The sequence below is a fragment of the Streptomyces sp. NPDC007088 genome (assembly GCF_042869355.1).
GTDB lineage: Bacteria > Actinomycetota > Actinomycetes > Streptomycetales > Streptomycetaceae > Streptomyces.
This window is the reverse complement of the sequence record NZ_JBIAFO010000010.1, coordinates 115344-227161: the sequence shown is the minus strand read 5'-3', so window position 1 is coordinate 227161 and position 111818 is coordinate 115344. Positions and strand designations below refer to the sequence as shown.

Sequence of the window (111818 nt, the reverse complement as noted above, 5' to 3'; positions counted from 1 at the left end):
CCATGCCGCGGATGTTGAGATGGAAGCACGAGGTGTGGGTGTTTTGCAGTTCCTCGTACGTCTCGTCGACCTTCTGCTGGGCGGCCCAGTATCCGGGATGCGAAACCGCCAGGCGACGCTTGGCCGTCTGGTACTTGGCCAGGGCGTGCGGGAGTTCGTCACGTTCGCGCACTGCCGAGTCGAACGCCGCGCGGGCCTTTTGGTACGTGGCTTCCTCCTCATCCGTCATGGGGCCGTTGATGTACATGTCGTAATCCATACAGGTCTCCTTGAGGAGCGTGATGTTGGCCGTGCGCGAGGCCGCAGGATGCGGAGTAGTCGCGCGCGGTGCCGGCCCTAAGGCCCAGGCCAGCGGCTGTGAAGTGCCGAGGCTGTTGGGCGGGGCTGGTGAGAGCGACCGTGCCGGGGCAGTGAGTTAGTGGCGCAAGAGCCGTAGTCAGGGCACAACCCTCGGCCAGTCGGCGGCCGTGCCGTGGCCCGGTGGGCGGCGGGCATGCATGGACTGGTTCCGGCCCGGACGGGTGGCGGAGGGCGGCCACGCGTTAGAGCAGCCCGGGTGCGGACAACTGCCGCCGCGAACGAGCGGGAGGCTGGATCCCTGGGATTAGACGGCGCTTGGTTGCTGCGTAGGGTCCCGTGGTGCTGAACGGCAGTGTCAGCCCTGATTTTTGCCGTCTGCGCGCTGCCCTTCCTCGGCACCCAGGTGCGTTGCTGATCCAGGTGAGGAGCGCGTACGGCAGTTGGTCGCCGATGCGGCAGTCGACCGGGTCGGCGGGGACGGACAGTGCGACCGGGATGGTGAATTGGTCCGGCTGGGTGGCGTTCCAGGTGGCGACGCAGTCACCGCAGGTGACACGGCGCGGGTCGGCAACGGTGATGCCGGGCGTGCGGCAGAGAGTGTTGTCGTCTTCCGCGGGGGCGTCGGTGCCTGTGCTGAGGTCGATCCAGGTCATGGGGTCGAGGTCGTCGGGGAAGTGGCGCAGCGGATCGGCGAGAAGCACTGCGGCAGTGCGGGCCATGGTGGCGGCTTGTTCGAGGCGGTCGGCGAGGTCCTGCGGCGGGCCGGACAGGGCAATGCCGTTGCTGCCGGTCCAGAAGGCGATGGCGATCTCGCCGGCGTCGACGGTGGCGCCGTCGATGTCCTCGCCGGGGAATAGAACCTGGGCGCTGCTGGTGGTGGCGGCCCATTCGAGTCGGTCGGACATGCAGGGTGCTCCTTGGGTGTCGGGTGCCCGGGTGGGCGGGAGCACCGTCGGAGTTGGGCCGGTAAGCGCGGCAACGAGCTGGGGGTCGTCGGCGCGAAGTGCCGTGTTGCCGCACGAGAGGCGAAAGGGGCGCGGGGCGGGAGGGTGCCAGGTGGGAACGCGGAACGGCCCGCCCCTCGTGGTGGTGCCGAGGACGGGCCGTCAGGCGTGCGTGGTGCTCCGCGAGTCAGGCCGCCTGTGCTCCGGAGCGGGCCAGCTCCGGGGCCATAGCCCGTCGGATGACCGCTTCCGCCAGGAGCGGCGGCATCGCGTTGCCGATCTGTTCGTACTGCTTGGTTCGGGTGCCTTGGAACGGGTGGTCCAGGGGGAAGGTCTGGAGAGCGGCGGCATCTGCGACCGACACTCGGATCATGTCCTTGCGGCCGCCGCGGTAGGCGGGCAGGGAATCGGCCGACACCAGTCGGGTGTCCGCGATCCAGCGGCCCTCGTCTCGTTCCCCGTACAGAGTGGCCCGGCTTCCGGAGCCGCCCACGCAGGAGGGATCCGGGCCGCCGGCTGCCGTGCCCACCGCGACGGTGAGCGCCGGGCGGTGCGTCATCCCCCAGCCGAGTGCCTGTGCCATTGACACCCAGGGCAGCAGCGTGAGGTCCCCGCCGTCCTGTGCGGTGCTGCGGCTGTACCGGCGGTGGGTGGGCACGGGCAGTTCGGCCTCGTCCCGTAGTCGGCCTACCAGCACGGCTCGCGCGCGGGTCTGTGGGACGCCGTGCTCCTCTGCGTGTAGGCGGCCCGTCACGACCGTGTAGCCCTCGGTTCGCAGGATCTGCGCCATCGCGTCCCAGACGGGCAGCACCGTGGGGACCTGTTCCAGCATCACGGTTCGGTAGGGGCGTCCGATGTCCAGGGCGGCAAGGATCCAGCGCAGTGGCTCCAGCACCAGGCCAGTCCGTTCGTCGTCCAGGGTGGCGAGGCCGGAGCGAATGTCTCTGCGCGCGGCGAGTAGTGAAGCGAAGTGCAGCACCGAGTCGAGGGCCCGGCGCCCGGCGCCCTTGCCACCGATGGAGTACGGCTGGCACGGCGGTGAGCCGATCAAGTCCGTGGCGGAGGGGAAGTCGGCGGGACCGTAATCGCGCACGTCTCCTTCCAGCGTGCCCAGCCCTGCGGCTCGGCGGGTCTCACAAGCGGAATGGTCTAGCTCGATGCCCATCACGGCGAGGCCGAGACGCTGCGCGGCCACATCCCAACCGCCCGGGCCTCCGAATAGGTCGACCAGGCCGACCGCAGGCTCATCAGTCATGGCCGGTTCCTCGATTCCTGGTTTTCGATCACCGGAAGCGGAACCCCCGGGTGAATTGACCGAGCCAGAAGTGCACGAACAGCAACAAGCGCCGCAAACGCTCAAACCGCCCAGATGAGGGAGGAGTTGGTCAGGCAGGCGGCTGGGCTGAGTGGGGACGCGGCGCGAGAGCGATGCTCGACGGGCGGAGGGGTGGACATGTAACGGCCGCCGGGCCGAGTCAGGTTGGCTCGGCCCGGGAGCAGCGAACGGGCAGGCGGCTAGCCAGCTCGCCGCGCTCGGCCATGACGTCGTTCTCGGCGCTGAACGTGGCACGCCTCCCGGCACGGTGGCTCGCACCATGGCCGGGCGTAGGGCAAGGGCCGCAACGTGCGGCGCGGACGACGGCACTGGCCCCGGACTCCGCACGGACGGCGGGGCCCGGGGCGGCAAGCGGGCTCCCGCGGGCGGGCGGCAAGGGCGGGGACCGGGTACGGCGGGAGGCCTGGTCAGGCCCGGATCGTGGTGGGCTGGTGGAGGTGGCGGAAGTCGGCGGTCACGACGGCGACGCTCGGGGTCGGCCCGCCCCACTGGTCGCGCCATGCGTCGGCGTTCATCCAGGTGGTTTCCAGCTCGATGCCGGTCTCGCGGGTGAAGCGCAGACAATCCGCGGTGCGCTGGGAGGGGTCCCGCTCGTGGACCGAGGGACGGGGGACGATGAAGACCCCCCGCCTGGCCACCTGGGCAGCGGCAGTGATGGCGTGGTACTCGAACTGGCGGGGCCGGTAGGTGGCGGTGTCGCGGCTGCGGGGGATGTTGCCGAAGGGTGGGTTCGAGATCGCGCAGTCGAGCACGCCGAGCTTCATGTCGGGGACGTCGAGCAGGTCGCCGCAGATCCACGTCGCCTCGGGCACGACGCGGCGGCCGACGTGAACGTAGTCGGGGTTCCGCTCGACGCAGATCATCTCGCCGAGCGGCATGTCGGCGTGGATGCGCCACGGGTCGTGGACGACCTCGAAGGCGAGGCGGCCGATGCCCGCGCCGAGGTCCAGGACGCGCTCGCCCGGACGGTCGCCTCCGATGTCGTAGGCGGCGAGCTGGTACGCCATCTCGCGCGGCGTGAAGTAGGCGCCTTCCAGGGCCTGCGTGGTGGAGGCGGACGGCTGGTAGTGGTCGAGCACGAACTCCCGCTCATTGAGGGTGAGTTCACGCCCGGCGTGGACAAGGTCCAGGGTCCTTTGGTGGTTGCGGGCCTGTTCGCGGGTGAGCGGCACGGTCGTCTCCAGGGCTTCCGGAGTATCGGGTGGGAACGGCCCAAGGGAGATGAGTGGTCACTGCTCCCCTGGGCCGGTGCCCGCACGGTGGCGTGGCGGCCGGCAAGGCCCGCAACCCTGGCCTCGCCAGGCTAGGACGGCCGCAGGCCCAGCTCAGCGGCGGACTGGAGCTGCGAGTGGGCGGGGGCGCAGCTGTGTGCTGTCGCAGTGAGGTCACGCGTAGGGCCCGCCCTGCGGTGAGGCAGAGCGGGCCCGGGGATGTTGCCGAGGACTGCGCACAGCGCAGGGGGCTGGGGTGGCTTCTCGACTTGAGGGTCTGTTGGTGGCGACGGCTCGGTCGGGCAGCACTGTGATGAGAGGCTAGAGCAGGTCGGGGATGAGGCGGGCTATGGCGGCTGCGTGCTCGTCCAGGGCCTGGGGGCGCAGTCTGCCCAGGGGGAGTTCCTGCTGAGGGCCGCAGAGGGAGAGCTCATCCGAGTCTCGGTCCAGGAAGATGCTGGGAAGCTCTGGTTTGGTGCCGTTTCTCTCGGATGGGATGACCAGGGCGGTCGTGCCCTCGGGAGCGGCGCTGTAGAACTCGGCGTGCCAACCGTGGCCGAGGAGGTTGGCCACGCGGCGTGCAATGGCCAGCGCCGGGAAGGTGTCCTCCGCGCCGGGGAGAGGCGGCCCGTACGTGTCGTGGACCAGGCGTGCGATGGTTTCAGCGGCAGCACGGACCTCGTCGGCGTCCTGTGGCTCGCCGGGCAGTTGCACCGGCACCGGGTACGGCTCGTAGGCGTGCCAGCCTAGGCAGAGCCCTTCGTCCTCGGTCACATACAGTCGCAGTGTCGCAACACCGTTTCCTTCCATCGTGCCGTACGTGGCGTACGGACCGATCCCGCCGGTCCATCCCTCCCCCAGTGCGCGGACCGTCTCCTGGGTCAGTGAAGAGATGGTGGTGGGCTCGGGATGGGGGTCATTGGTCATGATGTTCGCTTTCTCGTGCAGGGTCTGCTCAATCGTGCGGGGCGGCGGCGCGGACGGGCGCGGAGCCAAGGATGCTCGACTCAGGCCATCGGCCTCATGCGTGCGCAGGGCTTCTCCGCCGCCGCGGGTTGTTCCTACCAGAGGTGAAGGGGGCCTCGGCGGTTCCCTTTCTCCGCTGCTCGGGGCGGGGCCGGCGCCACGCGGAGTGGCGGCCTGGCTTGCCCTGCACGCACGCTGCCGCTGGGGCCGGTAAGCGCCGCAAGGGCGGAGAGCGCGTCGGCGAAGTCGCGGGGGGGTGTCGACCAGCCATCGGGTGGGGTGGTCGGTGGCCAGCAGAGGTCGGCCCCCGGCGCTCCCTTACTGGTCATTTCAGAATGAGTTCGGGTCAGGGGCTTGGCAGTTGGGTTGGTGGGCGGCAAAGTTCTGGGGGTGTCGGATGATCTTGTGCCTGATGATCTGTGGGAACGTGTTGCCCCGCTGCTCCCTCTTCGTTCGCCGCGGCGTCGGCGATACCCGGGCCGGCTGCCGGCGGATGACCGTGCGGCTCTGCGCGGGATCGTCTACGTCTTGCGCACGGGCGTGACCTGGGCGGACGTACCGACCGAGATGATCGGCTGCAGCGGGGTGACGTGCTGGCGGCGCCTGCGGGACTGGACCGAGGCCGGCGTCTGGCCCCGCCTGCACGGGATGCTCCTCGCGGAACTCCGCAAGACGGGCCTGCTCGACATGGAAGACGCCGCGATCGACGGCTCGCATGTCCGGGCCCTGAAGGGGGGGCTCACACCGGACCTTCGCCGGTCGACCGCGGCCGCCCCGGCAGCAAGCACCACCTGATCACCGACCGGCACGGAACACCCCTTGCGGTGTCGTTGACCAGCGGAAACCGACACGACGTCACCCAGCTCATGCCCCTGCTGGACGCGATACCCCGCATCCGCGGCCTCGTGGGCCGGCCACGTCACCGGCCACGACGGCTGTTCGCCGACCGCGGCTACGACTACGACAAGTACCGTCGACTCCTTCGGGCTCGCGGCATCACGCCGAAGATCGCGCGCAAGGGCACCGCCCACGGATCCGGCCTGGGCAGGACGAGGTGGGTTGTCGAGCGCACCTTCGCCTGGCTACACCAGTTCAAACGCCTGCGGATCCGCTACGAGATACGCGCCGACCTCCACCTCGGACTGCTCCAACTCGCCTGCAGCATCATCTGCTTGCGACGACTCCGAACCTCATTTTGAAATGATCAGTTAGGGGCGCCGGGGGCCTGGTGCGGCGGCGGGTTCCGGTAGGAGGTGGCTCGTTCCTGTCCGGTACGCGGGGAAGCGGGTCAGCGGGTGGGTGTGGTCTGGAAGGTGATCCGATATAGGGCGGCGGACTGCTCGTCCCTGACGTGTTCCCAGCCGGACGTGGCGAGGTCACCGGCGTCGGCCTCGTCCCATGCTGTGCGCAGTGCTTCGTCGGCGCTGCCGAGCGTCCCGGAATCGAAGGGGCCGGTGTCGTCGGCTGTGTCGATCTCCCTCTCACCGGCGAATACTGCGCACACGTGGGCGAGGTTGGTCAGGTCGACGAGCGCCGATGTGGCCTCGGGGGCCAGTGTGCGCAAGATCTGGCCGACCTTGACGGACGCGGTCCCCAACGGTGTTGTGGGTTGGTTGTCTCGGGTGAGGCTGCACCAGCACTCGGTCTTGTGCCAGGCCGAGTTGCGGCCACACGCACACCACCATGAGGCGAAGTGCCATGTCCACTCCCAACCGCCGATCGGGTACAGGCCCTCGGCGTCGGGGCGGACGATGTCGGCGGCCGTGTCGCTGCCTTCGTCCAGGTACTGCCAGCGGACGTGCACCACGACCACGCGGCGGGCGGCGCGGCCGGTGACCTTGCGCTTGCGAGCCGCCTTACGGGCCTGCGGGGAGGCATGGGTGATCGAGGCGTTCGTCCCTCGATTCGGGTTCCTCCAGGGGACATGCACGGCTACTGCGGGGCTGGTCGCGCCCGCCTCGTGGAACCGGCTGGGGCCGCCCTCGATGACGTGGACGGTGTCCTGGCTGTCCTCGCGGCCCTCGATGATGTGGATCGTGTCGACGGTGTCGTGGCCGTACTCGTCGGCGAGGCGGAGGGTCTGGGCGGACAGCTCGCGGGCCGCGTCGAGGGTGAAGTGGGGGCTCAGCCAGCCGTTCCACCGGTTGGACGGGTCCAGTTGGCAGTCGAACGGTCCGAGCGTGTCGTCGATGCAGACGCGCGTGGTGATCATCTGATGGGTGTGGTTCAAGGGAATCTTCTCTCTGCTCGCGCGGCGGCCCGGTGGGATCCGCGGCTCTGCTGCGTGGCGTGCCAGGGCGCCTGGGACTGGTGGTGGGTGCCGGGCTGCGGCTGTCGGCCGGGTGCGCTGTGCGCGGCAAGGAAGTTGCCGTGGTGGGCGTCCCGGCTGAGTCCGGAGGTCCGCGGCGCACGAAGGAGGTTCGTGCGGGGTCCGGCCGAGCTCACTTTCGGGAGCGGGAGGGCTAGGGCCGCAACCCCGGGAGCGGTGCCGCCAGGGCCGTGAAGTCGCCCGCGTGAGATCGGATTTCAGCGACCGGGAGAGGAGCGCGCTTATGGAATCGCCAAGGCCTCGGCGCCGTGCGGGTGCCGGGGCTTCGAGCTGTGGTCAGGTGCGGGAACGACGCAGCCCTCGGCTCCGCCGGGGCGGGTGCCGAGGGCTGCGGCTGGTGCGGTCAGAGGTCAGTGGGCGGAGGGCGTCGGTTCATCGACGGGGAGCGGGCTGGTGCTCATCACCTGCCAGTGACCCCCTTCGGGACGGACCAGCCAGTCTCCGGGGTTGGCCAGCAGATCGCCCTGTGAGGTGTGCATGAGCAAGGTGGTGGTCTCACCCATGCCCGACGGGTGGCTGAAGTCGACGTTCTCGGCCATCAGGGTTCCGATGGCCCTGCCCGCGGTGGCCATGTCGCCGGGCAGCCACTGGACGACACTGCGGTAGCGGATAGCCTCGGGGGTGGCCGAAACGCCGGGGCAGGGTGCGCGGTACTTGCCGAGGTCGTGGCCGGGGTGGGGCCAGTTGGCGCCGCACTTCCCGTATGCCTCGCGGTCGAGTCCGGGCCCGTCGCCCCAGCAGTAGCGGGATCGTCCGTGGCGGGTCCAGTGGTGGCCGGGGTGGTCCCACCGTCCGCAGTGGGATTGGGGAACGCGCTGGTCACGGACGTCTTCCACGAGCGTCTGGGCTGCGTCGAGCGCACTGGCGAGCGCGTCCAGTTCGTCGGCGGTCAGCGCCGCGACGGTCGCACGGTCGGCGGGGATCATGGCTGCCATATGAGTTGTGGGCTCCAAGTCTGTGGGTTGAAGAGGCTGGTGGGTGGGTGCGCAGACAGGTGCTACGCCGCGAGAGTGGGCTGGCAGGGTGCAACGGCCGCAACCACGGCCGGCGGTTGGCGTCAGACGGTCACGGCCGAAGCGAGCGGGGCGGGAACGACTGAGCCCGGTTGTGGCGCAGAGGTGCGGCACAACCGGGCTCACGGAACGGGTCAGTGTGTTGCGGATGATGAGGTGGCTGCGGGCCCGGTCAGCTCCGTTGCCGGCACGGGCGCGGCGGCCGGCTTCACAGCGCCGTTATTGGTTGCTGATGGTGGTGTCGGAAGGTCACACCTCCATCTCGTGAGGGTAGTCGCAGCAGCCACCGCGGTCGACGTTCTGAGTCCCCGGACTGGGCTGCAGGGTGTCCTTGACGTCGATGAGGGCGTCGCGGAAGTCGCGCAAGGCGCGCACAGCCGTGCCTTCTGCCTCGTCGGGCCACCGAGGATCTTCATCGCGGGCGGCGCCGAAGTCGTCGTTGTCATCGAGGAGCTCGAGGGCGGCGGCGACGGTGCTGACGGCGGCCGAGTAGTCGGTGGTCGGGTCGTCCGGTTCTGCGAGAACTGTGGAGCGGTAGGTGGGTTCGTTGGTGACGAGCACGCCCAGTGCGGTGACGGCCAGCGTCCAGGCGGTCTCGTACGCTTCGGGGGCGGCCGGGATCAGGGCGAGGCCGGCCTGGGCGTTGTCCTCGTGGCGGCCGGAGCGCCCGATGGTCGTCTCGGCGGTGACGCTGGGACTGGGGTGGAGTACGCCGTCGAGCTGTCCGGGCTTGTGGTCGGCGTCCGGCTGCCACGTCCAACCGGTCGCCGCCGCAGAGGCGAGCCGGTCCAGGGCGGCGTGCCAGCGGGGACCGGCGTAGCCGTCCGCGCGCACGATGAGGGCGCCGGAGGTCAGGTTGATGGTGATGCTGCCGCTGATCGGGGCGTTGCCGACTCGGGCGCGCTGTTCGAAGAACTCGAGGCCGCAGTGCTCGGCGTCGTCGCAGTTCGAACGGACGGCCAGCTGTGGAGTGGAGGCCATCAAGGCGGTGTAGAGGCCGTTCCAGATTCCGGATCGGGTGAGCGCCTGATGGAGGGTGTCGTGCGTGTCGAACACAGATAGTCCTTCCCTGGGTGAGGCCCGCCGGCGATGGGGCCGAGGCGGGACCCGTCCCGCTGAGTGGCGGGGCGGCGGGAGGGACACTCGGTGAGAAGGGGCTTAGAGACGCAACCACGACGGCGACGGGCATCCATGCGCTGGAGACCCTCCGACTACGCACGTGTGCCTCCGCCCTCTTTCCGGGGCGGAGCCACACGTACTTCTCGGTGAGGGCCGTGGCTCAGGCGACTGCTGCGGTTTCGGCCAGCTACGCCTCGGCGGTCTTCTGAGCGCGGCTGGCGGCCTGTTCCTCGCCCAGTGGGGTGAGGGTTTCGCGGTCCTCAGCCTCGATGAGGGCGGCGACGCTGTCGCGCCAGTTGCGGATCCGGCAGCGGCTCCTGCCCAGGACCAGGAAGCCCGGGGTTCCCTGTCCGAGCCGGGCGTAGGTGAAGGTGTCGCTGCGCGTGCCATCCGTGAAGGACACAGAGTGGGTAAGTCGAATCCTGGTCCCGGGCTTCAAGTTCTTCCGCAGGAAGTCGCGTTGCGCGTGGTGAAGGCGGCATTTGGCGCGCCAGGCAAGAGCGTCCGCGTGTGTGGTTGGCGTGAGCGCATTCAGGACTGATTTAGGCGCTTTGTAGTAGAAGGGGTGGACGGTCTCATCCATGTCCTTGTAGCCGAAGTTGTAGAGGGGGTCGCGGTCCCAGCGGGTCAGGGCCACGTAGGCGGTGACCTTGTCCGTGGTCCGATCGCGGACGGCGGCGTAGAACACGCTCTCGACGGTGCCGTGGGCGATGATCTCGTAGCGGGTGTCGAGTTTGGCCGCGAAGTGTTTCGCGTTGGTCTCGGCGTTCTTCTCTCGCCGGTAGAAGGTCCATCCCATGGAGGTGCCTCTCGGTTCAGGGGCCGGTTGTGGTGACCGGCCGCGGGCCGAGCTTGGGATGGCGGGGTGTAAGCGGCGCAATGCTGGTTGGCGGCTTCGTGGCTGTGCTGGTCATGCGAACGGCATGGGGCCGGGCGGGCCGTGGACCAGCACCAACGCGTCTGGGCCCGTCTCGCCGGATGGCGTGACGGGCCCAGCGGGTGCGGCTCAACTGCGAGGCTCAGCGGGGAGCCAGATCTCGTAGTCGGTGTTGTTGTACGGGCGCTCGGTCTCGGCGATGAACTGAGCGCGCTGCCGGCTGGTGGTCTCCACCGAGCGGGAGCCCTTGCCGGTGGCGTTGTACAGCCTGACGATGTAGCGGCCGCGCTCGGGGGTGCCACCGGGAGCCGGCTGGACAGTGTCCGGGGCGTACCCGGCGGCGGTGAGCCGGGTGTTCACGGCTCGGATGCAGTCCGGGCATAGCCACGCGCCGGCCAAGAACGTGACCTTGACTGCCCCGTAGGTCAGGCAGTTGCGTTCCGGCAGCGGATTCCTGCCGCGCAGCGGGCGCGGGCTGCGGTCCGCGCGGCGGCCTGCCGACGCAGCTCTGCGGGCACCGCCGGTTCTCGTTCGGCATGAGGTGGCGGGGCGGCGCCGTCGGCGAGTTCGTTCAGCCCCCACTGGGCGGCCCACTGCTGGAGCGTGTGGTTGGCCGCTCGGTCGCGCCCGCTCCAGCCCCGTCGTCCCAGGACCGGTTCCACCACGGCGGCATCGACGAGGTAGCGGCACCGCTCCTCGATGTCCCGGAAGACGACCGCGCGAAGGTCGTCGTCCAAGTCGTCGGCGCGGGCCGCGGCCTGCTGGGCCGTGGCCGCAATACGCAGCAGCGTGGTCGACGGGGCGTTCAGCTGCCGTTCTGCGGCCGTGAGGAACGAGCGGGCGTAGGGGGTCTCTTCGTGCTCGGCGACGCCGGGCAGAGTCATGAGCCGCCGTGCTGCGGAAAGGGCGCGCGGGATGCGGGCGGTGGCATAGGCGACTCCGTCGCCGGTCGCTTTCGGGTTGGCCAGGATGTGGGCGATGGGGTGAATACGGTAGGCAAGGCCGTACAGACGACGTACCTGGCGGTCGGTCTCGGCAGCGTTGCGGGTGGTGGATGAGGGCATGAAGGGTTCCTCTCGGGCGAGGCGATGCGGGAGGCGGCCGGGCCTCCGGCGAAGCAGGGAAGGCGTTGCGTTCGGTGCGGCCCGACCTCACGGACTGTGGCCCTCAGGCGAGTTAGCCCCGCAACAGCGGCAGGGCCGGGCACGCACCGATGGGTGGGTGCCCGGCCCTGCCGGGAGATCAGGTCAGGATCAGAAGGGCGGTTCGTCGCTGTAGCCGTCCGTGGGGCTCTGCTGGGGGTTGTCCCAGGCGTTGGGGTCCCCCAGGGAGCGACGGCGCTTGAAGCGTCGGTCGCGCAGGGCGTCGAGTGCGCGGACCGGCCAGAGAGGCACGTGTTCGAAAAGGGTGCGCCGGGCGGGGCAGGTCGGGCAGAGGACGGGGTTGTCGGCGCGCTCGGTGGGGTTCTCCCACCAGGGGAGGTAGCCGCTGCCGTCGCATTCCTTGCAGCACCTGCGGCTGTGCACCGAGTACTTCGGCCCGCGCCGCAGGGTCAGGGTCTTGGCGCCGCGGTCGTAGATGAGTGCCATGTACCCGTATCGCCAGACCCATTCCGGGGGGTTGTCGAAGTCGTCGTACGGATGGCCAGGCTCGGCAAAGAGCATGGGTAACTCCCTGATCAGGTGACGTTTGTCGGCAGCGGGCCGTGTAGATGGCGGGAGGCGATCTCCTGCTCGGGCCCGGCGTGATCGACTCTGGACGGGAGTGGGGTTAGGCCCGCAGGGGGTGCGGAAGGCGGTGGGGCCCGCACCGCTGTGGTGGCGGGGCGGGCCCCAGGCGCGGCCTGCTACCGGTTTGGGGGTGATGCCGGTAGCCCCTTGTCAGGGTCGGGCGTGGGCGTGGGCAGGGTGGCGCAGGACGAACAGGGCCTTGCTCATCGACGACGTGGCGCGGATCAGCTGGGAGTGCTGCTCGCCGCCCCACACCGTCCACCGGTCGCCGTCCAGGCCAGGACGCCAGGTCAGGAGGAATGTCCGGCCGTCGGCGACGGTCGCTCGCCACTGGCCCCGCTGTGTGGTCTCGAACGTCACTCCGGGTACGTCCGGCAGGTCGGGGACAGGACCGAACCGCCGCGCCTGGAGCTCGAGGTAGGCGTGGGTGGGGACGATGGCGACCTTCGCTGTGTCGGGGCGCTTCGCGTCCTGCTGGCCCGTGTCGGTGACCGGTTCCCAGTACGCGCCCCGCGCGTAGTTGAAGCCGCGCTTGGCCAGGACCAGGCCGGCGGCGTTCAGCACTTCGTCACACATGGCGTGGGCATGACAGCCTGCCAGCGGAACCGGGTCCCACAGGTTCGGGCAGTCGCGCCCTTCGCCGTCCAGCCAACGCAGGACTGCGCCGCCGGTGATCGGGGAGACGTACACGCGGACGGCGACTGGCCGATAGCGCTCCTCCGACAGGCGGCACCGCTCCAGTCTGTGTGCTTCCGCGGTGTTCCGTGCAGTCGATCCCTGGTCGGTGGGTCCGTTGCCGCCGTGGTTGCCTGCCGGCTCATGGGTCAGGCGCGCCTGGTCCTCATCGGCCACAATCCCGGCATGCGTGGCGATCATCGCGTCTGCCACCATGGCGCGGTCGGCGCTTCCGGCTGCTTGGGCCTCGGCTTTCATGCGTTCCAGGCGCATGCGGACCTGCTCGTGGGTAAGGCCCTGCTCGCGGAGGTCCCGGACGGCCTTCGCCGTGACGGCGGCGGTGATGCCCGGAAGCGCGCGAGTCAGCTGGTCTCGGCCCAAGGCTCCGGTCGCGATCTTGCCGTTGATCGCTTTGGTGGCTGCTGCCGCTGCGTGCTTGCCCGCACCAGGGGTGTCCTGGGTGTACGCCGCAGCATCCATGAGTGCGGCCTCGTCGGCCGCGGAGAGAGCCGGGGCGGAAGCGCCGCGCGGGGCCGCTGCCGGCGCGGCCGTGCTGGCGCGCTGGGCGTGGTCCTGGACGTTGAGCGTGGGATCGGTCGCGGTGAGGACGTAGAAGCGGTTGGAGTGGATGTGGACGCGCCACTTCTGGCCCAGGGTGTCTTCGCTGAGCGTGGCGCGCGGCATGGCGTGCCAGGCTTCGAATGCGCGGGCCGGGTCTACGGTGATCATGTGTCCGGTGCTGGAGTCGTAGGCGCGGCAGAATTTCGCGGCGGCCCGAACCTGTTCGATGCGCTTGGTCCAGTTCCGGCGGATGGTAGGCATGTTGTGGTCCTCGCCTTGCGGGCTCTCGGAGTTGGGGAACCAATCCGTTGACAGGCTCTGGGGTGTCCGGTGGACGGCAGGACCGTGCGGGCTTCGGGGGCAAGGCGCGCAACCATCGGAGGCGCGCACGAGGTGCCCATTCCAGGGTGGGGACCGCGGCCGGGGCAGTGGGGTGACCGCGGCTTCGCCTGGGGCTGGGCCTGCTCCGTTGTTGGTGGAGGTCCCGCGCACCCCGACAGCCCCCTCCCCAGCGGCGGGGAGCGGGCTGTCCTGTCGGGGTGCGCGGGTGTCAGCGGGCGGCGCCCGTGGTCGAGTGGAAGACGGGGTTGGCTACCTTGCGTGCGTCGTCCTGGCTGAGGCGGACATTTCCGCCGGTCACGGGGGTGGGGAGTTCGTAGGCTGCGAGCCAGGTCTCCCCCGCGCTCCCGCCCGGGACCGTGCTTCCGTCGACGGGGTAGTAGCGGCGCCTTTTGCAGTCATCGGCGGTCGCGATGAACCCGCCGGTGTGCTCCTGCCAGGTGCGCGCAGCGGCGATGTCCTCCACCGAGGCGTGCTCCTGGTGTCGCCGACCGTGTAGGTCGGCGAGGGCAACCATCCAGGCAACCAGGGCGGACGAGTCGGCGGCGTAGTTGCCCGTGGCGAAGTCGGGGAGCTCTTCGTCGTAGGGAGGCTGGCCCTCCTGGATCCAGTGGGCGCCGAGGGAGCCGTGGTCGCCGATCGGGTGGTGGTTGGAGACCTCGGCTCCGTACAGGTCCGTCCCTGACCATGTGACCTGGGAGGCGTCCGCGAAGGTGTAGCAGGCGTAGGTCCCTGCGCTGTCTCCCCATCCTTCGCAGGTGATGCCCTCGGCGGCCAGTCTCCGGTAGATGGAGCGGGAGATCATCTGCGGGGCGATGATCTCGTTCTGCTTCTCGACGGGCGCAGTCCTGCACTCGCGTCCGGTGTAGCGGAGTTGGGCGATTCCGGTGTCCCCGTCGTACTGGACCCACGGAAGCGGGTCTCGTTGGGTGCGCGGCTCGTAGGCGACGGGGACGACGGATCCGAATCCGCCCATCACGCGTAGCTTGGCCGGGCGGTCCTGCGCGGCGCCCTGATGGTGGAGGTGGTCCTGGTAGGCGTTGTCGCGGGCAGTGATCAGCTCGCGCGTGTAGTTCCGGCGCTTGGCCATGGGGTGTGTCTCTCGCATCCGCTCGGTGGTCCCGGGACCTCTCGCGTCCCGGCGAGCGGCACATTGGGTGAGCGTCCGTTTAGAGCCGCAACCGATGGGAGGGCTGCCACAACGGCGGGTGGCCCGCCCTCGACGAGTCGGGTGCGGGCCGCCCGGAGGAGGTGCGGGAAAGGCCTTGCGCCCCGGGTGGCCCTGCTAGTCGCAGTGGTCGGGACGCTTGGGGTAGGGCTTCATCTCGGGATATCCGAGGGCGATCCGATCGCGTTCGCGCCGGTTCTTGCCCAGCCGGAACACGACGTCTCCACCGGCCGCGCGGACGCGCACGCCTCCCGGCCGCTGCACCAGTCCCACCGCGGCCTCGCGACCCAATATGACCCCGCAGTCGAACCCCTCGGCCCCGTGGAAGCTCGGCAGCGGGACCACGGCTGCCGTCTCCGACGCCACGAAGTAGCGTTCCATCGCCTCCAGCGGCTCAACGAGCCCGATGTGGAGCGTCTTGACACCGTTGCGGCGCTCACCGGGGTCGCGCAGCTCCAGCAGCCGCACCAGATGCTCGGACAACCCGCGGTGACGCGGCGGCCCGTACAGCACCCGGTAGTGCACCAGATCGGGCTGCTGCGCCACGGCTGTCTCGATCGCCGCCAGGTACGCCTTCTCTCGACTGCGGGATCCCGTGACCGCCAGGTGTTCACGCGCACCGGCCACGACCTCGACCATGGCCTCCACGAGATCGGTGTACCGAGTGAGCACCCGCACGACCACGTCGGTTCCGGTGGCCTCCAGAGCACTGGCGGCATCACGCCCGTCCTGATGGGCGAAGAGCACCTCGGAGCGATCCCGGTAGAGCTGGCTCAACGCCCGGCGATTCCTCATTCCCGTGCGCTTGCGCCCCGACTCCCACGCGCTGAGCAGGCTCGCGTCCGTCGCGCCGCCCGTGATCTTGTTCAGCTGGTCAACAGCCTCTTCTTGGGTCAGGTTCTGAGCCAGCCGAGCGCGCTTGAGTGCCGAATCCGTCATGGCCGATCCGGTCACCGATCCCCCAGAGGTGTACGTGAACGGCAGGCAGTGGGCTGGCGCTTGGCCAATACCGCGTGCCGAGTTGCGGAGTCGCGGCTACACCGTGCTGCGGGTCGCAGCTCTGCTCTGGTTGTGTTGTGCCCGCACCCGGGTCGGGGCCTTCTCCCGGGACGCGACGACAAAGGGAAGCCGCTCATCGTGCCCACTACTGCCATGTGGATCCGCCGACGCTCCCTGCCCGGTAAGCCGCTCCTGCCCTGCACAGTGCCCCCAAACCGATCCGTCTCGTCCAGTGAGCGATGCTGCCACCCAGACGCGACAGGCGACAGTCCCCCTGTCTAGCGCGATGCGCGGCTTGCTGGTACCGGGGCAGCGTCGACGTGCCTCCGGAGCTGCCGACGTACTGTGCGCGAGTGCATCAATGAGTGGATAGATGACTCGCCTCACTGGAGCACCTCCCCGCGAACGGTACGAGTCAGTCGATGCTCAGAGGCGATTCACAGAAGCTTCGAGGCCGGGTAGTGCTCGTTCGAGGACGGCTTTGCTGACGGAGAGGCCGACACGGCCACGCCGCTCAGGCGCGGTTCGCCGCCGGAGGTGTCGAACAGGCCGAACGTCTTCTTGGCAGAGGGGAAGGAGCCGGAGTAGTGGTGCTGGAGCACGAACTCCTTGGCCGTTCGGACGGCGAGCGGCTCGAGTTGGTAGTGGCGTCGGTCGAATCCGCCAGCACTGGTGTGAACCCATGAGTGCTGCCTGTCCCGCCAGCGCTGGCACCACGGCGTCGCGGTACGGATTTCGCCGAGGTTGTCGGTCGGCAGGAAGTCCGAGGGTGGCGGAGCGGGTGTGCAGGCTGGATCTGGGGCGATGTTGAGGGTGCTGGGCACAGGCGTCTCCTGGACCTTGGGGGCGGGCTGGCGGCGCGCTGGGGGGGGCTGAACCGGCGTGCGGCTGCGGTGTGGTTCGACCGGGGGCGTCGACGCGCCGCGCCCGGCCGGCGTGGTGAGGTTCTCGGGCTGCGGGTGAACCGTGGCCGGGTAGTCGGCTAGCGGCGCAACTGTGGAGTTGGGAACGTCGGCGGCCCGCAGCCAGGGGGGCTGCGGGCCGTGAGAGGGGGCGAGCGGTGGTGTCAGGCGGCGAGGTTGCAGGGGCCCTCGCCGGCGGCTTCGTAGGGGGCGCGGCAACCGGGGCAGTGACCGTCGTGGTGATCCGGGATGAGAGCGGTGGGCAGGTAGCGGGCCGCCTGCCTGGTGTCGGAGACGTAGACGGTGCCGTCGGCGTCGCGGCCGAACCGGATGGTGTCCGGGGTGCTGCGGTCTCGTGCTCGACGCAGGGCGGCGGCGACCTGGCGGCGAGTGAGGGTCGCGGGCTCGTCGTGGCTGGGGAGGTGCCAGGTACCTGTGCTCCGCAGCTGGGTTACGTACTGGTCGGCGTCGAGCAGGTCGGTGACACGTCGCACCTGGTCGCCCGTGATGACGGTGCCGGGCATCGCATCGTAGACGGGTGCGCCCTCGGGGATGGGGTCCCGGTCCAGGGCGTGGCCCGTGGGGTTGGCCGGGGCGTCCGTGAGGTAGAGGCTGAGCCAGTCGCCCGCGGCGGGTGTCCGAAGGGTGGCGAGCGTCCGGAGGACGGCCCTCAGAGCGGGGGTGTTGTAGCTGGGCTCACGGCTTGTCGCGCCGTCGCGGAAGCGCGTTACGGCCTGGTGGGCGAGCCAGGCAGGGGTGTCGCCGAGATGACCGGCAGGCACCACGATGGCGAGCGGGCAGGGCTGCATGTAGTGGCTCATGGTGCGTACCGCCAGGCGGGCAGTCTGCGTGAGGAACGCGGCGCTGGCTACCGGCCCGAACGGGAGCTCGTGAGCGGTGGCCTGGTGAGCGTAGGACTCGATCTGGCGACGGGTGGGGGTGTTGTCCTGGCGTGCGACGTCGTTGGTCTCGTAGGCAAGGTTGGCCAGCGCGAGGACCTGGCTGCCGGTCAGGCCGGGGCGGTGGGCAGCGGCCCGGGCGTGGATGGAGAGGATGAACAGCCGTGCCTGGTGGCTCAGTTCGGCGGGTGGCGGGGTGGTTGGGCCGGCGCCCAGACGGAGGGTGAGCGGACGCAGGCCGCCGGAGGTGGCCAGGGCGTTCTCCGCGTACGCGTCGAGGTCCTCGGCGAACTCGGTGTCGGAGAAGTCGATGTAGGCGACGGTGCTGTCGTTGTGGCGTGCGGTCACGCCCTCGCTGTTGTAGGCCAGGGTGTGGCGGGCGGGGTCATGCGTCGTGGTGATGGTGAGGGTGTGGACGGTATCCTCGCTCGCGCGGAGGGTGGTGAGGGCGCGGCGGGCAGCCGTGATCAGGTGAGCGGTCTTCATGAGGGGGTGCCCTTTCGGCGGGATGTGGCGTGCTGTCCGGCCGGGGCACTGTGAGCGTGGTCCGGGCCCGACGCCACGCACGGTGGCCGGGGGCGCTGTTAGGGCCGCAAGTGCGGATATGGCCGCGCCCCGGCACGGACCGGTGGTCTGCGCCGGGGCGGTTGGCCGGTCGAGTCAGGTGGGGTGATGACGATGACCGGCTCGGGTCGGGACGGCCCGGGTGAGGCGTGGTGCCCCGCACCGCCGCATCGCGATGGACGGGGCCGGGAGACGTCGGGGCCGCAACCACGTCGCTGAGCGCGGTGGTTGCGGCCCGAGCTGCGCGACGGAAGGGGTTAGTCCGACCCGCGTTCCCTTGTCACCTCCTCGTGGTCGGGGTCCTGGTGGTCGTCGTGCTCTGCTGCGGAATCGCCGGGCGTTGCTTGCTCTTCTGCGTCCGCGCCCCTCCCGGTGGTGGGCTTGTACCAGGCATAGGCGCAGGCCAGTTGGAGCAGGGCGAGCACGGCGAGCGTCGTGGTCCAGGCCGGGGCGGCTCCTTGGCCAAGGCTCATGGCGGACGCGGAGCCGAGCAGCAGCCCGGAGGCTGTCAGCAGCCGGCTGTTGGTCCGGCTGTACGTCGTGCGCTGGATCGGCGCGCGGCCGAGGAGCAGCGCCGTGAACGTCCGGTCCTGGCTGGGGTCATCGCCCGGTGCGTCCGGCAAGAGCGCGGTGTGCAGTGTCATCCCCAACAGGGTGAGCACGTGTAGGAATGCGGCAAACATCAGCAGCACGGACAGGGTGTCGTTGGACGCGGACACGGTCTCCCCTTCTTGGTGGTGAGGGCGCGTTGGTGCGCCGTCGTGGGAACTGTGGCGGGGGCCGGTGTTAGCCGCGCAACTGCGCGTGCGGCGGTCACTGCCGGGTTCCGGTTGGACGCCAGGATCTGGTGACGCGGTCGGCGGCGTCCTAAGAGCGGGCCGGAGCACGGCAGCGTCCCCGGACCGGCCGCGAGGGTCGGTCCGGGGACGTGAGCGCTGGCACCTGGCGTAGGCGCCCAGCCCGGGAGGCCGTGGCGCTTGGGCAGTTCGGGTCAGACCCGCCGGCGCGCGACGGGTCCGTAGGTTCGCCGGTCGAGGTGCAGGAGGACGTCCTTGGCCGCTCGGAGGAGGGCTCCGGTGAGAAGGCCGAGTTCGTCCAGCTTGGTCAGAGCCTCGGCCGGTTCGAGCTCGCCGAGTCGGCTGAGCAGAGTTCGCTCGCCGGCGTCGGCGTGAGCGGCGTGTTCCGTGGCTTCCGCACGCAGCCCTGCGAGGAGCATGTCGGCCAGTTGCTGCCGGGTCCCGAAGGGACTCGGCCGGTGTTCGGCAACCACGTCACGGAGCCAGTGCGGCCAGCTCTCCGGCTTCTCCAACTGGGGCAGGTCGACGTAGGCCACCTCTCCGTCGGAGGCGGTGAGGCTGACAGCTTTGAGCACCGTGTCGGTGAAGCTGAGAGTGGCCTGTGAGATCGCCCGCTTGTCTCCGAACATGTCGACGATGGGCTGGGGGCTGGGCAGGGCGACGGTGGTCCTGCGGTGTTCGCCTGTGACGACCGAATTGGTCATGAAGGAGTTGCTCCTGTCGGTGCGTATGGGGTGGGTGCGGCCTGCTCTGCGGCGGCCGCATGCCAACCGTCGTGCGACAGTGGGTTAGGCACGCAACCTCGCGGGCGGCTCCGGCGGATGGTTGCTGGGTGGCAGGCCTGCGGCCCGCCCGCGGCCGTGGGTGGTGCGCGGGTTTCGGTGTTCGGGCAATGCCGGGTCGGCTCGGAATCCGGCCCGCCGTGGGGTGGTGGGCGGGAGGACGTGGCGGGCAGGATGGCCCGCGACCGCGATGCCCCCGGGCGGCCGCGAAAGGCGCGGTCGCCCGGGGGCTCTGCGGCTTGCCGGGTCAGCGGGCGGTGAGGCTGCTCGCCCGCGCGGCCGCAGCGATGGCGGCGGCTTCTTCCGCGTCGCGGTGCCGGGCTTTGAGGCTGGGGCCGCCGGCCAAGTCGATGCGAACCGTAGCCAGGCCGAGGTGGCGCTGCCAGGGGCCCTGGAGCAGACCAACGCCTTGGACCTTGGCGGCGGGGCAGAGGTGGACGACGTTCCGTAGGAACAGGCCGCGCCAGACGCACAGGTAGCCGGTGGTCGCTCGGTAGGACAGGGCCCGGCTGAACAGCGTGGCCCAGCGGGCGCGCCGTGGTGCTGGACCCGGCGTCTCCATGGCTTCGACGGCGTCCGGACCGTACAGATCGTGGACGAGGTGCCGGGCCTCCTGGTACGTGGCGACGGGAGCGAGCAGTTGGGGGGCGTGCCCGGCGGTGGCGAGGCTGATGCGGACCCAGTTCTTGCGGCGCCACAGAATGGGTTGCTCGACGAGCACGGCCTGGGTGCGCTGGTGGCGCAGCGTGTGGTGCTGAGTGTCGAAGAGGCCGAACTCGGTTCGGTAGCCGCCTGGTTCTGCGGTGACGCGCCATCCGTGCCAGTGGATCCAGGCGCGCGCGGTCATGCGCCAGACCGGCCCGAGGACACCGGCCAGGGAGAACAGGGCGAGTGGCTCGGTGGACAGCAGGTAGGGCAGCAACCCGACAATGAGCATGAGTGCGGCGCTGGCCATGATGCGGGCGTCCAGGACGATGGCCAGGGCCAGCATGCGCGGCGTCACGGACATCAGCGGGCGGGTCGCGTCCTCGTGTCGCGGCGGAGACCCGGGCGTGGTGTCCCCCGCCATGCTGACCAGCAGCGCTCGGTGGAGTACTGCGGCCTGCCGGTTGCTCAGGTAGGCGAGGTCGCTGCTCTGCCCGGATACGGACAGGCGCAGGGTGCAAACCCCGATCAGTCGTGCGAGTAGCGGCCGCCGGATGTCGGCCGCCTGCAAGTGGGCCAGCTCGAAGCGGCGGCGCCGGTGAAAGACGATGCCCGTGGAGTAATGGAGGGCGTCGGTGGTGAGCCGGTAGGAGGTCTTGCGCCAGGAGCCGTACCCGTAGGCGAAGGCGAGTGCGGCAACGCCGGCGATCAGGAGGACGAGCAGCCAGAGGGGCAACTGCTGCGCGGACTCGGTCCATTCGGGAAGGTCGCGCAGGACGATCATCGTGACAGTTGCCGTGATGGCCCAGGCCCGGCGCCATGGGGTGATGGGGTGCAGGCGCCCTTCGACGGTGGCGGTCACAGCGCGACCTGCTTCTGACGGGCGAGCCGGGTGAGCATGTCGCGGATCTGCTCTGCCTCCGCGGTGTCGAGACCCTTGACGGCCGAGCTGTGGTACGAGCCGGTCCGCGCCTGCACGGTGGCGAGGCCAAGGCGGCGCTGAACGGGCCCCGAGCGTACCTCCACGGTCTGGATACGTCCGTAGGGCATCGCGGTGAGGTGCTGGTGGAGCAGGCCGCCGCGGAAGAGAAGTTCTTCGGCGGTCAGGGCGTAGCCGGTGGCCTGCCAGACGGCAGCGAGGCGGTACCAGCGGAAGGTCGCGCATCCCGTGAAGACTGTGACGAGGGTCCAGAACGGCCACACGGTCAGGTCGGCGCGCAGCAGCTGGGCGAGCATGGTCGGGACAATGCCGAGGAGGAGTACAACGAGGCCGGTCCAGAGCGTGAGGGTGAGCCGCCACAGGGTCAACGTCTTGCGGGGAAGTCTCGTGAAGGTGACGCAGGGCGGCTCGAACAGGGTTCGGGGTGTGCGGGGCGGGATGTCGCTCATGGCGAAGCTCCAGTAGCAGTGCGAGGGGCATCGGGCGCGACCGCCTGGTGCGTGGCGGCCGGGCTCTGGCCGGCCGGGGAGGTCGGCGGACCGCACAATGGGGAGGCGGTGAGCTAGCCCCGCAACCTCGCGTTCTGGAATGCGTTGCGCGCGGCCAGGTGGTCCTGCCTCTGCGGGCGCGCTCGCGGCGGACACGCGGCGAGGGCCGCCCCGCTGACGGGACGGCCCTCTGACTCACTCCTGCTTCGTCCTTCGACGGGCAGCTAGGACACGAGGTTGTGTTCGTAGTCGGTGACGACCTGCCTGACACGGCTGCCGAGGACGCTCTGCCCGGGACCGGCAAGCCACTGCTCGGTCGTGAGGGTCGGCGTCTGGCGCAAGATCACGATGAGTTCGGACAGGTCGATGTTCGGTGTTCCATTGGCGTTGCACGGGCTCTCGAAGTCGCCGACGTCGGGAACGCGGGCGACGTAGTGTCCGTCGGCCTCCTCGAAGTAGGGGTCCTGCCATAGGAGGAACGCAGTGCCCGGCGCCTCGGCTCGAAGTCGACTGGCGAGGTTGTCGGAGGTGCCCAGGGGCGCGTGGTGAGTGCCGTATCGCTCCCCCAGGCGAAGGGTGATCTGGTCGGGCAGGGTGGGGCTGGGCAGTCCCCAGTCCGTGGCGAGGCCGAAGGAGTCGAGGGCCCGGCGCACTGCGACGTGCTCGTGCTCAGGACTGGCGTAGACGGTGATCTGAAGGGGTGATTGTGATGACACGCGGACTCCTTGCCGTCGGTCGAGGTCGAAGGGGCGCACCGAGGAGCGGCGCCCGGTGGAGTGCACCGTTGGGGACCGTCGGGTAAGGAGCGCAAGCACTCCGTCCGCGTCCTGGGCCGAGGGTTGGAGATCCGCCTCGGCGGGTGGTGAGCGGTCGGGCCCGCACATGTGTGTGCGGGCCCGATGTGGCGGTGGTCGGTGTAGCCGATGCCTCTTGGTGGGCTTGGCCTGGCGCGTTATCGGGGCAGGGCGCTCAGGAGTGAGTGGATCCGGTGGGCGGTACCGGCGGATCCGAGCCACCAGGTGCCGGCGAGGATCTGCTGCGCGCTGCCGTCGACGATGTCCCAGTCGAAGCCGTAGGCCTCATCCATGGGGTTGTGGACGTGCATGACGTGGGAGCCGGGGAGGTCAACGACGACGTACTGACCGCCCGAGTCGCCTGTCTGCCGGTGGGGCGTTCCCAGGGCCGTCAGTGCGGTGACGAGGTTGTCGTGGTTGGCGTCGGCCGGCTGGGGGTGGTCGCTGTCGGTAGGGGTCGGATCGAAGAGGCGCAGCATCTGGTGCAGTGCCGCGGCGACCGGATCGGCGTTGGTGCGGAAGACGGTTTCGCCCTGGATGGTGATTTGCATCGGAACGGGCTCTCCGGGGGCGTCCCGGCTGACAAGGCGTGGGTCGACGGTGTCGAGGTCGATGCTGACCTGGACTTCCTCCGTCTCGGGATCGCGGTAGACGAAGCAGAGCAGGCCCCCGTATTCGAGAGCTGGGAGGGTGTCGTCACCGTCGGGAGCTTCCTCCGCGGGCCAGAACCGAGCCGTGCGGTTGAGTTCGCGGTGCAGGGGCTCGGCGTTCACCGGCGAGCCGGGACGGCGGCGGGTGGTGAGCGGCGTGAGTGTAGTTCGGACGGTGGCGAGAAGCTTGCGAGCTCGAAGCATGAGGGATGTGGCCAGCATGGAAGGTCTCCAGGGTCTGGGAAGGGCGCCCGAACTCCTGGGCCGACCGGTGCCTTTGTGGGCTTGTCCGGGGTCGGCGGGGCGTCTGGGTGCCAGACCGTAGGAAGTACTGGGGTTAGTGCTGCAACGTTGGAAATCGGGTCGCTTGGGTCGCTCGTGGCGGCATGTGAGCGTGGCGTACGGCGGCGCGGAGCAGCGCAGGCCCCGCCCTGGGGCTTCGGGCGGGGCCTGGGAGGAACGGGTGCTGTGGCAGCTCTACGTTCGGCGCGGAACAGACCATTCAACAACGTCGAGGAGGGCGCCGATGCGGCACTCCATGTATCGATCGGCGATGGTGAGCCACCGGCCGGCGTAGGCGGGCAGGTTGGCGGGAGGGTCGGAGTCCAGGCTCGTCTCGGCCCACTGCATTCGGTTGACGACCCGGCGGGCGTGGGCTCGTACGGCGCGGATGCGGTGGCGCCGGTCGAAGGGGATCGTGCCACGCATCCAGTGCGCTCTGTGTATGTCGTCGCAGGCCAGACCGCTGGCTCGGATCAGAGGTTCGAGATCAACTGTGCCGCCGGCAGCGTGGTGCCGGTACGCGGTTGCGCACTCGAGGATCACGGACGTGGCTCGGTAGGCCAGGCGGTAGCGCCATGCAGGGTGGGTGAACGCGTGGCCGATGGCGTCCGGGATCCTCTCGCTGCGGCCGAGTTCGGCGAGGGCGGCCGCCAACTGGGCGGGTGCGCGGGTGTCCAGGTGCCGGGCCGTCGCGTGGGCGCTGATGCGGGTGAGGAGCACGGCGCGGGATCCTTCGGCGATGGGTGGGTTGGTGTTTCCGGTCGGTTGCCCCGGCCGGTCGTGTCCGACCGGGGCGGCATCAGGCGTTGAAGCCGAGCGACTTGCAGTACTCGTAGGCGCCCCAGTCGGATCAGAGGGCGTTGCTCAGTTCGGTTGTCCAAGCGTCGTCGAGCGGTGCTTCGACCCCCTTTTCCCAGGCTCCGTCGGCCCAGGCGGCGATAATGTGGTCCCAGCGCCTGGTGTTGACCTTGCGCATGTTCTTGTCGGGGCGCCGGTGGCGTTCCTGGACGAACGTGTCGTCGGCGGGGTGGATCTCCACTCGGGTGCCGCCGCCGTTGAGTCGCAGGAGGAGGTAGCGGGCCACGTTGTGGCGGCGCATCCGCCGGTACGGCTGGTCGATCAGGGCGAGGTTGGACGGTTTGGGTTCCTGCGTCCCGTCGAGCCACTTCCTCAGGGTGGCGGGGCTCGGGTTGAGACCTTCGCCGACCATGAGGGTGCGGGCGTGCTCGGAGCGGGTCATGTAGCGCAGGCGTGCGGTGAGGCCGCGGCGCGTTGTCACCGGAGAGGTGATGCCGCCCACTAGGGTGTCCAGGACGTGCGCAGCAGCGATGCTGCTGAGTTGACCGGTCGCGCCGTAGTGGCCGAAGTCGATGTTCTTGCCGGGCACTGCTACGCCTCCGAGCCGATCGTGATCACGCGCTGCTTCTTGGGCTTGACCTCGGTCACGCCTCGTCCTTCAGGGAAGATCCGGCGTCCCCGCGCGTCAACGACCGTTTGCCAGTCGCCGATCACTTCGAGTTCGTCGGTGTCCTTGACCCCAACGACGTGCAGCCCGGCGGCGTTCGCCTTGAACGCCTTCTCCCAGAGGTTAGCGAAGGCTTGCGAGCGGATGATGTGCATCCAGTCGGGGCGGTGAAGGTCGCGGTTGTAGTTCGAGTCTCCCATCGTCGACACCAGCTTGGAGTACATCGCCTTGACGTACTCGCGGGCCACGGCGTCGTCGCTGGCGATCGCCTCAGCGCGCACTTGAGTGAGCGCCGCGCGTACGTACTCCAGGAGGTGCTCCGTGCTTCCGCTCGTCCAGGACTCGTGGATCTCCGGAGGGGCGCACAGCTGGCCATACTTCTCGGAGGCCGCGCGGTTCATCAGCCGCAGGGTGGCTTCCGTGATCCACAGGGGGCCGTCCTCGTCGCGTGAACCCAGCGGGTTCGGCAGATACTCGTGCGTCCACTCCCCCGGCGTGACGAGGTGTACTCCGGACCTCTTCTGTTTCACCGTGTCGATGGGGCCTTCACTGTGGACGAGTTCCCCGAGCGGAAGGTGCGTCTTCAGAGCGCTCAGGAAGGCGCCGTTGAAGTCCAGCGCGTCGACCGTGTGGGTACCGAGGGGCAGGCTGTCCCATGCCCGGCTCCACTTGGGGCGCGCCTCCCAGATCTGATCCGTCTTGTCCTTCGTCGGCTTGCTGAAGATCTCCGGCATCCACGGAAAGGCCACCACGTCGTATCGGCCGCTCTTGCGGGTGATGTCGAGCAGTTCCATGGCGTGGGGGTGGGATGGCCTTGCGGATCAGGAAGGCCTGCGCTGCCTCCAGGTCACCGTCGTGCTTCGCGAGGGCGTTCTCGATGTTGCTCCGCAGGAAGGCCACGCCCGCGTCCTTGGTGTCGCTGCGGTCCTGGCGCGGCCGGGCGGTCCGCTCGCCGCGCGGGGGGCGGGGGCGCGACGGCGTCTCGGGAGCTTCGCTCGGCGTGGGGGCGCCGGGCTCCGGTTCCTGCGTTGCCTCGGCAGCGATCGACGCAGGTGTCGAGGCAGCCGTCCTTGCCGCTTCGCAGTCGTCGGCGGTGACGTGCAGCGGGAACCCCTCCAGTGCGGTGGTGGCCGCACGTCCGCACAGGACGCAGGGCGCCGGTGCGGGCAGTTCGGTGACGTCGTCGACTCCCTGAAGCGCGAGTTCGGAGCGCTGGGGCTCCGTGCTCTCGGGCGAGGTGGGCTCCGGGGCGGTCGGTGCGTCTTCAGTGGCGGTCCGAGCCGCTGTGGGGGTGGTGACGAGCTTCACCACGGTGGTTCCCCGCCTGCTGGCGTAGAACTCGCAGGCGCTCTCCGCACCGGAGAGCAGGGCGAGCGTGGTGATGCCGAAGTGCCGGGCGATGGCGTCGGCTTCGTCGAAGCTCCACGGCGAGCGGCCCGACTGGCGGCGGCTCACGGCGTAGTCGGGGAGGTTGATGCCGTCGGCCAGTTGGTTCCGCTTCTGGCCGGCGATCGTGAGTAGTGCGTCTACGGATCCCCTCAGGATCTCCAAGGTGCTCTTGGGCGTCTCTAGGTACTTCGACATGCGGCAAACCTAGCCCGCTACTTGCAATCAGCGCAACTAGATTGCCACGTGCGCAACTAATGGTTCAGGGCGTGGGCCGGGGTGTCGGGCCCCCGGGGTGCTGGCCGGGTGTTGGGGGGTGCTGGTGTGTGGGGCGCTGCGGGGAACGGCGCTGCTCGGTTGCTGCCGGACGACTTGCTGTGCGCAGGGTCGCGTTCATCCGCGTCGACAGCTGGCCGATCGCCTCGACCAGCTGGGCGACGCGTTGCGGGTCCAGCTGGGTGAAGGCGGACTGCCCGGGGGTCGGATCCAGTGCGGCGAGCGCCTTGTTCAGGTGCAGCAGGGTTCGCGTGCCGGGTGCGGCCGCTTCGACGACTCGGGTTCGGTCCGGCTCGGCCGCACTCGTGGGATCAGCCCAGTCCTGGACGGCGCGTGCTCGGGCTGCCGCTGTGGCGGCGGCGGTCAGGTGGCCCTGTTGGTCGAGCTCGACAAGGCGTGCCTGGTCTGCTGCGGCGTCGGGTTGGTCGCGTCGGGGGACCACGGCGGCGACGGCGGCCAGAAGTGGCTGAGCGCGGATGACGCTGGCGTAGACCTGTGCAGCGTGCTGGGCGGCGGCATCCATCCACTCGTGGTCGTCGGCCCCGGTGACGCGTGCGGTGAGCAGTTCCAGGACGTCCTGGGCACGCTCGGCGGCCTCCGGCAGCTCGGGGCCGCAGGCGGCGAGACGATTCCAGTCGCTGATGAGGATTTCTTCGGTCGCGTCGTCGTACGGGATGAGCAGGTCGGCCCGGTTGTACGCCGCGCTGGTGCTGCGGGCTTGGCTTCGGATCTCGTCCGCGGCCCGCCCGGAGATCCCGGTTCGCGCGGCCACCTCGGTCAGTACGGCTTGGTCGGGCAGGATGTCGGTGTCGGCGGTGATCAGGATGCCCCAGGCGCGGCCGGCCTGCTGGGCGCTGTCGAGGGAGAGCGGGGCGTGGTCGCTTGGCATCCTCTGGATGAGCCACTCGGCTTGGGCGTGGACCAGGGCCTGGGCATGGTCGGCGGCCTCTCCGTCCAGCAGCCGGTTGACCTGGACGTCGAACCGGGCCCAGTCGAGGAGCCGGCCCGGCGTGATCGGACCGTCAGGGTGATCGATGGCCTGGCGGGTGCGGGAGCGGTCTGTGGTGAACCATTCGATGGCCTTGTGGGCGTTGTTTCGGGTTGGCGGGTCGGCGCCGTCGTCCGGCTCTCGACGGTCGGGTTCGTCAGCCGCCACGGGATGCTCCCTCGCTTGTGCCGGGCAGGATCACGCGACGTTCGCCTGCTGAGTGCCGTAGTGGCTGGGCTCCGGCACGGACTGCTGGTGGTAGCGGAGCGCCTCACGGGTTGCCTGCTGGAACTGTTCGCGGCTCTGGTCGATGAGAACGCGAGGGTCGAGCGTTTCCTGGGCGGCTGCCTGGACCGCGGTGCTGGCGTCGCGTGCAGTGCGGCGGACGGTCATGGTGACGAGGTGTCCGGCCGACTGGTCGGCGGGGGGAACCCGGAGTGTGCGCGCGGCGTGGGCGACGCTGTCGAGTTCCTGGAAGTCCAGGGCCGGGGCTCCGTCGTATCGGGCAAGCTGGTGGGCTTGGCTGGTCAGGAGCCAGGGGTCCTGGGCCACGTCCGGTGGCAGCGACTGGATGGCCTTGAAGAGGTACCGGTGCTCGGGTTGCGTGAAGTCCTGCTCGGCGAGTGACCGGGTAGGACCGTCCTGGTGCAGCTGGCCTGAGTTCTGCATGAGGGAGATCAGCACGCGGCGTTCGGTGGGGCGGGAGGTGTAGCTGGGCTGTCCTTCACGCTCTTCGGGTGTGGGCTTGGGGGTCTGTGTGGGGGTGCTGTAGCCGGCGAGGGTGCGCGGCGCTGCATCGAGCCGTTCGGCGAGTTGGTCCAGGGCGTATTCGTTGGTGCTGAGTTCGAGACCGACCTGGCCCAGGGAGGCGTCGGACAGCCCGTAGTCGCGGACGCGGCCTGCCAGGTCCTCGACGGCGGCAGGGATGCTCGGTTCGAGGATGAAGGTCACGGCGTACCGTGCGGCGTTGCCGGGGTTCGGGCTGAAGTCGGGGGCGCTCGCACGTGCCAGGTAGGTGGCGATCTGCTGGTTGACGTTGGCGTCCAGGCGGGCCTTGGCCGCTTCGTCGCCGGTGGAGCGGTGGTAGTCGCTGTAGTCCAGCCGTGTGGTGATGTGCTGGATCATCGCCGCCGCCCGTTGCTGCGGGGTGAGGTTGGGGTCGCTGGCTGCCGGAAGCGCGATGGCGGGATCGGGACCGGTGACCAGGACATCCCAGATCTCGGCGGTCGCGGGGTCGCCGAAGTCGTTGGGCTGGAGCCAGTAGGGCGATGCGTCGGGGCTGGAGGGTGAGTAGCGGAACTCCGCAGCGCGGGTGGGGTCGTTGAGGATCGCCCCGATGACCGCCAGTTCCCTGTGGCGGGCGTCGTTGTCGTAGCCGCGGGCGCGGACCAGTTCGAAGGGCACGTTCTCGGTGGTGGAGGGGTGCTGTGCTGCTCGGGCTGTGACGTAGGCGTCGTGCCGCGCGTGCTGCGGATTGGCCGGCCAGGTGGGTTGCGCCATCTGCCTGAGGGCGTTGTGGACACCTGCCCAATACTCCGGGCTGTTCAGTGCCGCCTGCGCGCTGATGTCGCCTGCGGCGGCCCGCTGCTGGTAGAGGCTTCCCATCCTGGCTATGACGGCGTCTGCGGCGACAGTTGCGGGCTCCGCGTTGGGGTAGGCCAGCAGCCGCTGGTCGATGTCGCCGAGTCCGCCGAGCAGCAGTGCCTGGTAGACGTCGCCCAGCCAAACCGACTGGAAGTGGTCGGCTCTGAGCCAGTACTGGGGGTCCGGTCGGTTCCAGTCGACGAGTTGGTTCACGGTGGAGCGGTCACGCAGCAGGCTGCTGAGGACGTTCAGCTCGTGCTGTGGTGCCCCGTACTGCTCGTTGTTCACGCGGCTCCCTCTTCGGTGCGGGTGGCCGGCGGCGTTGCATCCCCTTCGGGAGTAGCGTCAGGTGTTCCTTGTGCGGAAGTGGCTGCGATCGCGGCTCGGTAGCGTTCGGCGTGGAGGTCGAGCTGGGCGGAGGACGCCTCGTCGAGCGCCACCCAGCCGAGTTCGTTCGCCCGCCACCACCGGTCCATGTAGCGCACCGGGCTGTCCTCGAAGCGTCCGAGGGTGGTGGCCTTCCCATCGGCTACGAGCTGTTCCATGGCGGCGGTGGGCATCGGCGCGGTCCACACCCGCTGCTGCGCCGAATCCCTGAGGAGCTCCATGCGTTCGGCCCAGGTGACCGCTGTGTTGCCGGGCTCGACCATGGTCGGCTCCGTTCGACGAGGACGGTGGTCCAGGCAGATTGCGCCACGGACGGCCGGCCAATCAGCTGATCGCGGAGTGCGGTCCAAGGGGTGAGTGCAACTCGCGTGAAAACTTCGCTGTCCGTTCCACCCGGCGGGAAGTGGAGTGAGTCGGCAGGCGCACGGGCTCGAGAGACGCCAGCCCCGCTGCAGGGTTGCGGATCTAAGGGTTGACGTACGGCGCGGAAGATGTGCTTAACTGTCTCCGAGACCAGCCATCTTTCAGGCTCATCCGACGAGTTGAGCGCTCAAATCCTGCACCTTCGGGTTCGGGTATGGCTGGTCTCTCTTTTTGTGTAGGTTCTCAAATCCCGTGTCATTTTCTCAGTCGCGATGTCATCTGGATGGCATTTATGACATCCCCGTGAGACAGCGCAGGTCAGAGGCCCGCCGCTGCGGGAGGCTCCGCCCGAAGCGGCGAGGAAATGACACGGAACTGAGAATCTGGCGCATGTCACGGCGTGAGACGCCCGCCAAACCAGCAAGTCAGAAGCCCGGCAGATGACACGGGCGGTGAGAACCTACATTTGTTCCAACCCCTTCCGCCGACCCGTCCACCACGGGGGCGTCTTCACTCCCTGACTGTCCGGTGGGTGGAGGCCGCGGTCACCTGCTCGGTCGAGCGGCTTGCCGCGGAACATCGTCGACGCGCGGTCCAGCGCTCCTGCGAGCTCGGGCTGGCCTCTGGCTTGCGGGGAGCGACCGCGGGGCAGTACGAGTCCCTGGCCCTCCTGTTCGCCGCTCCCGGCGCAAGCACCCATGCCGTCGTTGGCCCCTACTGAGCTGCGGAAACGAAAGAGGCAACGTGAAACAGCCGGAGCCCTCTTCCTTCGGCACGCCCAAGGCCCCGAGACTTGAGACATGTCCCGGTGCGACTTATACCCCCGGCCCTACCCTGCCCTGGTCCGGACCGTCATCACCAGCTACGGAGACGGTCATCATGACGCTCCACGCGGCGGCGCCCTGCGCGTGGATGTCCGTCAACTGCGCAACCCCCCGGACGATCCGGCCGTCCGGGCGTGGATGCTTCACTCCACCGGTCTCGACCCGCAGGTACGGGACTACGTCCTGGCGACCGCGGGCGCCGAGCGGCTCATCGAGCGCAGCATCAACCGGGCCTTGGCCCTCCTGGCGGTGCCTGACCACCTTCGTGCGGACATCCATGTCCTATGCGTCGGAGGCCGGCACCGGTCTGTTGCCGTGGCAGAGGAGCTCGCCGCGCGGCTGCGTACCGTCGGCTACGGCGTCGAGACCGAACACCGTCACATCGACCGGCCCATCCTCAGGTGACATGGCAGCCGCAACTCACCATCCACGAGCTCGCAGCTGTGCGTCTCCTCGCCGGTGGGAGCACCCACACCCAGATCGCGGCGATCCTGAGAGTCAGACCGGAGACCGCCGGCCGGTTGCTCCATGGAGCGCGGATTTCACTCCGCGCTCGGACACTCCCGCACGCCGTCGCCATCGGCTACGAGACTGGTCTCCTCGGCTCGAACGGGGGGCGTAGCGAGTCCCGCCCGCCTGCCGGATAGCGGGCGGGACTTCTCGGCGTGCTGGCACTCTGGCCGTCCTGGCTGGTCCGCGGGACCCGTGGCGCCTGCGCTCCCCCGTGCCTGTCTCAGCGGCGCGGCCACCGCGACCAGCGCCCTGTCGTCCGGCGCTCGATGACCAGGAGGAGCGCGAAGGCCAGGAGGAGAATGCCAACGGCTACGGCGAGCTCGGTGCTCGGGCCGCGGTGGGCGACGAGCACGACTCCGCTGGCCATCATCATGACGATGACGACGAGCGTGAGGACGAACTGGAAGAACACCGTCAGGGGCCGCATGATCCTGCCTCCTCTGTCATCGAAGCTCTTGCGCACGTGGGGTTGTTGTGCTCTTGACAGAAGTGACTGTAGCAGTCTGATGATGTTGCTAGGTTGTCAAGGCCTGGCGGCCGGTTGGCTCCCACCTAGTTGCGGGCAACTGCCAGCCGCTCGGCGATCTGAGCGCGCATGGTTGCGGTGCGCTCGGGAGAGGCCACTTCCAGGAGCATGTTGACCAGATCCGTGGACAGTGGGGCCGCCTCGTGCGCGGACAGTTGCATCCATGCCTGCGCAGCGTTCTGCGCGGCGATCTGGGTGCGGCGCTTGCCAGGTCCCAGGCGGTCGAACCAAGCGAGCGCGAGCCAGGTCCACGAGGCGGTCGCGAAGCCGTACTCCCCACTCAGGTAGGCGAGGTCCGCTCGGAACTGCGCGGCCTCGAGGGTTCCGTCGGCGGTGTCGCCCTGCTCGGCCGTGAGCTGCCGCAGGATGTCGTCCGCAGCAGCTATGGCCGTGTCGAAGTCGCGGGCGCGGCCGGCGGCCTGGGCGGCTGCGAGCCGGTCGAAGAGGTTCGCCCTCGGTTCGGCCGCAGGCTGTGGAGCCGCGGGGCCGGCGCTTGGCGCCTGGGTCGTCCCGTCGGGCATCACCTGCAGGGCGAAGTGGGAGCCGGTGCGCTCGTCCTGGACCTGGACGAGTACGGGAAGACCGGTGCCGGCTGCCTCGATGTGGAGGACCTGGACCACGACCTGCGAGGGGTCGACGCCGTCGGGGACGAGGTGGGGTTCGTTGTCGAGGTGCAGTTGGCCGTCGCGGCTGATGTGGACCTGGTAGTGGGTGCTGGTGCTCATGATGGGTGTCCCGCAACGCGCAGCCGCGGGCACTCCTCCTTCGTGGGTCAGAGAGAGAGTCCGCGGCTGCGGAGGTAGGCGACAGGATCGATGTCGGATCCGTACGCGGGCCCCGTGCGGGCTTCGAAGTGCAGGTGAGGTCCGGAGGCGTTGCCGGTGGCGCCGGAGAGGCCGATCTGCTGCCGGGCCGTGACGCGCTGTCCCTTGCTCACGGTGATCTTCGACAGGTGTCCGTATTGCGTGTACTTACCGTCGATCATCTTGATGACGACGTTGTTGCCGTAGGCGCCGCCCCAACCGGCTTCGACTACGGTTCCGGTGCCTACGGACTGAACGCGGGTGCCGGTGGTGACCGGGAAGTCGATTCCAGTGTGGCTGCCGGAGGACCACATGCCTCCGCCGGCCTTGTAGGGCGTGGTGACACGGGAGTTCTCGACGGGAAGGACCCAGCCGCCCTTGGCGTCGCTGGCGTTGGCGGCGTTCTCGACCGCGTCGCAGCCCGAGGTGCTGGAGATCACGGCGCCCTTGCCCCAGCTCTTGGCCACGAGCTCGACGGCCGTCTTCTCCCACTTGGCGTAGGCGTCGGGGAAGCCGGAGCGCTGCACGTTCTGGGCGGCCTGGGTGAGCGGCTCGGTCTGCCACTTGTCGACGTTTGCCAAGCGCTTGAAGAAGGAGTTGCTCGCGTAGATCGGGTCGGTTACCTGCGCGACGGTGCCCCATCCCTGTGAGGGACGCTGCTGGAAGAGGCCCTGGGAGTCGCGGTCTCCGTGGCGGATGTTTCTGAGCATGGATTCCTGGATCGCGGTCGCCACACCGATGACCGCCGCGCGAGGCGGCAGGCCGCGGCTGCGGGCCACGTTGGTGATCACGCTGGCATTGCGCCGCTGCTCATCAGTCCAGTTGACGCTCTCCTGCTCGCCCTGGGGGTTCAGGGGGACGGTGACCTGGCCGCCAGGCTCCGCGGGTGGGATGGTCTGCTCCTTGCTGGCCGCCTGCATGGCTGAGCTGACGGGCGTGCAGGAGTCTTCCCATGCAGGCTCCTTCGGGTCGCCGGTTCCCAGCATCAGTGGCAGGCAGAGCGCCCCAGCGCACATCGCCGCGAGGCCACCCGCGGCGAAGCGTATGGCTGTGCTCATCTCTCGATCCCCAGTCGTCGATGCGTTTCCCGCCACGAGGGACGGAAACCGCAATTCCCGTGCCATGGGGTGAGCCCGTTTAGCCGGGCATCCCAGGGCTGCGAATGCGTCACTACGTGGCCGCGCATTACGCGGCTAGCGTCTGCGCCGAGTGAGAGCAGCAGGAGATCGACAACTCGCACTGAATTCTAAGGCAGCGTATGGCGGATGCGTCAATACATCCGCAGGGGAGGCGTTTTAGCCGCCGCCCTGTATTCGGCTGGCGAATTCACCGCGCGATGCGTGAATTCCTCGCTGTCGTCGACCGATTGTCCAGGTCCTTCACGCGGACTGGGGCAGGCTTTCGCAGCCTGGGAGGGATTCGTGCAGGTAACACAGCAGGTGATGGAGCTAGCTGCCGGTGGCGGCATAGGCGGCATCACGGACGGAATTAAGCCCGACTGGGCGGTATTCGGCACCATCGGAACCAAGGCGAAGATCATCGTCGGCGTGGTCATGGCCGGCGCTGTTCTCTTCCTGCTCGGAAGCGCCATCATCGGCGCGGTTCATATCCGCGTCGGAAATCAGCAGCACAACACCATGGAGACGAAGAAGGGGCAGACGATGGTCGGCAGCTCCCTCATCGGGCTGTTTGCCATCGCCTCTATGTCGACGCTCTTCGGCATCGTCTACGGGTTCGGAATCTGATGGCCGGCAATCAGAAGCAGACCGGCACGCGGAGCCTGACGAACAAGGCCGTCGAGACTCCCGGGACCGCGACGGTGCCCCCGTGGCGCAGGGTGAAGGTCGGTGCGATCATCTTCGGACTCGTCCTGGCACTCGGTATGGCGTTGACCTTGTTCGGCGGCGGAGGCAAGGACGACACGGCGGCTCCCGAGACGCCCGCCGACTCCACTCTCACCTCCCAGGCCGGTGGCAGCGGGCCCGGCGCGAAGGCGAGTTCGGTCAAGAGCGGCGTGCCCGTGGGATATCCGCGCACCAAGGACGGCGCCGCGGCGGCCGCGGTCAACTATCAGGTGGCCCGGTCCTCACCGGCGTACTTCACCGACAAGGCACTGCGCCACCAGATTCTGAAGACGGTGATGACCTCGACCGCGCTGGCCAACCAGCAGGCTCAGGACGACCAGACCGCCAAGAGCCTGATGGCATCGCTCGGAGTGACCGCCAAGACGGCGCCCGACATGGTGATGCGCGCCGCTTCGCTCGGCACCAGCGTGCGCTCCTACTCCAGCGACACGGCCACTGTCCGGGTCTGGATGAGCGAGGTCGTCGGAGTTCCCACCGACCAGTCGAAGATGCCCGTCTCCGGAACGTACTCCACCTACACGCTGATCCTGCAGTGGGAGGACAGCGACTGGAAGGTGGCGACGATCGATCTGGCGGACGGGCCGACCCCGCTCGTCGCCCAGGACCAGTCCGCGTCGTCCACGGACGAGATACGTCTGGCCGATAAGGAATTCGAGGCGCCGCGCTATGCAGGCTGAATGCGCGCGGCGTCGCACAGTACAGGTGCTGGTCGCTGCCCTGTTCGCGGTCTCCCTCATCTTCGCCGGTCCGGCAGCACCGAAGGCGCAGGCGCTTCCTGGCCCTGGCTGGCTCAATCCGTGCAATGCGCCGGGCGGCAAGACGGTGTGCGACAAAGCCGAGCAGGGTGCCAAATGGCTCTATGACAAGTCGGGAGCTGACTCGGTTGTCAACGATGTGAACTCGGCTGTGGATTTCGCGAGCGACCCACTCGGCTACCTGGAGCAGAAACTCCGCTCCGGGACCAAGGGAATGTTCGCAGCCTTCGGCGAGGAGCTCACCGGGAAGAAGCCCGCCGACCCCGCCGACCCCACCGCCGATAAGAAGGGGAAGGGGGACTAATCATGATGGAGATCGACTGGGGAAACCCAGGGTTTCTGCGCCTGTACGGTCTCATCTTCGCCCTCTCGGTCGTCTTCACCATGGTTCAGTGGCTGATATCTGTGGTGAAGCGCGCGGTCCGGGGTATGCCGCTCGGACAGGCCGTCATGGAGAACGTCGGCTACCTGCTAATGTCCGTGGTCGTCGCTGGATTCATGCCGGCTGCTGTGGCGACCATCGTCGACTTCATCGACAGTGCGGCCGAGGCAATTCTCGGTGACTACATTGCCGAGGTATTCGTTGGCGGGATGGTCATCTTCACCGCTCTGGCTGCCATTTCTATTCTGATGCCCGGGGTCGGAGTGGTCGTTGCCATTCCGATCGCCTTGATGATCCTTACTGCGGTGTTCGGCCTGTGGGTCATGCTGGTGGTGCGTAACGCGCTGATCCTGCTCGGCCTCATCTTCGGCCCGCTGGTCTTCTCCGGCCTCGTCGACAAGGACCTGTGGGGCCACACCCGCAAATGGGTCGGGATCATGGGCGGGATCATCGCGAGCAAACTGGGCATCTACCTCGCTCTCGCCCTTGCGGGCGCCCTCCTGAACGGCGTCGCCGACAGTGGCGACCGCATCACCCTGCCCCAGGCGATCGGGACCTGCATCACCTTCCTTGCTCTGCTCTTCATAGCCCTGTTCATGCCCTTCCAGATCGCGAAGTGGCTGCCCATCGTCGGAGACGAGATGCAGGCCATGTCCCAGATCAAGGACGAGGCAGGCCAGCGGGCCAAGTCCGTGAAGGCCAAGCAGGACGACATGAAGACGCAGGCCGCGTCCAAGAACTCCGCCGTCGGCGGAGGCGGCGGCGCCCAGGCGGCGAGCAAGGCCGCACCGCCTGCGGCTGCGGCGATGGCCGTCAAGGAAGGCCTCGACCAGGCCCGCGACCAGACCATCGAGGCCGCGAAGACCGGGGCCAACGCGGCCTCCGGCGACGGCAGCAGCGGAGGAAGCGCGGGCGGCCAGCAGGCCAACGGCCGGCAGGCCAACGGCCGGCAGGGCGGCGGCCAACAGGCCAACGGCTCCGGCAAGGGCAAGGACCCCGGCAGGGCGGGCGGCAGTCCCCGCAGTGGCAGCCGCGGCGCAGGCGGAGGCGGTGGAGGTGTCCCGGGCGGGGCCCGCCGGCCGGCTCCCGCACCGCCTCCTCGATCGGGCTCGCGACCCGGCTCGGGGCCGGGAGCCCCGACCCCGCCGCCCCGCCAGGGAGGCCAGGCTCCGCCGCCCCCCGCGCCGGCTCCCCCGCCCTCGCCGCCCACGAGCTAGCGGCAGCCCCCACCTCACCCACCACGTGTTCAGAAAGGAGTCGCGATGGACCGCGTCTTCTCCTTCCCCCGACCGCGTCCACGCGGTCTGCTGGGGCGCCGCTTCGAGATGGACGAGCAGCTGGTCCTGCTGGGCGGGATCGTCCTATCCGTCGCCCTGCTGGCAGGCCTGCCCGAAATCCCCTTGAAGATCCTCGGATGCCTAGGCGCCGCCGGAACGTGCATCTGGGTCACGATGGTCCCCTACAAGGGGCGTACCTTCCTGCGCTGGTACGAGATCCGGCGCACCCACCGCCGTCTACTGCGTGACGGCAAGCTCATGTACAAGTCGACGGCGCCCCTGTCCGGGCGTCGCCGGGACGGCACACCGGTGCCGGTGGCCCAGCCGGTCGGCGTGCCCGAGTCGTTGGAATGGATCACGGCCAGGACTGCGTACGGAGACCTCGCCGTACTGCTCCAGCCCACCGAAGGCATGTTCGTCACCTGCATTGAGGTCGAGGGCGCCAAAAACTTCGGCGGCCTGGACAGCGCCGACAAGGAAGCGCTGATCTCCGCCTACGAGTACCTGCTCAAGGAGACCGCGGAGTCAGGCGGCCGCATCCAGTACGTGCAGTGGCTCGCCCGGCTGCTGCCCACGGACCCCAACGCCCACGCCCACGACGCCGCGGCACGGCGCGATCCGGCAGCACCCTCCTGGCTGAGCAACTCCTACGACCAGCTGGTCGACATGGTCTCCGTCTATGCCGAGGACCGGCGCCTGTTCCTGGTACTGGGTATCCCCTACACCCAGGAACTGTCGGCCGAGGCCCTGACCTACAAGACCCTGCACGACGGGTACGGCGAGGTCCTCGGCAAGGAAGTCGAACAGTTTATCCGCGGCCTCGGCGGCGCACAACTGCGCTGGGTGCGCAACCTCGACGAACCCGGTCTCGCCTCGCTGATCCACCACACCTACGCGCCGGACCACTGGATTAACGACACCCGGGGCATGGACCGTGCGAGCTGCTGGCCAGCCGAGATGGACGCCCGGGAGCCCACCCGTATGGCGGCCCGCAGCTGGGAGGGCGCCGATCCCTGGTACACGAGCACCGCCTGGATCAAGCAGTTCCCGGTCCTCCCGGTCGGCATCAACTTCATGGCTCCGCTGCTCCTTTACGTCTCCGACGTGATCCTGACCGTGGGAGTGACGATGCGGCTGGTGCCCGCCGACAAGGCCCTCGAGGACGCCATGGCCGACGTCACCAACGAGGCCGGCCAGGCCGACAGCCACCCCGGGAAAATCGCCGATCCCCGCGAGGAGCGCGAGCTTGGGGCGTCCGCCTCCACCATGCACGACCTGGCCAATGGCGCGGCCGGCGTGCGCCTGACCGGGTGGGTCACCGTCACCGCCCCCGATCCCGAGCTGCTCGTCCAGCACCGCAACACGGTGCGGGCGTCCGCGGTCAAGTCCCAGCTGGCGCTGGAGTGGTGCGACTCCGAGCAGTACCGCGCCTTCACCAACACCCTGCCCATGGTCACCGGACTACTGAAGGACTGAGGCGCCATGCTCGAACTCGTACGCCGCCAGTCCCAGACCAGACGGCGGGCCCTGCGCACCACCACCGCCACCGCATCCGGGCTCTACCCCGCGGTCGGCGCCCCGTCCTCGGATCCCCGGGGCGTGATCATCGGGCGGGAGATCTACTCCGGCAAGGCCTACATCTACGACCCGTTCATCCTCTATGACCCCAGTGCCCGCGAGCGTCTCCCCAGCGGTCACGCCCTCGTCCTGGGCAAGTCCGGCTTCGGCAAGTCCAGCCTCGAAAAGTGCTACGTGCTGCGGCAGTTGCGCTTCCGCGACCGCAGCTTCTGCATCCTGGACGCCCAGGGCGAGGACGGCGTCGGCGAGTGGGACAGCATCGCCCGCGCCCTCGGCGTCACACCGATCCGGTTGGTCTACGGCGGCGAGGACGGCGAAGGGGTACGGCTGAACCCGCTGGATCCCCGGATTCCCTCGCAGTACCAGTTCAAGATCCTCTGCTCAATGGTGGAGATCATCGGCGGCCCGCTGACCAGTGAGAGCGAGTTCTCCCTTTCGGTCGCCCACGCGGCCGCGCTGGTCCGCGCGGCCGCCGAGGAACGGGTCGCGGTTCTGTCCGACATCCACGATGCGCTGACCAACCCGGAGCCGGCCATGCTCGGCCGGCGCCAGGTCGGCGTCGAGGACATGATCGACTGGGGCCAGCCGGCCAGCCTGGCGATGGACCAGCTGTGCAGCCCCAAGCGAGATCTCGCGGGGCTGTTCAACGGTCCCACCACACCCGGGATCGATCTGGATGCCCGGCTGATCGTCTTCGACCTCACGCGGTTGCCGCGTGAAGGCGAGGCCATGCCGCTGCTGATGAGCGTGATCGGCCCGTGGCTTCGCTACGCATGGATCAAGCCCGGCGACAGCATCAAGCGCACGCTGATCGTCGAAGAGGCCTGGCACATCCTCTCCCACCGCCCCGTGGCCAGGCTTTTCGAGGAGTTCGTCCGCTACGGGCGCCGGCTCGGCCTGTCGTTCTGGGCGATTCTGCATCACCTCGGCGACCTGATGGTCGACGAAGCACCCGAGGCCGCGGCGATCTTGAAGCTGACCGCAACCAGGGTGCTTTACCACATGGACAAGGCCGAGGCCGACATCACGGCCGACTACCTGCAACTGGCCGACTGGGCACGCGAAGCCCTGGTCGATGGCGCCAGCCGCTGCTCGCCGGGACGTGCCGTATGGCAGGTCGGCAACCGGATGCATCTGGTCGAACACATCCGGAGCGCCACCGAGTCCGATCTCACCAACACGAACCGCAAGATGACGGAAGCCCGTTCCGGGACCCAGGCGCCCGAGGCACCGCTCATCTCGATGCGAAAGAGCGCAGCCTGATGACCTCCTTGAACATCACCGCCCGCGTGTCCCTCGGCATCCGCGTCGGCGCGGCGCTCATCGACGGCCGGCAGGCCAACCACGACTCGATACCCGCCGGTGGGGGTGCTCGGTAGTGGCCAAGGTCGTCACCCCGCACTCGGGCAACCGCCTGCACGTCTACAAGGACGCGTGGTGGATCGCCCTGTGCATCGCCGCAGTTGCGCTCACCCTCTGGACCTGGGTGGCCGCAGTCCTCTCCGGCTTCCTCGCCCACGCCTCGCCCGCCATGGTCTCATGGAACGAGACGGCATCCGCCATCCCTGCCCTGGTGACCGACCTGCTTCACCCTGAGAACGCCTACCCGGCCGGGGCAGGGGTGGGTGGGCCGCTCGCCTTCTACCCTCCCTTCCTCGCGGCGGCAGCCGGCACCTGCTGGGGAGCCCGCGCCGGGTGGCGGCGCTGGCGTACGACAAGGGACGAGGGCACTGACGGACTGGCCACGAGCGCCCAGTTGCAGGAGGCCATGGGTGAAGCCAAAGCCCTGTCCCGGCTCGGGGCACTGCGCCCGAGCCTGGCCACCCCGAAGCCTTCCCTCGACAAGGCAGCCGCTCCATCCAAGGCGCTGCCGTGGCGCACCGCGGTACCCCCGCGGGTGACCGACGTGCCGGTGAGCGAAGTTGCCGTGTTCTGCGGCACCGCGATCCCGACCGGCGTGAAGCTGTACATCCCGTTCGAGGAAACCGTCCTGATCGTCGCCCCTCCCCGAGAGGGCAAGACGAGTCAGCTGATTATGCCGTGGATCCTGGATTTTCCCGGCAGTGTGCTCGCCACCTCCTCCAAGACCGACGTCCTGTACGCCACGGCCAAGAGCCGCGAAAAGTACGGGCCGGTCATGGTGCTCGACCCGACAGGCCTGTCCAACTGGCCGCTGCAACTGCAGTGGGCCGTCACGGACGGCTGCGAGGACTTCACCGTCGCCCGCAAGCGCGCCGAGACCCTCACCGGCACCGCAAAATCCGACGAAGGTACAAAAAATGGCGGATACTTTGTCATGAACGCCCAGATGCTCATGACGTGCTGGCTGCACGCGGCCGCCCTCGACGGGCTGAGCGGCATGGACATCCTGCGCTGGGCCACCGCTCCCACGGAGCGGCAGCCGGTGGACATCCTGGCCGCCCACGGCCAGGAGAACCTCGCGCGGGCCCTGGCCGCCCAGCATGCTGCGGCGCCCGAGGAGCGGTCGGCGAGCTGGCGAACCGCCGAGCAGTCCATCCTCGCCCTCTACGATCAGAAGGTCGCCGCCATCTTCGGCAAGTCAGCCCGCGACGAGAAGAACTTCTCCATCGCGAAGTGGCTCACCGAGGGCGGCACCGTCTTCCTGATCGGCGAGGAGGACGAGGGCAGCTCGCTCGCGCCGATCCTGGCGGCATTCTCGCGGGCCATTCTCGACACCGCCAAGGTGATCGCGGCCCGGATGCCCAACGGCCGCCTCGACCCGCCGTTCGCTCTGCTCGGAGACGAGTTGGCCAACGTCGCTCCGTTGCCGCAGATCCCGAGCCTGATGTCGGTCTCCGGCTCGCAGAACATCTTCATGGTCGCCGTGTTGCAGAACCTCGCCCAGGCGCACGAGCGGTGGGGGGAGCTGGGGGTACGCAAGATGTTCGCGGCCGCCACCATCAAGGTGATCTTGGGTGGTGTCTCGGACGAGCAGGAGCTCAAGACGTACTCCCAGCTCGCCGGCGAGTTCGAAGAGGACACCGAGTCCGTCAGCGACGATGGAGACCGCGCCTCCATCAGCATCTCCACCCGGCGCCGGGCCGTGCTCGAGCCCGGGGACATCCGGCAGATCAAGGAACGCGAAGGGCTGGTCGTGCACCGGCGAACGCCTGTCACTCGGGTGAAGTTCGAGCGGATCCACGAAGGCCCGCGCGCCAAGGAGATCAGCGAAGCCACCAAGGAAGCACTGAAGAAGGTGAACAGCCATGCCGCCAGCCACTGAGTGGTTCCTGGTCGTCCTGCAGTCCCTGGGCGGGAGGGTGTCCAGACTCGCACGACGCGTCGCCCACCTGGAGTCCCTCAACAACGAGCAACGTGAGCGGGCCAACCGCCTGAGGCTGCTGGAGGAGGCTGTTTCCGTGGCGCCCGCGCCCCCTGCCTGCCGGGGCGCCGACCCGCTGGGTCCGCTCTTCGACGCGCTGGAGTCCATCAACAGCGAGCTGACCGACTTCGCCGCCCGCCTGGCCCGACTCGAAGACACCGCCTACCCGCCCCGGCTCCAGTGCCCGTTCCCGCGAAGGGTCTTCTCTTCATCCGTCACCGCCAGCGTGCGCGCGGTGCGGAGCCGGGTCCGAAGGGCGGTGTCGGGTGCCTGATCCTCTTGGCCCGCTCTTTGCTGCGCTGGAGTCCATCAACGGCGAACTCACGGGATTCGCCGCACGCCTGGCCCGGCTTGAGGACTCCGGAGCAGTGCGGGGTGCGGCGAAGCGAGGCGCCTCCAGCGAGGAAGGCGGCAGTGACAGCGCCCGCGCCCGCGGGGCGCCCGTCGTGTGGCACAAGGTCGAGGAAGAGCAGCGGGCCGAACTGTGGGGCGAGTTCACCGCATGGGTGATCCGCATGGCGGACACCTACGAGCTGACCACCGAGCAGCTGCCGCATGCCTGCTGGTGGGAGCACGGCGCCGTGGTGGCCGAGCTGACCGCTTTGTGGACCGGCTGGGAGTCGGCCTTCGGCAACGAAGAGGACGCGGCGGCCGGCCCATACCTGTGGCACGACGCCTGGTCACGCGGCATCGAACGGATCGGCCGCACCTGGCTCGGTGAGTGCACCAACGGCTACCACCAGACCAAGTCGCGCACCGTCTGGGGCACCGACCCCGCCTACCGCAAGAAGATCATCGAGGCGGGGCCGCCCGGAGTCGCCGGCAGTGGGCCGGCCAACCCCAAGGCCGCTTAGCCACGTCTCGCGCGCCGCGAACAGCTGCGTGCGCCAACGAAGGAGGACTTCCCATGACCGCGTCACACGCTGTACTGCCCGTCCACGGATGCGATCACGTGCTCCGGATCAGCACGGTCGAGTCCCCACTGGTCACCGAACTTGTCGCCGCCCTGAGCCACCTGGAGAGTGCGGCCGCCGTGGCGGGGACACCCGCCGCCTTGGAACTGCCCGGCGGGAGCACGGTCACCACCGAGCAGATGAGCAACTGGGTGACCATGAACTCCAGCCGTGTCCGCACACTGCTGGAGACGATCGCCACCAGCCACCCCGTCCGGCTGGCTCGTCCAGCGGCGTAGATGAGTAGGACAGCTCATGCCGCGACGGCGCCAACCGCTGACCATGGAGATCATCACCAACGTACGGGGAGAACCCTTATGCTCAGCCGCATCGCCGACGTCCTGGTGCCGAGCGTCGGCCGGTTGTCGGTGACCACCGATCCCGGCTTCACGATTACACCCGGCAGCCTGTTCGTGGCGAATCGCACGTCGTTGGCGGACCCGGCGATCGTGCTTGCCGCGTTGCACCGGCTCGGCGCCCACCCTGCCGTGATGGCGGCCGCTGGCCCGTGGCGTATCCCGGTGCTCGGGCGGGTCCTCGCGCACGAGGGACACATTCCCGTCGTGCGGGGCGACCGCCAGGCGGCAGCCGCCCTCGACCTCGCCGCGCAGACTCTGGAGCAGGGGCGCTCGGTGCTCATCTACGCTGAGGGGGGCCTGCCCCGCCGGCGGGACGCTGCCGAGGCGGCTCCCGGATCCTTCCGTAGTGGCGTGGCTCGATTGGCTGATCGCACCGGCGCCCCCCTCGTGCCGGTCGGTCAGGCGGGGGCGCGCCGGATCTCCTCGGGCGGTGCAGTGAAGCAGTTCGCCGGGTTGGCCACCGCGCCGTTGCGCCGCCCAGGCCTACACGTCCACGTCGGAGCTCCGGTGGATCTGGCCGGCCACCTGGAGGGGTGCCTGCCCAGGGCACGGACCGCGGCAACTGCCGCGTGGCGTACAGCGGCCGGCCGCCTCGGGGAGGCGGCCGGCCTCGCTGCGCAGGACACGGGTGCGAAGTCGTAGCCCGCGGCAGCGCTCGCTGTCAACTCCCCTTTTCAGCAGCAGAGTCCGCACCATACGCTCTCGAAGTGGAGTACATGAGCTGGTCGGACCTGCTGCGGCGGGGAACGGCCGATCCGACGTTGACCTTCGCCCGCATGAAGTGGACCCAGCCCGGCAAGTTCGTGTGGGTGGCTGCCCGGAATACGGTCACCGCGCCCTCCGGGGAGCAGTATCCGCTCTGCACCACGGTGTACTTCAAGGACGCCGATGATGTCGTCAAGCCCTACTACCCGAGCATGGACGGGATGACGGAGGCTGACGACTGGTACGTGGGTATCTCCGGTCAGCCGCCGGAGTAACTCGCCGTTCTGGCTTCTCCGGCCTCGCCTCACCAGGGAAGGGAGCCGAAAGCCCGGACAGTGCATCCGGCACTCAGTAGTATCGAAGGATGGTTGTCCACCAGCCCGAGCCCTTGTGGTGCTGCCCACTGGGCCTTGTCATGGGAGCTGCGTACGAGCGCGCACAGGCGCGCTATGACGCTGCCGGACGAGCCGGGCGCGACCACGACGTTCGTGCCGCCTACGCCGCGATGCTGGCCGCCCTGGTCAACTGGTGCGAGCACCAGATCGACGTCCACGAGGCGGATCCCGGACCTGACGAGCGATGCCCGGCCTGCGTTCGCTTCGATGGCGCCGCGCCGGTGCAGAGGGGATCCGAGGTGCCGTCCATGACCACGGCGGAGTGGACATACGAACGCCGCGTGCACCAGATCGCTCATCGCCTCGGCCCACGGATCGTGACGCTCATGGGCGACGTCCGCACGGAGGCAACGGAGTTGGTGGTCCAACCTGCTGAGATGAGCGGCAGGCCAGCGGCGCAGTGAGGCCGAGCAGGGAACTCCACCCCCGGCGGCCCTGTCCTCCCGTCGTAGGCAACGCGGCGTGAACCTTCCTCGGTGTCCGGCTCCGCAACCCGCAGTTCCCTTCCGGACCTTCACTCGTTCGGGTGCATTCGCCGTAGGGAGTGCGGAGGCGTTGGTGGGTGCTGCCAGGCTGGGTATGAGCCCTGGTGACGCGACATGGGAGAAAGGCCGGGCAGTTGGGTCGATACACGCTCACGGACTACCCGGCGATCTTCATGCCGGGAGATCCGCCGCGGGAGGGCCGCTTCATCTTCTGGCATCCGGCCGCCGGCATGGGCCCGGCCGACCAGCTGACCGTGCCCTCCGAAGCGCGCCTGGGCGAGGGCACCACCATGATCGTCCGCTGGTCCGGGGTAACGCCAGAACGGGGACCGTCCCGTAGTACACCCTCGGGCTGGAGGACGCCTGGCCCCTGCTGGTGCACTGCCGCACCCATGACCACGGTCATGAGGCATGCCAGTTCTGGGGAGCCGCAGCCCTGCTGGCGCTGCGGCTGGTGGCCGACGGCCGGCTGGAGCCGTCGCTGACCGCGCGCGGGTACGACGCGTGGAGGACTACCGACCCCGGTCCGTGGCAGGACTATCTCGACGCGCTGCTCGCGGCCATGCCGCCAGAAGCTCACGCACACGCGACCGCGCACTCCTCCCTGGCTTCCGGGCCGTCCATGTGTGACCCCGGCCATCTGCTGTCCGCGTTCTGTGACGCGGTGGCCGACTTCCTACCCCGCTCCCCCGGCGCCGCATTGGCAACCGGCCGTGCCGCGTTCGCTGACCGCGCAGCCCAGCATGTGCCGCAACTGCGCTTGGCCAATCCCCAATTGGCTGGCCAACCCCTGCTGGGCGTGCGGCTGTCGCTCCGCCTGGAGCTGGACGCCGCGGACACCGACACCGGTGTCCGCGCGGTCCTCCAGGTTCATGACACCTTCGGCGAGCACCGAGTCGCGGACGCCGAATCCCTGTGGCGTGCCGTGCCCGCGCCCGGAACACCGGACGTCACCCGGCAGATGGAGTCCCTGCTCGCCCTGCGTCGTGCCGCCCGTGCCTGGCCGCCGCTCGCCCGCCTGCTCGAGGATCCCAGCCGTCCCGGGGCGCTGGCCCTGGACGAGCCCGAGATCGATGAACTGCTCGGCGACGCGGTGGCGCGCCTGGCCCGGGTGGACTGCGCCGTTCACTGGCCCCGCGACCTGATTCGCGCCGTGACCGGCCGCACCGTCATCGCGCCGCGTCCTGCGGCTGTCGCACCCATACGCCTGCTGGGGGCGGACCAGTTGCTGGACTTCCAGTGGCGGGCCAGTGTCGGCGACCAGGAGCTGACGGACGCCGAGATGGACGTCCTTGCGGAGGGGCACCGGCCGTTCGTGCGCTTGCGGGACCGCTGGGTGCGGGTCGATGCGGCCCTGCTGCGGCGTGTCCGCGACCGCGGGCTCGGGCAGGTCTCCGCCAGCGAGGCTCTGGTGTGGGCGCTGGCTGGCAGCGCGCAGATCGGCGAGGAACGCGTCGCGGTCCATCCCACCGGCTGGCTGGCCGACCTGTGCACCGCGTTGACCCGCGCCGCGCACACCGACGTACTGGTTCCTGCCGCGCTCAAGGCGGACCTTCGCCACTACTAACGGCGCGGGCTCGCCTGGCTCCACCACCTGACCTGCGGCCCGGTTGGCGGGGGGTTCCTGGCACGACATGGGGCTGGGCAAGACGGTCACGCTGATCGCACTGCACCTGCTGAACCAGGAGGCTGCGGCCACCGCCGAACCGACATTGGTGGTCTGCCCAGCCACCATGCTCGGCGCCTGGGAGAGGGAGATCGCGCGCTCCGCCCCCACCGTGCCGGTCCGCCGCTTCCACGGACCGGCACGCACCCTCGATCTCCTGCCCGCGGATGCGGTCGTCCTGACCACCTACGCCACCTTGCGCCGCTCGACCGACCGGCTCACCGGGACCTCGTGGTCACTCGTGGCGGCCGATGAGGCCCAAGCCGTCAAGAACCACCTGTCAGGCACCGCCAGTGCGCTGCGCAAGATCCCCAGCCGGAGCCGGGTCGCGCTGACCGGCACCCCCATGGAGAACTCGCTCGCCGACCTGTGGGCACTGCTGGACTGGGCGACCAACGGCCTGCTCGGCACGTGGTCCGCGTTCCGGGAACGCTTCGCCCGCCCGATCGAGGCCGGCCGCGACACGGCGGCCGCTGCCCGCCTCGCCGCGCTGATCTCCCCGCTGGTGCTGCGCCGAAAGAAGACCGACCCGGGCATCGCCCCCGAACCATGCCTCGCGGACACGGCGATCGTCACCAGCGGTGGTGGTGGTCAGATGGTGCATGTAGACGGTGCCGTAGAGCTCGCCGTAGGTACGGAACAAGGCCATCAGTGCCTCCGTAGCGCGACGAGGTCGGCGAGCCGGTCGTCGCCCAGCTCGGTCAGTCCCAGCTGTTCGGCTCGAGCCGGGTGACCTTCAGTGTGTCGCCCTGGCGCATCAGCTGCATGACGAGGTCGAGTTTGGGGCGGGAGGCTTTCGCGCCGCTGGCGACGTCGACGTGGATGTTGTCGCGGTCGACGCCGTTGCGCAGAAGTGCGCCCTACTAGTAATGGTCGGGGTTCTGTTCGGCCGTCGAGGTGCGGGCGTATCCGAGAAGCATTGTCGGAAACTACCCCAACGACCGTTCGCCGACGTTGATTTCCGACGCGAGTTGCCGACACTGCCCACCTGCGGGTTCGTGACCATGCCACCGAGTGTCGGCAGACGATCGTTTGCCGACACTCGGGCAGGTGAGAACGGGGAGACTCCCGCCGCTGTCAGAAGTGGTCCGGCAGCCAGGGCTCGAACTGTGTCGTGCTGCGGACGAGGGTGGTGAGGGCTTTGTCCGATGTGGTGTGGACTCCGGCCATGCGGGCCGAGGTGGTGGACCGGTAGCCGCCGGCGTACCAGACCGCGAGCTGTCGCTGTGTGAAGGTCACCTGTCCCTCGACGTGGGTGGGGATGATCTCGGCTGCTCCGTCACTGAACTGAAGCATCCACCGGGCACAGGCGCCGGTCTCGTTCTCGATCTCGATCGGTACGGCGGTGGTGAGGTCGGTGGGCCACCCGCGGAACCGGATGGCCTCGGAGGTGTTGAGGATGCGGAGCATCCAGGGGTGCCAGGCTTCGGCGGTTGTGCGGTGGTGGCGGAGTCCGTGGAGAAGGGTGGGGTAGGGCGGGAGGGCGCCGCGCCGGAACTCGATGGTGCGGGCGCGGGTGTTGTGGTGGCCGAGGAAGGCGAGCATGGCGGCGGCGGTGGGCTGACCGGCGGCCCAGAAGTCATGGACGACCAGGCTCATGCCGTGGCGCTCGTGCCGTTTGGTGGTGAGGCTGAGCAGGCCGGTGACGGGGTGGCCGGGCCGGGCGAAGCGGTAGGTGGTGAGGTTGCTCTTGTCGTGCTTCCACTGGGGCCACCAGGTGGGGCGGTGGACGGGGCCGTTCCACTGTCGGGCGAGGTCGCGTTGGAGAGCTTCGGCTTCGTCGGTGAGCCCGTGCTCGACTTCGAAGTCCGCGGTGGTGAAGGAGCGTTTGAGGTCGTCGGTGGCCACCGCCCAGGCGAGGACGCCGGTGGGGGCCTCCCATCCGAGGCGGCGGGCGTAGCCGGTGGAGGAGGTCACTACCGTGGAGATCACCGCTCCGCGATCGATCAGGGGGCGCAATCGTTCGGTGGCCATGTCGGCGGCCAGGTGCTCGCCGCGCTCCTCGGGGGCCACGCAGCCGTCGCCGAGGCAGGCGCTGGCGACAGGAGCACCGCCGAAGAACTGATCGACGAGGAGGCCGAGGCCGCCGGCGACGACCCGGCCGCCGCGGACGGCGACCTGGAGGTCGGCGTGCTCGCGCAGGTGGGTGATGTCACCGACCGGGTGGCCGTAGGCGCGGGTGGCGAGCTGGTTGTACTGCTCCCACAGGCCGTCGTCGGCCGGGGCGAAGGTCAACTGCTGATTCATGGTTTGCCCTCAGTAGTAGGTGGCGTCGCGAGCGGCGTCCGCGTTCAGTGGCACGAGGAAGGTGCGGGTGAAGGCCAGGACGCTGGTGTTGTCCTGGTTGTGTGCGGTGGTGTGGCAGGTGATGACCCCGGTGTCGGGTCGGCTCTCGGAGGCTCGGCGGGTGAGGATCTTCGTCTCGGCGTACAGGGTGTCGCCGATGTGGACGGGCGTGGTGAAGCGCACGCGGTCGACGGCGAGGTTGGCGGTGGTCATGCCGCTGATGCTGCGGACGGTCATGCCGGCCACGAGGTTGAGGGTGACACCGGAGCAGACCAGGATGCGGCCCCACCGGGTCTGGCTGCTGTAGTGGGCATCGGTGTGGATGGGGGCGACGTTGCCGCTCAGGGCTGCGCCGAGGAGGTTGTCGAGTTCGGTGACGGTCCGGCCTGGCCGGTGTTCGATGATCAGGCCGGGGGTGAGTTCGGGGTAGGTGAGGCCGACGCTCTCGCGGATCCGGTCCTCGCTGATCTGTCGGTAGCTGTGGGGCAGGCCGGTGCTCATGACGTACGGTCCGTGTCGGCGACGAGCGCGCGGGCCCGGTTGAAGAAGGGGGTGCCGCGCATCTGCCCGTCGACGGTGGTCACCGTTCCGCCGCTGGCGTTGGCGGCCGCGACGATGGCGCGGGCCTGTGCGATCTCCTCGGTGCTCGGGGTGAAGACCTCGTTGATCACCTGTACGTGGCGGGGGTGGACGCAACCCTTGCCGTAGAAGCCGATTTCCTTGGCTCGTTCGGCGTCACGGCGCAGGATGCCAGGGTCGTCGAGTTCCCAGGTGGGGGCGTCGATGGCGGGGATATTCGCGGCGGTGGCGGCGTTGATGAGGGCCGAGCGGGCGTAGTGGAGGGTGTCCCAGCCCAGGCCGCAGCGGACGGAGGCGGCGTAGTCGGCGGAGCCGAAGAGGACGCCGCCGAGCCGGGGTGCGCGCATGATCGCGGGGAGAGTGTCGAAGGCCCGGGGGCTTTCGATCAGCGCCCAGATGTCGGGGGTGTAGCCGTCGGCGTCGAGTACGGTGGCGACGAGTTCGATGTCGCGGGGGGATTCCACCTTGGGGACCACGATGAGGTCGGGCCTGGCGGTGTAGGCGGCGAGGGCGGCGAGGTCTTTGATGCCGTCGAGCGTCGTGAGGCTGTTTATCCGGATGCCGAGGGTGCACGGCGGGTCGGGGTGAGCGAAGAACGCTTCGGAGGCGGTGCGGGCGGTCTGCTTGTCGGGGAGGGCGACGGAGTCCTCGATGTCGACGACGGCGACCGCGGCGCCGGACTTCCGCGCGGTGGCGAAGCGGTCTTCGTGCAGGCCGGGGGTGATGATCCAGGCCCGTCCGGACCGACGGCTACTGCTGGTCATGGGGCGGTCACCTTCCGTTGCGCTTGGTGGTGATGAGGAGGTCGAGCCGACCGAGGGTGGCGGCGTTCTTGATGTCGCTGTCGCTGATGTCGATGCCGTAGCGGTCGGTGAGCAGTACGGACAGTTCGACGACGGCGAGGGAGTCGAATCCGGCGTGGTCGAGGCTGGCGTCGTCGGTGAGCCGGTCGGCGGGCAGCTTGAGGTCGTCGGTCAGGATGCGGATGAGGTCACCGGTCATGTCCGGCTCCTTTGGGTGGGTGGCTGCGGGGAGAGGCTGGGCCAGGTGAGGGTGGTGGCGCCCCAGGTCAGTCCGGCGCCGAACGCGGTGAGCAGGGTGCGGTGGCCGGGCTTGAGACGGCCGTCTGCGGCGGAGCGGGCCAGGAGCAGAGGGATGGACGCGGCGCCGGTGTTGCCGGTCTCGGCGATATTGCCGAGTTGGCGGTCTTCGGGGACGCCGAGCCTGCCTGCGACAAAGGCGGTGATGCGGCTGTTGGCCTGGTGCGGGACCAGGCGGTCGACGTCGCCGAGTTCCCACCCGGCGGCGGTGGCGGCCTGGCGGGCGGCAGTGGACATGCGGTCGACCGCATGGCGGAAGACCTCACCTCCGTCCATGTGTAGGGTGCCGGGGTGGGAAGCCCGGATCAGGCCGGTGCCGGTGCCGTCGCTACCCAGCACCACCGGCCCGAGCGTCCCGGCCTCGTCCGCGCTGCCGTGGCGCAGCACCACGGCCCCGGCGCCATCGCCGAACAGGGGGACGGTCGTGCGGTCCTCGGGGTCGGGAAGGGCGGCGAGGCGGTCGGCACCGATGACCAGGACGGTCCGTACGGCGCCGGCAGCGATCAGCCCGGCCGCGGTGGCGAGGGCGTAGAGGAACCCGGTGCAGCCTGCCGCGAGGTCGTAGGCGGGGATGCCGGTCAGGCCGAGCCGGGTGGCAACGGCGGGGGCGGTGGCCGGACAGCAGCGGTCCGGGGTGGTCGTGGCCACCACCAGTGCCTCCGCTGTGGCCGGTTCGCCGTCGGCGAGGGCTTGGGCGCCGGCCCCTACAGCGAGGTCGGTCGTGGACAGGTCCGCCCCGGCAACGTGTCGTTGGGTGATGCCGGTCCGCGAGCGGATCCACTCGTCCGTGGTCTCCAGACGTGCGGTCAGGTCGGCGTTCGAGACGATGTTCGGGGGCAGCGCCGCACCGACTGCGCAGATCACGGCCGCTCGTCTGGCAGCGACGGATGCGGCGGTCATCGGGCGGCCGCCTTGAGCCGCCGGGCGACATCGCCGATCAGGTCTTCCTGCCCGGCGACAACCTGACGTTCACCGAGGGCGAGGAACAGGTCGATGGGGTCGACGCCCTCCGCTCGCGCGGTCTGAAGGACGGGCCGCCTGAAGCCGGAGAACACCCCGGCGATTCCGCTGGCCACGGCGATCGAGTCGATGGTCGGCGGGGCCTTCATCAGACGGTCGGCGGCGATGTCGGCGGCGGCCAGGACCTCGCGCAGGCCGATCCCGGTCTCGGCGCCGCAGCGCTCCAGGACGGCCACGAGGACTTCGAGCTGGGTGTTGCCGGCCCCGGCGCCGAACCCGCGGGCGGTCGCGTCGATGACGGTCGCCCCGGCGTCCACGGCGGCAAGGCTGTTCGCCACGGCCAGGCCCAGGTTGTTGTGGCCGTGGAAGATGACCGGCACGTCGACAGCGTCGGCGATGGCGTGCACGCGCTCGGTGACGTCGGACGGGAGGTAATGCCCGGCGGAGTCCATGATGCCGACGGCCTGAGCGCCGAAGTTCACCATCAGTGCGCACTGTTCGGCGAGTTCGCCGGGGCCGGTCATGTGGCTCATGAGCAGGACGCCCTGGGCTTCGGCTCCGAGGTCGCGGACGACACCAAGGTGACGTTCGGTGACATCGGCCTCGGTGCAGTGCGCGGCGATCCGTACGATGTCGGCGCCGTGGTGGACGGAGGCCTCCAGGTCCTCGGAGGTACCCCAGCCGGGGGCCATGAAGACGCCCATCCGCGACGAGGTGAGGGCTTCGCGGACGGTGGTGAGCATCGTGGCGTCGTCGAGCTTGGAGCGGCCGATCTGGAGGCTGGAGGCGCCCAGGCCGTTGCCGTGGCCAACCTCGACCACTGGCACGGCGGCGGCGTTCGCGGCGATGGCGTAGGCGCGGAGCTGGTCGGCGTCGAGCTGGTGGCCGACGGCGTGGTGGCCGTCGCGCAGGGTCGGGTCGTGCAGGAGGATCCGGGGCCGCTCGTGCGGGTGCGTGTTCACGGGTGGGGTTCCCTTCATCGGGACTGCTCGGCGAGCAGAACGGCGGCGGCGTTGATGATGTCGACGCTTCCGGCGTGAGGGGGCAGGCGGCCGCCCCTGGCGGTCACCTGCACCGCGACCGAGATCCGGCCCGGTTCCACGGCGAGTGAGGTCACCTTGAACCCGGGCGTGTAGGCGCGCACGGCCTGGGCGGCGGCCGCGATGCTCGTGCGGACCGGTGCGGCACGGATGCTGTCCGCGAGGACGGTCATGGCCACCCGGAACGGCGGGGCGGGCCGGGCCGGGCTGAGGTTGACCATCACCTTGACGTCCCGGGTGCCGGTGAAGGTCCGGATCGCGGCGGAGGTGGTGGCGATGTACTGGTCGAGGTTCAGGCGGGTGGCCCGGCCAGCGCTCGCGCTCGCCCCCGTGGAGACCGCCTCGATGTAAGTCGGGGTGCAGTGCCCGGAGATCGCGTACAGGACCGGAATGGCCGCCTGCCCGCCGCAGCTGACGAGGTTCACGTGCCGGTGGGCCGCCGACCGGTGGCTGTTGACCCCCGGGACGATGACCGTGCCAAGCTCCGTGGGGGTCAGGTCGATCAGGGTGGTGCCGGTCGGACGCAGCGCCGCCCAGTGTCCGGCGTGGCTGTCGGCGTTGGTGGCGTCGAAGACCACATCGAAGGGCCCGGCATCCACCACGGCGCGGATTCCGCCGGCCGTGGTCGAGTGGCCCATCGCGGCCGCCCGTCGCAGCCCCAGGCTGTCCCGGTCGCGCCCTGCCACCAGGGCCAGTTCCAGCTTCTGCGACTGGTGGATCTTGTCGGTGAGGTCGACGCCGATCAGGCCCGCGCCGAGTACCGCGACACGCAGACCCTGTTCATCAGCAGCCATCGGCCGCTCCTTCATTCGAGGGGAGGGGTGGTGCATGAGTGAGAGGCGCGGGCAGCGGGGTTTTGCGGGTCAACGCACGCGCAGTTCGACCGGCGGAAGATGCGGCGAGCGGGCGCGCACCGTGCTCCGGGCCTTTAGCGGGAGGCTGGCGTGCACGGCCCCGGCCAGAACCAGCTGCCCGGCGCGCAGTCCGCCGCCGGCGCGGTGCAGCCGTCCGGCGAGCCAGGTCAGGGCACGAAGCGGGTCGCCGAGGACGGCGCGGCCCTCTCCGGTGGCCACCGCGCTGCCGTCGACGCTGACGACCAGCGGTTCGGCGGCCAGGTCCATGTCCGCGCCGAGCGGCACCATGGGCCCGGTGACCACCCGGGCGCAGGACGCGTTGTCGGCGATGCTGTCCGCGACCGTGATGCGCCAGCTGGTGAACCGGGTGTCGATTACCTCCAGGGCGAGGAACACCTTCTCCACCGCCGCCCGTGCCTCGTCCACACTCACGCTCTCGCCCGCCAGGTCACGGCCGAGCCGGAAAGCGATCTCCGCCTCCACCCGCGGCTGCATCAGCACGGATCGGGCCATGGTGCTGCCGGTAGGCATCACCATGTCGTTCAGCAGGACCCCCGAGTCCGACTCGTCGACGCCCATCTGTTCCTGCATGGCCCGAGAGGTCACCCCGGCCTTGTGGCCTACGACGCGGGCACCGCCCGAGATCCGCCGGGCCACCGCCGCCCCCTGCACCCGGTAGGCGGTCTCCAAAGACAGCCCCGGACTCCGGACGGTCAGCGCGTCGATCGGCACTCGCTCGTACTCCGCCGTCAGCAGAGCCGACGCCGTAGCGGCGATCCAGCGGTCATCCGGCTCTTCCATAACGATTCCTCCTCGGGACATGGGGCATCACCTACGGTTCGCAGACGTGGGCACGGGAGCAGATCCGGCGCGGCGCTGAGATGCCGGCCGCCGGGCTCGGGGCTGATGAACAGTCAACCCGGGGGCTCACCGCAGCGGTACGGTGATGGACAGGCCAAGCGGTATATCGCGTATATACGGGGCAGGTACTCATGACCACGCGCACGCCGAACGCCCAGCTCAGCGCCCTTGTCGCCGAATCCGGCCTCACCTACGAGGCGCTGGCCAAGGCGGTCCGCGCGGTCGCCGCCGAGTGCGGCGCGGACTTACGCACGAACAAGTCCAACATCGAGCACTGGCTCGGCGGATCCGTGCCCCGAGGCGACACACCCCGCTACCTCGCGGTCGCGCTCTCCCGGCGCCTGGGCCGCCTCCTGACCACCGCCGACCTCGGCCTGCCCTCCCCAGCAGAAGCCGAGAATGAGATCATCGGACTGTCCCTGGAGGGCGACCCGCTGGACGCTCTGCTGCCGATGTGGAGGTACGAGTTGGCCCGCCGCCGCTTTCTGACGGCCTCCGCCTACTCTGCGGCCTCCGCCGCGTTACCCCTCAGCCACGTCCAGGACATCGCCGCCCGCACCGCGGCCGCCCGCACCGGCTACACCGTCGGCATGGCCGAAGTCGCCGCCGTCCGTGACATGATCCACGCGTTCTCCGAGATGGACGAACGCCACGGCGGACAACACGGCCGCAGCGCCCTGATCACCTACCTCCGCGACGACGTCGCCCCGCTGTGCCGGGCCCGGTTCCGTACCGACGAAGTCCGCCAGCAGATGCTGTCCGCCGCCGGCCGAGGAGTCCACCTGCTGGGCTGGAAGAGCTACGACGCAGGTCAGCAGGGACTCGCCCAGCGCTACTACCTCCAGTCCTACGCTCTGGCCGCCGAATCCGGCCTGCGCGGGAACGACGGATTCGTGATGCGCACGTTGGCCATGCAGGGCCTCAAGCTCCATCGCCCCGAGCACTGCCTGGGCCTGGCCGAGACCGGACTGAACCGGGCCAAGGGACGAGTGGACGCCCAGACCGAAGCGCTCTTCCGCGTCGTTCACGCCCACACTCTGGCCAAAAGCGGCAAGCGCCGCGCGGCCCTGGCCGAGGCCGAACACGCCCGCACCCTGCTGACCGGTGCCCCCGGCGACGAGGTGCCGTTCTGGGCGCTGACCTGGGGCCCGCCGGCCGCGTCGGTGTACTCCCGCACCGCCAAGGTCCACGAGACCGTAGGAGACCACCGGGCCGCCGCCGAACAGTACGCGCTGGCCGCCACGGCCCGCCCCGCAGACACCTACGCGCGGATCGTCGCCCTGGACCTGGTCGCGGGCGCGGAGATGCACCTCAAGCGCGGCAGCATCGAGCAGGCGTGCGCCACCTGGCACCGAGCCATCGACCACATGGACGGAGTCCGATCCGTCCGCACCCGCAAGGCGGTCTCCCGTATGCGCGGCGACCTCGCACGCTTCCGGGCCCGTGGCCTGCGGTGCGTGGCCGACCTTGACGAACGGGGACGCGACTTCCTCGCCGGGGCCTGACCTCAGCGGCACCCGGCGAAGCGGCATACGACCGGTTCCAGATAGTCCGCGTGCGGCCCCGTCAGAGCAGCCAGTTCGTCCGGTGAACGCACCAGGGCGATGTCGTCGAGTTCAGGTACACGGCCCTGAACACGCTCGGCTGCCGATACGGCGGTGAAGTCCGCACGCAACGTCGCCTCGGGAAGAGCCGGGGCGAGGTAGGTCAGGCCGACACTACCGTTCTCGCCACGGGTGACGACCCACAGCCTCAGCTCCTCCGCAGCCGCGCTGATCCCCAACTCCTCGGCAAGCTCCCGCGCGGCCTGGCCGGCCAGCGCCGACTCGTCCAGCACCGCCCCGTCCTCGGGCGGCTCCACAGATCCCCCCGGCAGCTGCCAGCGGCCCGGGGCAGCCGTAGCGGGCGACATCCTCGCCGCCAGCACACGGCCGTCAACGGTCGGCTGAACGACGTTCACGAACAGCGAGGGCAGCGCGGTGGCGCCGGGAACACGACGCAGCGCGTAGTGCCGGTAGGTCACACGCACCCAGAACAGGCGCAGGATGCGCGGTCCGCTCCGCTCCAGTCCCCCACACGCCACCACAGGCCCGTCGAAGAGAGCGGGGTTGGCCCGCACCGCCCTCTCCCACACCCGGTCCCGGGCCTCAGCGTCATGGGACGGCAGCCTCGGTTCCGCAACTTCGGTCAGCAGGAGCCGTTCGACATCGAAGAGGTCAATGCCCACGGGGGGCAGCGTTTCGGTCACCAGCCCATCGTAGAACCCGCTCCAGGCATGACCGCCAACTCGGGCGATTACATGAAACTATGGGCGCCCGGCTGGCTGCCGGTCGTCGGCGGCGGCGACAGCGAGGGTCTTGCGCATGGTGGAAATGGCTGTCTCCGTAGGATCGGGCGCGGCGGTCGTCCGCCGCTGATGATGCAGTTTCGTGTCATCCTTCACGGCTGAGGCGGCACGCCGCTGGCACTGCGGGCGTCGTCCCGCCAGGCGGGCTGCGTTCTGGTGGGCGCTCCCGTAGTGCTGACCGGGTCGGGTAAGGGTGGGCGGTGGGGTCGCTCGACGCCCGGGTGCACGTCGTCGCTTGGTCAGGTCTTCGTGCTGTCGAGGCGGCGAGAGCCTTCGACCGCCAGCCGGCGCAGGACCCGGACCGCGCGGTGCAGACGGCTGGGTCGCGCCGCGCGCCGGGCACGGCGTCGGCGGCGGTGCTCCGCGGCCGCAGCTCCGGCTCGACGCTGTTCCTCGGCTCTGCGCAGTCGCTCCTGCATCTCGGCGTGGACGGCTTCCAAGGTGTGGTGAATCAAGGGAGGCTTTCCGTTCTGGTCCGACGCAGGGAGCCGTCGGGCAACGTTGTCCTGTCCGTCACCGGAAGTGTGGGCGGTCTCGGCAGGGCGTTTGCGCTGATGAGGAGTCCTGTCCCGTCTGGCGGGAGCAAGAGGGCGAGCGGTGTCGTTCCGGTTGCGCGGGACGGAACAGCGCCTCCGATGACCGGTCCCGGATGATCCTGTGGCCGGTCCCGGAGCGGGGCTGAGGCTGCCAGCACGGCGGGCAGTGGCCCACGTGCCACAGGCCTTCGCATCTGGGCGCCGTGGCGACGTCACCAGCGTTCCCCGCGGTCGTTTACCGAGCACAGGGGTCCGAGAGGCGGCCCCGGTCTACTTGAGGGTGAGCGCCCGTGAGCGACCAGACTGCGGCAGTTACGATCTCCTCGCGCCCCCTGGGAGTGACCTTTCTGGGCAAGCAGCCTGAGGATGGCCTGGCCGTCGACTAGGGCGGCGGACGGACCGTCACTGTCACCCGCGACGGCTGGCGGTACGACGGGCCCCTTCAGGGCCAGGAGCTGCTGGAGCCGTCCTGCGGGGATGACTCCCAGGGGCCCGCCGAAGGCGGATCACTTCGGGAACTGCGAGAACTTCTCAACGTCTCGGCAGAGAACTGGGAGCAGCTGGTGACGTGGGCGGTCGCCGAGCTGATTCCGAACATCGCTCAGCCTGTGCTGCTGCTCACCGGGGAACAGGGCAGTGGGAAGTCGCTCACGGCTCGCATGCTCGCGTCCCTGCTTGACCACCGCGCGGTGCCACGGACCTGCCCCATGGACAACGACGAGTGGGATGCCATGGCGGACCGATCGAGGGTGATCGCGATCGACGAGGTGGCCCATGTCCCCGACTGGCTGACGGACGCGATGTGTCGGGAGTGACCGGGTATGTTCGGGCGGAACGCGGGCTGTACACGGAGACTGCGGCGGAAGAGCCTTTCGAGCGACGGCAGCGCTGTGTCATCGCCAGTGGGTCCGTCACTCCCGACGAACTGCCCGCAGACCTCCTCGGGCGCACGATTGTGGTGGAGCTGCGGCGGATCGAGGGCCCCCGGCCCGTCGCGGACATGGCGAAGGCGTTCGACGAAGCTCGCCCGCGGATTCTCGGCGCTCTCCTGGACACACTGGCCGCTACCCTGAACGCACTGCCCCTGGTCCGGGCGAGGGCCGACCGAGGAGAGCTTTCTCTTCCCCGTCTGGCCGACTACACCATGGTCGCCGCCGCGGTCGCGGAGTCAGCTGGACCGACCACGGGCGCGCGGTAACTGCACGGAGGTTCACCGCCGGTGCCCGCGATCCGATGCCGACCGGTGGACGCTACCCCCAGCCGTTCGGCGCGGCGTCGGACCAAATCGGCAAGCGGGATCGGCGTCTGCCTTCAACACCCGCCAGAAGTGTGCCCTGTTCGGATCGCGCCGGTGTCACTTCGGCGCCGGAGCTGCTCTTCTACATCAGGGTCGTGCTGTAGGTGCTCTGCGGGCGAATGTGCGTTCCGGCCGAGGTGGGGACGTGGAGTGCCGGTCCGGCGGCGGCCGCGTATCCGTGAGCACCGAAGAAGGCGACCGCATCAGGGCGGACTTCCGCGATCATGACGCGCGCCCCTGCGCGGCCCAGGTCCTCCTTGCATGCGGTGAGCAGCGCGGTGGCGGCGCCCTGACGGCGGATTTCGGGCCGGACCGCGATGCCGTGGATGAGTCCGATTTCGGTATGTGCCGTGGCCATATCGGGAGCGAGGGCGAGGCGACTGAAGGAGGAGCCCACGACGGTCGAGCCGAGCAGGGCCACTTTCAGCTCCTCGCGGCCGGACAGGCCCTTCGCGCAGCTTGCCAAACCGGCTGTGACGTAGTCCGGATCCTGCCACGGAGCACCGCCCATGAGCCCGTATGCGTAGGGCATCGCGGCGCAGATGCCGGGGATGTCCGCCTGGAGGGCGTCCCGGACGGTGACGGTGCCGGAGGCAGGTCGGCGGGGCTTGTTCTTCTTCGGGCGTCCCATGGGAGTCCTCGGGTTGTGATGGTGCTGGCCGCACTGGGCGGGCCGCCACTTCTTGTGGGTGTGCCTCCGGCAACCGGTCAGCGTCCGGGCAGGCGGCTTGGGCGGGCTTCGTCTCGTCGGCCGGCTTCGCTCATGTCTGGTCGTCGCCCTGCGGATACTCGGCGCGCAGGTCAGCCAGCAGTTGGGAGCGCTCCTCGGTCAGGGGCACCCGGCGGGCGATGAACGAACCGAGGTTGCTGGCCGACCAGTTGTCGCCGTCGTTGTAGCGTAAGAACCAGGCGGCACCGGTCTGCTCGTCCACGTGCAGTTCGTCATCGGGCCAGTGCTGGTACAGAGAGCGCTGCGCGCCGAAATTGACCTGAACGGCGCCGGACAGGTCGGGTACCTCGGGGATCTCGCCGTCGTTGCACAGCTCGAAGAGCCGGCGGCGTCGCGCGGCCAGCCCGGCCTGGCGCTGCTGTTTGTCCTCGGTGGCCAGGAGGTCGGCCGTCTCCTCGATGGTGGCCGGGCGGACCAGGATGCGGAAGTGCCATCTGGTCGCTAAACTCGCCGATCAGGTCAGCGGGCTGGTCGCCGTCCTCGTCGCGGCAGTACTGCGGGCGGCGCTCGCGCACCGTGGTGACGATCGCGGACACCTCCCCCTCGCGTACCCGACGGAAGCCCGGCGCGTCGGTGGGGAAGGGCTGAGCGTGGTCGTAGAGGGTGCTGCGCAGCACGGTTCCCGCGGGGACCCAGCGCTCGGGCCGGGCGTGGAACGGGCCCGGCTCACCGCGTCCGATCTCCCACAGTTCCTCCTTCGGCAGACACTCGCCCTGCGGGTGCCGGAGGCCCGCCGGACCAGGAGTCCGTTGCCCGCTGCGACGAGGTTTCCGCACAGGATGCAGTCCTGCTCGCGCATGTTGGCCCGGGGCGGCGGTGCCGTGCGCTGGTCGGGTGGAGGGCACTCCTGTGGATGGCGGGCCTTGAGCAGTGCCTTCCCGCCGGACAAGCCGGGGGCGGCCTCGTAGAGGACGCCTTCGCCCTTCTCCAGCCAGCCGCCGCACTTGCCGCACCCCTGCGCGTAGTCGTTCTTGATCGGTGCCGGAGGCGGGCACTGACCTGGCTGGTGGCGGGCTTCGCTGTAGCCGCGGTGGTTGCGTTCGAGGATCCCGGCGCGGGCGGCGACCGGCTGACGGCACACACCGCAGGTGTCCGCGCGTTCGTTGACGCGCGGCGCCGCGGAGGTGAGCTGGCGGACGGTTCCAGGTCTGGGAGGGTGCTTGTCCAGCAGGCGGCGCATGGTGCCGCGTATCGAGGTCCCGAAGGCGTTGGTGGAGCCGAGGGTGGAGTCGCGCTCCTCCTTGATGGTGCCGTCGGTCTTCACACGCCAGATCCGCACCCGCTTCTTGTCCCCGCCGGGCAACGGGTCGCACAGGACGATCACTGCGCCAATCGGGAGTTCGAAGGAGGCGCCCGCCTCGAGCCAGTCCCCCAGGCAACTGAGTGCGCCGTGCTTGGACTCGTCCAAGCCGCGCAGCAGCTTCCGCCAGGGCCTGACGGCGCCGTCGTCGGCCGCGGGCACCGCGATGGTGAATTCCTTGTCCGGCATTCGATCGCTCCTCTTCCACGCTCTATCGTCACAGAATGCCGGAGCCCACTGACAGTGCCCGCTGGTCTGCGGCGATTCCCGCTTTGAGGATCGGATCGCGTCGCCCGGTCCCATGTGGCGGAACGCGGATCGAACTCGTCGTCCATCGGCGCGGCACACCTGCGCTGGGCGGCCCGATAGCAGCAGCAGGGCGCGATAGACAGTGAGCCGCTGTCCTGCTCCCGCCTGGGTGCAGGGGGGCGTGTGCCGGGCGCGGGCGCTGATGCGGCCGCGCGATCGACAGGAGGGTTCATGTGATCATGGTTAGGGGGATCCCGGCGTGCCTACAGGTCGCTGGCGCGATCGGCGACAGGATCGCCTCCGAAGAGTTCGCGCGAGGATCGCGGCTACCGACCCGGGTGAGCTTCGCCGGGCACTACCGGGTGTCCGAGACCGTGGTCCACTCCGCGATGCGCGCCCTCGAACGGCAGGGACAGGTGCGGCGTGATACCCACAGCACGGCCCTGGTCGTGGCCGAGGAGGACCCGAGGGCCGAGCAAGGCGACCTCGCTCAGCTCCTTCATCGGCTGCATGCCCTTGAGGGGCGGCTGGAGCAGCTCGCCACCGCACAGGCGTCGACCGCCCCGGTGGACGAGGCGCCGGCCTCCGCCAGGAACGCGCGGCGCCGCTCGGCTTTGCGTGGCGTCTCTGGCGCGGTGCGGCGTGGAGCGCACCGCGTGCTGACGCGCGGGCATCTGTTCTTAGGTCGAGGTACCGGCCATGCCCGGTAGCGAGCCGGACGGCCGCGGCCTGGGCCAGGGCGGGGGCTACGCCATCTACGGGGAAGCCGTGGCCAGCGTACTGGCCTTGCCAGAGAGGATCGTCAGGGCGCGACCACTCCTGCTGCTCCTGGACGAGGCTTGGTTCCTCTCCCAGCGCAGAGGCTCCCCCGACGCCGAACCGACTCGCCTGCTGCAACAGGGCCGCGACGCCCCGTCTTCCCACCTCGCCCACAGCCGTTTCACGCTGCCCAGCACATAGGACAACCCGGCATCCCCGGGCAGTGCTACTCGGCCCCAACCCGTAAGGAACAACATGTCCATCGCCCTCGTCGACGGTTATTCGACCGGAGCTGCCCTGGCGGCACGTCTTCACCACCTGGGTGTGCCCTGCTCTCACATCCAGAGCCAGCCCGTCGTACACGACTTCCTACGCCGCACTTTCGACCCGAGTCACTACACCCGTGATTACGGCTTCATCCCGGACTTTGCGGACCTGGCGAACCTGCTCAAGCGCGGCGGAACCACGCGCGTCGTGGCCGGGACTGAGTCCGGAGTGACTCTCGCCGAGACCCTCTCCCACGCCCTGGGTCTTCCCACCAACACCCCAGATCAGCGAGCGGCGCGCCGCGACAAGAACCTCATGGGCGGCGCGGTCGGCGCCGCCGGACTGGCGACTCCGCGCACTCATCTCGCCACGTCCACCGTTGCCGCTGCTCGCTGGTTCAGCGCCTCCGGGCTCCGGGAAGCCGTCGTCAAGCCCGTCGACTCCGCCGGCTCGGACGGGGTGCGCTTCTGCCGCACGGCCACCGATGTCCGGGACGCGACGAAGGCCGTGCTGCACAGCAGGAGCATCTTCGGCCGCCAGAACACGGCCGTCCTCGTACAGGAACGCCTCATGGGCACCGAGTTCTACATCAACACCGTCTCCCTCGATGGCCGACACAAAGTGGCCGAGACCTGGCGCTACACCAAACGGGCCCGCCCCGGCGGCGGCCCCATCTACGACTTCGAGGAGCCCGTGCTGGCGCACACTGCCGAGGCCCGCCTCCTACGTGACTTCACCTTCGCCGTCCTTGACGCCCTCGGCATCCGCAACACCCCGGCCCACACCGAAGTCATGCTCACCCGGCACGGTCCCGTCCTGATCGAGACGGGTGCCCGGCTCGGCGGCGCGACGGCGCCCGCCGTGGTCGAGCGCCACTGCGGCATGTCCCAAACCGCCCTGGCCGCCGCCGCCCTGGCTACTCCGCAGGTCTTCGACGACTTCGAGGATAGCCACTTCATCTGGTCCGGAACCTTGCGCAACGTCAAGTTCATCAACCACAGGACTGGCCAAGCCGACCAGGCTGCGATGAGTCGCGCCGCTGCGCTGCCCAGCGCCGTCGCGGTCTGCCCCGCCGTCGACCACGGAGAACCGCTCCAGCCCACCACCGACCTCCTCAGTACTCCTGGATTCCTCTACCTCGCTGCGGAATCGACGGAACAGGTGAGCCGCGACTACGCCCTGCTCAGGCAGTGGGAACGGGAGGGACTGCACACCGGCGACATGGCGGTGGCCGGCGGCAAGACCATGCCGTGAGCCGCGTGGAGCAGCATCATGGAGCGGCGGGCGACCTTGAGTGCAGGCCAACTCGGCACGTTGCGGTCCGTCCCGGGAGAACATGACCTCATGAACGTGACCACCCGCTACGTTGAGGAACTGACGAACGCTGCGGCGAAGCGGGGCTACGGGTGGACGTATGGGCCGTGGAGATCTGACGGATGCGGAGTGGGACCGGCTGGAGTCGTTTCTGCCGCCCGGTGGCACGCGTGGAGGTCGCTGGAGTGATCACCGCAGGGTGATTAACGGGGTTCTGTACCGGGTGCGCACGGGTGTGCAGTGGCGGGATCTGCCGGAGCGGTTCGGGCCGTGGGAGACCGTCTATAAGCGTCATCGCCGCTGGTCAGCGGATGGAACGTGGCAGATGTTGCTTTCGAAGGTGCAGGCCGCCGAGGATGCCGCCGGCCGGATCGACTGGGACGCGTCGGTGGACTCCACCGTGGTGCGGGCTCATCAGCACGCCGCCGGCGCGAGAAAGGCGCCCCGGCCGCGGTTCCTCAAAAGGAGGCCGAGCGGGGGACGAACCAGCCAGGTCGATCCTCCGCTTCGTCCGCGCGGGGCTGCTCCTGCTCGTGGCCGCGCTCCTGATCCAGCGGACCCGCATGGTTATCCGCGCGCAGAAAGAGAGGCGCCGTGCCTGAGCGCCGTGCATTCCGCTGCGGCGGAATGCAACGGAGGATGCCATGGCGTACCGCCCTTACCCGTCCCGCGATCGCGCACTTCGGCAGCTCGCTCGCGCCGACCGCCCCACGCACCGCACCTGGGTCACGGACAACGGGTCTGTCGCCGAGGAGCATGAGTTTCCCGGGCAGTCCCTCGCCGTCATGTTCGCCCGAATGCAGGAGGTCAGGGCGGCTTAGGCGCGCATCGCCAAGATGTTCAGCACTCTGCGCAGGGTCGATAGCACCGGGTGGGAACTACGCGCCTGAGCGCTGCCCTTCGGAGCAGGTCATCGGGGAGATCCATGCACGCAGGCTACGCCCGAGGGGGCGCCGCCTCGCGGACCGCCCCGAGCGCGAGATGCCACGGGTACGGGCGGCGCTCGCCGGAGGGGTTCGGAACGAAGCCGCCCTCGCCGTACAGCACCCGCACACCCATCGCCCGCAGCTCGGCGACGCTCCGGTCGAGCGCGTGATGCCGCGCGTAGGCCGCGTTCACGCACGGCATCGCAACGAGAGGGATGCCCTTCCCGATCGCCTCCGCCGCGAAGCCCACGACGAAGCTGCTCGTGAGCCCGAGCGCCCAGGCGTTGATCGAGGTGAAGGTGGCGGGCGCGAAGAGCGCCACGTCTGCGCGCGGCCATGCGTCCCCCGCGCCAGGGTGCTTGTACTCCGAGCGCACCGGGTGCCCGGTCAGCCGCTCCAGTTCCGCCATCTGCGGCTCCAGCCAGCGGGCCGCTGCCGGGGTCAGGCCGAGGCACACGTCGTAGCCCGCACCCTGCGCCTCCTCGATGACCGGCGCGATGTCGAGCACGGGCGGAGCGGCCGAGCCGAGCAAGTAGAGAGTCGTCATCCGTTCATCCCATCGTGCACGCGCTCGAACATGCAACCGCCCCCAACCCGGTGCAGGTCAGGGGCGATTGAAGCTCCGCGCGGGCGTTGCGCGGTACCGTTGGGTCCTTGTTCCCGTGGGGTGCGAGCGGGTTCTGCCCGGCCGGCTGCTGGCCGGTGACCTGCTCGTGCCCGCGCTGGGCCGGGAGGGCGTGCCGTGCTGGTACCGGCCGCCCCGGTTCCCGGGCCACCTCGACAGTCCGTATCAGATCTGCACGCTGGAGGCGTCATGAAGGTCGTCCTGGTCGAGCCCGTCGGCCGGTACGTGCGGCATACCGCGTGGGCCTGGGGGACGGGTGTCGTCGCGAAGGATCTGGGGGACGGCAAGGTGTATGTCCGGTTCGTCCACGTGGGTGCCGTCTGCCGTCAGCAGGACCTGGCCCCGGCCTCGCGGGAGGAGATCGCCGCGGTGAAGGACAGTCTGCCGCGGCGGGGCGCGTCATGGCTCGACGTCTGATCCGCCGCGTCGCGTGGACCATCGCGGCCGCCACGGACGAGGCGGGCCGGCCGGTGCCGCCCACGCGGGCGATGGGCTGCCTCGACTGTCACGAGCACTCCGGACCGGTGAGCCAGTCCGAGGGTGACGCGTGGGCGATGCGGCACGCGGCCACCACCGGGCACCGGGACTACGCCGAGACATCGACCGCACGCCTCACCGCTCGGCCCGCGCCGTAGCGACGTCTAGGCGCTGTTTCTCGAATCATGTGCGGAGCCGGATGACGAGAGCTGCGAGGGTGATGGTGCCGAGGTAGATGTAGGCGCGTTTCTCGTGTTCCTGCGCGTCCGTATCGCCGGCCGCCGCCCCCAACCCGCCCCGGACGGTGTCATCGCACTGCGGTGGCTGATCGCCCAGTGGCCAGAAGGGGAGAACGAGCCGGTCAAGTACTGGATCTCCAACCTGCCGGCCGACATCCCGGCCCGGGATCTTGTCCGGCTCGCGAAGCTACGGTGGCGCATCGAGCACGACTACCGCGAGCTGAAGACGACGCTCGGCCTCGACCATTTCGAGGGCCGCTCGTTCACCGGCTGGCACCGCCACGTCACCCTCGTGACCGCCGCCCACCTCTTCCTGACCGAGCAGCGGTACTGCCCAAAAGTCCCTGCCAGGGCTTGACCCTCTACCAGGCCCTGGCACTCCTCCAACACCTGTTAGCCACCTGGACCGGCACCGGCCCCACCTGTCGGCAACCCACCCCATGGCAGCCCTACGACACCACCTAACAAAGCCCTACTAGGAGGCTGCCCCGTGCACAGCGACTCGCAGGCGGCTGATGCACTTGTCGGTGGCGGTGCTGTTTCACCCGCATTGGCAGGGCAGACGGTCAGCAGGCTGGGCATCGCTGCACAGTGTCCGCCATGACCGAGTTGCCTCCTGACCCGCCTCGGCTCCGCGTCCTGCTGGGGTACGTCGAGAGGCAGATAGCGGAGACCGATACGGTCGGTACGTGGCTGCGACTCCACATGATGCGATCTCGAAGGCTCTCGCTCAAGCCGAAGACTCACCTGAGCCACGTCGGTCGCGGCGCCCGGTGAAGGGAGGTGGCCCCCTTCCCCTCTGATGGCGGCGACGGAGCCGCGCGTCGGCTATCTGGTTGAGCAGCAGAGTGGTCACCAGGGCGCCGGACCCGCCATGATCCACCTGACCGACTGCCCGACGGTCGGGAAGGCACTGCCGCGAGTCCGGGCCGACGAGGCGCGAGCCGCGCTCACCGACCCTGGGTTCGGGTCATGCCCTCGATGCCGGCCCGACAGCGAACTGGGCATCGATGTGGCGTGAGACTTCTTCCCTGCCCATGTCGGTCAGGTGCCGAAGGATGGGACGTCACGAGGGTGAAGGTTCGGTCGGGGCCGGTCGTCTGGACAGAACTGGGCCTGCTCTTGGCGCTCCCACTCGGCCGCCGTGTGTGCCAGCGGGGCCGGTCAGTTACCGAGGTTGAACTGCCCGGTGTTCTTGACGGTGTTAGTGATGTAGACATTGGGGAAGAGTTCCTCGTTCGTCCCGTTGGCCCGTTGGATGGTGGCGCTCATCGTGACGCCGATCGGGATGGTGCTGTTCTCGTTTTTGTAGACGGGTGTCACCTCGTAGAGGAGCGCGTCGCTGGATCCGAAGGCTTCCTCCGGCCCCTTGATGAGGTTCTGTGCCGCGAACTCGAAGGTACGCATGCTGGGCGTGCCCGTGTTCAAACCGGAATGCCAGCAGGGGACAAGGTTGAACCGCGTGATTTCGGTCGAGCCCTTGCCGCCGAGGATCCTCGCGACCAGGTGGCACCGGGACAGCGTGGAATCGGCCGGGTGCGCCGCGCGGAAGGCCCTTGCGTCCAGCCAGCCGGTGATGTCACCTGAGGTCCCGGTCCCCTTGGCCGTGTCCCTCCCCACACATGCCAGGGCCCGGGTCGGCCGCTCGCCGGCTCCGAGCTCCTTGACCGTCTGCTGGACGAGGGGTACCGGCTCGGTGGTGTTCCAGAACCAGCCGTCGCCGTTGGACAGCGCGGAGGCCGGCTTGTCGTCCTCGCGGCAGCGGATGTCCGGGCCGGTGTCCGGGGTCGAGATGGTCAGCTCGAACGCGTCGCGGTCGATCACCCGCTGGTCCGTGAAGCCCTCGGCGAGCTGGTCGTCGGCGAACGCCTTCTCGTCGGGCGTGACATGGGCCTGCACACAGGGTGCGGCGGGGTTGTGTTCATGCGCGTCGTTCAGGATGTACGTGTCCCATTCACCGCTGCCGAGGCTGGGTATCAGCCGGACGCACTGGGCTCCGGGGGCACCGCCCTCCTTCGTCTCCCCGAACGGGAAATCGCCGCACCTGTCGCCGTTGACGAGTTCCGGCTCCTGCTTGAAGCCGCCGCACGTACTGGCGGTGCGGCCGCCCACGCCACTCGTCAGTCTGGTCAGGGGGTGGCCCCTCAAGCCCCAGGCACCCTGCTGATTCCGCTGCGCCCACTCGTAGGCTGCGACGGCACCGCCCGGCTCCCCAGCCGTCGTCTTCAGCGGCACGACGGGCATGACCGAGGGGACGGCACAGCCGGCCGGTGAGGTGCCCCCGACCGCGTCGTCGCAGCGGATCTTGGCGGGGTTGTCCCACCCGGCGTTTGGGTCGACGAGCGCGACACCCGGGGAGGTCACGTACATGCGGTAGGCGGTGGTGAACTCCGCGGTGGCGCCCGGGAGGGGGGCCGAGGAGTAGCTGACGGTCCCGGTGTGGAACTGCCCCACGACGAGGTTGCCGCCGTACCAGGGCTCGTCGTCGGTGGCTGTGCATCCCGTCCCGCAGGAGGAGCGGAACTTGGCGGTGAGGGCGGTGACGGCGTCGCGCGCGCTGGTCATCCGTACGGTGATCTGCTCGTCCCAGGTCGTGGCGTTCTTCTGGAGCGTGGCGCTGGTGGAGACCTCCAGCGTGCCGCGGCCGATCTCCTTGCCATTGGTGTCACGGAGAATGTAGACGACGTTCACGCCGGCCACGCAGTACCCGAATCGCGTGTACGTGTAGGTGCCGGGGCTGCTGATCTCGCAGGTGGCGGCGGCCGCCCCGGAGGTTTCTTGTCTCGCGGCGCGCTTCGCCGGCGCGGGGCTCGCGCGCACGCACGCCTCGGCGGCGCCCGCCCGACGTTCCTTCGAGCCGGCGGCCGTGGGACGGCAGTTCTCCCCGGACGCCAGGGTGACGGGCCGAGTCTCGATGGGAGCGGAGACACCGGCCGGACCGCTCCGGCCGGTGTCTGCGCCGGCCTGGCGGGGGGAGGCTTGCGACGCCTGAGAAGCCGGTGCCATGGCGGTGGTGGCGGCGCCAAGAATCAGGGCGGCCAGCAGCGTGACGGCCGCGCGTCTGTACCGAGTGAACACGGAGGATGGTCGCATCGTCGCGGAGACCTTTCGGGTGCGAGGTGCCGTGGGGCCGGCCGGGGGTGCGGGCCCAAACCGGCCTTCTCACGGGAGTGCGGTGCTGTCGGCGACCGTCAGCCGACGGACGGGTCGGCCGGTGCGGCGGACCGCCGGGCCTGCGCGGCGCTGCGCGGCCCTCGGGACGGCCGGTCATGGATGGCGCCTTCGCCGGACCAGGGCGCGCGGGTGGGGCCGGCGTGCCGGCGGTCAGATGAGTGAGGCCAACCCACCGGTGATCGAGGAGACGAACTCAATGCCTCCGTCGGCTAACGAGTCAAGAATCGGTACCCGCCTGACGATGGGCATGATCACCTTGGAGCCACCGAACGTGATCCGGCTGAGGAAGTACGATGCGGCGGCTCTGGACAGCCTGGCGGCGCTGAAGCCGTTGTCCACACCGTCGAGGAGGACTTCCAGCGCGCCCGCCGCCGCGGAGATGCCGTAGGCCCATCCGGCGAAAGGACCCAGTAGGGGGAAGACCATCGCGGCGATGCCGAGTCCGGCCGCCACGTAGCTGGCTCCCACACTGACGGCACCGCAGACGTCGGCCCACCAGCCCGCGTCCTCCCACCAGTTCTCGCCCTCGGAGCCACTGCCGTTCTCGTTGATCTCGTCGTGGGTGTCGGTGTCGGCCGGATCGCGCCCGTCCTCCCTCGCCCGCCGGGCTTCCTCGGCGGCTTCGCGCGCGGCTTCCGCGATTTCGGCCTTGCGCTTCTGAATGGCGATGGCACGGGCATGGCTCGCCGCAGCGGCGGCGGCGGACGCGTCCTGGCCGGCTTCTAGCGCGGAGGCGCGGGCACTGGCGGCGGACGCCTGGGCGCCGGCGGAGGAATTCAGGGCCGAACGGGCTGCGTCGACCGCCGTGTTGGCCGAATAGTTCGCCGAGCGGCTCGCGCGGTGTGCGGCCGCCGCGGCTGCCTTGGCCTGGTTCGCGGAGTTCTGAGCCGCCGCCGCAGAGGCATCGGCGGCGGCGGCGTTCTCCTTGGCCTGGGCGGCGTAGTCGGCGGCCTTCTCCGCGGCGGACAGCGCCTTGGCGGCCCACTGCTGGGCTTCCGCCGCGGCCCGGCGGGCCTCGGCACCCGCCTTGGACGCCAGGGCCGCAATCTCTTGGGCCTGGTGCGCGATCTTCGCGGCGGCGGCGATGGCCCCCCGCATCGCGGCGGCGTGGGTGGCGGAGTCGTAGTCGAGCTGGGCAGCGAGGTACCGCACGGCCAGGACGAAGTTCCGCAGCATCCACGACGGTCCCTCAAGGGCGACTTGCGCGTACGCCTTGGTGTAGGCGCCGCCCTCGGCCATCTCGGTGCCCACCGTCACGGTGTCGTCCTCGCGCAGGGCGATGGGGTAGGTACGGTCGAAGAACTCCTGGACGGCTTCCGGGGTGTTCTGACGGAGAGCGTCGTTAGCGGCCCGGCGGACAGCAGTGCCGGGCTGCTGCCCGATGATGCGGCCGATCTGGACTCTGTTGTCGTCGCCGGCCGAGCGGATCACCCCGGAGGTGAGGAAGTCTCCCACCGCCTGGGCGCTGTCGCTCTCCAGCGCGTCCCGCGCCGCCTCGGCGACGGCGGGGCTGGATATCTGGGCGAGATAGAGAACGGTCTCCCGGTCGTCCTGGTGCTGAGCGATGGACCGGTCGAGGTCGATCCACGAGAAGAGGTCGTCGTCGCCGCCCGCGAGGGCGAACTGAGCCGCTTCCCGCGTCCAGGCGCCCCTGGCGACCAGAAGAGCGGTCGCGGCCTCGCGGCCCTTGGACCTGGCGCCCACCAGATCACCGGAGAACAGGGCGCCCTCGGCGGCCTGGATGAGGTCCTTGACGGCCTGGGCGAGCTGTTCCTCCTGGGCGCGCTGGTCCTCGTACTCGGCTCTCTGCTCGTCCTCGATCCGGGCGAGCAGTCTGGCCTCGTCGATCCCTTGCAGTCTCTCCTCTTCCAGCCGGGCCATCTCCGCTTCCCGGGCGGCCTTCTCGACACCGATGGCGGCTTCCACCGTCCGGGTCGCGATGTTGGCCGCCTTGACTGCCTCGGCCGCGTGGGCGGTCGACCTGTTGGCGTAGTCGATGGCCTGGCCCGCGTGCTTCACCGCCTCGTCGGTGGCGTCGGCCGCGTTCTCCGCGTGGACGGCGGCCGAGTTGGCGGCGTCGCGCGCGCCACGTGCAGCGGCGGCGGCCGAGTTGGCCAGGGCCTGGGCCGCGGCGGCGGACGCGGTGGCTCGGCCGGCCGCGGTGTCGGCGATGTCGGCCTGGCGGCGGGCCTCGGCCGCCTCCGACTGGGCGGCGCCCGCGGCGGTGGCGGCCTGAGAGGCGGCGGCTGCCGCCGCGGCGGCATTGCGGGCGGCCGAGGCGGCCTGGGAGCCGGCGTTCGCGGCCTGGGCGGAGGCGGTCGCCGCGTGGCCGGCCGCCGTGGCAGCCGTACGGGCGCGGACGCCCGCGTTGCGGGCGGCGACGGCTGCGTTCTTGGCCACCTCGGTCTTCGTGGCGTCCCTGGACGCGGCGATCGCGGCGCTGTAGGCGCGGGAGGCCGCTCCGCCCGCGATCGCGGCGGCCTGGGAGGCTGCGGTGGCCGCCCAGGAGGCGCGGCGGGCGGCGGCCACCGCCGAGTTGGAGGCGTTGATGGCGGTGCGGGCGGCGTCGGCCGCACCCTTGGCAGCGGACGCCGCCTTACGGGCCGCGGCACCGGACTTCGCCACATCCTGCTGGGCGGCCTCGGCCTCCGCCGCAGCCGTCTCCGCGGCCTCCTTGGCACTGGCCGCGGCGGTCTGGGCACGCTCGGACGTCTCGACGGCGAGATCCGTCGCGGCCTGGGCCCGTCTACCTTCGCGCTCGACGACCGCGACGAGTTCCTCGATCGTCGCCGCCTCCTGGTCCCGGGCGCGCGCGATGTGCTGGCCGGTGTCCAGGAACCATTGGACCGCCTGCGCGTCGCCGCTCAGCGCGCGGTTTGCGTACTTGCGCACCTCGGGTCCCGCCGTGGCGAGCATGGTGCCGATCTGGACGCGCGCGTCCTCCAGACGGGCAGTGAACTGGCCCTCGGCCAGGAAGGCGTCCAGGGCCTTCGCGGTCCCCACGCTGAGTGCAGCGGACGCCGCACGCTTGACGGCTGTGTCGCCGGTGGCCATGACGGTCGCGGTCGCCACCCGCAGGTCTTCGAGAAGACCCGGCTCGAAACCGTCCGCGAGGAAGGCGGCGACGGCGCTGTCACCGCCGTTGAGCGCCGCGACGGCGGCGCTGCGCAGCCCCTTGCCCGAGCGGACGAGGCAGCCAGCCACGGCGACGCGGTTGTCCTCCGCCAGTACCTGCGGCAGCGTCCGTGTCACAAACGTCCCGATGTCCGCGTCAGTCCCCACGAGAGCCCCGACCGCCGCCGCCTTCGTCGCCCGGCCTCCGGTCATCCAGGCCCTGACCACCTCGGCCCGCCGGGTGTCCGGTAGTTCGGGCGAACCGCCCACGACAGCCCGCGACGGGGCGGCACGGGCCACGGTCCCCGAGGCGAGGGGCGACGCGGCCGCGGCGGCGATCGCGCCGAGGAGCCGTCTGCGGCTCCAGAAAGTCGGTTGCATGGGCGTGGTCTCCTTGTCCCCGAAAAAGAAGATCAACAATGAATCGACATCACTTGAGCCTGCCCGTTCGCAGCGATGGCGAGGGGCGTGGTTGGAGAGGCGAAATTGAACCATACCCGTGCTCGTACGGCCGATTACCGAAAGGATGCGACGGAAAATTCCCAGACAATGCCATGTCCCCAAGGGCTGCTTTCCGCCATACCTGGAAAACGGAATGTGGCATTTCGTTATCGATCCTTTATGCGCCTCGCGGAACTTACTCGAGATGTGACACACATCACTCAGGAATGCCGTGCGAGCTGGCTACTCTGGGCGACACAAGGAGCGAGGGCCCGACCGCACCGGGAAAATTCGTGGGCACCGAGGCAGCCGCTCTACCACAGCAAAGCCTCGAAGCGCCAGGTCCCGCGAATCCCGATTTGCGGATTGCAAACTTCATCAACCCCCCCTCGCGAAAACCCTGCCGGCAATCAGGAATCAGGCGAAGTCTCCGACGCCTTCACTCCAGTGAAGAGCAATGCCTTAGCAACCCACTCCGAAAAGCGAACTGAGGAATGCGATGAAGACGCGCGCCACACCTCCGGCGAAGTCCCGCGGAAGGAGACTCCTGGCCCGTGTGACGGCTTCTGTCGCCACCGCCGGCGTTCTGGCCTGGGCCGCTGTGACGGCCGCCGGCGATGTTCGCCCCGCCGCCGCGGCGAACATCGCGGACGAGGCCCCCGCGTACGCGGTCGAGGACTACCACTACCCGCGGGCGGAGGAGATCCAGGAGGAACAAGGCATTCTCCTCAAGCGCGGAGACGGGCACATCACGCTGGTCGACTGCCGGCCGGGAACGGGCCTGCTCCACGTGATGGCGCGGGGCGAGAAGGAGTTCTGCTTCCGGACCACCGGGGACTCGGGCCAGCTGACCGTGGAGCTGGCCGGCACATACCTCGTCATGGGCAACGACTACACCACCGAGGTCGACATGACCCGGGACAGCGAGACGAAGACCTACGACATCGAGAAGAACAACTGGACAGCGGTGGGTGAAACCGTCGAGGGAGGCCGCGAGTACGCGCTCGTGGAGATCAGGACCACCAAGTAGAGCCCGGACAGCTCCCGTCGCCCATACCGTCACCGAGGAAAGCAGTCATGCGACAGACCAGACCCGTGCGCTCCGCCGCGCTGGCCGCCACCCTGATCGCGGGTGCCGCCCTGCTCGCCGCCCCGCCCGCCGCCGCGGTGACCGGCCCCGCCGTCGCCCCCGCGGAGACCACCCACGCCTACACCGCCCGGATCACCATCGGTGATCACGACCGCGGCTGCTCCGGCGTCCTCGTCGACCAGCAGTGGCTGCTCACCGCGGCGAGTTGCTTCGCCGGCGACCCGGCCGCAAGCCTCACCGTCCCAGCGGGCAAACCACGGCAGAAGACCACCGCGATCATCGGGCGCTCCGATCTCACCGGCAGCGCGGGCTCGGCCCGTGAGGTCGTGGCACTCGTGCCCCGCGGCGACCGCGACGTGGTCCTGGCCCGTCTGAACCGCCCCGTCACCAACGTGCCCCCCATTCCCCTCGCCACCGCCGCCCCGGTGCCCGGCGAGGAGCTGACCCTTGCCGGATACGGCCGCACCGCCACCGACTGGGCACCGATGAGCCTGCACACCGGTGCGTTCCAGGTGGCCGCCTCCACTGCCACCACCACCGCGATCACCGGCCAGGACGGCGTCGCCGCGTGCGCCGGTGACGCCGGCGGCCCCCTGGTCCGCACGGCCGGGGGCTCCCGCCAACTGGCCGCCCTCAGCAGCCAGTCGTACGGGGGCGGCTGCTTCGGCACCGACGACACCCAGACCAGCACGGGCGGCATCGCGGCCCGCGTCGACGACCTGTCCGTCTGGATGGACGCCACCGTGGGCGCGGTCCCCCTCACCGACTACAACTGCGACGGCACCGAGGACATCGCGATCGCCGACCCCAGGGCCACCGTCGCGGGCGACACCGACGCGGGCCTCATCCGGATCGTCCACGGCGCCGGGAAGGGCACCGCCGAGATCACCCAGGACCTCGGCTGGATCCCGGGCGGCGCGGAACCCGGAGACCGGTTCGGCGAGAGTCTTGCCACCGTCGACTACAACGAGGACGGCTGCACCGACCTCGTGGCCGGCTCCCCCGGCGAAACTCTCGGCGGCCAGGCACAGGCCGGTTTCGTACAGATTCTGTACGGGGCACCCGGCGGCCTGGGGACCGGCACGCTCAAGGCCGCCCATCTGGAACAGGGCATGGGGTCGGGCGATGTCGGCACCTCGGTGCCCGAAGCGGGCGACAGGATGGGCGCCTCCCTGGCCGCCGGCACCACCGCCTCCGGCGAGCCCTACCTCGTCGTCGGCGCACCCGGCGAGGGCGTCGGCGCCCACACCAGGGCCGGCATCTTCTACTACCTACGCGGCACCACCAACACCAGCGTCCACCAGGGCAGCACCGGTGTCCCCGGCGCCGTGGAGGACAACGACGCCTTCGGCGCCTCCCTGAGCGCCGACGCCCACCGCATCGCCGTCGGCGCACCCGGCGAGGCCATCGGCGCCGGTACGAACGCGGGCGCCGTGGTCGTCTTGGACCACACACTGAACGCCGAGGGTCACCCCACCGCGCGGTTCGCCCTCGACCAGGACCTCGACACCGTCTCCGGCGGAGCCGAAGCCGGAGACAGGTTCGGCGAGTCCCTGGCCCTGGTCACCTACCGACCCATGGGGGCCGCCACCGCCAACGAGTCGATTCTCACGGTGGGTTCACCCGGCGAGGACATCACCGTCAGCGGCACCGGCCGGGCCGACGCCGGCATGGCGCAGAGCTTCCGCGTCGGCCCCACCGGCCACAGTCAGCTCACCACCTTCCTCTCCGGCACCGCCGACGACGACATCAGCGACACGTCGGAAGCCGGAGACCGCTTCGGCACGACTCTCTCCGCCGTGAACACCGCGCCCCACGCGGTCGGCACCACCGCGACGATGAGACTGGCGATCGGCATCCCGGACGAGGACATCGGCACAACGGCGAACGCCGGCGCCGTCCTCAGCCTCTCGCTCCTCGGCGAACCCGGTGCCGACGACCAATGGGTGCAGGCGGGCGGCACCGCCGGAATCCCCGGCCCGCCGGGCGCCAACCAGCGCCTCGGCAGCAGCCTCCACCTCACCGGCCGCCACCTGTACGCGGGCATGCCCACCGGCCCGAGCCCCTACGGCTCCCTCCACGCCCTTCCCCTGTCAAACGTGACCCCCGGCGGCACCGCCGCCCCGATCACTACCTACCAACCCGGCCAGGGCAACCTTCCTCCCACCGGCACCCGCTTCGGCCACACCGCACGCTGACCACGGAACCCGCCCAGCCTGGAGCGGACCACCCAGCACGGACGGCGCCGACAGTCGGCATTGCCCAGGGGACGACCGCCCCGGGCAATGCGCCGGCACGGATCTGCGGCAGGTCACCCAGGGCGTGCGGAACCCATACGGACGAGGAGAAGGCGATGGCCACCCTGGCGACAGACCGGCACGGAGCACTGCCGGGTGCCCCGTCGACGTCGCCCTGGACAGCGTCTGGCCCGCAGAACTGCGCACTGACCGACTCCGTCTGCGACCGGTCACTGCCGAGGACGCCCTCCCTCGTCGAAGAATTGCTAACCGACACCCGGGTCCGTGCCTACCTCGGCGGCCCCCTCTCGCACGAACGTGTGGCCGCGCGGCAGGCCGCCTACCCGCAGAAAGCCGACGTCTGGGCCCTGGTCCGCTCCGAGGTGCGCTGGATGCGTCTGGTCGCTTCGCGCCTGGACCAGATGGAGCGTCGCCGCGGTGCGTAGGCGCGCCACCGACGCAGGCCAACGTCTGCCAGAGGATGTTGCGGCTCTCACTCCCGAGGAACTGGCGCACCTCTGTCCTGCCCGCCACGGCGCGTACGGATGCATTTGCGCCCGCATGGCGGCCCATGAGCGTGATCTGCATGTGGGGCGTGTCCCGACGGAGAGTGGATCGCCTGGCTGACGAGCCGCCCGGCCTGAGAATCCTTCCCGGTCGGCGTGGCGCCGCCCCGGGTTCACTTCACGCGGCGAGCGGAGGCGTCAGGTCGTACGGGTCGGTTGGTACAGCGAGGGGGTGGGGTTCGACGGCGGGTGCGTTGACGCGTCGGGCCCACCAGATGCGCAGCCCGTACGGAGGGTGGGTGAAGGCCGCGCGCAGCTTGTGCTCCACACGTGCGAGAGGCGGGAGGGTGCGCAGCAGTCCGGTATTGCGACGCCACAGGCGAAGCACGGCTTCGGGGCCGCAGGCGCGTGCGGCGCGGGCGTCGCAGGCAAGCTCGTTGTGCCATACCCATCCGATGTACAGCAGGCGCAGGGCCACGGCGGCCGCAACGACGGCGGGCAGTGGCAGCCACCCGGTCGCCAGGACCATGAGGAACACGCCGACCGCTTGCAGAATGGTCGAGCGCTGGTTGTCGCGCCGAAGTACGTGACCGAGCTCGTGCTCGAGGACGACCGGCAGGTGTGCGGTCTGCTCCGGCCCGAACCAGTTGCTGCCCAGCCAAAGGTGAGCCCGTCGTCCCTCGCGCACGGAGGCGGCCTCGTTCCCGTCGCCGCCCGGGTGCCAGCCGTCGGTGAACGCGATGCTCAGCCGCTGCAGATGGTGCGCTCGGGCCGTGGCGCGCAGGTGCTGTTCGGCGTGGTTCATCCGCTGGACGAAGTCGCGGTAGAGGGCGCTCGGATCGTGCGGGGGCCGGGAGCGCAGGAGTCTGTTCCAGATGTGGTGCTGGGCCCGGAAGCCCTCGGCTACCTGAACACGGCGGTTCCTGAGGGAGTGCAGTGTCCAGGCCCAGCTTGCGATCATGGCCATGGGAAGGACGTGAAGACCCAGCCGGGTGCCGCTCTCCCAGCGTGTGAGGACGACGATCGCCACCACCCAGCCGACGACGAAGTGGCTCCAGAACCGGTCCCGTATCCAGCTCATCGTCTGCGTCACCGCCCTGATTGGTCGGCCGGGGGCGTGCGCAGTTGCTGGGCGCGGACGGCGGCCTGTCGGCGCTCGCGCCGGTCGGCATTGCGGTGAGCAGCACGTAGAGCCTCGAGTTCCCACAGCAGCAGAACGACGAGGGCCGCCACCGTCAGCGTGCTCATCCAGATCAGCAAGGTGTCCATCGGTCCACATCCCCCAGGGCGAGTGCACGCGCTCCATATCGCGCGACGTGTGGGACGCCCTGGCCGCGGCCGGCGTCCTGCTAGGCAGCTGTCAGTCTTCGCGACCGGCGGGCTGGTGGGCGTCGACGGCGGCGCGGTGTCCCGCCAGGCGGCCCACCTTGGGAAGGCGGGTGCCTGGCCGTTCCGCGGGGCGGGACGTGTGTTGCCCGACACAGCCGAGGCGCCCTTAGCGGGGAGTGCCGCAGGCCCCGGAGACAAGGGGAACGGCCCTGCTGTCTAGTGCTGCTCCGCAAAAGTTCACCGAGGGGTACCACGGAGCGCCACTGGCGCACTTTGACCAGGCGTCACATGCCAGCGCAGTTCGACGAGTTCGGAACGTTGCCTTGCGCCCACCTCTAAAGCATGTCACATGCAATGTGACATGCTTTAGAGGTGGAGGAGCGCCGCGGTGCCCGGAGATCGGATTCGCATCCCCGAGGACGCCACCCGGGTCTGCATCCGGACCGTGTTCGGCCGCAGCCACTACGCGACCGCCGAATTCGCGCGGAGGGCCCAGGAGAAGTACCCCGACAACCGGGACGGAGAAGTTACCTTCGAGTGCGGGCCCGTGCCCGTGCACGTCCGCAAGGGCAGTGGCGGGTTGCCGAGCTGGACGCTCTGGTCCGACGGGTATCTGCACAGCGGTGGCGTGGACGGTGGCGGAGAGCCCCAGTGTTTCCTCGCCACCGAGCCGCTCCTGCGTCACATCCGCCGGGCCACCCTGCCCATAGAGCTGTCCCTCAGTGTCGAGCGCCCCGTCGTCCCGCCGTCTGACGTGTGGATGCGCTGGATCGACGCCACCGGCCTTGACAGCACTTCACTGCAACTAGTCGTAGACGAACGGCCGGTGGGGCCTGACCAGACCGCCACCCGCATCCTGGAACTGATGGCCTATACAGTCCACTGTGCCGACAGCACCACGGACCGGATCTGGGTACTCCGGGAAAAGGTCCACTTGCCCGACCGATTCCCGCGCCTCATCGTCCGCACGACCAACCGAGGCGGCGCGCTGAGTGCCCGGACCCAGATCTTCACCGACGAGGATGCAGCTCTCGCGGCCTTCACAGCGCTGAACAACCACCGACCGCCGGTCGTGGTCGTTACCGAGGCCGCCGAGCGACTGGGCACGACCCCCAAGGCCCTGCGCCGTGCCCTCGCACGGGCCGCCCAGCAGGACAACGAGCCCTATTCCGAAAACGTCGGCCGGACACGCTGGTTCTCCCCGAACGTGATCGAGCACTGGTGGCAGAACCGGCCGGGGCACGGGCCCGGACGTGGCCACGTGACGGCAAGGTAGCGGCGGTTCAGGATCTTCGTCTGTGAGAGGAAACCGGCAGAAAGCGGAGGTTGCGGCCATGGTGTCGGCCGTGGTCGTGGAACTGAACGGCGACATACGCGCGGCGCTCGGGCGGCTGGTGTCCTCGGCGAGCGCTCAGGTCCGTGAGGTGGCGCGGGCGCGGATCATGCTCGCAGCGGCCGACGGACTCGCGAACGCGGAGATCGCCCAGCAGCTGTCGTGCAGCGTGCACACCGTCCGCAAGTGGCGGAGCCGTTTCGTACGCAGTGGCGTTCAGGGCCTGCGGGATGCCGCCCGCTCGGGCCGCCCACGGATCTACGACGACGTGACCCGGGTCGCGGTCGTGGCCGCCGCGACCCAGACCCCACCCGACGGCGCGGCGACCTGGAGCCACCAGGCCATCGCCGAGCAGGTCGCCGACACGGTGTTCGTGGCGGTCTCCCCTTCTCAAGTGGGGCGGATCCTGGCCGATTTGGATCTCAAGCCGCATAAGGTAACCGGCTGGCTCACCCGGCGTGACACTCCCGAGTTCTGGGAGCGGGCCCGGGACATCTGCGCCCTCTACCGCGATCCACCTGAAGGGGCTATGGTCCTATCCATCGATGAGAAGACCGCGATCGCAGCCCATTCCCGCAAGCATCCCAGCCGCCCGGCTGCCCGGGGCCAGCGCGCACGCCAGAAGTTCGAGTACGTCCGGCACGGCACAGCTTCCCTCGTCGCTGCCCTGGATGTAAACAGCGGAGAGGTCATCGCTCGGAACACCGCCACCGCCTTCACCGCCTTCCTCGACCAGCTCGATGCGGCCATCGCCCCGGGCAGGGACATCCACGTCGTGCTCGACAACGGCTCCTCCCACACCGCCAAGCACAGCAAGAAGTGGCTGGCCGACCACCCGCGCTGGCATGTGCACTGGACTCCGCCGCACGCCTCCTGGCTCAACCAAGTCGAGCTGGTCTTCTCCGCGCTGACCCGCCGAGTTTTGCGGCACGGCGACTTCGCCAGCCGCGACGACCTCATCGCCAAGATGGACGACTACGTGATCCACAGGAACGAGACCGCGAAGCCCTTCCGGTTGACCTACGCGGCAAGCCCACTCAAGGCCGACTGACGCCCCGGACACCCCTCCACGAACTTTCGCGGAGCAGCACTAGCATCCTCCGCGTTCTGGCAGCGCTGCCTCGCGCCGAGCTCAGGCATGCGGGAATTGCGGGAGGCGGGCGGGGCGAGGGGCCCACGGGCTCGTGCGCGGGGTGCCGGGGAAGGTTACGGCAAAGGGACCCGGCGACAGCCGGGTCCCTTCTTCTGTAGCAGGGACAGGAGAGGAGACTGATGAGCTCGGCGACACCCGCCGGGGAGCGGAAAAAGTTTTCCGGCTTTTTGCACCGGACCTCAGTCCAACGGTCCGCCCCGGCGGGCCACACGATTGCTAAAGATCAGCCGATCGGCCCACGTCTAACGCAACATGGAATCCGTAGTTTCAGCAGTACCCACTGCTAACGGAGCGGCTCAACCTACACCTGCCCGCGGCCGCGCACAGGTGCCCACCCCGGCCGAGGCCAGGTCACGGATGGCTCAGCCCTTGGCAGCTTCCTTGAGCTTGGAGCCCGCAGAGACCTTGACGCTGTGGCCGGCCGGGATGTCGATCGGGTCGCCGGTCTGCGGGTTGCGCGCGGTGCGAGCGGCACGGTGGGTGCGCTCGAAGGTCAGGAAGCCGGGGATGGTGACCTTCTCGTCGCCCTTTGCGACGATCTCACCGACGGTCTCGGCGAGAGCGGCCAGCACGGCGTCAGCGTCCTTGCGGGTCACCTCGGCGCGGTCGGACAGCGCGGCCAACAGCTCACTGCGGTTCATAAGCGTACTCCGTATCTCGGGGACGTCCCGGCCGCGCAGCGGCCGGGACACATCGAGCTGTGATCCTCCCACCCACGACTGACGGCCATGGCGCTGGCACCGTCTCGCACGCGTAGCGACGTGTACGCGGCGGGCCGTGGATGGGGCCGGGCACCGGTCGAGGGGGACCCCGGCACGGTGTCACACGCGAAGTGGATCAGACGCTGCGCATCACTGCGACGACCCTGCCGAGGATCGTCACCTCGTCGGCGGGTAAGGGGGAGAAGGCATCGTTCTCGGGCATCAGCCACACGTTGGTGCCGTCCTTCTGAACCGTTTCACGGTTGCTTCAGCATCTAGCATGGCGGCCACGATGTGGCTGTTCTCCGCGACGGGTTGACGGCGCACGGTGACCCAGTCTCCGTCACAGATAGCGGCCTTGGTCATGGAATTGCAGACGACTTTGAGGACGAACAACTCACCGTCGCCGATGAGCAGGCGGGGAAGGCGGAGGACGTCCTCGACGTTCTGTTCGGCGAAAATCGGATGGCCGGCCGCGATGCGGCCTACGAGAGGGACCTCGACCATGGCCGCGTGCGGCGCCTCGGGCTCGCCCTCGGGCTCGGGCGTGCCGCAGGTGTCGAAGGTTGCGGAGAGCACGTAGGCACGGGGCCGGTGGGGATCCTTGCCGAGGACGCCCTTGCGCACGACTTCCCTGATGGGCGACGGAGAACATGCTGGATACGCCAGCGTGGGCACCGATCTCCCGCATGAGGCGAAGGACTGTTGCACGGCCCGGCGGCTGGGCATGAGCAACGGGCCATTTCTCCGCTGCATGGGGGGTCCGCCGCCGCTGCGGTCGGAATTCCTGGAGTCCCGTGTGGGTACGTGCGGCGACGGGGTGCGAGGTGTACAGGAACCATCAGGGGCAACTTCAGACCTCGCCGACTCTCCTTGCGTCCCGCCAGGCGGGACTGGCTGGTGTCGGCAGCCCTTCGCCGGGGCGAGGTCGGTAGTCGGCTGGCGCCGGTCACGGGCTTACTCTACGCCGCGCGGCGCCGGGCTGAGACGATGTCTCGCGCTGGGGCGGCCGGAAGGGGTCTGGATGGCCTCGTCGTGACGGACGGCCGCCCCAGCAACTGAAGACGGAGAGTCAGGCCAGCTCGCGCCAACTGTAGGAGAGGTCGACTCCCGGGTATCCGCTGGGGAGGAGCGCTGGGTAGACCGTTGCCGACCTGAGAGTCGCGGTGAGAAGGCCGCGGCGCTGGGTGTCGGTCATCGAGCGTCGCCATTGGTCCAGCGCATGCTTGGCCGAGACGGGGACGTTGAGTTCCAGATCGATCCCCTCGGCCGTCAGGAACTCCTGCGCGACTCCGAGCTCACGGCAGGCCTGAGCGGGAAACGCGCGAGCGAGGACCTCCTTCGCGACACGGATCTCCAGTTCCTCGACGCGGAGCGCGGGCAGACATCCTGTGGCGCAGCTGTAGGAGGCAGGTTCGCCGCCGCCGGTCAGGAGCAGGCCGCACAGCCCGCAGGTGAGCAGGTCGGAGAGCAGCGGCCCGTGCCAGGGGGCGGGGTCTGCTCCCCGGGCCATGAGGACGGGGGCAGGGTGGGTGTTCCGCGGCACAAAGGTGACCTGGCGCAGGTCAGGACGTTCGCTCGGCACGGTCATCAAGCAGGCCGAGATCGGGTACGGTCCGCTGTCCGTGTGCCAGACGAGTACCTGGGATTCGGAGCAGTACGTCGGGGAGGGGGCCGCGGCGCGTTCCAGGTGCGCGGCCGTGTCCCATATAGCGCGCAGTTCGGTGTTCCGTGGGGCTGCGGTGACAGAGTCTCGGAGGAGGGCGGAAAAGGACCAGGCTACGTCGTCCCAATTCGCCAGGCGTCTTCGTGCCTCACTGTCGAACAGGATCCAGCGCATCAGGTTCCAGCCCGCGCGGGCCGAGTCGGGTAGCAGGGCGCGGGCGAAGCTGTTCGCCTCCACGGTGCGCCAGGTGCTGTCCACGATGAGGGACGGGATGTCGTAGCTGTGGAGCATGCTCCGGAGATGTTGGTCGAGGGGGCCCGCCGCGGCAAGACGGGCACGCTGGCTTTCGGGGATCCGGAGGGCCTTGATGACGGCCTCGACCACTTCGGCGCCTGGCCAGGCGGTGCTCTGTTCAAGTGCGAGGTACTGAGCTATGGAGATGCCTGCCCGTTTGGCCACCCGGGCGGGATCGAGAGCGGCTCGGGACCGGTAGATCGCGACTACCTCCCCAAGGGTGGCGATCACCATACTCGGCTCCTGACTTCGACATTGATCACCCGGGGAGGATGCCCGACCGGCGCTGTACTCGCAGTTCTGCTGACGGTACGGTCTCAGCGGAAGGACTGCTTGCATAGTGCTCTGACCGGGAAGGTTCGCCGGGTTGCGGGTCGCGGTGGTGGGTGCCGGACCGGTTGGATGTGAGCCGACAGGCCGTCCGACAGGTGGAGGCGCGTGGTGGCAGAGCCTGTTCGAGTCCGCAGGCTGACCGATCAGGAGGGGCAGCGGCTGCAGCAGATCGTGCGCCGGGGCAGTACCAGTTCGGTGCGCTACCGGCGGGCGATGATGCTGCTGGCCTCGGCTGGCGGGAACCGCGTGCCGGTGATCGCCCAGCTGATCCAGGCCGACGAGGACACCGTCCGCGACGTGATCCACCGGGTCAAGGAGATCGGCCTGTCCTGCCTAGACCCTCGGTGGGCGGGAGGCCGTCCCCGCCTGCTCAGCGATGACGACGAGGACTTCGTCATCCAGACGGTCACCACCCGCCCGCGCAAGCTCGGCCAGCCCTTCACTCGCTGGTCGTTACGAAAACTCGACGCATACCTGCGCAAAGTCCACGGCCGGGTGATCCGGATCGGCCGCGAGACCCTGCGCTGCCTGCTCGCCTGCCGCGGCATCACCTTCCAGCGCACCAAGACCTGGAAGGAGTCCACCGACCCCGAGCACGACGCCAAGCTGGCCCGCATCGAGCACGTCCTGGAGCACTTCCCCGACCGTTTTTTGGCCTTCGACGAGTTCGGCCCGCTGGGCATCCGCCCCACCGCCGGGGCCTGCTGGGCGAAGCAGAACCGGCCCGACCGCCTGGGCCTGCCTCCGGTCCGCCGACCGGCCCGCCGGTCCTCGAGCCCTCCAGAGCACGGGGTGCATGCGGAAAGGCGCGGGCATCATGGCGACCCCGGCGGGCGGGGCGGAAAGACTTCGTTACCGGCGCATCGCGGCAGAGCTGCGCCAGCAGATCCGGGCGGGGACTCTTCTTCCAGGAAGCCGCCTCCCCTCAGTGCGCGAGCTGATGGCGGCGCACGGCGTTGCCATGGCCACCGTGCGGCACGCGCTCCAGGTGCTCATCGCGGAACAGCTGATTCACTCGGCGCAGGGCGTGGGGACCTTCGTCGGCTCGTCGCCCGCGTCATCTGGCGCCGCCGGTCATGCGGAGGTGTCCGCATGACCTCGGCGTCCGCACAGGCGAATGGGAGCGCCGTGGAGGACGCGAGCACCGAGCTGGCCGAATGCGCTGGGGACGGCCCGGCGCTGAGCGTGCCTGCCGGTGGTCTCGCGATCGAGCGGGTGGATCCTCCGTATCAGTTCATCGCAGCCCGGCTGAGGCAGCAGATCGCTTCCGGCGTCCTCCGGCCGGGTGACCGACTGCCTTCGAGCCGCGAGCTGGAGAGGCACTTCGGGTACGCCTACATGACCATCCGCCGAGGCGTCGACGTTCTGCGTACTGAAGGGCTCGTCAACACCGTCCACGGCGTTGTCAGCTTCGTCGGCCCACGGACTTCGGACTCCGGCCCGGCGAAGGTCACACCGAGGCGTCCTTCGGGCGGGCCCGCTCGGCTCGCAGGTGGCAGCCGACAGGGTGAGGCGGGACTGAGCCGGCAGTTCGCTGAGCTTGCCGAGCGAGTCCAGGCCCTGGAAGAAGCCGTGTGGGGAGCCGGACCGGAGCAGTAACGCAGTCGCCGCGCGGTGCGCATGGCGCCGGCGGTGACGCAGAGACGGGCGGCTGCGTGACCTCACGCTCGAATGCAGAACAGACTGCGGCGGCCGTTGACCTGCTCCGTACGCGAGGTCCTTAGGCCCTTCAGGGGCGCGCACGGGAGCGTCGGGCGATCAACTCGCACACAATCCCGTAGACCGCAGTCGCGTCCCGGATGGAGCTGCCTCGGGCCATGAGAGCACGTCGTACCGTGCTGCGTGCCCTGGGGTGCGTTGGGCTGATCAACAAAGCTTCGGCCACCGCCGCTTCAAGTTCTCGCAGATGCTGGACTTGGCGCTCGGTCGCGTGCACGCCAATCGTCACAGCACCTCTCTTGAGGTCCACGGTCGAGCCCGCGGACGGAGCGAGCGGTGCAGGCTCGGGGACCACCTGAAATGCCACATCCGGGGCACCATCTACGAGCCGCTCCGTAGGCACCCTGTGCCAGTGCCAGCAGAGCACAGAGGTCGAAGAGGCTCACATGCCCAAAACCCCGGCTCGACGGTCGCCACAGGTAGGCTTCGATCATTTATGGGTACGGCTGCACGAGAGCGGTCCGGTTCCCCCCGCATCTGCCGTGGGGGGAACCGGACCGTTCGTCGTAGGCGAGATCAGATGTCGTAGCGCCCAGCCTGAACGTCGTTGATGAAGCTGGCGAACATGGACGGCTCGAACTGCAGGGCCGGGCCGTCCTCGATTTTCGAGTCGCGGACCCCGACGACGCCAGCGGTCGCAACGAGGTCGGCGATCTCGACACAGTTGTTTCCGTCGTTGCTGTACGACGACTTGAACCACGCCCCCTTGGGCGCGAGGTCAAGAGCGTTCTTGCTGATGGTCATGTGTTAGATCTCTCGGGCTAGTCGTTGCAGGAACTGCGGCGTCTCCGCAACCGGGAGAGCGCCATCCCGCAGGGCGTCGAACCTGCGGGAGTATGTCCAGACCTCAGTGTCCTTGTCCGTGAGGCTGGACCCGCCGTCGGCCATATCCATTTGAACGACGGTCGGAATCGGATCGGCGAACTCCATGAGCGAGAAATCGTAGGAGAACCGATACGTGGGGGTGCCCTGCGGGACCACCTGCAGGGTTACGTTGTCGAGCGTGGACAGCTCTGCCAGCCGCTCGATCTGCTTGCGCATGATGTCGCGGCTGCCTCGGACTCGACGGAGCGCAGCCTCATCGAGGAGAGCGCGCATCTCGACCGGATTATCCCGGGTTAGGATCTCCTGACGTTCCATGCGCAGAGAGATCCCCTTCTCCACGAATTCTGTTGTGCGCTCCTCGACCGTCTTCCCGGCCTCGAAGATTGCGCGGGCGTAGTCCTTGGTCTGGAACAGACCGAAGATCACGTCCGGCTGCCATGCTCGAATAGTTTTGGCGCCGTCCTCCAGGCCGACGTACATCGCGAGGCCCGACGGCATGGTCCGGGAGTAGATCGACCACCAGCCACGGTTCAAGCTGTCGCGGTGAATGTCGACCAGAAATGTCACGTCGTCTGTATCGGTGATGCCGTAGCGCTGGAGCAGCGCGACGAGGTCCGCGGCTTTACGAAAGGCCGAGGTGCCTCGCTCGACCCGATACAGCTGGGAGTCGGATACGTCGAGTCCTTTGACGGCATCCTTCAAGTTCGTGATGCCGGCCTGCTTGCGCAACCGCTCCAGCTCTCGGCCGAGCTGCACGCGCCTGACAGTGGGTCCTGTAGGGGCCGCCAAGTCCTTGCCTCCTGCTTCTACGAGTCCACCCGGGCCTGCCCGAGTCCAGTGCAATCAGTCGAGAGTCCCCCCGGACTGGCGGAGAGCCCCCCAACTTGGCGGAGAGTCCGCTGGATTCCGGAACGAGCCCTGAGTCTCGCACCTGGAGCCCTCCTTGTTAGATCTCTCGGGCTAGTCGTTGCAGGAACTGCGGCGTCTCCGCAACCGGGAGAGCGCCATCCCGCAGGGCGTCGAACCTGCGGGAGTATGTCCAGACCTCAGTGTCCTTGTCCGTGAGGCTGGACCCGCCGTCGGCCATATCCATTTGAACGACGGTCGGAATCGGATCGGCGAACTCCATGAGCGAGAAATCGTAGGAGAACCGATACGTGGGGGTGCCCTGCGGGACCACCTGCAGGGTTACGTTGTCGAGCGTGGACAGCTCTGCCAGCCGCTCGATCTGCTTGCGCATGATGTCGCGGCTGCCTCGGACTCGACGGAGCGCAGCCTCATCGAGGAGAGCGCGCATCTCGACCGGATTATCCCGGGTTAGGATCTCCTGACGTTCCATGCGCAGAGAGATCCCCTTCTCCACGAATTCTGTTGTGCGCTCCTCGACCGTCTTCCCGGCCTCGAAGATTGCGCGGGCGTAGTCCTTGGTCTGGAACAGACCGAAGATCACGTCCGGCTGCCATGCTCGAATAGTTTTGGCGCCGTCCTCCAGGCCGACGTACATCGCGAGGCCCGACGGCATGGTCCGGGAGTAGATCGACCACCAGCCACGGTTCAAGCTGTCGCGGTGAATGTCGACCAGAAATGTCACGTCGTCTGTATCGGTGATGCCGTAGCGCTGGAGCAGCGCGACGAGGTCCGCGGCTTTACGAAAGGCCGAGGTGCCTCGCTCGACCCGATACAGCTGGGAGTCGGATACGTCGAGTCCTTTGACGGCATCCTTCAAGTTCGTGATGCCGGCCTGCTTGCGCAACCGCTCCAGCTCTCGGCCGAGCTGCACGCGCCTGACAGTGGGTCCTGTAGGGGCCGCCAAGTCCTTGCCTCCTGCTTCTACGAGTCCACCCGGGCCTGCCCGAGTCCAGTGCAATCAGTCGAGAGTCCCCCCGGACTGGCGGAGAGCCCCCCCAACTTGGCGGAGAGTCCGCTGGGATCGGACTCAGGCCCTGAGTCTCGCACCTGGAGCCCTCCTTGCAAAGCTTCCGTTGTGCTGGCATATGCCAGCTCATCTGAATTTTTCACTTGGGGTTGCAATGCAACTGTCGCATGGGGGACGGTGGTTACGCCACGGAGACTGACCAACACCGACTGTGCTCGGGTGGGCCAGGCTCCGACTCTCCCGGTGGACCTTCGCCCTGCCACGAGCGGCGGTCCACTCCCGGCTCGGATGGAGACCCCCATGTCATCCCGCACAATGCCGACGCCTGACACGGCGTGGATGGACCTCGGCAACCAACGCCAGCGCGAATGGCAGCCGACGCTCAGGACGGCCTCGAACCGCGGCCTGTACCTGCAGCGGTTGCGGGTCTCCAACAACCGGGAGTGGCAGTCCACTCTGCCGAACCCGGAGAACCGGCGTCAGACGCGCTACGTCACGTACGCGGTGAACTGCAAGAACGGCAGCGCCGACGAGGATCTGAGTACCCTGCGCAAGTGCGTCGAAGACGTGAAGGGCGCGGTCGGCTACTACGTAACTGACTCGTACGGAGCCAACGACCCGAACGACCGGCCGGGCTGGCTAGAGGCGTGCCGCCTGCTGCAACTCGGCTTCGTCGACGGCATCGCGGTCATGAACCGAGACGTGATCAGCCCTTCGGACAACCAATACGAAGCCGTCGTCCAGTGGATCGGCGGGAGGCCCGCGCTGCTGATGCTCGTCTGGCCAGAGGGTATCGGCTCACGCATGTCCCCTGTAACGCCCAGGATCAGGGAACGCTTGTGAGCACGCAGCGCCTCGCGGACGCGGTTGTCTCGTGGAGTCGCTATTCCTCCAACGCGCTTTCCGGGCGGGGAATCTGGCCACCTCGCGCATACGAGCTGGCGGTGTGTCCGAAACCGATCCATCCGTGGGTCGAGAGAAGGAGCCGAACGTGCGCCACCTGACGCGAAGGACGTCGATTCCCCCGTGGCCGCGCGGGGAAGCAGACCAAGGAGCATGCGCCGTGGCTTCTCCCCAACGTGTCGTCTTCAATCCCCCGGCGGCCGAGCCTCGCCCCTTCGCGTTCGCTGCCGATCTGCCGGCGGACCGCGAGGCGATTGGCCCTGTCCGGCACGACCTGGAAAAGCAGCTCCACCAGGCGGGGCTCGGGCATATCGCCGACGATTTTGTCCTCAGCGCTCACGAGCTCATGGCCAACGCAGTGGTGCACGGGTGCCGTGACTCTCCCAAGGGCACGATCACCGTGACAGCGATCTGTGACGGGCGCCGGATCAGGCTGAGCGTGGAGGACCCCTCCGCCGCCCAGCCTCATGTACGCGATGCCTTGGGCGAGGAGACGGGCGGCCGCGGTCTGCTCATCGTGGCCGTCTTCGCGGACTGCTGGGGTGTAAGGCCGCCGTCGGAGGGCGTAGGAAAGACGGTCTGGATGGAGATGGCCTGTACGCCTCCAGCAGGGAGGGGGGCGGCATGAGCCTCACTGAACTCGTCCGCGCCAGCATCTCCCGGCGTACCCCGGCTCATATGTCGCCGCCCTGCGGGCGTTCGGCAGCGTCGGCCGCCATGGAGACCGTCGCTCTAGTGCTCGATCAGAGCGCCGCCGTTCCCGCCACGGTCCAGGACGCTCACGACCTGCTGGACAGGCTGCGTGAGCATCACGGCCAGCTCGGCCAGGATGCGGGCGCACGCGGTCCCACACCGTTGACAGCCCACGTGAGCGAGGTTCTGCGAACGTCGGGGGCGCTGATCGCCCGTGCCTTGCCTGACGGCCTGGTACAGGGCGCTGATCACGTTCGCAGCGCCGCGAGTGCCGTGAGGGGGCTCCTCACCGCCATGTGTGAGGCCGGCCTCGTGTGCATCCACCAGCCTGAGTGCCCATCCGCCGCGGCCCCGGACTCCCAGACCGCTCGCGTAGTCCTTCAATGCCCGGAGATCGGCTACAGCCGCTTGTGCAACGGCATCGTGCTGTTCGACGACACGGGATACCTCAAGCCGGACGGCGAGTGCGGCCCTCCCCGCCGACCGCTTCCCTAGCCGCTCGCGAAGCGGTCCCACCCCTGACAGAAAAACCGTCCTGACCGGAGATCCGATGACTCCCATACTGAGCCCCCGACACCCATGGCGGCTGCAATTCAGCGAGATTCCGCTGCCTGCGATGCTCCCGCGCGAGAGCGATGTCGTCCACGTCAGCATGGGACTTGGCATGGCCGCGCTCGACGCGATGATCGATTTCGAGAACCGGGTCGGGCCGCTGCTGTGCTGCATCACCCACCGCCGACTGCTCGTTCCGGTCGACTCCGGTGCCGCCTCGTTGTGGAGGGCCTCGCACTCGGTGTGCGACACAGGTCTGACACTGCGGTGTTCACGACAGGGCCCTCCGTCGATGTGCCACGACCGTTTCTGGGTCATGCCGCCCCAACCCCGGGCCTATTCGACCACCGATCCGATGACCTTCCATCACCGCCTCAGCCTGGCGCGATCCCAGATGCGTGACAGCTCCCGACTGGGCCACGGGCCCCACGCGATCGGCGGTTCGGACCTTCCGAGCACTTTCACCGTGCAGCACGAGCCGTTTCTCGCGCCGCCCGAGCATCCACAGAGGGTCTCGGCCGCCACAAGCTTCGTGGGGATTTGATGTCTTCTCTCATACAGGCTGCCGCCCTGTACGTCGCCCCGGTCGGCGTGGCGTCCACCATCGCGGTGTCTGTCGTCGCTGCACGGTTGCGGCGCGCACTGGGTGCGCAGGAACGCGACCTCCGGCAGGCGGATCAGTTGCTCAGTACCATGAAAGGTCAGGTGGCGGTCAGGGACGCCGAGGCCCGCCACTTGGCTGAGGCCCGGCTTCCCGCACTCGTCCAAGCCGTCCTGCTCGGGAGCAGCGACGGGCATGCCGAGGGAGAGCTGCGGCATTCGACACTGGTCGGGACTCCCACCGATCACGCTCACCAATCGGTGCTGCAGCAGGTGCGAGTGCTCGCCGAGGGAGCGGGGGACCGCGCGGAGGAAGCTGCTCGTTCCGCGGTGCTGGCTGTCACCCGCTCTGTCCAGGCCCTGGTCTATGAGCAGCAGGGCGCTATCACGCAGCTGCTGGCCACGGAGCATGACGAGAAGGTCCTCGAGCTGGTTCAGCCCATCGACCACACTGGCAGCCAGCTGGCGCGGCGTCTGCAGATCCTCGGGGTTCTGACCGGGATGTGGCCCGGCCGCCAGCGCGACGGAGCCGCGTTGCTCGATGTGGTCCGGGGCGGGGTGTCCAGGATCCGCGACTACCAGCGGGTGCAGGTACCCAAGGAGTCCGCCCACTACGTCGCCGGCCGGTACGTCGAGCCGGTGGTCCTGGCGGTCGCCGAGCTGCTGGACAACGCTGCCCGGCACAGCGCCCCCAGTACCCCGGTAGAGGTCAGCATCCTGGAAACGCATCACGGCATCAGTATCCAGATCCACGACGCCGGTGCGGGCATGCCGCCCGAGGTGCGGGAAGAGGCTGAGCTGCGTTTGTCGGGTCGGCGCGAGGCCCGATTGACCGAACTGGGCGCACTGCCCAGCTTCGGCCACTTCGGAGTCGGCACGCTGGCCAAGCGGTACGGATTTCGTGCCTCCGTCGACGAGGAGCACTCCGTCCACGGCGGAGTGCGCGCGGTCCTGTACCTGCCGCGCGCACTGCTGACCGCGCCCCCGGAGACCCTGCGGCAGGAGTCATCCACGCCCCACCACCAGCCCCCCAGTCCTGGGGCGGCAGCGCACCAGCCGCCGCAGTACGCGATCGCTCCCGACGGCCTTCCCGTCCGGGAGCGTGCCCTCGGACGCCGGGCCGCCCCCGCGCGTCAGCAGGCCGCGCCGGTATCGCCCGAGGCCGGACAGGCGCTCGCCGCGTTCGTCCAGGGCGTCGCGTCCGCACGCACCCACACCACAGATGAGGAGTCGACATGCTGAACCACAAAGTCCGCCCCGACCTGGGCTGGCTCCTTGACGAGCTGGTCGCCGCCCCGGAAGCCCGGCACGCCATCCTGCTCTCGGCGGACGGCCTGATGACGGCCACCTCCCAGTACGTCGACCGAGACCTCGCCGACCGGATGGCGGCGATGGCGTCGGGCATGCAGTCCCTGAGCCGCAGCGGCGCACAGTTCGTCGAGCCCGGCGGCTCGCCGTGGGAGCAGACCATGGCGCTCTACCAGCACGGGTACCTCTTCACGATCGCCGCGGCGCGCGGGTCCTTCCTCATCGCGTCCGCCGGCCGTGACGTGGACGTTGCCGCCTTCTCCCACCAGATGGCGCTGACGGTGAAGCGTCTGGGTGCGGAACTCGCCGTCGCCCCCCGGCACTCGCAGGCCGGAACCGCATGAGTCCGGCACGGCGAGGTGGTGACCCGCTGGTGCGGACCTACGTCGTCACCTCCGGCCGGTCGCACGCCAGCCGAAATCACTTCGACGTCATCACCCTGATCACGTTGTCGGACGCCGCCAGCCACCTCAGCCGTGCCCATCTCAACCCCGAACAGCACGCCGTCCTCGAACGGCTGGCCAGCAGCGCGCAGTCGGTCGCCGAGCTCGGCGCGGCCCTGCGACTGCCGGTGAGCGTGCTGCGCATCCTGCTGGCCGACCTCATGACGTCCGGACACATCGCCACCCGGCAACGCATCACCGATTCCGCCGATCCCACTCGCAAGCTGCTGGAGGACGTCCTTGCCGGCCTACACAAACTCTGAACCCGCGCCGAAGCTGCGGGGGGACGAGCGCACCGCGAAGATACTGGTGGCCGGGCACTTCGGCGCGGGCAAGACCACTTTGGTGCACGGCCTCTCCCAGATCGAGCCGGTCAGCACCGAAGAGATCATGACCACCGCGGGCGCCGACGTGGACAGCACCGACCTGCCGCTCAAGACCACGACCACCGTCGCGATGGACTTCGGCCGTCTGCACCTCAGCGATGATCTGGTGCTCTACCTGTTCGGAGCTCCCGGGCAGCCCCGCTTCTTCGAGGTCCTGGAGGGCCTCGCGGTGGGGGCGCTCGGCGCACTCGTGCTCGTCGATACCCGGCGGCTGGGCGATACCTATCCCATCCTCCAGGTCGTTGAAGACCTTCAACTCCCTTACACCGTGGCGGTCAACGCCTTCGACGGCGCGCCTGTCATTCCCGATCAGCGGCTTCGCGAGGTCATGGCCCTCGAAGACAGCACCCCCCTGGTGACGTGCGACGCCCGGGACCGATCCAGCTCGCGCCAAGCCCTGATTGCCCTGATCGAGCATCTGCTGACCACCTACGCGCCGGAAGCCGCCCGATGACCCAGCCCCAGCCCACCCCCGCATGCCCCGTCTCCCGCGCAGAGCAGCCCGTTGTGCGCAGTGGCCCTCTGCCGATCCACGGCGGCGCCTTCACCGCCGATCCGCACGCCACCTACCGCCGGTTGCGTGCCCAGGGGCCCATCGTGCCGGTCGAGATTTCGCCCGGTGTCTACGGTTACCTGGCCGTCACCTACCGGGCGGCGGTCTACCTCTTGCGCAACACGCCCACCCGGTTCGCGAAGGACCCTGCCCACTGGGAGGCCCTTCGCCGCGGCCAGGTCCCGGCCGACAGCCCCGCCCGGGCCATGATGCAGCCGCGGGACAACGCGCTCTGGAAGGACGGCCCTCAGCACACCCGCCTGCGGCGCGCGATCACCACCAGCCTCGCCAGCGTCAACACCCACGCCCTGGCCGCCACCGTCGCCCAGATCGCCCATCAGCTCATCAGCGCCTTCTCCGAGGCCGAAACCGCCGACCTGATCGCCCAGTACTCCGATCCGCTTCCGATGCTGACCGTGGTCGACATGTTCGGCTGCTCGCAGGAGCTCGGCGGTCGCATCGTCGACGCCCTCACACGTCTGTTCGACGCGGGATCGGACGCCGCCCAGGCCAACGCAGAGGTGGAGGCCGCCTGCCTGGAACTGACCAGCCTCAAGCGACGTCATCCGGGCCGGGACGTCACGACGCACCTGATCGCCGCCGGCCTCACCGACGCGGAAATGATCCAGACGATCCTCCTCGTCATCGGTGCGGCCGCGCCCCCCACCAGCAACCACATCGGCAACGCCCTGCGCCGCATCCTCACCGACCCGCGGCTCGCCGGCACCGTTCACGACGGTGTCCGGCCCGTCGCCGACGCCCTCGACGAAGTGCTGTGGGACAACCCGCCCGTCCCGAACTACTCCCCGCTTTACGCCCTGGGCCACCAGACCTTCGAAGGCGTCTTCCTCCAGAGCGGTTACCCGATCCTGGTCTCCTTCGCCGCCGCCAACGGAGACCCCGACCTCGTGGTCGCGACCCCGGGCGGGCGCACCGGCAACCGCGGACACCTGGCCTTCTCCGCCGGAGTGCACGCCTGCCCCGCCCCCGACCTCGCCCGGATCATCGCGGAGACCGCCATCGAGTGCCTCCTCGACCGGATCCCCACCATCGAACTCGCCGTGGCCGAGCACGATCTCCGAAACCGCCCCGGCACGTTCCTGGCCGGCCTGACTGCGCTGCCGGTCCGCTTCTAAACCGCGATCTCCCCTCCAACGGAAAGTGACCTCCATGACCAGTCAGACCACCGGGTGCCCCTACCGCCTCGACCCGTCCGGCTCGAACATCCAGCAGGAGGCCGCCGAGCTGCGCGCCCTCGGCCCTGCGGCCCGTGTGCTCCTGCCGGGCGAGATCCCGGCCTGGTCCGTCACCGATCCGGGCCTCATCCGCCGTCTGCTCGCCAGCCCTGACGTCTCCAAGGACGCCTCCCGGCACTGGCCGGCCTACATCAACGACGAGATACCGAAGGACTGGCCCTGGCGGATCTGGGTCGACGTGCGAAACGCCCTGTCCGCGTACGGGGACGAGCACAGCCGCCTGCGCCGCCCTCTGGCCGGAGCGTTCACCGCCCGCCGCGTCCGCGCGCTCGCACCGCAGATCGAGCAGATCACCGACACCCTGCTCGACGACATCGAAGCCGACGGCGCCACGAAGGTCGTCGACATCCGCGCGCACCTCGCCTGGCGGCTCCCCCTGCTGGTCGTCAACGCCATGCTCGGCGTCCCGGAGACCATGCACGACGCCTTCCGCGACGCCGTCGGCTCCCTGTTCTCCACAGACCTCACTTCGCAGGAGGCGCAAGCCACGCAGGAGAAGGTCTACGCCCTCATCCAGGCTCTGATCCAGCACAAGCGGGAGAACCCCGGCGACGACGTCACCTCCTCCCTCGTCCAAGCACACGCGGCAGGGCGGCTCAACGAGAAGGAGCTGGCCGACAGCTTCGTCCTGCTGATCGGCGCAGGCCACGAGACCACCGTCAACCTCCTGGACTGGGCCATCACCAACCTCCTGGCCCACCCCGAACAGCTCGCCCTGGCCACCTCCGGGCAGGTGACCTGGGAGCAGGTCGTGGACGAAGCGCTGCGCCACCAGGCGCCGATCGCCAGTATCCTCATGCGCTTTCCCACCCGCGACATCACCGACCAGGAGACCGGTCTCGCCTTCGCGGCGGGCGACGCGCTCATCATCAACTACGCGGCGGCCGGCCGTGACCCCCAGCACCACGGCGAGAGCGCCGACGCGTTCGACATCACCCGGACCACCGCCCGCGAGCACCTCGCCTTCGGGCACGGGGCCCACTACTGCCTGGGTGCCGAGCTCGCACGGCTCGAAGGCCGCATCGCCCTGCCCGCGCTCTTCGCCCGCTTCCCCTCGATACGACTGGCCGTCGAACCCGACCAGCTCCGCCCCCTGCCCAGCCTCGTCTCCAACGGCCACACCCACCTCCCCGTACGTCTCACCGTGTAGCCCGTCCACCACACCGCAGGGCGATATCCGCGCGAGCGGGTACAGCGGCGTTGGCCTCACCCGCGCCCGCCTGGCCCTCCGGCGCCACCTACCTCAAGGCGGGCGCGAACGTGACGCTCGCCCCCCCATCGCTGGTGGCTGGCCGAACGGGACGGCGCCTGAGGACGCCGACGCACTGACCACCCGCACCCGCACTTCGTCGGCCACTTCTTGGCCGGCGGTCTACCTGGACGGACCCTTCATGACCGCGCTCATCGAGGACCACGCTCTCGTCGGTGACATGCACACCGCCGCTTTGATCCACCGCCGTGGCTCCGTCACCTGGCAGAGCTTGCCCGCCTTCGACTCCCCCGCCCTTTTCGCCTCGCTGGTCGGCACCCCGGAGCACGGTTCGTGGGACCTGTGCCCCACTGCCCCCGACGCCCAGGTACGGCGCCGGTACCTGCCGGGCACCCTCGTGCTGGAAACGACGTGGACCACGCATGACGGCCAGGTCCGCGTCCTGGACTTCATGCCGACGCGGGCGCCCGACAGCGGCACCCCCCAGCTGATCCGGATCGTCTACGGCGTCCGCGGCGAGGTGCAGATGTCTTCGCAGATGCTGGTCCGCTTCGCCTACGGCAAGGTCGCGCCCCGCCTGGTGCGCCACCCCCACCAGTTCGGTGGTGACCGGTACGCGGCGCTCGCCGGGCCGGACTCCCTCTACCTAGACGCCTCGACACCGCTGAGCGAGCACGCGGACGGGAACATCGAGGCTGCCTTCCTCTCCCGGGCCGGGGAGCAGCAGGTCCTCGCGTTGTCCTGGCAGCCCTCCCACCTGCCCGCGCCGCCCCGTCCCGACCCCGCGGCCGCCCTGGAGAGCACCCTCTCGTTCTGGTCCGACTGGTCCGCTCGCAGCACGTACACCGGCCCCTACCAGGAGGCAGTGCACCGCTCGCTGATCGTCCTCAAGGCGCTCACCTACGTGCCCACCGGCGGCATGGTCGCCGCCCCCACCACCTCGCTCCCCGAGGAGATCAGCGGCGTACGGAACTGGGATTACCGCTACACCTGGCTTCGGGACGCCGCGATCGCGCTGGGCGTCCTGGCGCTCAGCGGCTACCTGGAGGAGGCGGCCGCCTGGCGGGACTGGCTCGCCCGCGCCGTCGCCGGCGACCCCGCCACCGTGCAGATCATGTACTCGATCAGGGGCGAACGCGACCTCCCCGAGAGCACCCTGCCCCACCTTCCCGGGTACGAGGGGTCCTGGCCCGTACGCATCGGCAACGGCGCCGCCCACCAGCCGCAGCTCGACGTGTTCGGCGAGGTCCTCGACGCCTTCCACCTCGCCGAGGAGGCCGGCCTCGCCCCCTGCGACGACGCCTTCGCCCTCCAGAGCGCCCTGCTCACCCAGGTTGAGACCCGCTGGCACCTGCCGGACGCGGGCATCTGGGAGGGCCGCGGCCCCGAGCGGCACTACGTCCACTCGAAGGTCATGGGCTGGGTCGCCGCGGACCGGATGGTCCGCCGCATCGAGGCCGGCCGCGCCGACGGGCCGGTCGAGAAGTGGCGCAAGCTGCGCGACGCCATCCACGCCGACGTGTGCGCCCGCGGCTACGACCCGGTCCGCAACACCTTCACCCAGTCCTACGGCTCCACCGAACTTGACGCCTCCCTGCTGCTCATCCCCCTGGTGGGCTTCCTCCCGCCGGACGACAAGCGGGTCATCGGCACCATCGAGGCGATCCAACGCGAGCTGTTCACCGGCGACGACGGTCTGATCCTGCGCTACCGCACGACGGGAGACGAGACCGGCGCCGACGGCCTGGCCGGCGACGAGGGCGCCTTCCTCGCCTGCTCCTTCTGGCTGGTCGAGGCCCTGACGATGATCGGCCGGACCGCCGAGGCGACCGCGCTCTTCGAGAAACTCCTCGCCCTCGCCAACGACGTCGGGCTCCTCGCCGAGGAGTACGACTGCGTCGCCCACCGCCAACTCGGCAACTTCCCGCAGGCCTTCAGCCACTTCGCGCTGGTCTCCGCCGCGCTGCGCCTGGCCTCCGGGGAGAAGACCGCAGCCCGTGACGAAGCGCTCGGACTGGACACCGCCGCCTGAACACCGGCTGCCCGGCCCAGCACCGGACCGGGCAGCCGCCCACCCCCCTGAACGCCGAAGAAGAGGACGACGCTACTCGTGTCCCCGGCCCTGCTCCAGCATCACCACCCGGCGCCTGCCCGCCGCCCGGCGCCCGCGGCGGTGCGCCCATGACGACGGCCAATTCACCCGAGCCCCTTTCCCGCACCTACTTCATGTCAACGGAGAGCGACGACGATGCCCGTCCACCCGGTACTGCCGGACACCGGCCTGTCCTTGGCAGCTCCACCTCGCCTCGCCTACGTCCAGGAAGCTTCTGCGGTCTGGCAGGCGACCCTGGACGACGGCCGCGTCCTGGCCATCAAGAGCGGCTGGGCCTACACCCACACGACCGCCTGGACCCGATGGGCGCCGCGCCGCGAGGCCGAGGTCCTGCGTGCCCTCGGTGACGACGCACCGGTGCTGCACGGCTGCACGACCACCGGCACCTGGTGCGCTCGTCCCTGGCGAGCCGGAACCACTCTGCAGGATGCTGCCTGCCATGGCGAGCAGGCGCTGGCCACCGCTGCCGCCGGCGCGGCCCGCGCCCTGGATGCCCTGCACGCCCGCGGCGTGATCCACCGTGATTTCGCCCCCGACCACGCCCTGCAGGGACCCGACGGAACTACACATCTGATCGACCTCGCGCTCGCGGCCGGCGACTTCCCCTTTAGCCCCTCGGCCACCTTCTCCTTCTCCTTCCCTGGAGGGAATCCTCGCTACGAGTCGCCGGAACTCGCAGGGGCCGCTCCGGCGACGGTGGCCAGCGACACCTGGGCCTGGGCGGCCAGCGTCTACCGCGCCGCGACCGGCGGCACCACCCTCACCGACGCCCCCGATCCGATGACCCCCGCCGCCCGCCTCCATTACCGGCAGGCCACCGCTGCCGGACACCGGCGCAGGCCACTACCGGGCCCTCTGGGACAGGTCCTGGAGGGCGCGCTCCACCCCGACCCCTGCCGTCGCTTACCCCTCGCCGTCCTTGCCGACCAGCTCGACGCCCGCCTCCGGGAGACCGCATGAACGCCCCAACATCCGCCAGCACCAGCAGCACCAGCAGCACCAGCAGCAAGAGCCTGCTGGCGCAGGGGCTTGGACTGGCGGTGATCAGCTGCGGGGGGTCCGCAGCCCGCGCGCTCCTTGCAGCCGGGACATCGGCTGGCGTGGAGTGGGGGCCGCGACCGGCCGCGATCGTCGCCGTGGGACACGCCCTGACGGCGGTAGTGATGCTGGGCTGGCTCAGCTGGCGAGTGATTGTCCGTACTACGCGCTCTTTGGGCGGCGGGAGCCGCAGGCAGCAGGTACTGCAGCGATGCGCTGCGGTGGCGGCCGGCTACCTCGGTGTGCTCTCGTCCGTGCCCGGTGCGGGTGCTCTCGGCACGGCCTGGAGAGGGGTAGTGCTCGCGTGGCTGGCATGGGAAATTTGCCAGGCTCACGGCCTCCGGCTCGGCTGGGGGAGCCCCACAGCGGCGGCGGCCGACCGCATGCACACATGGCGCGGCGCCGTCTTCAGCGTGCTGGCGTGCTTTACCGGCATAGCACTGGTCAACGTGCTGTCGGCGGGCCTGCAGATCGCGGCGATTCCGGGTCTGCCGCAGCAGGATCAGCTGGATGCTCTCGGCCTGAGCAGCCCGGCGGACGGGCTGCTCGCCGTGGTGGGCAGCGTGGCGGTGGAGGACATCGTGCTCGTAGGCGCCCTGACCACCCTCATGACAGCGGCCCGCAGTCCACGCTGGGCCGTCTACGGGGTCGTCACCTTGATCGAGGTCCTGATTCACGGCTATCTCGGCCTTCCAGCTCTTGGCATGATCGCGTATGGGGTCATGCGCGTCCGCCTGTACCTGCGCTACGGACGCGTCCTCCCGCTGATCATTGGCCACACCGTGTGGGACCTCACCACCACGCTGCCGAGCCTGCTGCACGCGTCCCCCCTGATGCACACCGCGATCGTCGCCGGAGTGGGGAGCGGCTGGATCATCGCCTACACCTACGCGGAGCGCCGCGCCACGGTCGAGAAGGAGTACGCCGCCAGAGAGGCCACCAGGCAGGCGGGTCCCGGCATCACGCGAGACCTCCCCGTCGCAGGAGCTACCGACGAGAGGGCGCTGGAGTGACTACCGAACCGCGCCCCGGCTGAGATCCCCTCGCCCGGTGGCCTCCCCGCTCCCCCGCCATCCACCCCTCTGCTTGGAGTCTGCCGTGCCCAAATCCGCCGCCTGCGCGCCGAGCGCCCTACCACCCGACCCGGTGCGCCGTCTCCTGAGCAAGGCGGGTGGTGACCTTGCCATGGCGCAGGTGGTGCGGCAGGACCCGCGCGGCAATGCGACCCTGTGGCAGCTCACGGACACCAGATACCGGCAGTGGTACGCGAAATGGCACGCCACGTCCGAGTCCCACCGCGCCGAGGTCATCTTCTACGAGCATCTCGGCCCGCGTCTGCCCGGTCGTGTGGCCCCTCTGGCCGCGCATGACACGGACACCCAGTGGCTCCTGATCAGCGCCTTGCCGGGCGCAGCGGTGCACCAGATGTCCCCGGCGCACAGAGGCGGGCCCTTGCTCGATCAGCGAGTCGACCAGTTCCGTCAGGCGGGGCGGTTGCTCACCGAGCTGGCCGCGCTCACCCCGCCCGACGCCTTGCGCGGTTCACCACCGGCGGATTGGGCCGGGCGCCGGCAGGCCATGCTCGAGCAGGCCGCCCGGCTGCACCTCACCCGCCCGCAGGTGGAAGCGCTGGTGCGCGCGACCGAGCACGAGCCGCGGATGGCGGATATGCGTGTGTGCCACGGGGATTACACGTGCCGCAATTGGGTGTGGGTTCCTGCGTCGCGGCGGCTAGTGCTCCTCGACTTCGGGCGTGCGCACGCAGGTCACCGCCTCAGTGACCTGGCGCTGTGCGAGTACCGGCTGCTCCCCCAGGAGCACCCTGACGTCAAGGCGGCCTTCTACGCGGGGCTGGGAGGAGCGCCCAGCGGGGAGGATCTCGCTGACTGCCGGGCCCTGGCTGCTCTGGACGCTGTCGCCGCCCTGACGGAGGGGGGCCAGCGCCAAGACGCGGACACCCTGCGGGAGGGGCAGATCGTCCTGGCCCGCCTGTGCCGGGAGAAGAGAAACCGCCCGCCTGTGGTCTCCAGGCCCAGGCGTCGGACGATCCCGGGCGATTTTGACGTGGAGGAGCTGAGGTCGATGCGGCCATCGGCTCTGGCCCTGCGCAGCCCGACAGCCGGGGAGGAAGCTCGCCTACAGGAGCACGGCGCCCAGCAGGCCAGTCGCGGCGTCGGCCTCAGCGGCCTCGCCGCCCTGGTCCAGCCCGCGCTGTGGGCCGCAGCCCAGGATGTGCCGGCGCCCGCACGAGCCGTGACGCACGGCCTTTACCTCACCGGCCTGGTGAGCCGTCCCCAGCTCTGCCTTCAGGTGTACATCCAGTACTTCACACCGCTCCTGCGAGCCGTGAGCGAACTGTGGGCGCAGGGCCTGTCCCCCTCCCAGGTCGCCGCCTGCCTGAATGTGACAGTCGCCCAGGTGCAGGCCGAGATGACCAAGCTGCGTGCGGCCGCCGAGCGGGCGTCCCGCTACTTGACCTGTCCCGTCCCAGGCAGTCAGCCGGACGAAACGCTGGTCCGGGCGGCCTGGAGCGCCGGTCTGCTCTCCCCGGCCGGGAGCGGTGCAGTGCGCCGCCTTGTCACGGCCGCCAAGCCGGGCCCGTCCGCCGGCGTGGTCGAGTTGACGCCGGCCCGCCGCTCCGTCCTGCCCGGGTACGTGTGGGGCGAGGCCCGGCAGGACACCGCACGACGCCTGCACCTCACGGCCGCGGCCCACTCCCAGCGCCTCCGGCAGCTGGAGCGCTCGCTGCGCCCTGTGCTGGGCGCCGACAAAAAGATGTCACGTCAGCAGGTCACGCACGCGGCGTTGGTGAACGGGAGCATCCATCCACCGGCGCGCCAGGGCTCGCTGCCCCTCACGCCGCCCGAGCGCACGGCGCTTCGTGCCTGGCTGTACGGCTCCTCTCTCCCGGAGGCCGTCCTCACCCAGCGTCTGGCCCGCGTCTTCAGGGAACTGACGCGCAGTGCGTGGATCAGCGGGGCGCCCGAGGGGGCCGCGCTGGAGGGGCGCCGAGTGATGGCCCTGTGGTCCCTGGGTGTGCTGAACGCCCGGAACACCCCGGACACGGCCCCGCCCCAGCACCCGGTTTTGCGCCCGCGGCGCTCGCCGGCCCACTGGTCGTCCACCGCGGTGCAGGCTGCCCGGCGCCCCCCCGATGTGGGAGCGGCGCTCCGCGACGTGCAGCTGGTGCGCGTGCAGTCCGCGTCCGTCATCTGGCGGGCGGCACTGGAGTCCGGGCGGCGCGTAGCTGTCAAGAGGGGGTGGTCGTCCATGGAGGCGCGATGGGCGGGGCACGCTCCGGCCTACGAGGCCGAGGTCCTTAAACGGCTGGGCGCGCGCGCCCAGTGGGGCTACCTGCCCGGCCGCACCAGCACGTGGTGCCTGCGGGACTGGCACGAGGGCGAGGACCTGTTCGGCGCCGCCCGGGCCGGGCTTCCCCGGCTGCTGACCGCGGCGGCAGGCGCCGCGGGCGCCCTGGCCGCCCTGCACGAGCAGGGATGGGTGCACGCGGACATGGCCCCGGAGCATGTGGTCCTTGACGAGTGCGGCGTCACGCGCCTGCTGGACCTGGCGGTCGCGCAGTCCCGTGGGGCGCAGCAACTGCCTGAGGAGGTGCGCTACCCCTACCCCGGGGCCAACGCGCGCTACGAGCCCCCCGAGATGTCGCTCGGTGTGCTGGAGGGTGAACCGCCCGCGCCAACGCGGGCGGGCGACACCTACAGCTGGGGGGCGAGTGTCCACCACGCGGTCACCGGCCATCCGCCCACCGATGCGCCCCCGCCCTACACCGCCGAGTCCTACACCCTCTTCCGCCGGGCCACGGTGGCGGGGCGACGGCATGGCGCGCGCGTGCCCGGCCTCCTGGGGGAGGCCGTTGAGGCCGCCCTTTCACCGGACCCGGACACCCGGCCCTCTCTCAAGGAGATCGCCGACATCCTGGCCCCCGCCCTCTGCTTCCAGGACTGACACCATGCATGCCACCACCCCCCTTCCGCCTCGCGTGCCGCAGCAGCCTGGGCCGGGCGCCGGCCGCGCCGCGAGTGCCTCCCTGCCCGGCCCGGGGCAGCTTTCCCGGACCTGGCTGCGGCACGACACGGCGGAGCTTGTCAGCGCTCTCGCCCTTTTCGGGATCAAGGCCCGGGGAACGCGCAGCCTTGACCGCTGCACGCTGTCCCTGGACCCGCAGGGCGCCGACCGGCTCGCCCAGCTCCTCCGCGCCAGTGCACCGGCTGCACCCGTCACGGGCGCGCGTCCCGCCTTGCACCACGCGCTGACGTGCCTGGGCGTCAGCGCCCGCGTCAGCAGCGGCGAGACCGTCCTCATCCACGACCTCTCCAGCCAGACGCTGCGCACCCTGACAGACCGGCTGCTGCTGGTGGCACCTGTCCAGGCCGCCCTTGCCCATCGCCTGCGCGCCGCGATCTCCTACCCCTACCGCGGTACGCCCTCGCCCACCGCGATCCCGCTGCCCTGCGAGGAGCCCGCAGGGATACGGCTGCCACGACTGTCCCTACGCTCGGCTGCCTACCTCGCCACCCGCCTCGCCCTGCCAACGGCAGGAATATCCTCCTTCATGTTCATGCCATTTTTGCCTGCCAATGGCACTGGCGACCCGGCAGATGTTGCGCTGCGACTGGCCGACGTCCTGCACCGCGTGACCGGCATCGCCGTCCCCGTGCACCCCATCGCCCCTCTCGCGCGCCGTACCGGAGCTCGTCCCCGGGCAGCGGGCCTCGACGTCGCCCCGCTGCCGCCCAGCACCACCCCCGCTCTGCTGCACACGCTGCAGCTCCCCGCCGCGCTGGACGCCGAGGACATCACGGCATGGCGGATGCTCGCGCAAGGCCACGCCCCGGACACTGGCACGGTCGAGGCCCAGGTCATCCCCCGGCTACGCACCCGCGTCCGCGCCCGTGCCGCGCACATGGCGCAGCTCGCTGTCCTGTATGGCGTCGCCACCCCCGACGACCTCCCCCATCTGCTCCCGATGCCCGTCCACCTGACGTCCGAGGAGCAGGCCGTCTTTGAGCAGCACGTCCTTGGCCATACCCCCCGGCAGATCGCCGAGTCCGTCAGCATGAGCACCACGGAGGTTTGCGCGCATCTCCAGATGCTCCAGGAGGTCCTGCACTGCTCCAGCAGCGTCCAACTGCGCGCGCACGCCGTCGCGCACAGGATCGCCCACCCCGCCCCGCCGGACACAGGCCGCACCACGCCGGCCCTGCGCATCGCGTGCTGGGCTCCCGAGCTGATACCTCCTCCGCTGCGCGCGCCCCAGTACCACGCGAGTGTCCTGCGACTGCCCGCAGCGCTCCGGCACGACGAGGACGACGCACTCCCCTCCGTCACTACTGCGCGAGGCTCCGGCAACTACAGCGCGGTCATAGCGGTCATAGCCGAGCAGGCCCTCACCCGCGTCACCGGCTCCGCCGCGGCCATGGAGGAACAACTGCGCTACCTGCTGGCGCTGCTGCGCCATCCGGCCGTGGATCTCGCGGTGCTGCCCGCGAGGCTGCACCTCCCCCTCCTGCCCCCGGCCGCGTTCGTCCTGCACCCCGGTGCCGGAACACAACTGTCCACCCTGGGGCCACAGCAGATCACTGACGCCGAAACCGTCCGGGCACTACGCCGCGCCTTTGACCAGCTGCGGCGGGAGGCAGTGAGCGGCGAAAAGGCCAGGCCGCTGCTGCGCAGCGCCCTACGCAAGCACGCGCGCTCCGCCGGTGCCCCCTGCCCGCGCGCCCGGCGAGCAGGGGAGACGTCCCGGTGACCCGGCCCCGCGCCCGGAAAACCGGCGCCCACACCACACCACGCCTGCACTTCTTCGCCCGGCGAAGGCCCGGCGCAAGCCGGGCCACGCGCGGCGACGTGTCGTACTACCTCGTGTCCGTCGCGGCGGAGAGCGCCGGGACATCCGTGACCGGCCTCGCCCTGCCGCTGGTAGCGCTGACGGTCCTGCACGCCACGACCCTGGAGGTCACCCTCCTGATCGCGGCCCAGGAGGCCCCCTTGGCCGTCACGTCCCTGCTCGCGGGTGTCCTCACCGACCGCTGCCGCAAACGCACCGTGATCGCCGTCAGCAGCGTCCTGGGCGCCGCGGCACTGGCCACTATCCCGGTGGCCGCCGCCCTGGGCCTGCTCACGATGCCGCTGCTGTACTGCACGGCTGTCTCGGCGGCGGCTCTGACGGACATCGCCTCGATCGCCGCAGTCAGTTACCTGCCCACACTTTCCGACGGCAGCCCGCTCACCGCCACCGCGCGCAGCGGCGCGGCATCCGCACTGTCGCAGACCGCGGGCGCCTACCTCACCTCGGGGGTGAGCGCCGTCGCGGGGGCCTCCCGCACTCTGGGGGTGGCGGTCGTAGCCCGGCTGGCCGCGGCCTGGGCCATCAGCCGCATCACCATCCCCGAACCGGCCCCGGCCCCCCGCGCGGCCGGCAGCACGCCACGGCATGAGATCCGCGCCGGCCTGCGCTACCTGCTGGGCCAGCGCATGCTGCGCGATCTGGTCGCCGTCAACCTCCTGCTCTCGTCCACCATGACGGCCGTCGAGACGCTGCGGCTCCTCATCGTCGTGCAGCAGCTCCACTGGTCCGCGACCACAGTGGCCTGGGTGGCGGGGTGCGGGGCTGCCGGGGCGGTGGCTGGCTCCCTGGCCGCCGTCCCCCTGGCCTCAGCGCTGGGGTCCTGGGGTGTGGGGCGGTGCCTGGTCGCCAGCGCTGCGCTCATCCCGCTCAGCCAGATTCCCCTGATCATCGCCGGCCCCGGGCCAGGCTGGCAGATCGCGCTCGCCGCAACACTCGCGGTGCGGCAGGCGGCGTCCGCGGCACTGACCGTGCACTCACGCTCCGTCCGCCAGGCCGTCTGCCGGCCTGAGATGCAGGGCCGGCAGCACGCGACCGGCAGCTGGCTCACCCGCCTGCCCCTACCGCTCGTCCCCCTCGCCGCCGGCGCCGGCGTCACGCTCTGGGGCGCCCGCCCCGCCCTGGCAGCCGCACTGATCCTGGCCTGCAGCGCCTGCGCTGTGACCGCCCTCTCCCCCGCCGGCCGGCTGCGCACCATCCCCCACCCCCCGCCCCCGACCGCCGATACCGCCCCGCCCACCCCGATGGCCGATTCGCTGGTATCGGTGCGCACCACGATCGCCTCACCGCATCTCCCGACAGACCGGGAGGGGGCCCGGCCATGAAGGAGGCATCCCCTCTCACACCGGCCCAACCGGCGCCCGGCGGCCGTTCGGCATCTCCTTGAGCCCGCTCGCATCGCCACGGGGCTGCCAGACGGTCAATTGCAGCGAGGTGCCGGCCAGGGGCGCGGGGCGAGTCCTCGGGTCAGGCGTCGGGGTCGATCCTCCACCGATGCAGATTGTCGAGTCGAACCTTCAGCGCCTCACCCTCGACAGGATCGGACAAAAGCCCGTCGCCCACCGGCTTGAAGACAATCTTTCCGGGCCGAGCAATGGTCTCCCGTAGCTCCACCTCGGCCATTTCAGCCACGAAACGCATGGAGCCGCAAATCACGACAATACCCGGGAAACCTAGCTGCCTCTTCGCTTCGGCGAGTTGCTCCTCGGGGGTGATCACTTGCGGGGATGACACTGATTCCTCCTGGTGGTGCGGCCCGAGGGATGCCCGCGAAAACGAGAACGAAGACGCCCAAGATCATCTTTTGGTGAACGACGTAGGCACCCGTGCGCTCGCACTTTATGCGACGGGCATCCCTACCCGGCGCGGCGCCAGCCGGTCGGCACTGCGCCCCGCCTGTGCGATGCCGAACTGGTGTCCCTCGACCTGAAGAACCGGTGTCGGTTACTGCGTTCATCGCCTCCATCAGCCGATTCACGCGCTGCGGGCCGCGGTGTCGGTGTGGTCGGCCGGTCCCCTGCCAGCAGCTGGTGGCGATGCCGGGCCGGGGATCCGGTACTGCAACAACCCGAACGAGGGAGGCGCAATCAGATGACTGCGTTGACGAAGCGTTGTCCGTCGGCGACCTTACGGCCCAGGCGCGGCCCGCCGCCTCAGACGGACATTGCGCAGATGCCTCAATGCTCGTACACACCATCGGCCATGACGGTGTATCAGGCAACAGCGCATGGTGGAAGACAGCCACCGCCGCCTTCTCAACCGCTGGGCCAGCGTCTTGGCCCGCCACCGTCTCGACTCAGTGCCAGGGTGCGCCGCGCGGCTCTGCGGTGGTCCCGCGGTGTTCCCGGTTCGCCCTTCTCGTCGTCACGACCGTTGCTCGGATCTGCGGACGCAGTTCCTCTCTTACTCACCGGAGAAGATCATGGCTGGTGGCACTGCCCGCGATTCGACGCCTCTGGCGCCGACCAGCAGCCGTGGAGGCGAACCTGCCGTCCTGGCGGGAGGAGTCTCAAAGGGGTCCGGGCGCCGGGTTCGGGAGAAGAAGCCGAACCCTCAGTTGCAGAGCGCCATCGAGAGGTCGGGGCGCTCGTACGGGCAGATCGCCCAAGACCTCACGGCTCTCGCCCGCCAGCGAGGACACCACCAGATCGCGACAGGTCGTGCGCGAGTGTCGCACTGGGCCTCGGACGGTGAGCAGCCCAAGGACCCGGTGCCGGAGCTCTTGGCGGAGTTGTTCACCGGATATCTCAAGCTCGACCGGTCACTGACGCCGGCGGATCTGGGGCTGCGGTCGGCCTTGCCCGACGACGCGCCCGTTCCAGCAGCCGCCTCCCCCCAGGGCCTTCTGGGCATGGGGGCCAGTCTCGAGACCGTACGGTCCTACACCCGCTCGTCCCGGATCAGCGAGCTGCGGGCCGGGGACATCGAGGACCTGGAGCTGTCCGTGGCCCAGTTCTCCGCGACCTACTCAGCCCACCCCCCGGCGAAGCTGTGGGAGAAAGTCGCCCCCCTCCGGGAGCGTGCCGCATCACTCCTGACGCAGAGACGCCATACCCTGCGCGAAGGCCGGGATCTGTCCCGTCACGCCGGGATGCTCTCGGTCGTCCTCGCGTGGCTCGCGCACGATCTGGGCGACCGCGGCTTCGTCGACGCCTACTGCGACGACGCGTGGGAGCAGGGACATCAGGCCGGCGACCTGGAGATCGGTGCGTGGGCGGAGGACGTCCGCTGCACCGACGCCCTCTACTCCGGCCGTGATGTGGATGCCCTGGCCGCGGCGACCCGGGGGCTGGCCGTCGCACCGCCGGGGAGCAGGGTCGCCCTCCGGCTGCTGGCCCAGCTGGCGCGCGTGTACGCCAAACTCGGCCAGGCCGCGCAGTTCGAGGAGACCATGCGCCGCGTGAGACACGAGAGCGACCGACTGCCGCCGCACCGCGCGGGGCTCTTCAGCGTGGACGCGGCAGTGGTCACCTCCTACGGCGCGTCCTCCATGGTGTGGCTGGGACAGCACGAAAGGGCGCTGGAGTCCGCTCTTGAGGCGATCCAGCGGTACGAAGCCATGCCTCTTCCGTACCAGGCACCCACGCGCCTGGCGATCGCACGCCTCGACCTCGCTCTCGCCCATACCTCCCTCGGCGACCCGCGGGCGGCCATCGACGCCGCGACAGCGGCGCTGGCCGAAGGCCGGATCGTCCAGTCGGTCCGTACCCGGGCTGAGCACGTCCACTACCGGCTCACCCTGCGGTATCCGACCGCCGACGGCCTTCCTGATCTGCAGCAACTTCTGAACGGCCTGCCGAAGGAGTAGGCCGCCTCGCTGCGCGCCGGGGTGTTGCGCCCGTACCGCAACGCCGGTGCCTCTGGTGGCGCTACGCGTCGATGCGGTCAACTCGCATCGCCGGACGAACTCCCGGCCCCGCGTGCCTGTTCGGGTTCTGGCCCCCGTACAGCCACGCGGTGTTCCGTGACGAAGGGAAAAAGGGCTATGGCCCCGTCTGTGACGCCACCGCCGGACGAGCTCCGCCTCGCCGGCCTGGTGCGTCCCATCTGGGAGACGGTCCTTGGTCGCCCCGTGACGACGGACGAGGACTTCTTCGAGGCCGGGGGTGATTCGCTGACCGCGCTCGCCGTGGCCAGCGCCGTCAGCCGGGCGACCGGCCGACCTCTCCCGGCCGGGTGGCTCTACCGCCACCCGCGGTTCGAGGACGGCGTCCGGTCCCTGCTGCAGGCCGCGACGGCGGGCATCAGTGCGCCGGTGACGCAGCCGAGGCAGGGGCACCACCCCCTTTCCTTCCAGCAGGAGGGACTGTTGGACGTCATCGCCCACATCGGAGGGAACCACCGGTATCAGGTGGCCTACGCGGTCGCGATGGACCCCACGGTCGACATCGGCCGGCTTCAGGCTGCGTGGGAGCGGATGCCGGAGCGGCATCCCGTACTCGCCACCCGACTCGCCCGCCACGGTGGCGAACGCGTCCAAGACGTCTCCACCGCGGCACAACCAGCCCTGGAGACGATCGCCGCCCCCGGGGGCGGGGCCGGGCAGGAGACGGACCGCTGGGCGTCCGCCCCGATCGCTCTTGATGAGCCCTTGGTCCGCGTCGGGTTGGTACGGGGCGCGGATGGTGTGCGCCTCGTACTCGCGGCCCACCAGATGGTGATGGACCCCTGGTCCTGGGGACTGCTTCTCCAAGACCTGTCCGCCCTGTACGCCTCCCCGAACACCGAGGGAGCACCGGAGCTTGCGTACTCCGACTACGCCCGCTGGCAGCGCACCCACCTCACCGGAGACACCTACGCCCGGCACCTGGATTTCTGGCGGGAGTCGGCCGACGGCTTCCCCGCTGACGGAATGCGCCTGCCGGGAGCCCGAGGTGACGCCGGGCCCGCAGGGCCCGCCGCCCGGCTGCCGGTCCACATTCCCGACGCGCGGGTTGCCGCACTCGAGGCCTGGGCCCGGGCGGCCGGAGCGTCGCTGTTCGAGGTACTCCTCGCCCTGTTCAACCTCGCCGTGGGCCGCTGGGCCGGCACCGACGATGTCCTGGTCGCCAGCGCCACCGCCAGCCGGACCGCGCCGGGTACGCAGGATGTCGCCGGCTTCTTCGTCAACGGCCGCTTCACCCGTACCCGTCTGCCGGCCGGGACGGTGGCTGACCTGATCGACCGGGTCAAGCAGTCCTGGCGTGCGGCCGACGAGCATCGCGAACTGCACCTGGAGAAGACCCTCTTCGACCTGGATCGGCCGGACATGGCGAACGTGAAGTTCTCGCTCAACACGGTCCCCGGGCTCGCGCAGTTGCCGGTCCTGGGCGGACAGCGGCTGCGCGCCGTGCCCGTGACCGGCGCGGCCAGCGCACGGCGTCACCTGAGTGTCGGCCTGACCCGGGTCGGCGGCGCCTTGGCCGGAGCGGTGACCTACCGCACCGATGTGCTCGGCCGGAATGCAGTGGCCGGGCTGCTGGGCGAGTTCGACCGGGCACAGCGCGCGTTCGCGGCGGGCCCGGATCAGCACATCGCTCTCACGAACCACTAGACCAGCGACCGGTCCGCTGAACGCGGGCCGCCTGTCCTGGGGCGCACCGCCGCGTGCGGGCGCTGGGGGAAGGACGCACCGATGAAAGCTCTCGTACTGGCAGGCGGACAGGGCAGCCGCCTACGGCCGCTCACGCCCACGCTGCCCAAACCGCTGGCCCCGGTGGCGAACCGGCCGGTCCTCTCATGGGTGCTCGATCACCTGGACCGCGCCGGCGTCGAAGAGATCGGGGTGATCGTCCCCGTGGCCGACATGACGCTCTTCCGGCGGATCATCGGCTCCAGCACGCCCGTTGGTACGCCGGTGCGGTGGCTGCCCGAGGCCGCCGCGGCGGGAACCGGAGGCTGCCTGCGCCAGCAGGCCGCCTTCTTCGGCGGCGGCCCGGTACTTGTGGTGCCCGCCGACATCGTCTCCTCGGTCGACCTCGCCCGGCTCGTCGGCCACCACCACGCGGTCGGCGCAGCGGTGACCGTGGCCGTCGTCGCGCGGGACGGGGCCCAGTGGTCCGGAGACGTCCTCGTGCCCGATCCCGCCCGGCCGGGCACCGCCGCCGCCGCCTACCGGTTCAAGCCGGGCGGCACCGGCCGCCTGCGGGGATCGACCGGAGCGTGGATCGTCGAACCGGACGTCCTCGACTGGATACCCGCGCACGGCTTCACCGACTTCTCCAGCCAGACCCTGCCCGCCCTGCCGATGCCCGGCCTGGCTCTGGGACTGTTCGACGCGGGCGAGATCTACCTCCGGGACATCGGCACCCCGGCCAAGCTCCTCACCGGCAACCAGGAGGCCGCCGCCAGGTTGTCCCCGCTGGAAGTGGCGTCAACTCTCGGCACTGGAGCCCGGATCGACCCGAGCGCTCACGTGGGTGAGCAGGTCCTGATCGGTGAAGGAGCCCAGATCGCCGCGGATGTGCGCCTCACGGGCCCGGCCGTGATCGGCCCGCACGCCCGCATCGGTGCGGGAGTCCACCTCAACGGCGCCCTCGTCTTGCCGGGCGCCCAGGTCGACGCCGGCACTCGGGTCACCGAGGAGATCGTCGGCGACCCAGCCGGTGCGCGCGATGTGCTGCTGCGGCTGGCGGCCGGACGATGACGGGCCCGGTTCCCTCCGTCGCCGCTCAGGTCCTGGCCTGGTGCGCCCGTACGCCGGACGCCGTCGCCGTGGAGCAGGGGGAGCGCCGGTGGACCTACCGGGAGCTGGAGCACGCGGTGGCCGGTGTCGCCGCCGAGCTCCGGGCCGCCGGTGTGCGCCCCGGGCAGGTCGTCGCGGTCACCGCGCATCGAGGCATGCCTGCGGCCGCCGCGTGGGTGGCGGTGCTGGCGCACCGCTGCGTCCTGCTCCCCCTGGATGCCGCGCTCTCCCCGGCCGCCCGCACCGACATGCTCACCTGCGGCAAAGCCGGATGGGACCTGCGCGGCCAAGACGTCGACGCCCGCGCCCACCCCGGTATCCCGGTGCTGTCCGTCTCCGGAGAACCGCGCGCACCCCGCCCGGCCCTCGACTCTCCGCCCCCTCCGGGGCCGACGGAGGCGGGGTACGTGTTCTTCACCTCGGGCAGCACCGGGGAGCCCAAGGCGATCCTGGGCCGTCACCGGAGCCTCGCCGCCTTCCTGCCGTGGCTCGCCGCCACCCTGGACGTCACGCCGGACGACCGGGTCCCGCACCTGGCCGGGGTCGGCTTCGACATGTCCCTGAGAGAGGTGCTCCTTCCGCTCACGGCCGGGGCCCGTCTGTGCCTGCCCCCGCCAGGGCCCTTGCCGCCCGGCGACATCCTGGCGTGGCTCGCCGATGCCGGATCCACGCTGGTGCACACGGTGCCGACCGTCGCCCGCGCCTGGCTGCACTTCGCGCCCGAGGGGATACGTCTGCCGCAGCTGAGGACTGTGCTGTTCAGTGGCGAGCCGCTCACCGACACGCTCATCCGCCGGTGGCGGGCCCACCTCGACTACCGGGGCGTGATCGTCAATCAGTACGGGCCGACCGAGACGACCCTCATCCGCTGCTGGCACCCGGTCGACCGCCCGGTGCCCGGCATCCAGCCACTGGGCCGCCCGATCCCCGGCAGCGCAGCGTGGATCGAGGACCCGCCCGGCGTGCGCGTCCCGGCGCACGTGGTGGGCGAGATCGTCATCCGCACCGATTGCGGCACCAGCGGCTACCTCGGCGAAGAGGCCCTCACGGCCGCCCGGTTCTCCTTCGGCCCCGACGGCGAGGTCACCTACCGCACCGGCGATCTCGGCAGCGTCGACGAGGACGGCCTGCTCCACTTCCACGGCCGCAGCGACGACCAGATCAAGATCCACGGCGTCCGGTTCCACCTCCACGGCGTGGAAGCGGCCCTTGAAGCCCAGCCCGGCATCGACCAGGCCGCCGTCACCGCCGAACCCGGCGTCGACGGGGCGCCGCCGCGCCTGACCGCGCATCTGGTGCTGTCCGCCGGCCAGAACCGGATCCCGGACGGCCTGCGCGCGGCCCTCCTCGACCACCTCCCGGCGGCCGCTGTCCCCTCCCGGCTGCTGGCCGTGGACGCGCTGCCGCGCACCTCGGCCAGCGGCAAGCTCGACCGCCCCCGCCTCACCACCACCCCACCCTCCGTCCCGCACGGCATCACGCCTGCGGTCTCCCATCCCAAGGACACC

The 111818-nt window shown here is 69.8% G+C and carries 113 protein-coding genes and 4 pseudogenes (2 of these 117 cut by a window edge); 59 read left to right on the top strand and 58 right to left on the bottom strand.

Annotated features, from left to right (window positions below):
- The 5 genes from ACFYMP_RS18355 to ACFYMP_RS18335 all read right to left on the bottom strand — a co-directional run.
- Window positions 1-259, bottom strand: partial view of a hypothetical protein gene (locus ACFYMP_RS18355; protein WP_388858104.1) — the 5' portion only. Its footprint begins 440 nt before the window's first position; 259 of the gene's 699 nt are visible here — the first part of the coding sequence; it begins with the start codon at window positions 257-259; the stop codon falls past the left edge of the window.
- Between the two features lie 283 nt (window positions 260-542).
- The gene (locus ACFYMP_RS18350; RefSeq protein WP_388858101.1) at window positions 543-1205 is read right to left on the bottom strand and encodes a hypothetical protein; all 663 of its coding nucleotides are present in this window, start codon (window positions 1203-1205) and stop codon (window positions 543-545) included.
- A gap of 226 nt (window positions 1206-1431) precedes the next feature.
- A complete protein-coding gene (locus tag ACFYMP_RS18345) occupies window positions 1432-2499 on the bottom strand; it encodes a DNA cytosine methyltransferase (RefSeq protein ID WP_388858098.1) in 1068 nt (355 codons plus the stop codon).
- Window positions 2500-2987: 488 nt separating this feature from the next.
- On the bottom strand, window positions 2988-3752 hold the full coding sequence (locus tag ACFYMP_RS18340; RefSeq protein WP_388858095.1) for a methyltransferase: 765 nt from the start codon (window positions 3750-3752) through the stop codon (window positions 2988-2990).
- 360 nt (window positions 3753-4112) lie between these two features.
- A complete protein-coding gene (locus ACFYMP_RS18335) occupies window positions 4113-4718 on the bottom strand; it encodes a hypothetical protein (RefSeq protein ID WP_388858092.1) in 606 nt (201 codons plus the stop codon).
- A gap of 429 nt (window positions 4719-5147) precedes the next feature.
- Between ACFYMP_RS18335 and ACFYMP_RS18330 the strand changes: the two genes are divergently transcribed.
- A protein-coding gene (locus ACFYMP_RS18330; RefSeq protein ID WP_388858089.1) for an IS5 family transposase occupies window positions 5148-5956 on the top strand; the annotation gives its coding sequence in 2 pieces (ribosomal slippage) (window positions 5148-5487 and window positions 5487-5956; 810 coding nt in all).
- An 89-nt stretch (window positions 5957-6045) separates the two neighbouring features.
- Here the strand turns inward: ACFYMP_RS18330 and ACFYMP_RS18325 are convergent.
- From ACFYMP_RS18325 to ACFYMP_RS18210, 24 genes are all read right to left on the bottom strand, one after another.
- Complete coding sequence (locus ACFYMP_RS18325; RefSeq protein WP_388858086.1) at window positions 6046-6987, bottom strand: hypothetical protein; 942 nt, start codon at window positions 6985-6987, stop codon at window positions 6046-6048.
- Window positions 6988-7436: 449 nt separating this feature from the next.
- Window positions 7437-8021 (bottom strand): hypothetical protein, encoded by a 585-nt coding sequence (locus ACFYMP_RS18320; RefSeq protein WP_388858083.1) that lies wholly within the window; start codon window positions 8019-8021, stop codon window positions 7437-7439.
- Window positions 8022-8348: 327 nt separating this feature from the next.
- Window positions 8349-9155, bottom strand: coding sequence for a hypothetical protein (locus ACFYMP_RS18315; protein WP_388858080.1), 807 nt, complete (start codon window positions 9153-9155; stop codon window positions 8349-8351).
- Between the two features lie 250 nt (window positions 9156-9405).
- On the bottom strand, window positions 9406-10017 hold the full coding sequence (locus ACFYMP_RS18310; protein ID WP_388858077.1) for a DUF6927 domain-containing protein: 612 nt from the start codon (window positions 10015-10017) through the stop codon (window positions 9406-9408).
- A gap of 207 nt (window positions 10018-10224) precedes the next feature.
- Window positions 10225-10455, bottom strand: a complete 231-nt coding sequence (locus tag ACFYMP_RS18305; RefSeq protein WP_388858074.1) for a hypothetical protein — start codon at window positions 10453-10455, stop codon at window positions 10225-10227.
- Window positions 10456-10520: 65 nt separating this feature from the next.
- Entirely contained in the window at window positions 10521-11159 is a 639-nt protein-coding gene (locus tag ACFYMP_RS18300) for a hypothetical protein (RefSeq protein ID WP_388858071.1), read from the bottom strand.
- A gap of 189 nt (window positions 11160-11348) precedes the next feature.
- Window positions 11349-11759 (bottom strand): hypothetical protein, encoded by a 411-nt coding sequence (locus ACFYMP_RS18295; RefSeq protein ID WP_388858068.1) that lies wholly within the window; start codon window positions 11757-11759, stop codon window positions 11349-11351.
- Between the two features lie 216 nt (window positions 11760-11975).
- Window positions 11976-13322 (bottom strand): hypothetical protein, encoded by a 1347-nt coding sequence (locus tag ACFYMP_RS18290; protein ID WP_388858065.1) that lies wholly within the window; start codon window positions 13320-13322, stop codon window positions 11976-11978.
- Window positions 13323-13611: 289 nt separating this feature from the next.
- Window positions 13612-14490: a hypothetical protein gene (locus ACFYMP_RS18285; protein WP_388858063.1), complete on the bottom strand. Its 879-nt coding sequence runs from the start codon at window positions 14488-14490 to the stop codon at window positions 13612-13614.
- A 195-nt stretch (window positions 14491-14685) separates the two neighbouring features.
- Window positions 14686-15507 (bottom strand): XRE family transcriptional regulator, encoded by an 822-nt coding sequence (locus ACFYMP_RS18280; protein WP_388858060.1) that lies wholly within the window; start codon window positions 15505-15507, stop codon window positions 14686-14688.
- Between the two features lie 497 nt (window positions 15508-16004).
- The gene (locus ACFYMP_RS18275; protein ID WP_388858057.1) at window positions 16005-16391 is read right to left on the bottom strand and encodes a hypothetical protein; all 387 of its coding nucleotides are present in this window, start codon (window positions 16389-16391) and stop codon (window positions 16005-16007) included.
- Between the two features lie 242 nt (window positions 16392-16633).
- Window positions 16634-17854 carry a hypothetical protein gene (locus ACFYMP_RS18270; RefSeq protein ID WP_388858054.1) on the bottom strand — a complete coding sequence of 407 codons (1221 nt, stop codon included), beginning with the start codon at window positions 17852-17854 and terminating at the stop codon, window positions 16634-16636.
- A 335-nt stretch (window positions 17855-18189) separates the two neighbouring features.
- Window positions 18190-18651 carry a hypothetical protein gene (locus tag ACFYMP_RS18265; RefSeq protein ID WP_388858051.1) on the bottom strand — a complete coding sequence of 154 codons (462 nt, stop codon included), beginning with the start codon at window positions 18649-18651 and terminating at the stop codon, window positions 18190-18192.
- Between the two features lie 272 nt (window positions 18652-18923).
- Window positions 18924-19433 (bottom strand): hypothetical protein, encoded by a 510-nt coding sequence (locus tag ACFYMP_RS18260; protein WP_388858048.1) that lies wholly within the window; start codon window positions 19431-19433, stop codon window positions 18924-18926.
- A 325-nt stretch (window positions 19434-19758) separates the two neighbouring features.
- Window positions 19759-21018 (bottom strand): PH domain-containing protein, encoded by a 1260-nt coding sequence (locus ACFYMP_RS18255; RefSeq protein WP_388858045.1) that lies wholly within the window; start codon window positions 21016-21018, stop codon window positions 19759-19761.
- The gene (locus ACFYMP_RS18250; RefSeq protein ID WP_388858042.1) at window positions 21015-21545 is read right to left on the bottom strand and encodes a PH domain-containing protein; all 531 of its coding nucleotides are present in this window, start codon (window positions 21543-21545) and stop codon (window positions 21015-21017) included. The genes ACFYMP_RS18255 and ACFYMP_RS18250 overlap by 4 nt, the downstream gene beginning before the upstream one ends.
- A 263-nt stretch (window positions 21546-21808) precedes the next feature.
- Window positions 21809-22300 (bottom strand): hypothetical protein, encoded by a 492-nt coding sequence (locus tag ACFYMP_RS18245; protein ID WP_388858039.1) that lies wholly within the window; start codon window positions 22298-22300, stop codon window positions 21809-21811.
- A gap of 236 nt (window positions 22301-22536) precedes the next feature.
- Window positions 22537-23250, bottom strand: a complete 714-nt coding sequence (locus ACFYMP_RS18240) for a hypothetical protein (protein WP_388858036.1) — start codon at window positions 23248-23250, stop codon at window positions 22537-22539.
- 255 nt (window positions 23251-23505) lie between these two features.
- A complete protein-coding gene (locus tag ACFYMP_RS18235) occupies window positions 23506-24030 on the bottom strand; it encodes a hypothetical protein (RefSeq protein ID WP_388858033.1) in 525 nt (174 codons plus the stop codon).
- A 130-nt stretch (window positions 24031-24160) separates the two neighbouring features.
- Window positions 24161-24697, bottom strand: coding sequence for a transcriptional regulator (locus tag ACFYMP_RS18230; RefSeq protein ID WP_388858030.1), 537 nt, complete (start codon window positions 24695-24697; stop codon window positions 24161-24163).
- Between the two features lie 2 nt (window positions 24698-24699).
- Entirely contained in the window at window positions 24700-25569 is an 870-nt protein-coding gene (locus tag ACFYMP_RS18225) for a hypothetical protein (protein ID WP_388858027.1), read from the bottom strand.
- An 854-nt stretch (window positions 25570-26423) separates the two neighbouring features.
- The gene (locus ACFYMP_RS18220) at window positions 26424-27593 is read right to left on the bottom strand and encodes a hypothetical protein (protein WP_388858024.1); all 1170 of its coding nucleotides are present in this window, start codon (window positions 27591-27593) and stop codon (window positions 26424-26426) included.
- Window positions 27594-27623: 30 nt separating this feature from the next.
- Window positions 27624-29297, bottom strand: coding sequence for a hypothetical protein (locus ACFYMP_RS18215; RefSeq protein ID WP_388858021.1), 1674 nt, complete (start codon window positions 29295-29297; stop codon window positions 27624-27626).
- Window positions 29294-29659, bottom strand: coding sequence for a hypothetical protein (locus tag ACFYMP_RS18210; protein WP_388858018.1), 366 nt, complete (start codon window positions 29657-29659; stop codon window positions 29294-29296). The genes ACFYMP_RS18215 and ACFYMP_RS18210 overlap by 4 nt, the downstream gene beginning before the upstream one ends.
- A 900-nt stretch (window positions 29660-30559) precedes the next feature.
- On the opposite strand from ACFYMP_RS18210, the gene ACFYMP_RS18205 reads away from it, so the two are divergent.
- Window positions 30560-30988: a hypothetical protein gene (locus ACFYMP_RS18205; protein WP_388858015.1), complete on the top strand. Its 429-nt coding sequence runs from the start codon at window positions 30560-30562 to the stop codon at window positions 30986-30988.
- A gap of 328 nt (window positions 30989-31316) precedes the next feature.
- Here ACFYMP_RS18205 and ACFYMP_RS18200 read toward each other — a convergent pair whose 3' ends face one another.
- The 3 genes from ACFYMP_RS18200 to ACFYMP_RS18190 all read right to left on the bottom strand — a co-directional run bounded on the left by ACFYMP_RS18200 (window position 31317) and on the right by ACFYMP_RS18190 (window position 33483).
- A complete protein-coding gene (locus ACFYMP_RS18200) occupies window positions 31317-31523 on the bottom strand; it encodes a hypothetical protein (protein ID WP_388858012.1) in 207 nt (68 codons plus the stop codon).
- 125 nt (window positions 31524-31648) lie between these two features.
- Window positions 31649-32347: a hypothetical protein gene (locus ACFYMP_RS18195; protein WP_388858009.1), complete on the bottom strand. Its 699-nt coding sequence runs from the start codon at window positions 32345-32347 to the stop codon at window positions 31649-31651.
- Window positions 32348-32394: 47 nt separating this feature from the next.
- Window positions 32395-33483: a M23 family metallopeptidase gene (locus ACFYMP_RS18190; RefSeq protein WP_388858006.1), complete on the bottom strand. Its 1089-nt coding sequence runs from the start codon at window positions 33481-33483 to the stop codon at window positions 32395-32397.
- A gap of 207 nt (window positions 33484-33690) precedes the next feature.
- On the opposite strand from ACFYMP_RS18190, the gene ACFYMP_RS18185 reads away from it, so the two are divergent.
- From ACFYMP_RS18185 to ACFYMP_RS18115, 15 genes are all read left to right on the top strand, one after another.
- Window positions 33691-34170: a hypothetical protein gene (locus ACFYMP_RS18185; protein ID WP_388858003.1), complete on the top strand. Its 480-nt coding sequence runs from the start codon at window positions 33691-33693 to the stop codon at window positions 34168-34170.
- Complete coding sequence (locus tag ACFYMP_RS18180) at window positions 34170-34967, top strand: hypothetical protein (RefSeq protein ID WP_388858000.1); 798 nt, start codon at window positions 34170-34172, stop codon at window positions 34965-34967. The genes ACFYMP_RS18185 and ACFYMP_RS18180 overlap by 1 nt, the downstream gene beginning before the upstream one ends.
- Window positions 34957-35349: a hypothetical protein gene (locus tag ACFYMP_RS18175; protein WP_388857997.1), complete on the top strand. Its 393-nt coding sequence runs from the start codon at window positions 34957-34959 to the stop codon at window positions 35347-35349. The genes ACFYMP_RS18180 and ACFYMP_RS18175 overlap by 11 nt, the downstream gene beginning before the upstream one ends.
- A gap of 2 nt (window positions 35350-35351) precedes the next feature.
- Entirely contained in the window at window positions 35352-36644 is a 1293-nt protein-coding gene (locus ACFYMP_RS18170; RefSeq protein WP_388857994.1) for a hypothetical protein, read from the top strand.
- Window positions 36645-36689: 45 nt separating this feature from the next.
- Window positions 36690-38180, top strand: coding sequence for an SCO6880 family protein (locus tag ACFYMP_RS18165; protein ID WP_388857991.1), 1491 nt, complete (start codon window positions 36690-36692; stop codon window positions 38178-38180).
- A 6-nt stretch (window positions 38181-38186) separates the two neighbouring features.
- Entirely contained in the window at window positions 38187-39545 is a 1359-nt protein-coding gene (locus tag ACFYMP_RS18160; RefSeq protein ID WP_388857988.1) for an ATP/GTP-binding protein, read from the top strand.
- 115 nt (window positions 39546-39660) lie between these two features.
- On the top strand, window positions 39661-41526 hold the full coding sequence (locus ACFYMP_RS18155; RefSeq protein ID WP_388857985.1) for a type IV secretory system conjugative DNA transfer family protein: 1866 nt from the start codon (window positions 39661-39663) through the stop codon (window positions 41524-41526).
- Window positions 41510-41899: a hypothetical protein gene (locus ACFYMP_RS18150; protein ID WP_388857982.1), complete on the top strand. Its 390-nt coding sequence runs from the start codon at window positions 41510-41512 to the stop codon at window positions 41897-41899. The genes ACFYMP_RS18155 and ACFYMP_RS18150 overlap by 17 nt, the downstream gene beginning before the upstream one ends.
- A complete protein-coding gene (locus tag ACFYMP_RS18145) occupies window positions 41892-42479 on the top strand; it encodes a hypothetical protein (RefSeq protein ID WP_388857979.1) in 588 nt (195 codons plus the stop codon). The genes ACFYMP_RS18150 and ACFYMP_RS18145 overlap by 8 nt, the downstream gene beginning before the upstream one ends.
- A 53-nt stretch (window positions 42480-42532) precedes the next feature.
- Window positions 42533-42817, top strand: coding sequence for a hypothetical protein (locus ACFYMP_RS18140; protein ID WP_388857976.1), 285 nt, complete (start codon window positions 42533-42535; stop codon window positions 42815-42817).
- A 78-nt stretch (window positions 42818-42895) separates the two neighbouring features.
- On the top strand, window positions 42896-43579 hold the full coding sequence (locus tag ACFYMP_RS18135; protein ID WP_388857973.1) for a lysophospholipid acyltransferase family protein: 684 nt from the start codon (window positions 42896-42898) through the stop codon (window positions 43577-43579).
- A 74-nt stretch (window positions 43580-43653) separates the two neighbouring features.
- Window positions 43654-43917 (top strand): hypothetical protein, encoded by a 264-nt coding sequence (locus ACFYMP_RS18130; RefSeq protein ID WP_388858347.1) that lies wholly within the window; start codon window positions 43654-43656, stop codon window positions 43915-43917.
- Between the two features lie 89 nt (window positions 43918-44006).
- Window positions 44007-44441, top strand: coding sequence for a hypothetical protein (locus ACFYMP_RS18125; RefSeq protein WP_388857970.1), 435 nt, complete (start codon window positions 44007-44009; stop codon window positions 44439-44441).
- 457 nt (window positions 44442-44898) lie between these two features.
- The gene (locus tag ACFYMP_RS18120) at window positions 44899-46089 is read left to right on the top strand and encodes an SNF2 helicase-associated domain-containing protein (protein WP_388857967.1); all 1191 of its coding nucleotides are present in this window, start codon (window positions 44899-44901) and stop codon (window positions 46087-46089) included.
- A 43-nt stretch (window positions 46090-46132) separates the two neighbouring features.
- On the top strand, window positions 46133-46921 hold the full coding sequence (locus tag ACFYMP_RS18115) for an SNF2-related protein (protein WP_388857964.1): 789 nt from the start codon (window positions 46133-46135) through the stop codon (window positions 46919-46921).
- 344 nt (window positions 46922-47265) lie between these two features.
- Here ACFYMP_RS18115 and eis read toward each other — a convergent pair whose 3' ends face one another.
- The 8 genes from eis to ACFYMP_RS18075 all read right to left on the bottom strand — a co-directional run bounded on the left by eis (window position 47266) and on the right by ACFYMP_RS18075 (window position 53808).
- Entirely contained in the window at window positions 47266-48435 is a 1170-nt protein-coding gene (gene eis, locus ACFYMP_RS18110) for an enhanced intracellular survival protein Eis (RefSeq protein ID WP_388857961.1), read from the bottom strand.
- Window positions 48436-48444: 9 nt separating this feature from the next.
- Complete coding sequence (locus ACFYMP_RS18105; RefSeq protein WP_388857958.1) at window positions 48445-48975, bottom strand: MaoC family dehydratase; 531 nt, start codon at window positions 48973-48975, stop codon at window positions 48445-48447.
- A complete protein-coding gene (locus ACFYMP_RS18100) occupies window positions 48972-49817 on the bottom strand; it encodes an HpcH/HpaI aldolase/citrate lyase family protein (protein ID WP_388857955.1) in 846 nt (281 codons plus the stop codon). Before ACFYMP_RS18100 ends, ACFYMP_RS18105 begins: the two co-directional genes overlap by 4 nt.
- A 7-nt stretch (window positions 49818-49824) precedes the next feature.
- Complete coding sequence (locus ACFYMP_RS18095; RefSeq protein ID WP_365820353.1) at window positions 49825-50055, bottom strand: acyl carrier protein; 231 nt, start codon at window positions 50053-50055, stop codon at window positions 49825-49827.
- The gene (locus ACFYMP_RS18090) at window positions 50052-51053 is read right to left on the bottom strand and encodes a beta-ketoacyl-ACP synthase III (protein ID WP_388857952.1); all 1002 of its coding nucleotides are present in this window, start codon (window positions 51051-51053) and stop codon (window positions 50052-50054) included. Before ACFYMP_RS18090 ends, ACFYMP_RS18095 begins: the two co-directional genes overlap by 4 nt.
- The gene (dmpG, locus tag ACFYMP_RS18085; protein WP_388857949.1) at window positions 51050-52075 is read right to left on the bottom strand and encodes a 4-hydroxy-2-oxovalerate aldolase; all 1026 of its coding nucleotides are present in this window, start codon (window positions 52073-52075) and stop codon (window positions 51050-51052) included. The genes ACFYMP_RS18090 and dmpG overlap by 4 nt, the downstream gene beginning before the upstream one ends.
- 14 nt (window positions 52076-52089) lie before the next feature.
- The gene (locus ACFYMP_RS18080) at window positions 52090-52947 is read right to left on the bottom strand and encodes an acetaldehyde dehydrogenase (acetylating) (RefSeq protein WP_388857946.1); all 858 of its coding nucleotides are present in this window, start codon (window positions 52945-52947) and stop codon (window positions 52090-52092) included.
- Window positions 52948-53016: 69 nt separating this feature from the next.
- Window positions 53017-53808: a 2-keto-4-pentenoate hydratase gene (locus ACFYMP_RS18075; protein ID WP_388857943.1), complete on the bottom strand. Its 792-nt coding sequence runs from the start codon at window positions 53806-53808 to the stop codon at window positions 53017-53019.
- A gap of 191 nt (window positions 53809-53999) precedes the next feature.
- Between ACFYMP_RS18075 and ACFYMP_RS18070 the strand changes: the two genes are divergently transcribed.
- Entirely contained in the window at window positions 54000-55373 is a 1374-nt protein-coding gene (locus tag ACFYMP_RS18070; protein WP_388857940.1) for a hypothetical protein, read from the top strand.
- A gap of 2 nt (window positions 55374-55375) precedes the next feature.
- On the opposite strand, the gene ACFYMP_RS18065 is transcribed toward ACFYMP_RS18070, so the two are convergent.
- The gene (locus ACFYMP_RS18065; protein ID WP_388857937.1) at window positions 55376-56116 is read right to left on the bottom strand and encodes an NUDIX domain-containing protein; all 741 of its coding nucleotides are present in this window, start codon (window positions 56114-56116) and stop codon (window positions 55376-55378) included.
- 27 nt (window positions 56117-56143) lie between these two features.
- On the opposite strand from ACFYMP_RS18065, the gene ACFYMP_RS18060 reads away from it, so the two are divergent.
- Complete coding sequence (locus ACFYMP_RS18060) at window positions 56144-56317, top strand: hypothetical protein (RefSeq protein ID WP_388857935.1); 174 nt, start codon at window positions 56144-56146, stop codon at window positions 56315-56317.
- Window positions 56318-56454: 137 nt separating this feature from the next.
- Here ACFYMP_RS18060 and ACFYMP_RS18055 read toward each other — a convergent pair whose 3' ends face one another.
- Window positions 56455-56670: a hypothetical protein gene (locus tag ACFYMP_RS18055; protein ID WP_388857932.1), complete on the bottom strand. Its 216-nt coding sequence runs from the start codon at window positions 56668-56670 to the stop codon at window positions 56455-56457.
- Window positions 56671-57314: 644 nt separating this feature from the next.
- Between ACFYMP_RS18055 and ACFYMP_RS18050 the strand changes: the two genes are divergently transcribed.
- Entirely contained in the window at window positions 57315-57566 is a 252-nt protein-coding gene (locus tag ACFYMP_RS18050; protein ID WP_388857929.1) for a hypothetical protein, read from the top strand.
- On the top strand, window positions 57563-57949 hold the full coding sequence (locus ACFYMP_RS18045; protein ID WP_388857926.1) for a hypothetical protein: 387 nt from the start codon (window positions 57563-57565) through the stop codon (window positions 57947-57949). The genes ACFYMP_RS18050 and ACFYMP_RS18045 overlap by 4 nt, the downstream gene beginning before the upstream one ends.
- 181 nt (window positions 57950-58130) lie before the next feature.
- Here the strand turns inward: ACFYMP_RS18045 and ACFYMP_RS18040 are convergent, their stop codons facing one another.
- Both ACFYMP_RS18040 and ACFYMP_RS18035 read right to left on the bottom strand, forming a co-directional pair.
- Complete coding sequence (locus tag ACFYMP_RS18040) at window positions 58131-58679, bottom strand: GNAT family N-acetyltransferase (RefSeq protein ID WP_388857923.1); 549 nt, start codon at window positions 58677-58679, stop codon at window positions 58131-58133.
- Between the two features lie 130 nt (window positions 58680-58809).
- Entirely contained in the window at window positions 58810-58980 is a 171-nt protein-coding gene (locus ACFYMP_RS18035; RefSeq protein WP_388857920.1) for a hypothetical protein, read from the bottom strand.
- On the opposite strand from ACFYMP_RS18035, the gene ACFYMP_RS18030 reads away from it, so the two are divergent.
- Complete coding sequence (locus tag ACFYMP_RS18030; RefSeq protein WP_388857917.1) at window positions 58981-59223, top strand: hypothetical protein; 243 nt, start codon at window positions 58981-58983, stop codon at window positions 59221-59223.
- Between the two features lie 9 nt (window positions 59224-59232).
- Here ACFYMP_RS18030 and ACFYMP_RS18025 read toward each other — a convergent pair whose 3' ends face one another.
- A complete protein-coding gene (locus ACFYMP_RS18025) occupies window positions 59233-60267 on the bottom strand; it encodes a hypothetical protein (RefSeq protein ID WP_388857914.1) in 1035 nt (344 codons plus the stop codon).
- 299 nt (window positions 60268-60566) lie between these two features.
- Here ACFYMP_RS18025 and ACFYMP_RS18020 point away from each other — a divergent pair, with 299 nt between their 5' ends.
- The 4 genes and pseudogenes from ACFYMP_RS18020 to ACFYMP_RS18005 form a co-directional block, all read left to right on the top strand.
- Window positions 60567-61037, top strand: coding sequence for a GntR family transcriptional regulator (locus ACFYMP_RS18020; RefSeq protein ID WP_388858344.1), 471 nt, complete (start codon window positions 60567-60569; stop codon window positions 61035-61037).
- Window positions 61027-61287, top strand: a complete 261-nt coding sequence (locus ACFYMP_RS18015) for a hypothetical protein (RefSeq protein WP_388857911.1) — start codon at window positions 61027-61029, stop codon at window positions 61285-61287. The genes ACFYMP_RS18020 and ACFYMP_RS18015 overlap by 11 nt, the downstream gene beginning before the upstream one ends.
- Window positions 61288-61341: 54 nt before the next feature.
- Window positions 61342-62607: an ATP-grasp domain-containing protein gene (locus ACFYMP_RS18010; RefSeq protein WP_388857908.1), complete on the top strand. Its 1266-nt coding sequence runs from the start codon at window positions 61342-61344 to the stop codon at window positions 62605-62607.
- Window positions 62608-62767: 160 nt separating this feature from the next.
- A pseudogene (locus ACFYMP_RS18005) lies at window positions 62768-63136 on the top strand (IS5 family transposase); the annotation flags it as partial.
- Window positions 63137-63603: 467 nt separating this feature from the next.
- Here ACFYMP_RS18005 and ACFYMP_RS18000 read toward each other — a convergent pair.
- Window positions 63604-64140 carry a flavoprotein gene (locus ACFYMP_RS18000; RefSeq protein WP_388857905.1) on the bottom strand — a complete coding sequence of 179 codons (537 nt, stop codon included), beginning with the start codon at window positions 64138-64140 and terminating at the stop codon, window positions 63604-63606.
- A 115-nt stretch (window positions 64141-64255) separates the two neighbouring features.
- On the opposite strand from ACFYMP_RS18000, the gene ACFYMP_RS17995 reads away from it, so the two are divergent.
- The 5 genes and pseudogenes from ACFYMP_RS17995 (at window position 64256) to ACFYMP_RS17975 (ending at window position 65955) form a co-directional block, all read left to right on the top strand.
- Window positions 64256-64411: a hypothetical protein gene (locus ACFYMP_RS17995; protein ID WP_388857902.1), complete on the top strand. Its 156-nt coding sequence runs from the start codon at window positions 64256-64258 to the stop codon at window positions 64409-64411.
- Window positions 64408-64635, top strand: a complete 228-nt coding sequence (locus ACFYMP_RS17990) for a hypothetical protein (RefSeq protein ID WP_388857176.1) — start codon at window positions 64408-64410, stop codon at window positions 64633-64635. The genes ACFYMP_RS17995 and ACFYMP_RS17990 overlap by 4 nt, the downstream gene beginning before the upstream one ends.
- Complete coding sequence (locus ACFYMP_RS17985; RefSeq protein WP_388857899.1) at window positions 64620-64853, top strand: hypothetical protein; 234 nt, start codon at window positions 64620-64622, stop codon at window positions 64851-64853. Before ACFYMP_RS17990 ends, ACFYMP_RS17985 begins: the two co-directional genes overlap by 16 nt.
- 94 nt (window positions 64854-64947) lie before the next feature.
- A pseudogene (locus ACFYMP_RS17980) lies at window positions 64948-65292 on the top strand (transposase); the annotation flags it as partial.
- Between the two features lie 444 nt (window positions 65293-65736).
- On the top strand, window positions 65737-65955 hold the full coding sequence (locus ACFYMP_RS17975; RefSeq protein ID WP_388857896.1) for a DUF6233 domain-containing protein: 219 nt from the start codon (window positions 65737-65739) through the stop codon (window positions 65953-65955).
- 143 nt (window positions 65956-66098) lie between these two features.
- Here the strand turns inward: ACFYMP_RS17975 and ACFYMP_RS17970 are convergent, their stop codons facing one another.
- Entirely contained in the window at window positions 66099-67754 is a 1656-nt protein-coding gene (locus ACFYMP_RS17970; protein ID WP_388857893.1) for a hypothetical protein, read from the bottom strand.
- 504 nt (window positions 67755-68258) lie between these two features.
- Entirely contained in the window at window positions 68259-71603 is a 3345-nt protein-coding gene (locus tag ACFYMP_RS17965; RefSeq protein ID WP_388857890.1) for an ALF repeat-containing protein, read from the bottom strand.
- Between the two features lie 616 nt (window positions 71604-72219).
- Here ACFYMP_RS17965 and ACFYMP_RS17960 point away from each other — a divergent pair.
- From ACFYMP_RS17960 to ACFYMP_RS17950, 3 genes are all read left to right on the top strand, one after another.
- Entirely contained in the window at window positions 72220-72693 is a 474-nt protein-coding gene (locus tag ACFYMP_RS17960) for a hypothetical protein (RefSeq protein WP_388857887.1), read from the top strand.
- Between the two features lie 47 nt (window positions 72694-72740).
- A complete protein-coding gene (locus ACFYMP_RS17955; RefSeq protein WP_388857884.1) occupies window positions 72741-74951 on the top strand; it encodes a trypsin-like serine protease in 2211 nt (736 codons plus the stop codon).
- A 155-nt stretch (window positions 74952-75106) separates the two neighbouring features.
- Window positions 75107-75436, top strand: a complete 330-nt coding sequence (locus ACFYMP_RS17950) for a hypothetical protein (protein WP_388857881.1) — start codon at window positions 75107-75109, stop codon at window positions 75434-75436.
- A gap of 238 nt (window positions 75437-75674) precedes the next feature.
- On the opposite strand, the gene ACFYMP_RS17945 is transcribed toward ACFYMP_RS17950, so the two are convergent.
- Both ACFYMP_RS17945 and ACFYMP_RS17940 read right to left on the bottom strand, forming a co-directional pair.
- Window positions 75675-76589, bottom strand: coding sequence for a hypothetical protein (locus tag ACFYMP_RS17945; RefSeq protein WP_388857878.1), 915 nt, complete (start codon window positions 76587-76589; stop codon window positions 75675-75677).
- The gene (locus tag ACFYMP_RS17940) at window positions 76586-76765 is read right to left on the bottom strand and encodes a hypothetical protein (RefSeq protein WP_388857875.1); all 180 of its coding nucleotides are present in this window, start codon (window positions 76763-76765) and stop codon (window positions 76586-76588) included. The genes ACFYMP_RS17945 and ACFYMP_RS17940 overlap by 4 nt, the downstream gene beginning before the upstream one ends.
- A gap of 448 nt (window positions 76766-77213) precedes the next feature.
- Here ACFYMP_RS17940 and ACFYMP_RS17935 point away from each other — a divergent pair, with 448 nt between their 5' ends.
- Both ACFYMP_RS17935 and ACFYMP_RS17930 read left to right on the top strand, forming a co-directional pair.
- Complete coding sequence (locus tag ACFYMP_RS17935) at window positions 77214-78101, top strand: hypothetical protein (protein WP_388857872.1); 888 nt, start codon at window positions 77214-77216, stop codon at window positions 78099-78101.
- 58 nt (window positions 78102-78159) lie between these two features.
- Window positions 78160-79209: an IS630 family transposase gene (locus tag ACFYMP_RS17930; RefSeq protein ID WP_388857869.1), complete on the top strand. Its 1050-nt coding sequence runs from the start codon at window positions 78160-78162 to the stop codon at window positions 79207-79209.
- Window positions 79210-79673: 464 nt separating this feature from the next.
- On the opposite strand, the gene ACFYMP_RS17925 is transcribed toward ACFYMP_RS17930, so the two are convergent.
- The 3 genes and pseudogenes from ACFYMP_RS17925 to ACFYMP_RS17915 form a co-directional block, all read right to left on the bottom strand.
- Window positions 79674-79952, bottom strand: a complete 279-nt coding sequence (locus ACFYMP_RS17925; protein WP_388857866.1) for an HU family DNA-binding protein — start codon at window positions 79950-79952, stop codon at window positions 79674-79676.
- Window positions 79953-80148: 196 nt separating this feature from the next.
- Window positions 80149-80703 (bottom strand): annotated as a pseudogene (gene lexA, locus ACFYMP_RS17920) (transcriptional repressor LexA); the annotation flags it as partial.
- A 381-nt stretch (window positions 80704-81084) separates the two neighbouring features.
- Window positions 81085-82206 (bottom strand): helix-turn-helix domain-containing protein, encoded by a 1122-nt coding sequence (locus ACFYMP_RS17915; protein WP_388857863.1) that lies wholly within the window; start codon window positions 82204-82206, stop codon window positions 81085-81087.
- 207 nt (window positions 82207-82413) lie between these two features.
- Between ACFYMP_RS17915 and ACFYMP_RS17910 the strand changes: the two are divergent.
- The 3 genes and pseudogenes from ACFYMP_RS17910 to ACFYMP_RS17900 all read left to right on the top strand — a co-directional run.
- A pseudogene (locus ACFYMP_RS17910) lies at window positions 82414-83040 on the top strand (transposase); the annotation flags it as partial.
- 61 nt (window positions 83041-83101) lie between these two features.
- A complete protein-coding gene (locus tag ACFYMP_RS17905) occupies window positions 83102-83401 on the top strand; it encodes a GntR family transcriptional regulator (RefSeq protein ID WP_388858341.1) in 300 nt (99 codons plus the stop codon).
- Complete coding sequence (locus ACFYMP_RS17900) at window positions 83398-83904, top strand: winged helix-turn-helix domain-containing protein (RefSeq protein ID WP_388858338.1); 507 nt, start codon at window positions 83398-83400, stop codon at window positions 83902-83904. The genes ACFYMP_RS17905 and ACFYMP_RS17900 overlap by 4 nt, the downstream gene beginning before the upstream one ends.
- 636 nt (window positions 83905-84540) lie before the next feature.
- Here the strand turns inward: ACFYMP_RS17900 and ACFYMP_RS17895 are convergent.
- The 3 genes from ACFYMP_RS17895 to ACFYMP_RS17885 all read right to left on the bottom strand — a co-directional run bounded on the left by ACFYMP_RS17895 (window position 84541) and on the right by ACFYMP_RS17885 (window position 86629).
- A complete protein-coding gene (locus ACFYMP_RS17895; protein WP_388857860.1) occupies window positions 84541-84768 on the bottom strand; it encodes a DUF397 domain-containing protein in 228 nt (75 codons plus the stop codon).
- A gap of 3 nt (window positions 84769-84771) precedes the next feature.
- Complete coding sequence (locus ACFYMP_RS17890) at window positions 84772-85605, bottom strand: helix-turn-helix domain-containing protein (protein WP_388857857.1); 834 nt, start codon at window positions 85603-85605, stop codon at window positions 84772-84774.
- A 190-nt stretch (window positions 85606-85795) separates the two neighbouring features.
- Window positions 85796-86629 carry a helix-turn-helix domain-containing protein gene (locus ACFYMP_RS17885; RefSeq protein WP_388857857.1) on the bottom strand — a complete coding sequence of 278 codons (834 nt, stop codon included), beginning with the start codon at window positions 86627-86629 and terminating at the stop codon, window positions 85796-85798.
- Window positions 86630-87064: 435 nt separating this feature from the next.
- On the opposite strand from ACFYMP_RS17885, the gene ACFYMP_RS17880 reads away from it, so the two are divergent.
- Window positions 87065-87568, top strand: a complete 504-nt coding sequence (locus tag ACFYMP_RS17880; protein ID WP_388857854.1) for a hypothetical protein — start codon at window positions 87065-87067, stop codon at window positions 87566-87568.
- Window positions 87569-87788: 220 nt separating this feature from the next.
- Window positions 87789-88256 carry an ATP-binding protein gene (locus ACFYMP_RS17875; RefSeq protein WP_388857851.1) on the top strand — a complete coding sequence of 156 codons (468 nt, stop codon included), beginning with the start codon at window positions 87789-87791 and terminating at the stop codon, window positions 88254-88256.
- A 104-nt stretch (window positions 88257-88360) separates the two neighbouring features.
- On the opposite strand, the gene ACFYMP_RS17870 is transcribed toward ACFYMP_RS17875, so the two are convergent.
- Window positions 88361-88495 carry a hypothetical protein gene (locus ACFYMP_RS17870; protein ID WP_388858353.1) on the bottom strand — a complete coding sequence of 45 codons (135 nt, stop codon included), beginning with the start codon at window positions 88493-88495 and terminating at the stop codon, window positions 88361-88363.
- A 120-nt stretch (window positions 88496-88615) separates the two neighbouring features.
- Between ACFYMP_RS17870 and ACFYMP_RS17865 the strand changes: the two genes are divergently transcribed.
- The 14 genes from ACFYMP_RS17865 (at window position 88616) to ACFYMP_RS17800 (ending at window position 104971) form a co-directional block, all read left to right on the top strand.
- Window positions 88616-88816 (top strand): DUF5999 family protein, encoded by a 201-nt coding sequence (locus ACFYMP_RS17865; protein WP_388858335.1) that lies wholly within the window; start codon window positions 88616-88618, stop codon window positions 88814-88816.
- Between the two features lie 55 nt (window positions 88817-88871).
- The gene (locus ACFYMP_RS17860; protein WP_388857848.1) at window positions 88872-89417 is read left to right on the top strand and encodes a hypothetical protein; all 546 of its coding nucleotides are present in this window, start codon (window positions 88872-88874) and stop codon (window positions 89415-89417) included.
- On the top strand, window positions 89417-90715 hold the full coding sequence (locus ACFYMP_RS17855; protein ID WP_388857845.1) for an ATP-binding protein: 1299 nt from the start codon (window positions 89417-89419) through the stop codon (window positions 90713-90715). Before ACFYMP_RS17860 ends, ACFYMP_RS17855 begins: the two co-directional genes overlap by 1 nt.
- Window positions 90709-91125 carry a roadblock/LC7 domain-containing protein gene (locus ACFYMP_RS17850; protein WP_388857842.1) on the top strand — a complete coding sequence of 139 codons (417 nt, stop codon included), beginning with the start codon at window positions 90709-90711 and terminating at the stop codon, window positions 91123-91125. Before ACFYMP_RS17855 ends, ACFYMP_RS17850 begins: the two co-directional genes overlap by 7 nt.
- Window positions 91122-91487, top strand: a complete 366-nt coding sequence (locus ACFYMP_RS17845; protein ID WP_388857839.1) for a DUF742 domain-containing protein — start codon at window positions 91122-91124, stop codon at window positions 91485-91487. Before ACFYMP_RS17850 ends, ACFYMP_RS17845 begins: the two co-directional genes overlap by 4 nt.
- Window positions 91465-92064, top strand: coding sequence for an ATP/GTP-binding protein (locus tag ACFYMP_RS17840; protein ID WP_388857836.1), 600 nt, complete (start codon window positions 91465-91467; stop codon window positions 92062-92064). The genes ACFYMP_RS17845 and ACFYMP_RS17840 overlap by 23 nt, the downstream gene beginning before the upstream one ends.
- A 53-nt stretch (window positions 92065-92117) precedes the next feature.
- The gene (locus tag ACFYMP_RS17835) at window positions 92118-93299 is read left to right on the top strand and encodes a cytochrome P450 (RefSeq protein WP_388857833.1); all 1182 of its coding nucleotides are present in this window, start codon (window positions 92118-92120) and stop codon (window positions 93297-93299) included.
- 34 nt (window positions 93300-93333) lie between these two features.
- Window positions 93334-94569 carry a cytochrome P450 gene (locus tag ACFYMP_RS17830; RefSeq protein WP_388857831.1) on the top strand — a complete coding sequence of 412 codons (1236 nt, stop codon included), beginning with the start codon at window positions 93334-93336 and terminating at the stop codon, window positions 94567-94569.
- Window positions 94570-94810: 241 nt separating this feature from the next.
- Window positions 94811-96661 carry a glycoside hydrolase family 15 protein gene (locus tag ACFYMP_RS17825; RefSeq protein ID WP_388857828.1) on the top strand — a complete coding sequence of 617 codons (1851 nt, stop codon included), beginning with the start codon at window positions 94811-94813 and terminating at the stop codon, window positions 96659-96661.
- A gap of 216 nt (window positions 96662-96877) precedes the next feature.
- Window positions 96878-97702 carry a hypothetical protein gene (locus ACFYMP_RS17820; protein WP_388857825.1) on the top strand — a complete coding sequence of 275 codons (825 nt, stop codon included), beginning with the start codon at window positions 96878-96880 and terminating at the stop codon, window positions 97700-97702.
- A gap of 491 nt (window positions 97703-98193) precedes the next feature.
- A complete protein-coding gene (locus tag ACFYMP_RS17815; RefSeq protein ID WP_388857822.1) occupies window positions 98194-98793 on the top strand; it encodes a type II CAAX prenyl endopeptidase Rce1 family protein in 600 nt (199 codons plus the stop codon).
- Window positions 98794-98878: 85 nt separating this feature from the next.
- Window positions 98879-101746 (top strand): phosphotransferase, encoded by a 2868-nt coding sequence (locus tag ACFYMP_RS17810; RefSeq protein WP_388857819.1) that lies wholly within the window; start codon window positions 98879-98881, stop codon window positions 101744-101746.
- 4 nt (window positions 101747-101750) lie between these two features.
- Window positions 101751-103550 (top strand): Scr1 family TA system antitoxin-like transcriptional regulator, encoded by a 1800-nt coding sequence (locus tag ACFYMP_RS17805; protein WP_388857816.1) that lies wholly within the window; start codon window positions 101751-101753, stop codon window positions 103548-103550.
- A 98-nt stretch (window positions 103551-103648) separates the two neighbouring features.
- The gene (locus tag ACFYMP_RS17800; RefSeq protein ID WP_388857813.1) at window positions 103649-104971 is read left to right on the top strand and encodes an MFS transporter; all 1323 of its coding nucleotides are present in this window, start codon (window positions 103649-103651) and stop codon (window positions 104969-104971) included.
- A 142-nt stretch (window positions 104972-105113) separates the two neighbouring features.
- On the opposite strand, the gene ACFYMP_RS17795 is transcribed toward ACFYMP_RS17800, so the two are convergent.
- A complete protein-coding gene (locus ACFYMP_RS17795) occupies window positions 105114-105365 on the bottom strand; it encodes a hypothetical protein (protein WP_388857810.1) in 252 nt (83 codons plus the stop codon).
- 838 nt (window positions 105366-106203) lie between these two features.
- Between ACFYMP_RS17795 and ACFYMP_RS17790 the strand changes: the two genes are divergently transcribed.
- From ACFYMP_RS17790 to ACFYMP_RS17775, 4 genes are all read left to right on the top strand, one after another.
- Window positions 106204-107454: an XRE family transcriptional regulator gene (locus tag ACFYMP_RS17790; protein ID WP_388857807.1), complete on the top strand. Its 1251-nt coding sequence runs from the start codon at window positions 106204-106206 to the stop codon at window positions 107452-107454.
- Window positions 107455-107631: 177 nt separating this feature from the next.
- Window positions 107632-109179, top strand: coding sequence for a condensation domain-containing protein (locus ACFYMP_RS17785; protein WP_388857804.1), 1548 nt, complete (start codon window positions 107632-107634; stop codon window positions 109177-109179).
- 81 nt (window positions 109180-109260) lie between these two features.
- Complete coding sequence (locus ACFYMP_RS17780) at window positions 109261-110271, top strand: sugar phosphate nucleotidyltransferase (RefSeq protein ID WP_388857801.1); 1011 nt, start codon at window positions 109261-109263, stop codon at window positions 110269-110271.
- A protein-coding gene (locus ACFYMP_RS17775; RefSeq protein WP_388857798.1) for an AMP-binding protein crosses the window boundary here: on the top strand, window positions 110268-111818 show its 5' portion. Its footprint extends 6 nt past the window's final position; the window shows 1551 of its 1557 coding nt (coding positions 1-1551); it begins with the start codon at window positions 110268-110270; its stop codon lies beyond the right edge, outside the window. Before ACFYMP_RS17780 ends, ACFYMP_RS17775 begins: the two co-directional genes overlap by 4 nt.

Coding starts and splice junctions, on each gene's coding strand:
- ACFYMP_RS17955 (WP_388857884.1), top strand. CDS start 72,741: ATGCGACAGACCAGACCCGTGCGCTCCGCCGCGCTGGCCGCCACCCTG.
- ACFYMP_RS18135 (WP_388857973.1), top strand. CDS start 42,896: ATGCTCAGCCGCATCGCCGACGTCCTGGTGCCGAGCGTCGGCCGGTTG.
- ACFYMP_RS18295 (WP_388858068.1), bottom strand. CDS start 11,759: ATGCTCTTTGCCGAGCCTGGCCATCCGTACGACGACTTCGACAACCCC.
- ACFYMP_RS18070 (WP_388857940.1), top strand. CDS start 54,000: ATGACCACGCGCACGCCGAACGCCCAGCTCAGCGCCCTTGTCGCCGAA.
- ACFYMP_RS17860 (WP_388857848.1), top strand. CDS start 88,872: ATGACTCCCATACTGAGCCCCCGACACCCATGGCGGCTGCAATTCAGC.
- ACFYMP_RS17965 (WP_388857890.1), bottom strand. CDS start 71,603: ATGCAACCGACTTTCTGGAGCCGCAGACGGCTCCTCGGCGCGATCGCC.
- ACFYMP_RS17905 (WP_388858341.1), top strand. CDS start 83,102: ATGCGGAAAGGCGCGGGCATCATGGCGACCCCGGCGGGCGGGGCGGAA.
- ACFYMP_RS17855 (WP_388857845.1), top strand. CDS start 89,417: ATGTCTTCTCTCATACAGGCTGCCGCCCTGTACGTCGCCCCGGTCGGC.
- ACFYMP_RS18210 (WP_388858018.1), bottom strand. CDS start 29,659: ATGGTCGAGCCCGGCAACACAGCGGTCACCTGGGCCGAACGCATGGAG.
- ACFYMP_RS17830 (WP_388857831.1), top strand. CDS start 93,334: ATGACCAGTCAGACCACCGGGTGCCCCTACCGCCTCGACCCGTCCGGC.
- ACFYMP_RS18140 (WP_388857976.1), top strand. CDS start 42,533: ATGACCGCGTCACACGCTGTACTGCCCGTCCACGGATGCGATCACGTG.
- ACFYMP_RS18150 (WP_388857982.1), top strand. CDS start 41,510: ATGCCGCCAGCCACTGAGTGGTTCCTGGTCGTCCTGCAGTCCCTGGGC.
- ACFYMP_RS18000 (WP_388857905.1), bottom strand. CDS start 64,140: ATGACGACTCTCTACTTGCTCGGCTCGGCCGCTCCGCCCGTGCTCGAC.
- ACFYMP_RS18320 (WP_388858083.1), bottom strand. CDS start 8,021: ATGGCAGCCATGATCCCCGCCGACCGTGCGACCGTCGCGGCGCTGACC.
- ACFYMP_RS17985 (WP_388857899.1), top strand. CDS start 64,620: ATGGCTCGACGTCTGATCCGCCGCGTCGCGTGGACCATCGCGGCCGCC.
- ACFYMP_RS18100 (WP_388857955.1), bottom strand. CDS start 49,817: ATGACCAGCAGTAGCCGTCGGTCCGGACGGGCCTGGATCATCACCCCC.
- ACFYMP_RS17780 (WP_388857801.1), top strand. CDS start 109,261: ATGAAAGCTCTCGTACTGGCAGGCGGACAGGGCAGCCGCCTACGGCCG.
- ACFYMP_RS18260 (WP_388858048.1), bottom strand. CDS start 19,433: ATGACCAATTCGGTCGTCACAGGCGAACACCGCAGGACCACCGTCGCC.
- ACFYMP_RS17850 (WP_388857842.1), top strand. CDS start 90,709: ATGCTGAACCACAAAGTCCGCCCCGACCTGGGCTGGCTCCTTGACGAG.
- ACFYMP_RS18335 (WP_388858092.1), bottom strand. CDS start 4,718: ATGACCAATGACCCCCATCCCGAGCCCACCACCATCTCTTCACTGACC.
- ACFYMP_RS18080 (WP_388857946.1), bottom strand. CDS start 52,947: ATGGCTGCTGATGAACAGGGTCTGCGTGTCGCGGTACTCGGCGCGGGC.
- ACFYMP_RS18175 (WP_388857997.1), top strand. CDS start 34,957: ATGCAGGCTGAATGCGCGCGGCGTCGCACAGTACAGGTGCTGGTCGCT.
- ACFYMP_RS18350 (WP_388858101.1), bottom strand. CDS start 1,205: ATGTCCGACCGACTCGAATGGGCCGCCACCACCAGCAGCGCCCAGGTT.
- ACFYMP_RS18185 (WP_388858003.1), top strand. CDS start 33,691: ATGCGTCAATACATCCGCAGGGGAGGCGTTTTAGCCGCCGCCCTGTAT.
- ACFYMP_RS18075 (WP_388857943.1), bottom strand. CDS start 53,808: ATGGAAGAGCCGGATGACCGCTGGATCGCCGCTACGGCGTCGGCTCTG.
- ACFYMP_RS17930 (WP_388857869.1), top strand. CDS start 78,160: ATGGTGTCGGCCGTGGTCGTGGAACTGAACGGCGACATACGCGCGGCG.
- ACFYMP_RS18095 (WP_365820353.1), bottom strand. CDS start 50,055: ATGACCGGTGACCTCATCCGCATCCTGACCGACGACCTCAAGCTGCCC.
- ACFYMP_RS17925 (WP_388857866.1), bottom strand. CDS start 79,952: ATGAACCGCAGTGAGCTGTTGGCCGCGCTGTCCGACCGCGCCGAGGTG.
- ACFYMP_RS17915 (WP_388857863.1), bottom strand. CDS start 82,206: ATGGTGATCGCCACCCTTGGGGAGGTAGTCGCGATCTACCGGTCCCGA.
- ACFYMP_RS18225 (WP_388858027.1), bottom strand. CDS start 25,569: ATGGAACTGCTCGACATCACCCGCAAGAGCGGCCGATACGACGTGGTG.
- ACFYMP_RS18015 (WP_388857911.1), top strand. CDS start 61,027: ATGCCCGGTAGCGAGCCGGACGGCCGCGGCCTGGGCCAGGGCGGGGGC.
- ACFYMP_RS18310 (WP_388858077.1), bottom strand. CDS start 10,017: ATGGGATGGACCTTCTACCGGCGAGAGAAGAACGCCGAGACCAACGCG.
- ACFYMP_RS18190 (WP_388858006.1), bottom strand. CDS start 33,483: ATGAGCACAGCCATACGCTTCGCCGCGGGTGGCCTCGCGGCGATGTGC.
- ACFYMP_RS18345 (WP_388858098.1), bottom strand. CDS start 2,499: ATGACTGATGAGCCTGCGGTCGGCCTGGTCGACCTATTCGGAGGCCCG.
- ACFYMP_RS18200 (WP_388858012.1), bottom strand. CDS start 31,523: ATGCGGCCCCTGACGGTGTTCTTCCAGTTCGTCCTCACGCTCGTCGTC.
- ACFYMP_RS18300 (WP_388858071.1), bottom strand. CDS start 11,159: ATGCCCTCATCCACCACCCGCAACGCTGCCGAGACCGACCGCCAGGTA.
- ACFYMP_RS17805 (WP_388857816.1), top strand. CDS start 101,751: ATGCATGCCACCACCCCCCTTCCGCCTCGCGTGCCGCAGCAGCCTGGG.
- ACFYMP_RS18290 (WP_388858065.1), bottom strand. CDS start 13,322: ATGCCTACCATCCGCCGGAACTGGACCAAGCGCATCGAACAGGTTCGG.
- ACFYMP_RS18205 (WP_388858015.1), top strand. CDS start 30,560: ATGTCCCGGTGCGACTTATACCCCCGGCCCTACCCTGCCCTGGTCCGG.
- ACFYMP_RS18125 (WP_388857970.1), top strand. CDS start 44,007: ATGGTTGTCCACCAGCCCGAGCCCTTGTGGTGCTGCCCACTGGGCCTT.
- ACFYMP_RS18105 (WP_388857958.1), bottom strand. CDS start 48,975: ATGAGCACCGGCCTGCCCCACAGCTACCGACAGATCAGCGAGGACCGG.
- ACFYMP_RS18060 (WP_388857935.1), top strand. CDS start 56,144: ATGACCGCCAACTCGGGCGATTACATGAAACTATGGGCGCCCGGCTGG.
- ACFYMP_RS18040 (WP_388857923.1), bottom strand. CDS start 58,679: ATGGGACGCCCGAAGAAGAACAAGCCCCGCCGACCTGCCTCCGGCACC.
- ACFYMP_RS18160 (WP_388857988.1), top strand. CDS start 38,187: ATGCTCGAACTCGTACGCCGCCAGTCCCAGACCAGACGGCGGGCCCTG.
- ACFYMP_RS18240 (WP_388858036.1), bottom strand. CDS start 23,250: ATGCTGGCCACATCCCTCATGCTTCGAGCTCGCAAGCTTCTCGCCACC.
- ACFYMP_RS17785 (WP_388857804.1), top strand. CDS start 107,632: ATGGCCCCGTCTGTGACGCCACCGCCGGACGAGCTCCGCCTCGCCGGC.
- ACFYMP_RS18010 (WP_388857908.1), top strand. CDS start 61,342: ATGTCCATCGCCCTCGTCGACGGTTATTCGACCGGAGCTGCCCTGGCG.
- ACFYMP_RS17990 (WP_388857176.1), top strand. CDS start 64,408: ATGAAGGTCGTCCTGGTCGAGCCCGTCGGCCGGTACGTGCGGCATACC.
- ACFYMP_RS18130 (WP_388858347.1), top strand. CDS start 43,654: ATGAGCTGGTCGGACCTGCTGCGGCGGGGAACGGCCGATCCGACGTTG.
- ACFYMP_RS18195 (WP_388858009.1), bottom strand. CDS start 32,347: ATGAGCACCAGCACCCACTACCAGGTCCACATCAGCCGCGACGGCCAA.
- ACFYMP_RS17900 (WP_388858338.1), top strand. CDS start 83,398: ATGACCTCGGCGTCCGCACAGGCGAATGGGAGCGCCGTGGAGGACGCG.
- ACFYMP_RS18280 (WP_388858060.1), bottom strand. CDS start 15,507: ATGACGGATTCGGCACTCAAGCGCGCTCGGCTGGCTCAGAACCTGACC.
- ACFYMP_RS18165 (WP_388857991.1), top strand. CDS start 36,690: ATGGACCGCGTCTTCTCCTTCCCCCGACCGCGTCCACGCGGTCTGCTG.
- ACFYMP_RS17825 (WP_388857828.1), top strand. CDS start 94,811: ATGACCGCGCTCATCGAGGACCACGCTCTCGTCGGTGACATGCACACC.
- ACFYMP_RS17940 (WP_388857875.1), bottom strand. CDS start 76,765: ATGGACACCTTGCTGATCTGGATGAGCACGCTGACGGTGGCGGCCCTC.
- ACFYMP_RS18170 (WP_388857994.1), top strand. CDS start 35,352: ATGATGGAGATCGACTGGGGAAACCCAGGGTTTCTGCGCCTGTACGGT.
- ACFYMP_RS17950 (WP_388857881.1), top strand. CDS start 75,107: ATGGCCACCCTGGCGACAGACCGGCACGGAGCACTGCCGGGTGCCCCG.
- eis (WP_388857961.1), bottom strand. CDS start 48,435: ATGAATCAGCAGTTGACCTTCGCCCCGGCCGACGACGGCCTGTGGGAG.
- ACFYMP_RS17845 (WP_388857839.1), top strand. CDS start 91,122: ATGAGTCCGGCACGGCGAGGTGGTGACCCGCTGGTGCGGACCTACGTC.
- ACFYMP_RS18090 (WP_388857952.1), bottom strand. CDS start 51,053: ATGACCGCCGCATCCGTCGCTGCCAGACGAGCGGCCGTGATCTGCGCA.
- ACFYMP_RS18020 (WP_388858344.1), top strand. CDS start 60,567: ATGGTTAGGGGGATCCCGGCGTGCCTACAGGTCGCTGGCGCGATCGGC.
- ACFYMP_RS18250 (WP_388858042.1), bottom strand. CDS start 21,545: ATGAGCGACATCCCGCCCCGCACACCCCGAACCCTGTTCGAGCCGCCC.
- ACFYMP_RS18180 (WP_388858000.1), top strand. CDS start 34,170: ATGGCCGGCAATCAGAAGCAGACCGGCACGCGGAGCCTGACGAACAAG.
- ACFYMP_RS18285 (WP_388858063.1), bottom strand. CDS start 14,490: ATGGCCAAGCGCCGGAACTACACGCGCGAGCTGATCACTGCCCGCGAC.
- ACFYMP_RS17865 (WP_388858335.1), top strand. CDS start 88,616: ATGTGTGAGGCCGGCCTCGTGTGCATCCACCAGCCTGAGTGCCCATCC.
- ACFYMP_RS17880 (WP_388857854.1), top strand. CDS start 87,065: ATGGACCTCGGCAACCAACGCCAGCGCGAATGGCAGCCGACGCTCAGG.
- ACFYMP_RS17820 (WP_388857825.1), top strand. CDS start 96,878: ATGCCCGTCCACCCGGTACTGCCGGACACCGGCCTGTCCTTGGCAGCT.
- ACFYMP_RS17895 (WP_388857860.1), bottom strand. CDS start 84,768: ATGACCATCAGCAAGAACGCTCTTGACCTCGCGCCCAAGGGGGCGTGG.
- ACFYMP_RS17975 (WP_388857896.1), top strand. CDS start 65,737: ATGGCGGCGACGGAGCCGCGCGTCGGCTATCTGGTTGAGCAGCAGAGT.
- ACFYMP_RS18270 (WP_388858054.1), bottom strand. CDS start 17,854: ATGAAGACCGCTCACCTGATCACGGCTGCCCGCCGCGCCCTCACCACC.
- ACFYMP_RS18025 (WP_388857914.1), bottom strand. CDS start 60,267: ATGCCGGACAAGGAATTCACCATCGCGGTGCCCGCGGCCGACGACGGC.